The organism is Janthinobacterium sp. MP5059B (assembly GCF_001758645.1).
Lineage (GTDB): Bacteria > Pseudomonadota > Gammaproteobacteria > Burkholderiales > Burkholderiaceae_D > Janthinobacterium > Janthinobacterium lividum.
Genome location: NZ_LRHX01000004.1, coordinates 56,185 through 169,857, shown reverse-complemented (window position 1 = coordinate 169,857; position 113,673 = coordinate 56,185). Strand labels below are relative to the sequence as shown.

The following is a 113,673-nucleotide window of genomic DNA, read 5'->3' as shown; positions in this document are numbered from 1 at the left end:
GAGCGCGAAGGCCGGGCCATTGCCGCCTCGCTGGTGATCCACACGGCCGACACCCTGTACGGCCGCTACTGGGGCGCGCTCGAGCATGTGCCCTGCCTGCATTTCGAGACGGCGTATTACCAGCCGCTGGAGTTTTGCATCGCCAACGGCATCGCCACCTTCGAAGGGGGCGCCCAGGGCGAGCACAAGATGGCGCGCGGCTTCCTGCCGCAAAAGACCTGGTCCGCCCACTGGCTGGCGCACCCGGCCTTTGCGGACGCCGTACAGCGCTTCCTCGAGCGCGAACGGGGCGGCATCGACGCCTACCTCGATGAATTGAACGAGCACAGTCCGTTTCGCGCATAAAAAAACGCTCCCGGCCATGACTGGCGGGGAGCGTTTTTTACTGGGTGTTCTTAGGCTTTGGCGGCGTCAGTCTTGAAAGCGGCAACGCCGTTCAGGATTTCTTCCTTGGCCACTTCAGGACCATACCAGCCGTCGATCTTGACCCATTTGCCTTTTTCCAGATCTTTGTAATGCTCAAAGAAATGCTGGATCTGGCGCAAGCGCAGTTCGTTCAAGTCTTCCGGCTTTTGCCAGTGGCTATAGATCGACAGGACCTTGTCGACTGGCACGGCCAGCACTTTCGCGTCTTCGCCCGACTCGTCGGTCATTTTCAGCACGCCGATAGGACGGCAGCGCACGACCACGCCCGGAATCAGCGGGAATGGGGTGATGACCAGCACGTCAACCGGGTCGCCGTCCGGCGACAGGGTGTTCGGCACATAGCCGTAGTTGCACGGGTAATGCATGGCGGTACCCATGAAGCGATCGACGAAAATCGCGCCGCTTTCCTTGTCGACTTCGTACTTGATCGGATCGGCGTTCATCGGGATTTCGATGACGACGTTGAAATCGTTCGGCAGGTCGCGGCCGGAAGAGACGTTATTCAAACTCATGGGGTTCCTCATTAGCGGATGGTGTTTTAACCGCGTAATTATAGCGAAGTACAGGCACCTTGTGCGATGCAGCAGCGCCCCGCTGGCGTTTTGCGCGTCCCGCCAGCAACAGTGGCGTGCATGGCCCGCCGGCGCGCGCAACTGGCCATCGAGAGAATAAATAAGCCATCGGCAATAATAAGTACAAACACCTAAGTAATACTACCGACGCGTTGAATTAATGTCGATGGAATATCCGCGTATTTTCATTTGAATATCGCCACACACCAGGCATGGCTATTATAATCCGCATTGCATTTTTTGCAGCCACTTATAACAACAGTTTTATTTTCATTCATTCCGCGGCACCCCTGCATTATTGCGCGACCACCCCGCCCTCTCCCCTCCAGTCGGCCTTCCAGCCCCGCAACACCGTTATCCAGCATAATATTTGTTCTTATTTGAAGTGTTTATTTGATTCAAACAAGAGCCCCGCCAAAAAATGGCACGACCGGAAGACAATCATCAATTCTGATAAACTGTCACATTCTGGTGTTTCCAAAACTTCGCATACTCTGCAAACAAAGCCTTCGCTAGATTCAATATGGCGCATCCACGCGCTACCGATAAATCCTTGCAAAAAGGAATATGATGATTCCCTCTTTCCGGCCCGGTCCTTTATTAAAGGTCACCGGCGTTATTTTCATTCTGTTTGGCCTCGCCCTGCTGGGCGGCGGCATCTGGCTGGCCACGCTTGGCGGCTCCTGGTACTACTTGCTGGCCGGTATAGGCATGCTGGTCTCAGGCGTGCTCGTCTTCAAAGGCAAGCGCAGCGCGCAACCGTTCATGGCGCTGCTGCTGACCGCCACCCTCATCTGGTCCGTCATTGAAGTGAAATTCGACTGGTGGCAATTGCTGCCGCGCCTGGACATTTGGTTTGCCGCCGCCGTCTGGCTGCTGCTGCCCTTCGTCAGCAGCCGCCTGGCGCCACCCGCCGCCGCAAAGCAGCCGCAGGCGGGCAGGACGGCCCTCTCCGCCGCCGTGGCCCTGACCGTCATCGCCGGCGTCATCGCCCTGTTCCAGGATTACCATGACCTGCATGGCGACGTGCCGACCGAAAACATGGACGCCACCGCCAGCGGCGATCTGTCGCCCGGCGTCGAGCACAACGACTGGTCCGCGTATGGCCGCTCCGGCTATGGCGACCGCTACGCACCCGCCGCGCAGATCACGCCGGCGAATATTTCCGGCTTGAAAGAGGCCTGGACCTACCACACGGGCGACTTCAAGGGACCGAACGACCCGGGCGAGATCGCCAACGAAGTCACGCCCCTGAAGGTCAATGACATGCTGTACCTGTGCACGCCGCACAATATCGTCATCGCCCTGAACCCGGACACGGGCAAGGAAATCTGGCGCCACGATCCGAAGATCAACCGCGACGCGGCCAGCTACCAGCACATGATCTGCCGTGGCGTGGCGTACTGGGACGTCAACGCGGGCCGCGCGAAGAACAATCCGGCACCCGAAGCTGCCAGCATGGAATGTCCGCGCCGCATCCTGGCGCCGACCATGGACGGCACCATGATCGCCGTCAATGCCGATACGGGCGAGTCGTGCAAGAGCTTTGGCAACAACGGCGTCGTCAACCTGTATAAAAACATGGCCATGATCAAGCGCGGTTTCCTGATGCCAACGTCGCCGCCGGCCGTCTCGCAGAAAATGGCCGTGATCGCCGCCAGCGTGACGGACAACCATTCGACGGAAGAGCCATCGGGCGTGATCCGCGGCTACGATCCCGTCACCGGCAAGCTGATGTGGAACTGGGACCCGGCCACGCCGGAAGATACGGCGCCCTTCCCTGAAGGCAAGAACTACACCAACAACTCGCCCAATTCGTGGGGCGTGGCCAGCATCGATGAAAAGCTGGGCATGGTGTACATCCCGATGGGCAATGAAACCCCCGACACCTGGGGCGGCAACCGCAACAAGAATGGCGAGAAATTCAACAGCGCCATCGTCGCGCTGGACCTGGCGACGGGTAAGGTACGCTGGGTGTACCAGACCGTCCACCACGATATCTGGGACATGGATATCGGCGGCCAGCCGTCGCTGGTCGACATCGACACGCCCAAAGGCAAGGTGCCATCTGTTGTTGCCACGACAAAACGGGGCGACATCTACGTGATCGACCGCCGCGACGGCAGCCTGGTCGTGCCTGCGCCGGAAAAACCCGTGCCAACGAGCAATCCAGCCGCTGGCGACACCCTGTCGCCCACGCAGCCGTTCTCGGCCCTGACCTTCTTGCCTGAGCGCAATATCAGCGAAGCGGATATGTGGGGCACGACGCCGTTCGACCAGCTCGCTTGCCGCATCATCTTCAAGGAACGCCGCTATGAGGGCCCGTTCACGCCGCAAACGGCCGGCAAGGGCGCCGTCATCTCGCCGGGTCCGCTCGGTATCTTCGAATGGGGCGGCGCGGCCATCGACCCCGTGCGCCAGTTGTTGATCGTCAACCCTGACTACATGGGCTTCCTGGAAAAACTCGTGCCGCGCGCGGAAACGACGGCCAAGGGCGGCACGGGCGGCGAAATGGGCTTGCAACCGCAGACGGGCGTACCGTTCGCCGTGGAAATCAAGGCATTCCTGTCGCCGCTGGGCTTCCCATGCCAGGCACCGCCGTGGGGCTATGTGGCCGCCGTCGACCTGCGCACCATGAAAAAAGTGTGGATGCACAAGAACGGCACCACGCGCGACAGCGGCCCCGTGCCGATTCCCTTGCCACTGGGCGTGCCCAGCCTGGGCGGCATGGTCACCACCGGTGGCGGCGTGACCTTCCTCAGCAGCACGCTCGACTACTACATCCGCGGCTACGACGTCAGCAACGGTAAAGTAATCTGGAAAGCCCGCCTGCCGGCCGGCGGCCAGGCTACGCCGATGAGCTACGTGTCGAACAAGTCGGGACGCCAGTTCGTCGTCGTCATGGCCGGCGGCCACGGTTCGCTGGGCACGAAGATGAGCGACACTCTGGTCGCATATGCCTTGCCGGAAGGCACTGCGGTACCGAAGAAGTAAGTTAGCCAGGTAGCAGCGCACTCCGCCATGGGGTGCGCACAAAGAAAAAGCCGTTCAGTCTGCACTGAACGGCTTTTTTACGTCCGAGGAAATGATCTGCAAGGCTTACAGGATGGTCGCCAGCGCGCACTGCCGGTAATGCGCTGCAGCCTGTTCCGTCTGCTGCAAGGCGTCGTGCATCTGCGCCAGCTTCAGGTGGGCGTCGCGCACCATCTGCGGCTCGTTCGCGTCGGACAAGGCCTGCTCCAGGTGGCGCTGGGCCTTGCCCCACAGTTTTTGCTTGAGGCACAAGGTGCCCAGGGTCAGCGCCAGTTCCGCATCCAGCGGACGCTGTTTCATCCATTGCTCGCAATGCTCGATCTGCAGCAGCAGGGCCGGCGTGCCGCTCGGGGCCGCCGCTTCGCGGTAGGCGCGCACGACGCGCTCGTCCCAGTCGGCGGCCAGCGACTCTTCGCACACGAGGCGCGCTTCGTCGTGCAGGCCGCGCGCATTCAGGGCCGTGGCGGCGCGGCAGGCGATATACGGCTTGACCCGGTCCGCGCTCGGCACGGTGGACCACACGCGCATCAGCGATTCGGCGTCATGCGACGGATCGGACAGCAAATGGTCGTAGGCCAGTTCGCGCAGGCGCGACGACAGGGCCGGATGCAGGGCGCGGTGCTTGTCGAGCGAACGCACGAGGCGCAGCACTTCCGGCCAGTTCTTCGCCTGCTGCTCGGCTTTCAGCGACCATTGCAGGGCGTGGATATGGCGCGTGCCGCTGGCATTGAGTTCGCGCACGGCGGCCAGTGCCGCTTCCGGCTGGTGGTCGTCGACCAGCAATTCCGTCACCGTCATCAGCCGCGCCGTCTTCAGGCTGGCATCGCCTTCGACACGCGACAGCCAGCTGTCGCGGCGTTCGGACTGGCGCATGCGGTGCGCGGCGCGCGCGCCGATCAGCGCGGCCAGGCCGGCGTTTTCTTCCAGCTCGGCGGCGCGCAAGGCAGCCTTCTCGGCATGGCCGAAACGGCCTTCGAACAGGGCTTTCAAGGCTTCGCGCAAGCCCTTGTTGCCGTCGCGCTCACGCTTGCGCTGGCGGTAGGCCGCCACTTGCGCCGGCATGCGCACGGTGGCGCGCACGGCGCGCACCAGCAGGTACAGCAGCACGAACAGCACGACCTGCAGCAGCAGGAAGAAGTTCAGCGACAAGTCGATGCGGTACGGCGGATAGAACAGCACCACGTTGCCGGGATTGAAACGGGCCGTCACGGCGATACCGATCGCCGCGGCCATCAGGGCGAGTAACCAGAGAAATAGACGCATGGGCTCAGGACTTCGCTTTGTAGTTGCGCACAGCCGTCAGGCTGTCGGACAAGGTTGGCATCTCGATGGCCAGGTTGCTGCCCTGCACCTGGCGCAGCAAGGCTTGCGCCGTCTGCGTGCTCTTGGCGCGGGTGTCGAAATACTTGGCCAGCGCATCCTGCGCCGCGATCAAGTCGTTGCGGAAGGCCGTTTCATTGCGCGACAACAAGGCCATGCGGGCATTGAGCAGGCGCAGCTTGACGTTTTCACGCAAGAAATACGATTGCGTCGGCGACAGCATCAGCGCTTCCGGCGTATCGACGCGGCGGATGCGGATCAATTGACGCACGTCGGCCCACATGTCGCCGCTCCAGGTATTCCAGCCGTCGCGCACTTTTTGCAGCAGCGGTTCCGGCGCAGGCGGTCCCATCAGCTTGCCGCTCGCATCGCGCACGGGCTTGGCCTTGCCCGGTTTTTCCGGCGCGGCCGGCAAGGCCGGCGTTTCGTCGGACAGCATCGGCAAGGAGTCGACCTGGGCGATCACGGCATCGAGGCGCAGGGCCACGCCCGTCGAATCGACGCTGGGCAGGGCCTTGAGTTTTTCCATGTCGCGCCCGATGGCGCGGCGGATGGTGATGAATTGCGGCTTGTCGGAACGCGACAGGCTGCGGTCCGCGTTTTGCAGAGCGATCAGCGCGCCAGGCACGTTGCCGGCCAGCTGCAGCTGCTGGCTGGCCGTCGACAGCACTTGCTCGATTTCCGTCAGCGCCCACTCGTCGCGGTTCTTCGACAAGTCGTTGTACAGTTGTTCCAGGGCCAGCTGCTGGCTTTGCGTTTCGCTCTGGCGGTTTTCCAGCGCGCCCACCTTGATTTCCAGCTCTTTCGTGCCTTCTTGCACGTTGCGCGCCAGCACGCCCGTTTCGGCGTTGCTGACATCGCCCTTTTGCAGGCGCTTGGCCACTTCTTCGCGCAGGTTGCGGATCTGCTTGCTGGTCGACCAGCTTTGCGCAGCCAGCAGCACGGCCAGTACGATGACGGCGATGCTCATGGGCTTTTGCAGCTGTTCGAGCAGGGTCGGCGCGCGGCCGGCAGGTTGGTCGGCCGCCTGCGGCGCCGTCTTCACGGCGCTGCCAGGCGTTGCATTCGGTTCGGAGAGTGTAGGCATTTCGTTCATGGTCGTGATTGTAACGCGGCGAGCACTCCTGCGTCGCCTGATCCTGTCAAGGTGACACGGGCAAAACCCAGGGCCGCCGCCGTTTGTGCAATGCGGGCGTGCGGCACGATCAGATGCTGCTGTTGCATTTTCACAACAACTGTCTTTTCAGCATCCATTTCGCCCAGCAGCGCCAGCAGACCGCGCAGCGCTTCCGAGCTGGTGATGATCCAGTCATTATTATGCTGCAACAGATTTTCCAGGGTCGCCCGCAAGGCCGGCGTCAGCCTTGGCACCTTGCGGCGGTAGGCCGTGACGAACTCGACTGCGGCGCCCGCGGCGCGCAAGCCGTCGGCCAGATAATCGCGTCCGCCATCGCCGCGCACGATCAGCACGCGCTTGCCGCGCAGGGCCGGCAAGTCCAGCGCCAGCAACAGATGTTCGGAATCGCTGCGCGCCGCATCGAGCGGACTCGTGATGTTGGCATTCGCATCCGTGACGCCATGCACCCCCAATGCCATCCTGCTGCCCTCGCCCACCACGGCCAGCGGCAGGCCGGGCGGCCAGGCGGGCAAGTGCGCAAAGACGCAGTCGATGGCGTTGGGCGAGACGAACGCCACCAGGTCATATTCGGCCAGGCGCGCCAGCACGGCTTGCAGCTGCGCGCATTCGTCCTCGCCGTCAAGCGCGTGGATTTCCAGCAGCGGCAGCAGTTGCACGGGCAAGCCCAGCGCCGCGATTTTGGCGGCCAGCGGCCCCGCTTGCGCCGCGGGCCGCGTGATCACCACGGTGTCAGGCATGCGGCGCCAGGCCTTCATGGTTGTCGGGTGTGACGGCGCACGAGGCGAGGATGCCGGCGGCATCTTGCCCGCGCAGCAGTTCGGCCACCTGCTCACCCAGCTGTTCCGGCGCACCGGCCGGGCCACTGACGTCGGCGCTGGCCATGCGCGCGCCGTCCGGCGTGGCGACCATGGCGCGCAAGCGCATGTTGCCACCGTCGACTATCGCGAACGCGGCCAGCGGAATCTGGCAGCTGCCGCCGAAGATCTTCGACACCTTGCGCTCGGCCGTGACGGCTTGCGCCGTATCGGTGTGGTTCAGCGGCGCCAGCAGGCGCACCAGGTCGGCGCCGTCCGCGCGCCCGCTGCGGATTTCGATCGCCATGGCGCCCTGGCCGGCGGCCGGCAGGCTGTCTTCCGGCGCCAGCACGGCGCGGATGCGCGACGCCAGGCCCAGGCGTTTCAAGCCGGCGGCGGCCAGGATGATGGCGGCGTAGTCGCCACGGTCCAGCTTGCCCAAACGCGTATCGAGGTTGCCGCGCAGCGGTAAAATCGTCAGGTGCGGATAGCGCGCGGCGATCAGCGACTGGCGGCGCAGGCTGCTGGTGCCGACGACGGCGCCATGCGGCAGCTCGGCCAGGCTGGCGTAGTCGTTCGAGACGAACGCATCGCGCGGGTCTTCGCGCTCGAGGATGGCGGCCAGGGCAAAGCCTTCCGGCAACTCCATCGGCACGTCTTTCAGCGAATGCACGGCCAGGTCGGCGCGGCCTTCTTCCATCGCCACTTCCAGCTCCTTGACGAACAGGCCCTTGCCGCCTACCTTGGACAGGGCGCGGTCCAGAATCTGGTCGCCGCGTGTGGTCATGCCGAGAATTTCAACGCTACACTGCGGATACAGGGCGGCCAGGCGCGCGCGCACGTGTTCAGCTTGCCACATGGCAAGACGGCTCTCGCGCGTGGCGATCACCAGGCGGGCAGGAATCTTCGGCGTCAATTCGTTCACGGGCAATTCATTCGGGGTCAATTCGGATGCTTTCAAAACAAGTTCTTTCGCTGTGGCTGTCGTTGTCATTATCGTTGCCATTTGGCCCGTCCGATATCAATTTGTATCGAAAAGGCGCTTGGCGTCGCTATAATCGTTATCCCTTGGCCTAGAAGGCCAAGTCAGGCTAGCGTCCATGTTGAAGACCACAAATTTTATCATGCGCCCCCTCCCCTCTGCGGCCAAACGCCCGGTGCGATCCACATTCCCTTGCTTTTACACTTACTTTGGTTCTTTATTATGCTCAATGACGCAGTAGCACCAGAAATAGTTCCAGCGGCCGGCTCCGACAAGGACGCGCCACTGAAAGAAGACATCCGCCTGCTGGGCCGCCTGCTGGGCGACGTGCTGCGCGAACAGGAAGGCGACGCCGTCTTCAATGTGGTGGAAACCATACGCCAGACTTCCGTGCGCTTTCGCCGCGAAGCGGACGCGGGCGCCGCGCTGGAGCTCGACGCCATGCTCAAGGAACTGAGCCGCGAACAGACGATTTCCGTCGTGCGCGCCTTTTCCTACTTTTCGCACCTGGCCAACATTGCGGAAGACCAGCACCACATCCGCCGCCGACGCGCCCATTTGCTGGCCGGCTCGCCGGCGCAAAAGGGCAGCGTCAGCTTCGCGCTGAAAAAACTGCGCGCCGCCGGCGTGCCGCGCAAGACCGTCGACACCTTCTTCCAGGACGCCCTGATCGCCCCCGTGCTGACGGCCCACCCGACGGAAGTGCAGCGCAAGAGCATCCTCGACGCCGAGCACGACATCGCCCGCCTGCTGGCCGAGCGCGACTTGCCGCAGACGCCGAAAGAGCGGCACGCCAACATGCAGCTGCTGCGCTCGCGCGTAGCCACCCTGTGGCAGACGCGCATGCTGCGCTATTCGAAGCTGACGGTGGCCGACGAAATCGAAAACGCCCTGTCCTACTACCGCATCACCTTCCTGCGCGAACTGCCGGGCCTGTATGACGATATCGAGGACGACATCGCCGCCGAGTACCCGAACGGCAATGGCACCATCGAACCGATCAATGCCGCCTACGTACAGATGGGCAGCTGGATCGGCGGCGACCGCGACGGCAATCCGAACGTCAACGCGGGCACCATGCAGCACGCGCTGGCGCGCCACGCCACCACCATCCTCGACTTTTACCTCGACGAAGTGCACGCGCTGGGCGCGGAATTGTCCGTCTCGACCCTGATGGTGGGCGTGAGCGGCGAACTGCAGGCGCTGGCCGACCAGTCTCCGGACGCCTCGCCGCACCGCAGCGACGAACCGTACCGCCGCGCCCTGATCGGCATCTATGCGCGCCTGGCCGCCACGGCCCGCGCCCTGGGCGCCACCAACATCCTGCGCAAGGAGGTGGGCGCCGCAGCCGCCTACCCTGACGCGGCCGCCTTTGTGGCCGACTTGCGCACCATCGTCGCCTCGCTCGAGTCCCACCACGGCGCCGCCCTCGTGCGCCCGCGCCTGGCCACCCTGGCGCGCGCGGCCGACATCTTCGGTTTCCACCTGGCCTCGCTCGACATGCGCCAGACCTCGGACGTGCACGAACGCGTACTGGCCGACCTGTTCGCGAAAAGCGGCGTGGCCGCCGATTACGCGGCCCTGTCCGAGGAAGATAAGCAAGCGCTGCTGCTGAACGAACTGGCCCAGCCGCGTTTGTTGTACTCGCCCTACATCAGCTACGCTGCGGAAACGGATTCCGAGCTGGCGATTCTGCGCGCGGCGCGCGACATCCGCCAGCGCTACGGCGCGCGAGCCATCCGCAACTACATCATCTCGCACACGGAAACCGTGTCCGACTTGCTGGAAGTATTGCTGCTGCAAAAGGAAACCGGCTTGCTGCGCACCGACTGGCAAACTGGCGACAGCACCTGCGAGCTGATGGTCATCCCCCTGTTCGAAACGATACCCGACCTGCAGCGCGCGGCCGGCATCATGAGCCAGGTCATGGCCTTGCCCTTGGTCAAGCAATTGATCGCCAAGCAGGGCCAGTTGCAGGAAGTCATGCTCGGCTATTCCGATTCGAACAAGGATGGCGGTTTCCTTACCTCCAACTGGGAACTGTACAAGGCGGAACTGGCGCTGGTGTCCGATTTTCAAAAGGCCGGCGTCAAGCTGCGCCTGTTCCATGGCCGCGGCGGCACGGTGGGCCGTGGCGGCGGCCCCAGCTACGAAGCCATCCTGGCCCAGCCGCCGGGCACCGTCAACGGCCAGATCCGCCTGACGGAGCAAGGCGAGATCATCGCCTCGAAGTTTTCCAACGCGGAAATCGGCCGGCGCAACCTGGAATTGCTGGTCGCCGCCACCCTGGAAGCGAGCCTGGCGCCGCAGGAAGCCAATCCGGCCCGCAACAGCCAGCTGGCGCAGTTCGAAGCCGTGATGGCGGAACTGTCGGACCTCGCCTACCACGCCTACCGCCACCTCGTGTATGAAACGCCGGGTTTTACGGAGTATTTCTTCTCGGCTACGCCGATTGCGGAAATCGCCGAACTGAACCTCGGTTCGCGCCCCGCCTCGCGCAAGGCCAACCAGCGCATCGAAGACTTGCGCGCCATTCCCTGGGGCTTTTCCTGGGGCCAGTGCCGCCTGCTGCTGCCGGGCTGGTTCGGCTTTGGCAGCGCCATCGAAGCCTGGATCAGGCAGGCCGACGGCGCCGCGCAGGATGAAAGGATCGCCACCCTGCGCGCCATGCATGCCGAATGGCCATTCTTCGCCACCCTGCTGTCGAACATGGACATGGTGCTGGCCAAGACGGACCTGGCGATTGCCTCGCGCTATGCGGAACTGGTGGCGGACCAGGACTTGCGCGAACGCATCTACAAGCGCATCACGGACGAGCATGGCAACACCTTGCGCTGCCTGGAGCTGATCACCGGCAATACCGAGCGCCTGGCGGGCAATCCCCTGCTGGCCCGCTCGATCCAGAACCGCTTCGCCTATCTCGATCCGCTGAACCACTTGCAAGTGGAATTGATCAAGCGCAACCGCGCCCTGTCGGCGGAAAGCCGGATCGATGAAAGGGTGCACCGCGGCATCCAGCTGTCGATCAATGGCGTGGCGGCCGGCCTGCGCAATACGGGCTGATAGAGTCACATTACCATCGGCAGGCAGGGGCCGGCACCGCAAGGGCCGGCCCTTTTGCTTGCTCAATGGAAAAATATTCTCAATAAAACAACATTTGGTATTACACTAGCGTCAGATACTTTTCCCTCTTCGGCGCCAGGCGCACCGCAGCGGCCAACCATGACGCCAGGGACGCGGATGAGCAAATGGTCGATTGAAACGCTGAGTACGGCATGCGCCGCCCTCATCCTGATCATGCTGGGCTGGCTGGCAGGCGCAGCCTGGCAGGCACTCGACTTCTGGGAACATGTCTGGCTGGCCCTGCTGCTGACGGCCGCCGCCTGCATCGCCATGTGGCTGATGCGCACGCTGCGCGCCCACCTGGCCAGCACGCGCCAGCAGCTCGATGCCAGCGCCATGCGCTACCGCGACCTGAGCGAAGCGGCGCAGGACGGCATGTGGCAAACGGACGCGCACGGCCGCATCCTGCACGTCAACCAGCGCCTGTGCGACATGCTGGGCCTCCCCGCCGAGCTGCTGCTGGACCATACCATGGAGGAATTCCACGACGAGGCTACCTTGCTGCGCCTGTGTCCGCTGCGCCAGACAGCCACGGATAGCTGCATGGGAGAACTGCATTACCGGCACAGCGATGGCTCGGAACGCTGGGCCATGATCAGCGGCCGCTGCCTGTACGACCCCCAAGGCAGCCTGACGGGCGCCCTCGTGCTGGCCAGCGACATCACGGAACACAAGCGGGCCGAACACGCGCTGAGCGTCGCCCATGCGGAACTGGAAAACCGCGTGGCCCTGCGCACGGCCCAGCTGCTCGATGTCAATCTCCAGCTCTCCGCGGAAATCGCCATGCGCGCACAAACGGAAGCGGCACTGGCGCGCAGCGAAGAGCGGCTGCAGGACATCATTTCCATGATGCCCCTGTCGCTGTTCCTGAAAGACGCCGATTCGCGCATGCTGCTGATGAACCAGGCCTGCGAGCAGCAATGGGGCGTGCTATTCCAGGATATCGCCGAGGGACGCGACGTGCAGCACTTTCCCTCGGACCAGACCCAGGCATTCCATGCGGCGGACCAGGAAGCGTTTGCCAGCCGCCAGGTGGTGATCCGCGAAGAATTGGTATGGAATGCGCGGCTGCAGGAAAACCGCCTGCTGCAGACGCATAAAAAACCCATCTTCGACGCGCAAGGCCGGCCGCAGATGATCATCGCCATGGGCATCGACATCACGGAAAGCAAGCGCAACGAGGAGAACCTGCAGCGCACCCTGGCCCAACTGCGCGAACTGACCGACCACCAGCAGACCATCAAGGAAGAGGAAAGGCGGCGCATCGCGCTCGACATTCATGACGACCTGGGCCAGAACCTGATGGTGCTGCGCATCGATGTGTCGCTGCTGCATGCGCGCACGGCCAAGACCCACCCGCGCCTGCACCGCCACGCCCAGCGCGTGCTCGACACCATCGACGCCACCATCCGCTCGGTGCGCACCATCATCAATGACTTGCATCCCAGCACCCTGGAGCTGGGCCTGGGCCCGGCGGCCGAATGGCTGATACGCCAGATGGAAAGCCGCGGCGCCATCCGTTACCAGCTATCGCTCGACAGCGAGGTGCCCGACCTGGGCCTGGACCAGCGCCAGACGTCGGCCATCTTCCGCGTGCTGCAGGAATCGCTGTCGAACATCGTGCGCCACGCCCAGGCCAGCGAAGTGAAGGTGGCGTTGGCGCAGGATACGGACGCCATCGTGCTGCGCATCAGCGACAACGGCATCGGCATGCAGCCGGACGACCACGGCAAGAAGGCCGCCTTCGGCCTGAAAAGCATACGCGAACGCGTCCACGCGCTGGGAGGCGAACTGCGCATCGACAGCCAGGCGGGCCAGGGCACGGTGCTGGCCATCCACCTGCCGCAGGCGAGGAAAGGCGCGCCAGCCGGGCATGATGAAATACAGGAATTATCAAAAACAGTAGCAAATTAAGTATGTATTCTCGACATTAAAAAGTATATTAAGTTTTTTCTTTGAGGAAACTATCATGCCGCCACGGTTCCCCCGCTTCCACGCCCCACTGCTCGGCCTGTGCCTGCTGGCCGCCGTCCCCACCGCCAGCGCCACCCTCTATGCCGAACGCGGCTTTGGTGAAAGGGATGGCAACGGCAGCATCGCCTCCGACCTGAATCCGGCGGGCCTGGTGGCCGGCATCATCATGGAGCAAGAAGGACGGCGCCGCGCCGTGACGTATCAGCATGGCCGCATCCGCGAGCTGGGCACCCTGGGCGGTGGTGAAGGTTTCACCAAGGCCATCAATATCCATGGCGTGGTGGTCGGTTCGGCGCAGACGGCCAGCGGCGCCTGGCACGCCTTTCACTACGACGCAGCGGGCGGCATGCGCGACCTGGGCACCCTGGGCGGCACCAGCAGCTATGCCACGGCCATCGCGCGCGGCGGCCAGGTGGCCGGCTATGCCGATACCAGCGGCGGCGATTTCCACGCCTTTGTCACGAAAGCCGACCACAGCCTGCAAGACCTGGGCACCCTGGGCGGCGCCAGCAGCTATGCCAGCGGCCTGAACAGCCATGGCGTGGTGGTCGGCACGGCCCAGCGCGGCGATGGCTACCGCCGCGCCTTCGTCTACCGCCCCGGCGTGGGCATGCAGGAAATCGGCACCCTGCCCGGCGGGCGCATCAGCTCGGCCACCGCCATCAATGACGCGGGCCTGGTCGTGGGCGCTTCGGAAACGGAGAAGCGCCGCTGGCACGCCTTTGCCTGGGACGGCAAGCGCATGCTCGACCTGGGCGCCCTGATCGGCCAGGGCGACAGCTACGCCACGGCCGTCAACGCGGCCGGACACGTGGTCGGCAGCGTCAGCATCAACGGCTTCGAACCGATGACCTTTGTCTACAAGGAAGGCGTGATGACGGTGCGCCGGCGCGACGACGGCCTGTACCTGACCAACAAGATCACGGATGGCGGGCTGGTGGTGGGCGCCATTTATACGGGACATAAATTCCAGGCCTTCGCCGTGCCGTCGCAAGCGTCGCCACCGCCGCCACCGCGCCGCACCCCGCTGGACTGGCTGGTCATCACCTTCATCCTCGGCGCCAGCGGCGTGGCGCTGTACCAGCTGCGGCGCCGTCACCGCGCCGGCGTGTCGGGCCAGCGCATGCATTTCCTGTAAGGCCGCGCGCGGCACGGGCGTAAAAAAAGGAGGCTCACGCCTCCTTTTTTATTGCCTGCTGACTACTTAATTTTGAGTCAAGAAGGTTTTCAGCTTGTCCGAACGCGAAGGCTGGCGCAGCTTGCTCATGGCTTTCGCTTCGATCTGGCGGATACGCTCGCGCGTCACGTCGAACTGCTTGCCCACCTCTTCCAGCGTGTGGTCGTTCGACATTTCCACGCCGTAACGCATACGCAGCACTTTCGCTTCGCGCGGCGTCAGGGAATCGAGCACTTCCTTGATCACGTTGCGCATCGACGCGTGCAGTGCGGCGTCCAGCGGCGCCAGGGTCGTGTTGTCTTCGATGAAGTCGCCCAGTTGCGAATCGCCATCTTCGCCCATCGGCGTTTCCATGGAAATCGGCTCTTTCGCGATCTTCATGATCTCGCGCACCTTGTTTTCCGGCATTTCCATCTTGACGGCCAGGGTCGCCAGGTCCGGCTCACTGCCCGTTTCCTGCATGATCTGACGCGAGATGCGGTTCATCTTGTTGATCGTTTCGATCATGTGCACCGGCACGCGGATAGTGCGGGCCATGTCGGCGATCGAACGCGTGATGGCCTGGCGGATCCACCAGGTGGCGTAGGTCGAGAACTTGTAGCCGCGGCGGTATTCGAACTTGTCGACGGCCTTCAGCAAGCCAATGTTGCCTTCCTGGATCAGGTCGAGGAATTGCAAGCCGCGGTTGATGTATTTCTTGGCGATCGAAATCACGAGGCGCAAGTTGGCCACCGTCATTTCGCGTTTCGCGTGACGGGCACGCTTTTCGCCGGCAGCCATCTGCTTGTTGATCTTGCGCAAGTCAGCCAGCGGCAAGGCCACGCGGGCTTGCAGGTCGATCATCTTCTTTTGCAGTTCCTTGACGGCAGGCACGTTGCGGCTGAGGATGGCGCTGTACGGATACTTGCAATCGACTTCGCGGTCGACCCATTCCAGGTCGCATTCATTGCCCGGGAACACCTTGATGAAGTGGGCGCGCGGCATGCCGCATTTGTTCACGCACAGTTCCAGCACGGCGCGCTCGATGTGGCGCACTTCTTCCATCTGGCCGCGCAGGGTGTCGCACAGCTTTTCGACGACCTTGGCCGTGAAGCGGATGCCCAGCAATTCCTGCGAAATGGCTTCCTGCGCCTTGATGTAGGCTTTCGAGTTGTAGCCCTCGGGCGCCTTGCGCATCTTGTCGTACTGCGTCGAAATGACGTTGAATTTCTCCAACGCATTCTTTTTCAGCTGGGCCAGCTGTTCGCTGGAGAAACCGGCCGCGCCGCCATTGGCGTCGCCGTCTTCTTCCTCGGCTTCTTCTTCCTCTTCCTCGTCGTCACCGCTGGCGGCGGCAGGCGCGGGGGCAGCGGCGGGCGCCGGGGCATTGCTTTCGTTCAAATCGACAAAGCCGTCGACCACTTCATCGACCTTGATTTCGTCGCGCGCGATTTTTTGCGACAGCGCAACGATTTCGCCGATGGTGGTGGGGCAGGCGGAAATCGCCTGGATCATGTCCTTCAGGCCGCCTTCGATGCGCTTGGCGATCTCGATCTCGCCTTCGCGCGTCAGCAGCGCCACGGCGCCCATTTCACGCATGTACATGCGCACGGGGTCGGTGGTGCGGCCGAAGTCGGAGTCGACGGTCGACAGGGCGGTCGCGGCAGCCGCTTCCACTTCATCGTCGCTGGTGACGGTGGCGACGTTGTCAGTCAACAACAGGCTTTCCGCGTCAGGGGCGCGCTCGTAGACGGCGATGCCCATGTCGTTGAAGGTGGCGATGATGCCTTCGATCGCTTCCGGATCGATGATGTTTTCCGGCAATTGGTCATTGATCTCGGCATAGGTCAGGAAACCGCGTTCCTTGCCCATGTTGATCAAGCCCGTGATCTGCTTGCGGCGGCGTTCCAGGTCCGCTGCCGATGCTTCCGGATCGCCCAGTGCGTCCGCCAGGCCGCCCTTGGCCTTGCGGTCGCGCGCTTTCGACACGGCCTTCAGTTCGGCGCGTTCGACGGCGTTCAGCGCTGCCACTTCATCGTTTTCCGGCGTGAATTCGCTCGGTTTGCGGCCACGGCGGCCCGGCACCTTGACGGTGGGCAGGAAGTAATTCGAGGTATCGATGGCGGCCAGGGCATCGGCGTCCGTGGTCTTGCTGACCACTTGCGCGCCGGTGATGATGGTCACGGGCGCCGCTTCAGGCTTGGCGCGCACGACTTTCGAACGGGCTGCCGTCACCACCTTGTTCGTGGCGGCGCTTTCGCTGACCTTGCGCGGCGCGGCCGGGGCCTTGGCGCCGGGAGCGATCTTCACGCTTGGGGTTTTCGCCGGTGCGGCTTCGGCGGCTTCGGCCACGTCGGCAACAGCCTCGGCGGCCGGTGCGCTGACGGCCGCTTCCGCAGCCGACTCGGCCGGTGGCACGGCAGCCAGGCGCGAGCGGCTTTTCTTCACCACGGTGACGACGGTCGGCGCCGTCGTCACCGTGGCTTCCGGATTCGCTTGCGCATTATCGATGAAGTAAGATAAAGTCGTTTTGGGTACGGCAAGTGGCGCCGCAGCTGGGCGTGGCGCCTTGGCGGACAACGTTAAAGTTTTTGGCGTATTCTTCATGAGATATCTCTTAATGCGAGACCAGATGGTGTCGGCGCGAAGTGAATGATTCCACCTAAGCCTGCGAAACCGGACTCGATGGAGCGTATTGTTGCGGCTGCCGTGTTAACGGCAGCGGCGCCTGTCTATCGGGACGTTCAAAGCCCGCGCATCCGTCATGGGGAGCGGCGGGGCCGAAGCCGGGTCAGATAAATAAGCGATGTACATTGCGGAATGAAAAAAAGCCCGTACCAGAACGGGCTTGAATCTATTGTTGTTCAGTGAAGACACAGCGGAGAGCAAGATTATGCACGAAGGCCAGTTATCTGGATAATTGATAAACAAAATATCTGATATCAAAAATATCAATAATCGTGGCCCTGCACCGCACTGCTCCTATCCCCTGCACACCTGAGCCAGACCGTCAAATACGGGGTCCAGTCATCAGCGCAAGCCGACATTATACACATTTCCCGCATTTCGCGCTTGGCACGGCCAGCCACGCGCAGGCAGATCGCAGCGCAAGTTGCCAAAAAAGACAATGCACTTGCCTGTGGCGCGTGCTATGCTCCCCTTTTATAGCCCAACCAATGATGTCGATGACCAGCTCCACGCCAGACCAGCAAGCCACCACTCCTGACACGCCAGTCGATGCAGCCCCAGCGGCGGCACCGGCCGCAGCGACCACGCCGGCACCTGCCGGCCTGACCGCGCGCGCCCTGCTGAAGCAGTTCCAGGAGCAATTCCCGCCATTCCGCGATTGCCTGCCCTTGTCGATCGGTATCGACAAGCAGATCCTGGCGCGCCTGCCGGACCTGGACCGCAAGCTGATGCGCACGGCGCTGGGCATCCACACGGGTTCGCTGCGCTACCTGCGCGTGATGGAAAAAGCCAAGGTACGCTACGACCTCGACGGCACCGCCGGCGCGGAAGTGACGCAAACCCACCGCGACCACGCCACGCAAGTATTGCAGCAACGCTTCAAGAAGGAAGCCGAGCGCAAGAAAGCCGAGCGCGACGCGGCCGCCGCGGAAGAAGCGAGCCGTTTGCGCCTGGAAAAACTGAATCAGCTGACCGCGAAATTCTCGCGCAAAGGCTGATCCGGTTTCATGGACACAGCTGCCGCACCGCCACTGCCCCCCTATCAAGGCATTGCCCTCGACCACGTCAAGCTGGTACGCACCAGCGATGATGCAAAAGCGGCCATGGCCGCCCTGCTGGCAGCGGACGCCATCGGCTTCGATACGGAATCGAAGCCGACTTTTGTGAAGGGCGAGTCCTCCACGGGCCCCCATCTGATCCAGCTGGCCACCGACGACATCGCCTACCTGTTCCAGGTGGGCAGCACGCCGGCGCCGGCCCTGGCCGAACTGAAAGCCATCCTCGAATCGACCACCACCCTGAAAGTGGGTTTTGGCCTGTCCGACGACGTCAAGCGCCTGCGCAACAAGCTGGGCATCGCCCCGGCCCAGGTGCTCGACCTGTCCGTCGCCCTGCGCGGCGGCCAGCGCAACGACCTGGGCGCGAAGACGGCCGTGGCGAAGTTCTTCGGCCTGCACCTGCAGAAATCGAAAAAGATCTCCACCACCAACTGGGCCACGTCGCGCCTGACGGAAAAGCAGATCCTGTACGCGGCCGACGATGCGCAAGTGGCCCTGCGCGTGTACCGCCGCTGGATCGCCGACGGCGGCAAAGTGGCGCCGCAAAAAGCCCCGCGCGCCAGCACGCCACCGGCCCCGCCACCCATCGCCGCCTGAGCAGGCGCGCCTTCTGCAGCATGAACAAGAGCAAGTCCATCGGCACCACGCTTGACGCGATCGCCGCCGCCGAACAGGCGCTGGGGCGCGAACTGCCCGCGTCCCATGTGCAATGGTTGTTGGCGAACAATGGCCGCGCGCTGGGCGCCTTGACTGTATTTCCCGTCTACGACGCGGACCATGCGCGCAAGACATGGGAATCGATCACGCGCCACTACCGTGAAGGCTGGCAGGAATGGCTGGAGAGTATGGGCGACAGCGGCAACGACGCCAGTAGCCTGCTGCCCTTCGCCCAGTTCGGCACGGGCGATTACTATTGTTTTGACTATGCACAAACGGGGCCGACCGGTGAACCGGTGGTCGTGCTGTGGTCGCACGAAACAGGCGCCGCCACTGCGGTGGCGCCCGGCTTTGCAGCATTCCTGATACTGCCCGGCCGCCCGGGCTGAAACCCGGCGGCCGGCGCAGTCTTATTTGACGAGCCGCAAGGTCAGGGGATAACGGTAAGTGACTCCATTGCTTGCCTTCACGGCCGCGACGATCGAGCACACCAGGTTGGCCAGCGCCACGATCCAGAACAGGAACAGGCCGATCAGCACGAACGACAGGATGAAGCAGGCGAAATACCAGATGATCAGGGTGATCTGGAAATTCAGCGCTTCGCGGGCGTTCTCGGCCGAGAATTTATCCGCATCGTCCTTCTTGATCAAATAAATGATCAGCGGCGCCACCCAGCTGGTGAACAGGCCGCCAACATGGGACAGAATGGCGATCGTCGTATCTTGCGTACGACCCACTTCCGGCTGCGTGTTATCCATTATCATTCCCATCATTAGTTATAGATACACCAATATAACAGCAATATTTCTTTTTGGAATGAAACACTTGCTGTCGCCAGGGACTTTTTTTTGTTCTACGCTACGCCGCCGCCAGCGCCAGCCGCCCCAGGGTGGCGATGGCCTCTTCCAGCTGCGGGCTCCAGGGGTGGCCATAATTGAGGCGGATACAGTGGCGAAACGCGCGCGTGGCGGAAAAAATGGGGCCGGGCGCAATGCTGATGCCGGCCGCCAGCGCGCTGCGGTGCAGGGCCAGCGCATCGATACCGGCTGGCATTTCCACCCAGACGAAATAGCCGCCCTGCGGCCGCGTGACCCGCGTGCCGGGCGGAAAATGCACGGCAATGGCTTGCAGCATGGTACTTTGCTGCGCCGCAAGGGTCAGCCGCAGCTGGCGCAAATGGCGGTCGTAGCCGCCCTGCGCCAGGTAGTCGGCCAGCGCCATCTGCAGCGGTATCGGCGCCGACAGGCTGGTGGTCAGTTTCAAGCGCTCGACCTGGCGCGCGTAGCGGCCCGCCACGGCCCAACCCAGGCGAAAGCCGGGCGCCAGGGTCTTGGAAAACGAGCTGCAATGCATCACCAGACCCGCGCTGTCATGGCTTTTCGTCAGGCCTGGACGCTGCTTGCCAAAGTATAGCTCGCCATACACGTCATCCTCGATCAGCGGCACGCCATGGCGCGCCAGCAGTTCGACCAGCGCGCGCTTCTTTTCCGGCGGCATCAGGCTGCCCAGGGGATTCTGGAAATTCGTCATCAGCCAGCACGCCTTGGGCCGGTGGCGCTGCAGCAACTCTTCCAGCGCCGCCAGGTCGACGCCGTCGCGCGGACTGGTGGCAATTTCCACCGCCTTCAGTTCCAGCCGCTCCAGCGCCTGCAGGCACGCATAGAAGCTGGGCGACTCGATCAGCACCGTGTCGCCGGGCCGCGTGACGGCTTGCAGGCACAGGTTCAGCGCTTCCAGCGCGCCATTCGTGATGACGATGTCGTCGCTGGACACGAGCACGCCGTCGAGCTGGTAGCGCAGGGCGATCTGGCGGCGCAGCTCCGCATTGCCCTGTGACAAATCCGTGACGGTGCTCCACGGGTCGAGGCGGCGCATGCTGGCCGATACGGCCCGTGCCAGCCGTTCCATCGGAAACAGATGCGGGCTGGGAAAAGCCGAACCGAAGGGCACGATATCGCGCACGCCCACGGCGCCCAGCACCTCGAACACGAGGTCGCTGACATCGACGGTGGTGCTGGCGTCGAGCGGATGGGAACTGTCCGGCTCGGGCGCCAGCGCGGCGCGCTGCGGCGCCACGTAATAGCCGGAGCGGGGCCGCGAGACGATCATGCCGCGCGCTTCGAGCAAATAGTAGGCCTGGAACACCGTCGACGGGCTCACGCCCCTGCGCGCATGCTGCTGGCGCACGGAGGGCAGCTTATCGCCAGGCAGCAACAACTGCGCGCTGATCATGGCGGCGACTTCTTCCGCCAATTCCTCATATCGTTTCAACCCTGCTCCTCAAACTGATCCGTAGTTTTATTGCACAACTGATCCTGTCACAGTGACAGCACCCGGTATATGCTAGGGTAACAACATCCGGGCAGCAACACCGGCACGCCATCCCGACCGACGAGACAGCTCATTTCCCATGCCATTTCCCATGCGACTTTCCATGCTACTGCATTTCCCCCTCGTGCCGGTGCTGACCCTGGCCCTGGCCGTCGCACTGCCCGGCATGACGCTGGCCGCGCCCGCCGCCATCTCCGCCAGCCACGACAGCCTGGAACAGCGCATCAAGGCGTGCACGGCCTGTCATGCGCAACAGGAGCGCCACGACGCCTTCTTTCCCCGCATCGCCGGCAAGCCGGCCGGCTACCTGTACCACCAGCTGCTGAACTTTCGCGAGGGACGGCGCCAGTATCCGCTGATGAACTATATGGTGGAACACTTGCCCGACGATTATCTGCGCGAAATTGCCGAGTATTTTGCGGCACAGCACCCGGCCCCGCCGCCGGCCCAGCCCAGCGGCGCCGGCACGACGGCCCTGGCGCGCGGCAAACAATTGGTGCTGCAAGGCGATGCCGGCAAAAAGATTCCCGCCTGTATCGCCTGCCATGGCCAGCAGCTGGCTGGCGTGGCGCCCGCCATCCCCGGCTTGCTGGGCTTGCCGCGCGACTATATCAACGCCCAGCTGGGCGCCTGGAAGAACAGCATCCGCCGCGCCCATGCGCCCGACTGCATGGCGCAGGTAGCGCAGCGCCTGTCGGACGCGGACGTGGGCGCCGTCTCGGCCTGGCTGGGCACGCAAGTGGCATCGGCCGACGCGCGCCCCGCCAGCAGCATCACCCTGCCCTTGCCGCTGCATTGCGGCGGCGTGCCGGGCTCCGCCGCGCAGGTGGCGCCATGAAAAAATGGATGATCGCAGCCGCCATCGTCGCCATCGGCGCGGCTGGCGCCAAATTTCTGCTATGGCCGGCGGACGACGTGGGACCGCCGGCCGCCGCCAGCACCCTGAACCAGGAACAGCTGGTCGCGCGCGGCGCCTACCTGGCCAAGGCGGGCGACTGCATGGCTTGCCACACGACGCGCGGCGGCGTGCCGTATGCCGGTGGACGCGCCTTGCAGACGCCGTTCGGCAAGGTGCTTTCGCCCAACATCACGGCCGACAAGGAAACGGGCATCGGCAGCTGGACGGCCGACGATTTCTGGCGCGCCATCCACAACGGCAAGTCGAAGGATGGCCGGCTGCTGTATCCGGCCTTTCCGTACACCAGCTACACCAAGGTAAAGCGCGAGGACAGCGATGCCTTGTATGCGTATTTCCAGAGCGTGAAGCCGCACAAGCAGGCAAACGCGCCGCACGCGCTGCGCTTCCCCTACAACCAGCAGATCGCGCTGGCCGCCTGGCGCGCTCTGTACTTCAAGCCGGGCGTGTACCAGCCGCTCACGACGCAAAGCATGGAATGGAACCGCGGCGCCTACCTGGTACAGGGCCTGGGCCACTGCAGCGCCTGCCATAGCAGCCGCACGACGCTGGGCGGAAGCGACGACGGCCTGTCGGGCGGCCTGATCCCCGTGCTGGGCTGGTACGCGCCGTCGCTGACGTCGGATGCGGAAGCGGGCCTCGGCGACTGGGACACGGCGCATATCGTGGCATTGCTGCAAACAGGCGTCTCGCCGCGCGCCACCGTCTTCGGTCCCATGGCCGAGGTGGTGCGGCAAAGCTTGCAGCACATGAGCACGGCCGACGTGCAAGCGATGGCCGTCTACCTGAAAAGCCTGCCCGGCCCCGCGCAGCCCGCGCAACGGGCGCCGCGCGACACGTCGGAGCAAGCCCGGCAGCAACTGGCGCTGGGCGCGAAACTGTATGAGGCGCAATGCGCGAGCTGCCACCAGGACGACGGCAAGGGCGTGCCGCCCGGCTACCCGCCGCTGGCCGGCAACCGCGCGCTGACGACGGAGTCGGCCGTGAACGCCATCCGCCTCGTGCTCAACGGCGGCTTTGCGCCCGGAACCCGCGGCAACCCGCGCCCCTACGGCATGCCGCCGTTCGGCCCCGTCATGGATGATGCGGAAGTGGCCGCCGTGGTGACCTATCTGCGCGCGTCGTGGGGCAATGATGCGCCGGCCGTGTCGGCCCTGGAGGTGAACAAGTACCGCAGCGTGCCGCTGGAGTAGCGCCGTTTGACGATTATCTCAAATTGAGATAATCTGTACATCACGATATCACTTCGTCACGGCATCGCTTTGACATATGCGCATCGTCGCCAACAAGGCTTTGATGGATTTCGCCAGAAAACACCCGCTGGCGGGCGAACCCATGCAAGCGTGGCGCAAGATCATCGAATCGCGGCCGTTTGCCAATTTCGCCGTGCTGAAGTCGACATTTAACGCCACCGATCGCGTCGGTGATTACTATGTTTTTAATATCGGCGGCAACAAGTACCGGATCATCGCCGCGATTCACTTCAATCGCCAGCTGCTATTCATCCGGGAAGTATTGACGCATAAGGAGTACGACGCATGGAAACCCTGATGCATCGTGAAATAATTACGGAAATCACTGTCCACTATCAAGCCCTGTCCAAGCTCGTTCCTCTGCAGGCAATTCCTGATGCGGCCGCTTATGAACAGGCTGTCAGCGTATTGCAGCATCTGTTGGACGCCGGGGCGGCCGATGAACAGCATCCGCTGGCCGGTCTGGTTGACAGTATCGGCCGGCTGATCGGCGACTACGATCAGGAGCATTTTCCGCCTGCCGCCGTCTCGCCTGCCGCCACACTGCGCCTGTTGATGGAACAGCATGCACTGACGCAATCCGACCTGCCGGAAATTGGCACCCAGGGCGTCGTCTCTGAAATACTCAGCAGCAAACGAGCATTGAATGTGCGGCAGATCAAGGCCCTGACACAACGGTTCAATGTTCCCGCCAGTGTGTTCATGGCGTAAGCCAATAAAAAAAACCGGCCAGCGCCGGTTTTTTCACGTCAAGCAGCAATTCTCAGCGGAACTTGCTTTTGTGCCCTGTCTTCAAATCCAGCGCATAGCGCACGCCGTTGTCCGTCAACATGACTTCATCGGGCGGCTCTTCCCCGGCCAGGGCGCCGTCGATCAGGGGCAAGCCTTCGCCCTTGCGCATCAGGTCGTCGCAGCGCTCGTACACGTTCACGCAACCGGTGGACGCCATCAGCGATTGCACGATGGCCACTTTCCACGCATCGACCCCGCCGGCGTTGAATTCGCAGATCAGGTAGCCTTGCACGCCGCCGAACAGCTGCACCACCAGGCCGGGCAAGCCCTCGTCTTCGCCCTTGATCAGGGTCAGCAGCTGGTTTTCGCCCGCCTTCTTGATGGCTGGCAGTTTTTTCTCGATGGCGGCCTTGACGCGGCGCTTGATCAGCGCGTGGTCGACAGGTTCGTCTTCCTTGAAACTCCAGATGCGCGCGCGGATCTGCGACTTCGAATTGTAGGCGGCGCGGGCGATGAACTGCTTCGACGAGCTTTGCACGATGGCCGTCGAGCCCGGCTTCATTTTTTCCTGCGGCTTGCCCTCGACTTTTTCAATCGCGGACGCGTAGATCCACGATTGGCCCAGCAAGCTCTTTTCCTTGCCCTGTTTGATGGTGATGATCAGCATGTAATTCCAGTAGTGTGAGCGGCGCGAGCCGGTCGTCGTATGTCCAATACCGGCATGATACCTCATGCCATCCTGTCGCATCCTCCTGCATTCCATGCCGCTGCCGGTGCAGTCTGTCGCAGCGCGGTACGCAAGCCTGGCCGGCTGGCATACCATGCACACAGTCCAATTCCAAACAGGGAGCAAGAATGACACACGCAATTTTCCAAGCCCGCCATGCCCGCGCCGTGACCACCCTGCTGCTGGCCGCCTGCGCGCTGGCCATCCCGGCCGCGCCGGCGCTGGCGTCGCCGCTCGACTGGATTTCCGGCAACAGCATCCAGGGCAGCGGCAAGCTGCAAAAGCAGACGCGCGAAGTGGGCAGTTTCCATGCCGTGGCGCTGAACGTACCGGGCACGGTCGAATTGCGTATTGGCAACACGGACAGCATCAGCATCGAGGCCGACGACAATATCCTGCCGCTGATCGAGACGGCGGTGGAGAACGGCACCTTGCGCATCCGCCCCGCCAAGCGCAATGCCAACTTCCGCCAGAGCAGCCTGACCATCGTCATCCAGGCGCGCCAGGTGGAACGCATCAGCGTGGGCGGCTCGGGCAACATCACGGCCACGGGCTTGCGCGCCGAGAATCTGCGCTTCGACGTGGGCGGCTCCGGCTCCATCCACGCGCGCGACCTCGACAGCCGCCAGGTCTCCGTCGCCATCGGCGGCAGCGGCAACTTCAAGGCCAGCGGCAAGACGGAGCAACTGACGGCCTCCATCGGTGGCTCGGGCAATATCCAGGCGGGCAAGCTGGCCGCACGCGAGGTGCAGGTGAGCATCGGCGGCTCGGGCGAGGCGCAGGTGTGGGCCAAGGATGACTTGACCATCAGCATCGGCGGCTCGGGCGAAGTCAGCTACTACGGCGATCCGCGCATCAGCCGCAGCATGCAGCGTTCGAGCAGCATCAAGCGGCTGGGCAGTGCGCCGAACTGAGCGCCCGCAATGACAAAAGCCCGGAGCGATCCGGGCTTTTTGCGTTGCAAACGGTAAAAATCAGCGGGCCGGCTTCACCGGTTCGCGGTCGATCAGGACCGTGTTGACGCTGTCCGTCAGCCAGATCTGGCCATCCTGGATCGTGCATTGCAGCTGCATGCTGCGCTGCGCCAGCTTGCTCATGTCTTGCGCCGCCTCGGATGGCAGGTTGATCACGGTCAAGTTCTTCGCCCGTTCCAGTTTATTCGCGATCTGCTTCCACCAGATGTGGCTGGTTGCGCCATAGCTGTAGACGATCACCTGTTCCGAACGGCCGCAGGCCTTCAGGATGCGCTTTTCGTCTGGCTGGCCCACTTCGATCCACAGCTGGATGGCGCCCGTCAAGTCTTTCTGCCACAGGTCGGGCTCTTCCGTATCGAACAGGCCCTTGGTGAAGGTCAGCGCCTCGTCGGCGTGGATGGCGAACGCCAGCAGGCGCACCATCATGCGCTCGTCCGTCTCGGACGGGTGGCGCGCCAGGGTCAGCGCGTGATCCTGGTAGTAATTGCGGTCCATGTCGGCGATCTGCAGATCGGCTTTGAAAATTGTTGCTTTGAGGGCCATCGTGTTTCTGTCTCGGTAAAGTGGATGTCAATATTGTACGGGCGAAGGTATCAGCGGAAAACCACGGTCTTGTCGCCATTTTTCAGGATGCGGTGCTCGACGAACCATTTCACGGCGCGCGCCAGCACCACGCACTCGACGTCGCGGCCGATGGCCGTCAGGGTCTCGGCATCCATCGCATGGTCGACGCGCTCGACGTCCTGCTCGATGATCGGGCCTTCATCCAGGTCGCCCGTGACGAAGTGGGCCGTCGCGCCGATCAGCTTGACGCCGCGGTGATGCGCCTGCGCATACGGCTTGGCGCCCTTGAAGCTGGGCAGGAAGGAATGGTGGATATTGATGGCGCGGCCATCGAGCGCCTGGCACAGGCCCGGCGACAGTATCTGCATGTAGCGGGCCAGCACCACCAGGTCGATCTTGTGCGTGTCCATCAAGTCGATGATCTTCGCTTCCTGCGCCAGCTTGGCCGCTTCCGGCGCGCCGGCCGCCAGCGGCAGGTGATGGAAGGGAATATTGTAGCTGGCCGCCAGCTGGTAGAACTCCATGTGGTTCGACACGATGGCGGGAATTTCCACGTTCAGCAAGCCGCTCTTGTAGCGGAACAGCAAATCGTTCAGGCAATGGCCGATCTTCGACACCATCAGCATCACGCGCGGCTTGACGCGCGCATCGTGCAACTGGCCGTGGAAGGGGCCGTTCAATTGCATGGCTTGCGACAGGTCGGCGAAGTCGCTGCGCAACTGGGCGTCGCTGACGGCGCCGTCTTCCAGCGCGAAATGCACGCGCATGAAGAACAGCTGGGATTCCTGGTCGCCGAACTGGGCGGAATCGAGGATGTTGCAGCCGCGTTCGGCCAGGAAGCCGGACACGCGGTGCACGATGCCGCGCTGGTCCAGGCAGGACAGGGTCAGGATGTATTCGGGATGCGTCATGGTCGCGGAATAAGGCAAAAAAGGTGGGCTATGCTCGGCTCAGCCACGCGCGCCGGCCATCGGCTGCGCTGCCGCGAGCCGGCTATTGTCGCACGGCCGGGCCTGTAAACCTGCATTTTCCACACAAGCAGCATGGCTGCCGGCGGCGGCAAGCTGATTCACGTTCATTTGATCTGGCGCAAAACCATCGCGTTTTCCCCCCTGCCAGGCCCCATTCTCGCGCCAAACCGGCATCTCGCGTGGAACCTGGCACACCATCCGGCGTCTATCCCTTTGCTTGTTGCACCATACGCCGCATCCGGTACACCGGGTGTTTCCTGGATCCGCTTTTCATTGAGGTAGAACATGTTCACAACCAGTATGTCCCCCAGTTTCAGCCCCGCCCTGAAGTCCCATCTGGAGGCCCAGTGCAATTTCGCCACGGAACTATCGCGCAAGATGTTCGATACGGCGCAGCAACTGAGCGAGCTGCATCTGCGGCTGGCGCAAGACTTGCTGCAGGAATGGAGCAACGCCAGCCAGCAACTGCTGTGTGCGCGCGACACGGGCGAGTTCATGTCGCTGGCTGCTGCCCAGCTGCAGCCGTGCAGCAACAAGCTGCGCCAGTACCAGCAGCAACTCGGCAACCTCGTCGCCAACGCCAATGTCGAGATGAACCGCACGGCAGAGAACCACCTGCCCGAAGCGAGCCGCACGGCCGTGGCCTTCGCTGACGAAGTGGTGCGCAAGACGGCCGAGGAAACGGAAAAAGCCACGCAGCGCCAGCGTGAAATGATCGAAAAAATGCACGCCGCAGGCCACCGCGATGGCGCCGGCCACAGCCGCGATACCGGCAGGCAATCCGATCAGGCGCATTGAAGACTTGAGTTAAACACGTGAGTTGAACACTGGACCCCCACTCGATAGCAAGGAGAGCGACATGGCTAACAATCAAGGTAATGAACAGGGCAAAGGCGCTGGCAGCAGCCAGAAAGCCAGCGAATCGGGCAGCGCCAAAGGCACGAGCAAGCGCGGCTTTGCCGCCATGAACGAGGAGCAGCAACGCGAAATTGCCAGCAAGGGCGGCCAGGCAGCCCATCAAAAGGGCACGGCGCATGAATTCGACTCGGAGGAAGCGCGCCGGGCCGGGCAGAAAGGCGGCGAAGCCGTCAGCCGCAACCGTGTACACATGGCGGAAATAGGCCGCAAGGGCGGCGAAAGCCGGCAATCGGCCCAGCGCGCCAATGAAAACCGCGGCGGCACGGCGGCGCGCAGCGGCAACCTTGGCCGGCAGGGTGACAAGGAAGAAGACGACAAGGGCTGATCCGGGCTGACGGGCTGACCGGGATTACCCGGCAGCGCGGCTTGACGAAGGCACAGGACGGTCCCGGCGGCCCCGCGCAAGGGCTGGCGCAGCACGGGGCGCGGCGGTATGGTACATTCTCGCCTTACCGACACCTCCGCGCCCCGCCCCGCCCTTCCCCGCATGCAGCCATCCCTGAAATACCTGAGCGCCTATTCCGAACAAACGCAAGCACAAGTGCAGCAACTGATCGCGCAAGACAAGCTGGGCGACGTCCTGTTGAAACGCTATCCGAACGCGCACGATGTGCGCAACGACAAGGCGTTATACCAGTATGTGCAGGACTTGAAGAATGAATTCCTGCGCAATGCCGAACCCATCAACAAGGTGGCGTTCGACAGCAAGATCCATGTGATCCAGCATGCGCTGGGTTTGCATACCTCGATCTCGCGCGTGCAGGGCGGCAAGCTCAAGGCCAAGCATGAAATCCGCGTGGCCACCATGTTCAAGGAAGTGCCGCTGGAATTCCTGCGCATGATCGCCGTGCACGAACTGGCGCATGTAAAAGAAAAGCAGCATGACAAGGCGTTCTACAAGCTGTGCACGTATATGGAACCGCAATACCACCAGTATGAATTCGACGTGCGCCTGTACCTGACCCAGCTCGACCTGTCAGGCCAGCGCCTGTGGTCATGAAGTCAAGGTCATGAAGTCCACGTAACAATGCCGCCCGGCATCCACTGGGCGGCATTGTTACGTATGCGCCGGCATGGCCGGCACCATGTTCAGGCTCAGGCGGCGTTCTTGCGGCGAAGCATGAAGCCCAGCAGGCCCAGTCCGCCCAGCAGCATGCCGTAGGTGGCCGGTTCCGGTACGGCGCTGACAGTGGCGGAGATATTGTCAACCTGGAAGGTGTGCAAGGCGCCTTCCTTCCACGATGCCGACAGCAGATTGCTGAAACCCGTAAACGTGTAATCGGCAAAGGTGTGGCCGCCGCCAAGGCTGAAGGTCTGGGTCACCGTGCCGCCGCCCACTTGGTGGCCGACAAAGGTCACATCGAAGGAACCAGGCAAGCTCACGAAATCGGCCAGGCTGATCGAGCTCAGCGAGAAAGCGGCGCCATCGGCGCGCGACAAGGTCGTTGTCGACAGGGCTGTCGCACCCAGGCCGGCCGAGCCGGCATAGGCGAAGCTATCCTGATGTGCCGAGCTCAACAGGCCCAAGAAGCTGCTGTCAAAGTTATAGCCGCCTTCGGAGTAGGAATTGAATACGGAACCAAAGTAGCCGGGATGTTCGAGCGAATCGAAGCCGATCGTCGTCGTCTGCGCCTGAGCACCGCCAGCGGCTGCAAGAATGGCGGCGACAGCGGTCGCGCGCAAGAGGGTCATAGGTTTCAAAATAGCATCCTTTCGAGATGATGAAGTAGCGTGGCTGTGGCAACTTGAAATGGCTCGGCACCGTTTTTTAGGAGTCTTGTCGCGCTCACGGGTGTCCGATAGTCCTAACTTTTGAACAGGACAAGTAGACCACAACCATAATTAAAAAGCATCTTCATTTTCAAAATAACATGCATGGAGAGAAATATTATGGACATATATTTATCAATTGAATCATTGAGCGCGATCAATTTTTCCGTGTAGAAATAAAAAAAGCCATGCACTGCACAGTGCATGGCTCCCTGTCAATTTCTATAAGGAAAGATTACGGCGCGCACTCCTTCAGGCGCTGCACCAGCGCGGCAGGATCGGCGTCGGCATTCAGGAACGCCGCGTGCTGCGGGCGGATAAAGCCCTGTTCCTTGCCGTTTTGCACGAAAGCGATCAAGCCATCATAGAAACGGTCGACATTGAGCAAGCCGATGGGCTTGGCGTGCAAGCCCAGCTGGGCCCACGTGAGCATCTCGAACAGCTCTTCCAGGGTGCCATAGCCGCCGGGCATGGCGATGAAGGCGTCAGACAGGCTGGCCATCATCGCCTTACGCTCATGCATGTCCTTCACGATGAACTGGCGCGTCAAGCCCGTGTGGCCCACTTCGCGCTCGACCAGCTGGGTGGGAATCACGCCCGTCACTTCGCCGCCCAGGCGCAGCACTTCATCGGCGATCACGCCCATCAGGCCCACCTTGCCGCCGCCATATACGAGCGAGATATTTTCCGCCACCAGCACGCGCGCCAGTTCGCGCGCCGCCACGGCATAGTCCGGCGAGACGCCCGCATTGGCGCCACAGTACACACATAAAGCCTTGATCACAGTAATCCCTACCCTTTCAATTCATCGATCGCCGCCTCGACCTCGAGGCGCTCCTTGGCGTCCAGTGCCTCGCACTCGGCCGCCTTTTCATACAGTGCCAGCGCTTCCGCCAGCTTTTTCTTTCCGTCGAGCATATTCAAGGCGCGCGCATATTCGCTGTGCGCCAGCGCCGAATACGGCGTCAGGGCCAGTGCCGTCTTGAAGTGCTGATAGCCGTCTTCCTTGTTGGCGCCGTAGGTCAGGCTGCCTATCATGGCGCCGACCTTGTCGATAATTTCCGTATGATAAATCCCAAACGCGATATGCGCTTCCGCATGCATGGGCGCCACCGTCATCGTGCGGTCCAGGCTGTTGCGCACGCGCGCGCCCATGCCCTGCGCCAGGGCCTTGACGACGGACGTGCCCAGCGCATAACGGCCCAGGCTGTAGGCATGCCAGTAGTAGCCGGCCGGATTGTCCGGCTGCTCGCTCTGCTGGCGCTCGCAGCGCTCCGCGACTTCTTCGTACATGTCGAGTTTCCGGCTGTCGTCCACTTCCAGGTGCGTGGCGTAGATGCAGGTCGCCTTGTGCGCCACCGCATAACCGGGCACGCCGATGGCCAGGCCCAGCTTCACGGCGCGCTCGAAGTCGCCCGCATGGAAGGCCAGCCAGGCTTGCACCAGCGCAGAGTGCGTGGGAAAGGGTTCCACGTCGCCCGCATGCAGACGCGGCCAGGCCGCTTCCAGGGTTTGCGGCGTGTAGACATATGCCTCGTCCGGATAGGGGAATTGTTTCCAAGCCATATATCTCTCCTGTAAATAGCGACGTGGCGCCAGCAGCCGCGTCAGTCGTTCTTGAGTTTCGTCACGTACTCTTCCGACAGTTTGCGAAACAGCAAATGCGTTTCATTGCGCAGATACGGGCCGATCAGGGACAGCACCTGGTAGCAGCCGCGCGCCAGCGCATCGGACATCGATTGCTGCTCGCTGTACTTGCGCGGGTTGCGCACATACTCGTACGACAGCCAGTAGGTGGCGACAACCACCATATTCGTCGCCATCGCAGCAATTTCCATGTCCGACGCTTCCAGCGACTGTTCGCTGCGCAAGTCTTCGCACAGCTGTGTGGCCACCTTGATCTTGTGCGCCAGGATCAGCTTGAAGTGCAATTCCAGTTTGCGGTTGCGCGACAGCAAATCATTGAGGTCGCGATAGAAAAAAAGCGGTAGCGCCAGATCAGTTCGAACATCAGGTGCAAATACAGCCAGACATCCTCGATATTCGAGCGGCGACCGTCGGGCACGGTCAGGATGCGTTCGATTTCCGCCTCGAACTGGACGAAGATCGAATTGACGATGTCGTCCTTGTTACGGAAGTGGTAATACAGGTTGCCGGGCGAAATGTTCATCTCTTCGGCAATCACGGTCGTCGTGATATTCGGCTCACCAAACTCATTGAACAGGCGCAGCGACAACTCCAGGATGCGTTCGCGGGTACGGCGTGGTGCTTTTTGTAGCATGGCGGGCAATCTCTCTGTGTTCTGCCTCAAGCATACCACCTAAAATAGCCATAATGAAACACTCCGCCCCTGGCCGCCGGCGAAAAACGCAGGCAAAAAAAAGCCTGCGCGAGCAGGCTGGAGGAATGCGGCGCCAGCTCAGGCGGCCGGCGCTTTTTTCTTCGCCGCCGGTCTCGCCGCCGGTTTGCTCAGCGGCTTGCTCACCGGTTTGGCTGCGGCGCGCGGCGCGGCCCTGGCTGCCGGCTTGGCCGTGGCCTTGGCGACGGCCGTTTTCGGTACGGTTTTTGGCGCGGTTTTCGGTGCGGCTTTCGGCGCCGCCTTCACGGCGGGCTTGGCCGCAGCCTTCGGCCCGGGCGCCGGCGCGGCCTTGGCCGACAGCGCCGCCACTTGCCGGCTCAAGGCATCGATCTGCGCGTGCAGCGCGGCGAGGTCCTGTTGCGTGGGCACGCCGATGGTGGCCAGGGCGCGCGCGACGCGCTCTTCAAACACCTGTTCCAGCTTGTCCCAGGAGCCGCTGGCCTGCTTGCCCACGCCATCGGCCAGCTTGCTGACACTGTCGCTGACACCGGCCACCTTGTCTTCGGCGCGCTTCTGGAATTCCGTGCCTTCCTTTACCAGCTTGGAAAACACGCGCCCGCCCTCTTCCTGCGCCTTGGCAAAGGCACCGAGGCCCGCTTGCCAGATCTGCTGCGCGGACGAGCGCACGGCGCTTGCCAATTCCTTGTCTTCCGTCGGTTCCTTCAATTTCTTCACCATCGCCAGCTCCCGTCATGTGAAAGGCCATGCCACTTCATGGATGCGTTTTATTCTAGTGAGCAAAACTAGAGACGGGGGTCTAATTCGATAGAAAGCGGCTGCTCAAGGTGCGCCAGCGCACGCGGCGGCCAGAACCTAGGCCGCCGCCTTCACCTGGCCATGCAGCAGCTTGTGCAGGCGGAAGCCTTCGCGGATATTCTCGCGCAGCACGGCGCCTTTCCACGGCTTGGTATAAAAGCGGTCGACGGCGCCGCGGTTGATGGCCGCCATGATGGGCGTCAGGTCGGCAAAGGCCGACAGCATGATGCGGAAGGTGTCGGGACACAGGTGCTTGACCCGCTCCATGAATTCGGTGCCGCTCATGAGCGGCATGCACTGGTCGCACAGGATCACCTGCACCTTGTGGCGCGCCAGGATGTCGAAGCCTTCGGCGGCCGTCTGCGCCGTGAGGATGCGGTAGCCGTCCTGCGCCAGGAAGTCGCTGAGCACATCGAGCATGAAGACATCGTCGTCGACGATCAGCAAGGTTTGCTGCTCTTCGCCACCGGCATCCTGCGGCGCCTGCAACAGCTTGCCGCCCATCAGCATCTGTTCGAATTCCTCGTGCGGCACGGGACGGCTGAAGTAATAACCCTGCATCTCGTCGCAGCCGTGGCGCCGCAAATAGGCCAGCTGCGCATCGTTTTCCACGCCTTCGGCGATCACTTCCAGCTTCATGCTGTGCGCCATGCTGATAATGGCCAGCACGATGGCCGCGTCGTCCGGATTGCTGGTCACTTCGCGCACGAAGGCGATATCGATCTTCAGCTTGTCGATGGGGAAGCGCTTCAGGTAGGCCAGGCTGGAATAGCCGGTGCCGAAATCGTCGATGGAAATCTGGATGCCCAGCGCCTTCAGGTTGCGCAGCACGGCGATGGTTTCCTCGGCGTTCGACATGAGCGAGCTTTCCGTCAGCTCCAGCTCCAGCAGCTCGGGCGCGATATCGTATTTGCGGATCGCCTTGAGCACCTCCTCTTCCAGGCCGCCGACGAAAAACTGGATGCCCGACACGTTGACCGACAGGTGCACGGGCCCGATGCTGCTGGCGCCCCACTCGCTGATCTTCCTGCAGGCTTCGTCGAGCACCCAGTTACCGACGCGCACGATCAGCCCGGTTTCTTCCAGCAGGGGGATGAACAGGGCCGGCGAGACCATGCCGTGGCCGGGGCGGCGCCAGCGTATCAGCGCCTCGGCGCCGCTGATGCGTCCCGAGATGATATTCACCTTGGGCTGGAAGAACAGCACGAATTCCTCGTTGTCGATGGCGCGCCGCAGGGCGTTTTCCATGTCCAGCCGCGCCATCGACTGCGCATTCATTTCCGCCGTGAAGAAGCGGAAGGCGTCGCGGCCCGCTTCCTTGGCGCGGTACATGGCCGTGTCGGCATATTGAATCAGCGTGTCCGCATCGACGCCATCGTCGGGATACACGGATATGCCGATGCTGACCGTCACCGTCACCTCGTGGCCCTGCAAGTCGAAGGGCTTGCGCATCGCCTCGCGGATCTTGTCGACCACGCCCACGGCATGCTGGGCGCCATCGGGCAGTACCAGGATGGTGGCAAATTCATCGCCGCCAAAGCGGCCGATGGTATCGCGCACGCGCAGGCAATCGACGAGGCGGCTGGAAAACTGGCGCAGCAGATCGTCGCCGATGGTGTGGCCCAGGGTATCGTTGATATTCTTGAAGCGGTCGATATCCATGAACAGCACGGCCACGGCCCACTGGTGCTCGGATGCCTGGGTCAGCGAATGGGTCAGCGAGGCGTAGAACTGGCTGCGGTTCGGCAAGCCCGTCAAGGTATCGAAATGCGCCAGCTTCATCAGGCGGTGCTCGGCATCCTTGCGCTCGGTGATGTCGCGCGCCACGGCCACCAGGATCCAGCTCTGCCCCGAGCGCAGGGTACGCCGCTGCACTTCCACCGACAGCGGCGAACCGTCCTTGCGCTGCAGCTGCAACTCCGTCATCGGGCCGCCCTGGTCGCCGGCCAGCAGCTTGTTGTACAGCTCTTCCAGCTGGGATTCGCCCTCGTGCGCGCGGCCCGGCCCCACGCGCAGAAAATCCTCGCGCTCGAAACCGAGCATGCGGCAAGCCGTCTGGTTGACGTCGACGAAGCACATGCCGGCGCGGTCGACGAGGAAAATCGCGTCGGCCGTGGCATCCATCGCCAGGCGGAAGCGGCGCAAGTCTTCATCGAGGCGGATGCGCGCCGCCATGTCCAGGGTCAGCTGCTCATGGTGGCGCTTGATCTCGTCGTACAGCAGCAGGTTGTCGTAGGCGACGGCGATCTGCGCCGCCACCGTGGCGGCGACGCGCTCGTCGACTTCGGAAAATTCATTCGCGCCCAGCTTGTCGACCAGGTACAACCAGCCGTGGCTGCGCTCGCGCGAGGCGATGGCCACGCCCAGAAAGGAATGCACGGGCGGGTGCGTGTCGGGCAGGCCCAGCGCGCCAGGGTCGCCCTTCAAGCCGTTGACCCGGTAGGGCTGGCGCTGTTCCAGCAAGCGGTTCAGGATGCCCGTGCGCGGTGTGCTGGCGATGCGCTCGAGGTTTTTCTCGGCGCCGCACGAGGAAAAATAGCTGAGCTTTTCGGCGCCCTCTTCCAGCATGCCGATGCAGGCGTACTTGGAGACGCAGATATTCTGCGCCACCTTGCAGCCCGCCTCGATCAGGGCGCGCGGATCGCGTTCGGCGCCCAGCTCGATGCCCAGTTCGATCAGGGCCGTGAGGCGCAGGCTCACCGCCTGCAGGCTCGACAGCGAGCGCGACAGGCGCTCCGTCATGACGCCCAGGTCTTCGGGGATGACGGCCTGGCCCTCGCGCTGGCTGGCCAGCTGCGAAATCTGCAGGCTGCTCGATTCGAGTTCGTCGAGGTAGCCGCTGACCTGGTGCTCGATGCCGGCCAGCTTGCCCGTGGCGGGAGGCGCCGCGGCGCCGCTGGCCTCCGGCGCTGCCGGCACCTGCGGCCCTGCCGGCATCAGTCCCAGCGCCTCGTTCACCGTGCGCACGATGACTTCGGGGTCGGACGGCTTGGGCAGCACCCAGCGCACGCCGCACGCCTGCGCCAGCAAGATCGCTTCCTGTTCGCGGTAGGTGGCCGTATAGAAAATGATGGGCACGTCGGTCAGCACGGGATCGGCATGCACGCGCGTGACGAATTCGTAGCCGTCCATGTTCGGCATGAGGATGTCGGAAATGATCAGGTCCGGCCGCTCGGTGCGCAGGATTTCCAGCGCGTCGGCGCCATTCGCCGCTTCCAGCAGGCGGTGGCCGCCGTAACCAAGCAAAGCGGTCAGGAATTCGCGGTTCAGCACATGATCATCGACGATCAGGATGGTGGCTATGTCGTTTTTAACTGGCGTCGACGGCGCCCCGGGTAAAAAAGATTCCAGCTCCGCGACGAACAGGTCGGGCTCGATCGGCTTGCCGATGTAGCCATTGAAACCCGCTTCAAGCAGACGTTCGCGGTCGCCCACCATGGCCAGCGCCGTCACGGCCAGGGCCGGGATATTGCGCAGCTGCGGATCTTTCTTCAGCTCGGCCACCACGCCATAGCCATCGAGCTTGGGCAAATGCACGTCGCATATGATCAAGTCCGGCAATTCGCTGCGCGCCATGCGCACGCCCTCTTCGCCGTCATAGGCGGCCAGCGGCGTGTACCCGAAGGCACGCAGCAAATACACCATCAATTCCATATTGGTGGCGTTATCTTCAATAATCAGGATACGTGCGGACAATTAGCGCCCCCAATAAAAACTGCATGGACTCATTTTCTGCCTGCGTTCAACTTTTCGCATGCGCGGGCTACATAACAATCCTACAATATCTTGCCATAGATCCTGAGAAAAATCTGGCCGCCGGACGTCTGCAGAACGGCGCAAGCGGCCTCAGGAACAATTTTTCCCGCTGCCCTTCTGACCTTAGCTTAATACAGTACGCCAGCGGAAAACAGCATTATCTGCCCATGGCGTTGTTAAACAGGGGCAACAGCAGAGTCAAAACAGACAGTCTTGCCATGCAGACAAAACACAACAGGACTCAAGAAAAATGCGGGCAAGACGGAGGCTGGGCGACTTCGGTCTTGATAGTGATTTCTTCCAGCAGCTGACGCAGCACGCGCGCATCGCTGGCCAGCGCCACGTGGCCGATGCCGCCGAAGGCCAGATTGCGCGCGCCGGGCAGCTGCGCGGACGACTGCGGCGCGACGATATTGTCGTGATGCGAGTACATCGAGATGATCAGGGCGCGCGTTGCCGGCGTCTCGCTGGCGGCCAGCTGCGCCAGCCAGGCGTCCGGGGCACCATGGATACGGCTCATCTGCCGGGCATTCGCGCCTGCCGCCAGGTTGGCCAGCGCCGTGCCGTGGTGCGGCGTGCCGATGGTGATGATGCGGGCGACACGCCGCGCGCCATGCCGGCGCAGCCACGCGCGCGCCACCAGGCCACCCATGCTGTGGGCGACGAGAATCACGCGATCGCTGCCCGTGCGGGCGCGCAGCTCGGTGATGGCTTGCTCCACTTGGGGCACAAATTGCTCGATATCGGCGCCGATGGGCTCCAGGTCGACGCCATCGTGCACGATGCCGGCCCGCGCCAATTGGCGGCTCAGTTGCGCCCAGTAGCCGCGGTTGCACACATAGCCGTGGATCAGCAGCACCGGCAAGCCCCGGGAAGCCGTGGCGGCGTCCAGCGCATGCAGGCGCGGACGCAGCATGCCCCATGACGAGGCCCACAGGGTGGCGCGCAGTTCGCCCAGGAACAGCCGCGCGGCACCCCGCACACCCAATTGATATTCCTGTGGCACGGGGCTGCCCAGACGCCGGCTCTGCCAAAAATTGCGCGCCACGACCAGCGCGCGCACGGCCAGCAGCATGGCCAGCGCCAGCAACACGGCCTGCACCGGCGAAGCCACGCCCCACGCCTGCATGGCCAGGTACGCCAACCCCAGCACGGCCAGCACTTGCAGCAGCATCAGCCACTTGAGTATGCGTGCGATCATGCTGGCGCTGGAACGGGCACAGGCGCCGGTTTGCCCGTCAGCTCCCGCGCCAGGCCGCTGGCCAGGCGCGCGGCCAGCGCATACAGCGTCAATTGCGGATTGGCGCCTATCGACGTGGGCAACAGCGAGCCGTCGTGCACGGACAAATTGCGCACGCCGTGGTAGCGGCCATCGGCACCCGTCACGCCCAGGCGCGCATCGTCCGACATGGCGCAGCCGCCCATCACGTGGGCCGACACCACCCGCGCCAGCAGCACCTTCATCGGCAAATCGCCGATGGCCTGCTTCGCCTGCGCCCAGCTGGTGTAATGGCTGGCCATTTCATGCACGGGATAGACACTTTTCGCGCCGGCTGCGAACTGGATTTCCGCCATCGACAGCAGCGCGCGCCGCACGCCATCCCACATAAAAGGCGTGAGCGGATAGTCGAGCACGGGCGCACCGGAGCTGTCGATCGATACCGTGCCGCCCGCCGAATCATGGTGAAAGCCGTCGCGCAGCAGGGCCAGCAAGCCATGCGCATGAGGGAATTCGCGCATGGTGCGCGCGTGTTCATCGCCGAAACCGCCCATGGTGGTGGCCATCAGCAGCGGATGCAGCGGCGGCGCTTCGAGCTTGTAGCCGATGGGACCATCGATGGGCGCCGCGTGCAGGAAATGGTCGGAATAAATCGTCTGCGGCGCGCCCGCATAGGCGTCGACGCGCTGCGGGAACAGGCCCGCCGAGATCACCGTCGGATGCAGGAAGGTGCGCCGCCCCAGCAAGCCATGCGGATCCGGCGCCTGCGAGCGCAACAGCAGCGCCGGCGAGTTGATGGCGCCGCCGGCCAGCACGAAATGTCTGGCGCGCAGCGTGAGGCGCACGCCCGTCGGCACCTGCCCGGCGGCGTCGAGCGCCGTCACCTGCAGGCTGTCGATGCGCTCGCCCTTGAAGCTGAAACGCTCGGCGCGCGCATGCACGAGCAGGCCCGCGCCCAGCGCCAGCGCCGACGGGATCGTCGTCACCAGCATCGACTGCTTGGCGTTGGTCGGGCAGCCCATGCCGCAGTAGCCGAGGTTCCAGCAGCCATTCACGTTGCGCCGGATGGCGGCCGTGGGAATGCCCAGCGCCGTGGCGCCACGGCGCAACAAGTCGTTGTTTTCATTGGGCGGCGCGGCCCAGTCGCTCACGTGCAGGCGCTTTTCCATCATGGCGAACCACGGCGCCATGGCATCGACGGAATAGCCGGACAAGCCAAAATGCTTGCGCCAGTATTCGAGGGTGCCGGACGGCGTGCGGAAGCTCGAGGTCCAGTTGACGGTGGTCGAACCGCCCACGGTGCGCCCCTGCAGGATATTGATCGCCTTGTCGCGCGTCTTGCGCGCGGCCGATTCCTGGTACAGCGCGGGATAGGCGTCCGCTTCGCGCATCTTGAAGTCTTGCGAGGACTTCAAGCCGCCCTCTTCGACGATCAGCACTTTGAGGCCGGCCAGCGCAAGGATTTCCGCCGTCACGCCGCCGCCGGCGCCGCTGCCGATGATGACTACGTCGGCTTCCAGCGTACGGTCGGCGGCCACGGTGCTGGCGTCGGTGACGTTCCAGCCGCTGGCCACGCCGATGGCGATGGGATCAAGAATGGGAGATGTGCTCATGGATGCCTTATGCGCTCAGTTCGGGCAGCGGTCCCGGATAGCCGATGGCGGCCCAGTGGGCGGCATCGGCATACCAGGCGCCGAGGATCAGATCGTGCAGGGCCAGGTAGGCCGTCTGCAAGGTGGCCAGGCGGTGCGTGCGCCACGACTGCAGAAAGGCGGCCACCTGGGCGGGATCGGCTTCGCGCCAGCCGCCATGCACGCCGGCGACGAAGCGCCGCGCGGGTGCCAGCGCCAGCAGGCCAAACAAATCCTGCACCTCCTGCTGCGCCGCCAGCGGCAAGCCACGGATGGCCGTGTCCACGCCGGCGATGGCGCCATCGAGCGCCGCGGCCCGCGCAGCCGCTTGCGGCGGCAGCAAGGCCTCGCCCAGCATGGCCGGCACGATGGCCGCCAGCGCCGCGCGCGCCGCGCCATCGAGGACGAAGCGGCCTGATGGCGCCGGCCCGCGCACCAGGCGATAGGCCGCCCCTCCGGCGGCCAGCGCGCAGGCGCCGAGCACGCCCAGTTTCAGAAACGATCTGCGTTGCATACCCCTATCCCCTTGTTTTATACCGCCTTTTGCAGGCCAGTGTACGCCAAAGGCAGTGGGCGTTTGAACGCAAAAACTAGAGCGGAGAGTCTAGTTTTTGCGCCTGAAACCATAGCAGCAGCATGGCCAGCAGCGCCGCCAGCGCGCCGCCGATGGCAATGCTGGGCAAGCCAAAAGCGACGATCAGCGCACCTCCCAGCGCGCCGCCAAAGGCCGTGCCCGCATTGAAGGCGGCGATATTCAGGCCCGCCGCCACGGCGTCGCTGCCCGGGCAATGCCGTTGCGCCAGGCGTAGCAGCCGCATGGTGGACAGGGTGACGAGGGCAAAGAACAGCAAGCCCAGGGTGCCGCACAGGGCCAGCATGGCCAGGGGCTGGGCGCGCAGCAGATAAAACCCCAGCAGATTGAGCGCCAGCGCGGCCAGGGCCAGCACGGTGGAGCGCAGCGCCTGGGGACGGTCGGCGCACCAGCCGCCCAGCAGGTTGCCGCCGATGGCGCACGCGCCAAAGCACAGCATGGCGGCGCCCAGCCAGCCCGCATCGAGCCCGCCCAGCTGCAGCAGGAAAGGCGAGACATACGTGAAAAAGCTGAAGGTAGCCACGCTGACCAGCGCCGCCACGCCGGCCGCCAGCAGCAGGGGCGGCTGCAGGATGGCGCGCAGGCTGGCCAGCGCCGATGCGGCGGCGGCCTGCTGGCGCGCTGCCGGCATGGCCAAGCGCAGGCCCGCGCCGCCGCACAGGGCCAGCACGCCGATGGCCGCGAAAACCCAGCGCCACGACGAGACGGCGCCCAGCCACGTCCCCAGCGGCACGCCGCCGGCCAGCGCCAGGGTCAGGCCCAGCCAGACGATGGACAGCGCGCGTCCCGCACGCGACGGATCGACCAGGCTGGTGGCCGCATGCGACGCCACCGCCATGAACACGCCATGCGCGAGGCCGACGGCAAAGCGCACCCCCAGCAGCGCGCCCAGTGCCGGCGCGGCCGCCATGGCCACGCTGCCGGCCGCCAGCACGAGCATGGTGGCCACCAGCACCTGGCGCACGGGCCGGCGCGCCAGCATGGCCGTCAGGATGGGCGCGCCGATGGCCGCCCCCAGCGCGTACGCGGCGATGGCGCCGCCGGCCGCCGCCACGCTGGCGTGCAAGTCGCGCGCCATGGGGGTCAACAGGCCGGCGGCGATGAATTCGCACAAGCCGAAGGCAAAGCTGCACAGGGAGAGCAGGTAAATGGAGAGTGGCAGCGTGGCGGACGGCAGCACAGTGCGCGAGGACATGGTGGACATGGCAGTTCCTGACAATCAAAACGCCATGCTGGCCCCTCGTTCACCATCTGTAAAATATCTTATTTATCTTGAAACGAGACTTTGAAAGTCTCAATAGGCGGAAAAGTGCCGCAGCTGCGCCAGCAGCCGCTCGCGCACGAGGGATGTGCGCTGCGGATCCCATGCCATGTACAGGTCAAGCTGGCGCAACGGTTCGGGCGCATCGCTGTGCAGCGGCAGCATGACGACGCCCGCTGGCGCGCAGGCGGCCAGGCTGGCTGGCAGCAGCGCCACGCCGAAGCCGGCAGCCACCAGTCCCAGCACCGTTTGCAAACGGCGCGCCTGCTGCGCCACGCGCGGCACGAAGCCCGCGTGCAGGCACAGGCTGGCCAATTGATCGTGGAAACCCTGGCCCAGGTCGCGCGGCGAAGCGACGAAATCGTCGCCGGCCAGGTCCGCCAGATCCACGCGCGCCTGGCCCGCGCAGCGGTGGTTCGACGGCAGCGCGATCACGATGTCTTCGCCGGACAGGCGCTCGAAGCGCAAGCCCGGCGTGCTGCGTCCCGGCGCGCGCAGCAGGGCGATATCGACCTCGCCTTTTTCCAGCCACTCGACCTGCTGCTGCGTCGACGCTTCGCGCAAGGTGAACTGCACGGCGGGCGAAGCGGCGCGAAACGCGCGCAAGGCATTCAATACGTGGGCATACGGCGTGATGTGGATAAAGCTCAGGCGCAAGTGGCCCTCGATGCCCTGCGCCACGCGGCGCGTGGCCGCCACGCCCTCTTCCAGGCTGGCCAGCACCTGGCGCGCCGTGGCCAGGAAAGCCATGCCGGCCGGCGTCAAGCTGACCTTGCGGTTCGTGCGCTCGAATACGGGATAGCCGAGCGCTTCTTCCAGCCGCAATATCGCCTGCGACAACGGCGGCTGCGCCATGTGCAGCCGTTCGGCCGCGCGGCGGAAATTGAGTTCCTCGGCGACGGCGATGAACTGGCGCAGCAGCCGGGTCTCTATCATGGGCCTTTTTTCGCCACCGCCAGGATATGCCGGGCGATGCCGCGCAGGATATTGACTTCTTCCGTTTCCAGCCCCGTGCGCGAAAACAGGCGTTTCAGCCTTGGCATGAGTTTTTTCGGGTTGTCCGCGTCGAGGAAGTCGATGGCCACCAGCGCCTGCTCCAGATGCGCGTACATGCCGTCGACCTGCGCCAGGCTGGCCGCGTCGCCATGGAAACCGACGGGACTGGCGATCTGCCCGTCGCCGAGGGCCGCCACGCGGCATTCATAGGCGACGACCTGCGCCGCCTGCGACAGGTTCAGCGAGGAATACTCGGGGTTGGCGGGGATGTTGATCAGCACATTGCACTGCTCGACGATCTCGTTGGGCAAGCCGAAGCGCTCGTTGCCGAAGATGACGGCCGCGTGCAAGTCGTCGCTGGCCGCCAGCTGGGCCGCGATGGCGCGCGGGGCCGTGACGGGCGGAGAAAATTCGCGCAGGCGGGCTGAGACGGCCGCCGCGTAATTGCAGCCTTCGAGCGCCTCGGCGATCGAGCCGACGATGCGCGCGCCGGACAGGATATCCTGCGCGCCGCTGGCGAAGGCCACCGCTTCCGCGTCCGTCAAGGCATCGGGAAAGCGGGGATTGACCAGCACCAGATCGGAAAAACCCATCGTTTTCATGGCCCGCGCGACGGCGCCAATGTTGCCAGAGCGACTAGTTTCGACAAGAATAAATCGCAGGCGTTTGAAAAGAGACGTGTTGATTTCGGGCAGATTCATTTAAAATAGCGCTATTGCGCGGTATCGATACAGGAAATTTCGGGAAACGGAGTCACAAAACGCTGACTCCAGGCCGGGATTTTAACCACTTCGGCACCGCTCCGCTCTTTAATTCATTCTTGCACTCTATCGTACCGGCGCCGAAAGGCGACGCTGGGCGGTCGCGTGCTTTTAACGGAAGCTCACATGCACCCAATGCTCAACACGGCGATCAAAGCCGCCCGCCGCGGCGCCGCCGTCATCAATCGCGCCTCTTTTGACCTCGACCGCGTCGTCGTCACGGAAAAACAACATAACGATTTCGTCACCGACGTCGACCAGGCGGCCGAACAAGCCATCATCGAGGTGCTGTCCAAAGCCTACCCGGACCACGCGTTCCTGGCTGAGGAATCGGGAGCTTCCGCCAACTCGCACGACGAGAATGAATATCAGTGGATCATCGATCCGCTGGACGGCACCACCAACTTCATCCACGGCTTCCCCCAATACTGCATCTCGATCGCCCTCGCGCATCGAGGCGTCGTCACGCAAGCCGTCATCTACGACCCGGTGCGTAACGACCTGTTTACGGCCACCAAGGGCGCCGGCGCCTACCTGAACGAAAAACGCATCCGCGTCACCAAGCTGGACCGCATCTCGAACGCCCTGCTGGGCACCGGCTACGTGGCCGGCAGCGCCCGCGCGCTGGACGAATACCTGAAGATGTACGCGATCATGGGCGAACGCAGCCAGGGCGTGCGCCGCGCCGGCTCGGCCGCGCTGGACCTGGCCTACGTCGCTTGCGGCCGCCTGGACGGCTTCTATGAAAAAGGCTTGAAGCCTTGGGATATCGCCGCCGGCGCCCTGATGATCACGGAATCGGGCGGCATCGTCGGTGAATTTTCCGGCGAATCGGACTACCTGTACAAGGGCGACGTCATCGCCGCCAGCCCGAAGATCTTTGGCCAGATGATCACCCTCTTGACGCCATTCGCCTGATTGCCAGGCGCGGTCTGATGTAACAAAAGCTGCCGGAGGCGACTCCTGCAGCTTTTTTTTCGGCCCGGCCAGTCCTCAGCTACCGCGCATGGCCGGCAGCAGCACGCGGTAAATCTGCAGGAACGCCGGTCCCATCAGCACCACCATCAGCGATGGGAAGATGAAAAAGATCAGCGGAAACAGCAGCTTGAGGGCGATCCTGGCCGCCGTTTCCTCGGCCCGCTGGCGCCGCTTGGTGCGCAGCTGGTCGGATTGCACGCGCAGCGACGCGGCGATGCTCGTGCCGAAGCGCTCGGCCTGGATCAGCAGGGTCACCAGCGCGTCCACATCGTCCACTCCCGTGCGCAAGGCCAGATTGCGCAAGGCCTTGTCCTTGGCGCTGCCGGCGCGCAGCTCCAGGGTCACCAACTGCAGCTCTTCGGCCAGGACGGCGCTTTTCAGGCCGATTTCCTGCGCCACGCGCGCCAGCGCCGCATCCATCGCCAGCCCCGCTTCGACACACACCGTCATCAGGTCCAGCGCATCGGGAAAGGTCTCGAACACTTCGCGCTGACGCTGCTTCAGGCAGTGCGACAGCCAGACATTGGGCAGGTAGTAACCGAGGGCTGCCGCCGCGACCAGCCACAACAGCATATTGTGCCCGCCCTGGCGCAGCAGAACATATGCCAGCAGCGGCAAGCCCACGAACAAGCCTGTCTTGGCCGCGTAAAACAGCGCGGGCGCGGCCTGGCTGCGCCAGCCGGCATGGACGAAGCGGCTGCGGATGGGCGAACTTTCCCAGCCTTCGTCCGGCAGCGACAACCTGGCCAGCGGACGCGTCAGGCTGACGGCGTGCACCAGCCATCGCCGCCTGGCATGGCGCCCGCCATCGCCGCCGGCGCCGGCATCGCCCAGCGCCTGCAGCCGCTCCTGCACGGCACTGCCAGTGAGCAGGCGCAACACCAGCAAGGCCAGCGCGAAGACAATCAGGAACAGCAGGCCCAGCAAAGCCAGCTGCGCCGCACTCATCGTGCCCATCGTGTCTTTTCTTTCATCTTATACCCGGATATTGATAATTTTTCTGATGCAGATCACGCCCAGCATCAGCAAGCCCAGCGATACGCCGACCATCTTGCGCCCGCCCCCATCCGTGTACAGCACGGCAATAAACTGCGGATTCATCAAATGCATCATCAGCGCCGCGCCGAACGGCAGCAAGCCCAGGACCCAGGCCGACATGCGCCCTTCGGCCGACAGCACGCGCACCTGGCCCAGCAATTTCAGGCGGTCGCGGATGATGGCGCTGATGCTGCTCAGCAATTCAGTCAGGTTGCCGCCCGTTTCGCGCTGGATCAGCACGGCGATGACGAAATAGCGCAAGTCCGTGCTGGGCACGCGCGCGGCCAGGTTGCCCAGCGCATCGGCCATGGCGACGCCGAAACTGACTTCGTCGAACACGGCGCGGAACTCGTCGGCCAGCGGTCCCGTCATTTCCTCGCCCACCATTTTCAGCGCGGTGGGAAAGGCGTGGCCGGCGCGCATGGCGCGGCTCATCAGGTCGAGCGCGTCCGGCAGTTGCTGCTCGATGCGCACCAGCCGCTTGCTCCTGGCGCGGCGCACCAGCAGATACGGCAGCGCGGCGCCACCCACGCCCAGGCCCAGGCGCACATACCATGGCAGGGGCAGCGCGCCGGCCAGCAGCAGGCCGGCCGTCCCGCCAAGCGCGCAATAGCCCAGAAAAGTGGCCACGAACCAGCGCATGCCCGCCTGCAGCAGCAGCTGATCGAGGCGCCGCGCGCCGGGCAAGCCTTCCAGCACGCCGTGCAGCAAGGCATGGGCGCTCAGCGGGCGCTGCTTGGTGATCGACAGCGCCTGTTCGCCATCGCTGGCCGTGTACATGCCCTGCAGGCGCCGCGCCACCCGCGCCGCGCCCGCCCCCCGCGCCGCTTGCCACGCCAGCCAGGCGCCAGCCACCAGCAGCAGCACGGCCAGGAAGAGGAACAGATAGACCAGATAGGAAAGCATGATGGATCAGCGCCCCGGCGCAGTGGGTTCGAACAGGGCGGCAGACACGCCGATGCCAAAGCTGTTCAGGCGATCGAGGAAGCGCGGGCGGATGCCGCTGGCCGAGAAATGCCCGACCACCGCGCCGCCCTCGGCCACGCCCGTCTGCCGGAAACTGAAGATTTCCTGCATCGTGATGACCTCCCCTTCCATGCCCGTGATTTCCTGGATCGACGTGACCTTGCGCTTGCCGTCGATCAGGCGCGACACTTGCACCACCACCGACACGGCCGAGCTGATCTGCTGCCGGATGGCCTTGCTGGGCAGGTTGGCCGCCGCCATGCTGATCATGTTTTCCAGCCGCGTGATGGCGTCGCGCGGCGTATTGGCGTGGATGGTGGCCATCGAGCCTTCATGGCCCGTGTTCATCGCGCCCAGCATGTCGAGCGCCTCGGCGCCGCGCACCTCGCCCAGGATGATGCGGTCAGGGCGCATGCGCAGCGCATTGCGCACCAGCGCCCGCTGCGTCACTTCGCCCTTGCCTTCGATATTCGCGGGCCGCGTTTCCAGCCGTACCACGTGCGGCTGCTGCAATTGCAGCTCGGCCGCGTCTTCCACCGTGACGATGCGTTCCGTCTGGCCGATAAAGCCGGAAATCACGTTGAGCATGGTGGTCTTGCCGCTGCCCGTGCCGCCGGAAATGAGGATATTCATCTTCGCCTTGCCCAGGCCCTGCAGCACTTCGGCCATCTCGGCCGTCATGCTGTGGTAGGCGACCAGGTCGGCCAGGCGCAGCGGATCGACGGAGAAGCGCCGGATCGACATCACGGGTCCGTCGATGGCCAGCGGCGGGATGATGGCATTGACGCGCGAACCGTCGGGCAGGCGCGCATCGACCATGGGGCTCGATTCGTCGATGCGCCGGCCCACGCGCGAGACGATCTTGTCGATGATCTTCATCAGGTGGGCGTCATCGTCGAAGCAGACGTCGGTCAGCTCCAGGCGCCCGCCGCGCTCCACATACACCTGCTTGTGGCCATTGACCAGAATGTCCGACACGCTGGCATCCGAGAGCAGCGTTTCGAGCGGCCCGAAGCCCAGCATCTCGTGCTGGATGTCGCGCGTCAGGCTACGGCGCTCGGCGTCGTTGATGACCACCGCCTCTTCGTCCAGCAGGCGCTCGACCAGGCCGCGCAATTCTTCGCGGATGCGCTCCTGCGACAGGCGCTGCATGCTTTCCAGGTCGACCCGTTCGAGCAGCAGCCCATGGATGCGCAGCTTGAGGTCGCGGTAGCCGTGGTTGTCGATGGTGGCCATGCGTAGCGGCGCGAGCGCGGCGATCTTGGCGCTGCCGAGCCGTTCGCGGATGGACAAGGCGGCGATGGGGGAACTAGCCATGAAATGCTCCTGTTCTGGGATGGGGATCAGCGCGTGGATCAAGCGCGCCGCAGGACGCGGCCGAACCAGCCCTGGCGCGCCGTGCTGGCCGCGCCGCCGGCCAGGCTTGGCGGCGAACTCCTGCAGCGAGCGGGTGATTCGGGATCGGGCTGGCTTTGTCGAGCTGCAGGATAGGCACGCCCTGGTTGACCGAGGCGGCCGCCGAGGCGTAATGATTCGGCACGGTGCGGTAGACCGCCGTGCCGTACGCCGCTTCCAGGTCGCGCAGACGGATTTCACCGCCCTTGTCGTGGCGGTTGACGATGATGTGCACCTTCTCCTTCGCGTATTCGAGCGAGCGGAACATGCCCAGCAGGCGCTTGCCATCGCGGATGTACGGCAAGGTCGCCTGCAGGACAGGAAAGATCATGTCGGCGTGGTCCAGCGCGCGCACGCTGACGGCGTCGAGGTTGCGGCCCACGTCGAGCACGATGAAATCGTACTGGCGCCTGGCTTGCCGGATGACAGCGTCGATGTGTTCGGGCGCCACTTCGCTGGCGTGGGCCGGATCCTCGGGCGCGGCCAGCACGCTGTAGTTGGGCGTGATGTGCAGCATGCTCGATGCCAGGAACGAGGCGTCGAGCCGGTGGATGTCGCGCGTGACGTCGGACAGCGTGGCCAGCGGCTTGTTCTCGGACACGAAGAGCGAGGCGTCGCCGAAATGCAGGTTCATGTCGATCAGGGCAACGCGCTGCTGGCCGCCGGCGGCCAGCGCATAACCGAGGTTGCTGGCGATGAAGGTGGCGCCGCTGCCGCCTTTGCAGGAGATGAAGGCCAGCACCTTGCCGTTGCCGTGTTCGCGCCGCTCCAGCTTTTCCTCGATGCGTTCGAGCGCCGCATACAGGCTGGCCGGCGCGGCGGGAAACGGCAGCACGTCGCGCACGCCTGCACGCATGGCTTGCAGCAGGAATTCCGGCGCCTGCTGGTGGCACAGCACGATGAAGGCCATGCGCGGATGCTGGTTGCTGAGACGCTCGATGGCGGCCAGGTCGGCGCCGTCGTTCGACGGGCGGTCGAAGATCAGCACGTCGGGCAGCGATTGCGCCGCCTGCAGCGGTTCCAGCGTTTCGCCGCCCGCGTTGATCTCGTCGAGCCGGTTGCGGCTGCGCAGCAGCAGGCCCAGTTCGGACAGCGTTTTTTGATCAGTGGAATGGATGGCGATTTTCACGATATGCCTTGCTGGTTCTGTGGTGACGATGCCAGGCTCACTGGCGCGCCCCGACGCCGATGGTCAAGGCGGCCCCTTGCGGTGCGGGCGCGGCAAAGCTTTTCTGGTACGCCGCGTAGGCGGCCTGGGCGGCCTTGCCGTCCATGCCGGCCACGGGGTCGCGGTTCGCGCCAGCCTGCGGCGACAGCACTTGCCGCAGGCGCAGTTGCTCGACGCTGGCGCCGAACTGGCGGTCCAGGTTCGGGGTGGCGGCGCAGCCGCTGGCGGCCAGGGCGGCCAGCAGCACAGAGAGGAAAAGGGGATGCTGCATGCTGTGCTCCTATTGAGTGTCCGGACCGGCTGGCAGTGTCTGCCTGGCCGCTTCCTGCCGTGGCCGTGGCGCGGCAGCGCCTTCCATTTTTCCTTGCAAGAAGAACTCGCCGCGGCTGGGCGCCACATAGGCGTCGGTCGGCAAGACGATATCGCCGTCAAGCGTGCCGTCGAGCGGCTTGACCAAATGCGGCGTGATGATGAACACCAGTTCCGTGCGGTCGGTCTGGAAATCGCTGCTGCGGAACAGCGCGCCCAGCACGGGAATCTCGCCCAGGAAGGGCAAGGCCTTGATATTGGTCGTCACATTGTTCTTGATCAAGCCGCCCACGGCAAAACTCTGGCCATCGAACAGCTGCACCGTGGTGGTGGTGCGCCGCGTGGTAAAGGCCGGCAGCACGGCATTGGCGGTGGCGCCCCCGCCGGTGGTGATGCCGATGCCTTCGCGGTTCAGCTCCGACACTTCCGGCGCCACCTTCAGGTTGATGCGTCCGCCCTCCAACACGGTGGGCGTGAACTTGACGGCGATGCCGAATTCCTTTTCTTCCAGCGTGATCTTGTTGGTGGTGCTGTCTTGCGCGACCGGAATGAAAATCTTGCCGCCCGCCAGGAAACTGGCTTCCTGGCCACTGATGGCCATGATGTTCGGTTCGGCCAGCACCTTCACCAGGCCGTCGCGCTTTTGCGCATCGAGCGTCAGCCCGTTGCCATTCTTGCCGTGCACGGCGCCCAGCTGGCTGGGGTTGCCGCTGAGCAGGTTCGACAGCAGGCCATACGTCCAGTTGCCGCGCGTGCCACTGATGCCCACGCTGGCGCCCAGCTGGTCGACCAGGGTCTTCGATACTTCGGCGATTTTCACTTCCAGCATGACCTGTTGCGGCGCCGCGATCGACAGCATATTGATGACCTTGACGCCGCCGGCCGCACCGGCCGCGCCTTCGGCCGGCGCGGCAGCTTCGCCGGCGCCGCGCTGCGCGTAGGCCTGCGCCATCTCGAGGATCTGGCTGGCCTTGACGCTGTCGCTCACCTGCCCCGACAGCACAATGCTGCCGCCGGCCGCACCCGCCTTGACGGCGCGCTCGCCGGGGAAGACATAGGCCAGCTGCGCCTGCAAGCCTTCGACATCGACCTCGACTTCGATATCGACGATCACGGGGCGCTGCTGCCGGTCCCACAGGATCAGGTTGGTGCTGCCCGGCGCCAGGCCCCAGACGAACAGCTGGCTGGACGTGCCCAGCATCCTGGCGCCGGCCACCCGGGGATCGTTGACGGCGATCTGCGACACAGGCAGGCTCAGGTTGCGCAAGGTAGACTTGCCCACGGCGATGCGCACGGGCGCGCCCAGGCGGGCGATATCGGCGCCCAGCGACATGGCTGGCGCCGCGACTGGCGACATGACGGCCTGCCTGGCCGGCGCCGCCGCGCTGGCGCTGACCGGCCAGGCCATGCCTGCCGCCGCGCTGCCCAGCATCAGGGCCAGGCGCATGCCCGCACCCGCGGCGTGCTTACGAAATTTGTTCATCGATCATCCTTGCTTGCCTGCTGATTTTTAAAATTGCTGGACGCTCGTATCCATGCCCTTGATGACGGTGACGCTGTCGCGCGCGGGAGCGCGTGCCGGGGCCGCCTGGCGCCGCGCCGCGCGCACCGGCGCGGCCGCCGGCGCCTTCAGTTCCAGCAGCGACTCCTTGGTGGCGCCGCCCGTGGTGACGGGCGCCGGATCGACCTGGTTGCGCAGCACCAGCGACAAGCTGCCCACGCTGCGCGCCAGGTCCAGCTTCTCCACCTGCTCCGGCGTCAGCTCCAGGGTCACGGCATTGACCACCTTGGGCTTGTTGTCATCGCGGCCGGACTCTTGCGCCACTGCCAGCACCAGGATGCGTTCCAGCACGATCTTGGAAATGGCCAGCGGCCCGCCGCCCGCCGGCCTGGCCCGGTCATCCTGCGTATGCACGAGAATGTCGACGAAATTGCCCGGCAGGGCGAAGCCGGCCACGCCCACCACGTCATTGACGCGCACGGTCATGGCGCGCTTGCCGGCAGCCACGATGGCCGACAGGCCGCCGGTGGCGCCGGGCGGCGCAAGCTTGCTTTCCAGCACAGGCTCGCCCCTGCTGACGGCGGTGCGCGTGATGCGCCCGTCCACCGCGCCGGCATCGCCAAACGCCCCCGGCGGCATGGCGCCCGCCGGCCAGTCCATGCCGCGCAGCATGGCTGGCGTCACCTTCGCGCCCACGCCGATATCGACCAGCGCGACCATCACCGTCTGGCTGGCCGGCGCGCCTTGTCCTGACATCCAGCGCGCCGCCGCCAGCACGGCGCCCCCCGCCATCAGCAGCGCCAGCAGCAGCACGATCGCAACGCGGCTATTTCTCATGATTTTTCCTCTTGGTAAAACTTGGGTTTCCGGACGCGCATGTCATGCATGGCCGCCCGCCGCCAGGGCCAGCCAGATGGCGGTGCCGGCGGCAATGGCGATCGCGTACGGCAGTTTGCCTCCCGGCACGGCGGGCGCATCGACCCGCGGCACTTCCCCTGCCGCGGCGCGCAGCCAGCCTTGCAGCAGCAATTGCCGGGCATTCGCCAACGCCTGGCGCAGCGTGCCCTGGCACAGGGCGATGGCCAGCGCCAGCACGCCGCCAGCGAGCAGGCTGCACAGCACGGCAAACACGGCGGGACCGGGACCAAGAAAAGCTCCCACCATCGCCATCAGCTTGACGTCGCCCGCGCCCAGCGCCTTCATCGCGTACATGGGCAGCAGCAGGCCCAGGCCGACGGCCAGGCCGCCCAGCGCCAGCCACGGCCCGGCCGGCGTCACTCCGGGCAGCGCCACGCTGTTGAGCAGCACGCCAAGCAAGGCGCCGGAAAACACCAGCCGGTTGGGAATGCGCCGGCGGCGCACGTCATGCCAGACCGCCGCGGCAAGCAGCCCCCACAAGACCATGGCGGGGCTGAACGTCCAGAAAGAATGAGGGTCCATCGTGTACCTGATGCAAGCCGATGGCATGACGGCATGCGCATCGTTGGGCGGGAGGTCGACAGGCCGGTGCGCAAGGGCAGCCGGCCTGCCGGGGTGCAGCGCGGTGGGCAGGCGCCTTAGATCGCCGCGCCCGTCAGCTTGGTGCCGATCGCCTTGAAGGCGCCATCGAGGCCGGTGGTGAAATAGCCGACGGCCGTGACCAGCGCCGCAGCCACCAGCGCAGCGATCAGCGCATATTCGATGGCAGTCACGCCATCTTCTTCGGCGATAAAGTTTTTAATGAAATTCATATTATTCCCTTTCAGGTCAAGTTTTAAACATGATAAAAACTGAAAATACAGTCTGAAAATAAAAACATTATCCTTGTTTTTATTTGCCATTTTCTGATGCGTGTATTTTATATAAACAAACATTAAATCGAATCAGAGAAAAGTCATTTTATGCCCAGTACAAACCATCTTAATTTTTTGTCCATAATCAGGACATATGTACTGTCATTCCGCATGGACGGGTTCGGCCAGGCGGTTGCGGGTGGCGTACACATATAATTCCAGGCGGTTGGTGACATCGAGCTTGCTGTAGATCGATGTCAGATGATTACGCAAGGTTTGCTCCGAGATAAAAGCCCGCTGGGCTATCGCACGGTTCAGCGCGCCATTTCCTTCCACCATCATGGCCACGATCTTGCGCTCCTTCAGCGTCAGCCTGGCAATCCGCTGCTCTTCCGGGTCGGGCGCCGCTTCCGGCTTGTTCAGCACGCCCAGCATGCTGTCGAGCAGCGCCGGATCCAGGCACAATTCGCCTCGATGCAGGCGGGCGATGGCGTCGATCAGTTGCTTGACGGACGTTTCCTTGCCCAGCACGGCGCGCGCGCCGCTGCGTACGGCCCGCCCGCACTCTGCCTGGTCCTGCGTGCCGCTGAACAGCAGCACCCGCGAGACGCCATTGCCCAGCAGCTGCGGCAGATAATCGATGGCGCAGGCGCCGCCACAGCCAAGATCGGCGTCGAGCACGATGACGTCGGGACACAGGGTGCGCGCCAGCAGCAGCGCGCTGTCGATCTCGGTGGAGCTGGCCACCACCTGCATCGCGGGCTGGGCGCCGGCGAGCAACTGCTCCAGGCCCCACAGCCAGGTCTTGTGGTCCGACACCAGCATGACGCGTATGACATTGTTTGTTGACATGCTTTACCTCTTTACTTGTAGCCCACTCCCTTCGGGGGAAGGTGGTTGATCCGAATCGGGTTGCCTGCCTGGTCCGCGCGCGCCTTCTGCTGCCGCGCACGGGGGGAAGAAGTCATGGGGGCACGAAGGAAGAGGCGTTGGGCCGGCACGCGCAAACGCGGTGCGTGCCCCACGGCAGCGGTCGCCGCATGCCGGGCGTGTGCCGATGGATGGGCAGCGTGGCCAGGGCGGACGCGCCGCTGGCGCGCCATCGCTGCTGCCACCGCTGCTGTTGCTTACATTGCAGCATTTTTGTTGCATCACCTTGCAAAACAAGTCCTTGCCTGCACGCAGGACAATCCTGACACCAGGCCTGTTTTCATACCCGCGCATATTACTCCCGGCCCTGTAGCGACGGGGCCGGCACGTTTGAAATAACGCAGTTAATTGCGATTATCTTGACCTGTAATAATTTAAATGGCGGACACGCCCTTGAAAATCGATATAGAATAATTGCCAGTCAAATGGCGCAATGCCATCCGCCCGACATTCGTCATCGCGGAACTTAACCGGATTATTCCCATGCGCTTAAAACAGGCCGATTCCCGCATATTCCGCAAGCACAGCGGACAGGCTGGCACCACCCTGGTCGAATTGGCCCTGATAACACCGGTCTTTCTCATGCTGATAATCGGCATCATTGAATTGAGCATGGCTTATTTTGCCAATATGACCATGCAGCATGCGGTCCGCGAAGGGGCGCGCTATGCCGTCACGGGGGCCAGGGACCTCGACCCCGACAGCGCCAACCAGCAGCGCTACCACGCCGTCATGCAAAAGATACGCGACAGCTCCATGGGCATGTATGACAAGGTCAGCCCCGTGATCTCCGTCAACGGCAGCGATGCGGTGGGCGCCGCCATGTTCGGCCAGGCCGGCGATATCGTCGTCATTTCCGTCGATTGCCGCTGGGCGTTTGCCACGCCTATGATCCGTGCCCTGTTCCGCGACGGCCAGGCGCATTTCGTCGTGGCGGCCACCATGCGCAATGAAAGCTTTGGCGGCCTGTGATGCGCGCGCCACCCTTCCGTTTTCCGCGCCGCGCCGCGCGTGGCATCGCCGCCATCGAATTTGCCATCGTGCTGCCCTTGCTGGCCTTGCTGCTGTTCATGCTGGTCGACCTGTCGCGCGCCATCCAGGCCAAGACCATCCTGCTCAATATCAGCCGCGAAGGCGCCAACCTGTCCGCGCGCGCCACGTCCGACCTGAGCGGCTCGAGCCAGGGCATCATGAATGCGCTGGCCGCCAGCACGCCGCCGCTGGACATGCACGGGCGCGGCATGATCTACATCACCAAGATCATGGGCTACACGGCGAAGGGCGGCTTGCGCAATATAGTGCTGGAACAGTACCGCTGGGACGCCGGCGCAAAGGCCAGCGGCTACCTGCCCGCCAGCCAGGTGTGGCAATGCGGCAGCTGGCGCGATGGCACGTGCACCGGCATCGCCAAGGACGAATACGCCCCCACGGTGTCATTGATGCAGAGCCAGCTGGCCGATGGCGACCTGATTTACGCCGTGGAAACTTTCTACAATTTCGACATGCTGTTCGGCACATTGAAATTTGGCAACAGCACGACGCCCGTGCTGGCGCCCAACCTGACTTCGATGACGGTATTCTGATGCGCATTCCACACCAGCGGCAAGGCGGGCAAGTACTGGTCATGGTGGCGCTGTCGGCCGTCGTCCTGATCGCCTCCGTGGGCCTGGCCATCGATTCGGCCCTCGGCTACTTCGTCAAGGCCAAGCTCAACGCGGCCGTCGACGCGGCCAGCCTGGCGGCGGCGCGCGGCGTCACTGCGGGCAACTCGGAAGAAGAACAGCGGACCAGGGCGCGCCAGTCGGCAAAGGATTTTTTTGACGTCAATTATCCGGACCACTTCCTGCTGTCGACGCCGACCCTCCATCCCGTCGACGTCACGTTCGACAAGGGCACCGTCACCATCGACGTCTCCGCCAGCGCCTCGCTGCCCGTCTCGCTGATGGGCGTACTCGGCTTCAAGACCCTGGAGGTGGCCGCCAGCGCGCAAACCATCCGCAAGGACCTGGACATGGTGCTGGTGATGGATACGTCGCGTTCGCTGGAACACAATGCGGACGCCGTGCGGGCGGCGGGCAAGTCCTTCCTGAACAAGTTCAACGCCACGGTCGACCGGGTCGGTTTGCTGCACTTCGCCTCGGAAGCGCAAATCGACGTCCCGATCAGGCAGATCGAGCGCGGCTTCGACCGCGGCGGCATGACCATGAAAGGTGGAAAGATCGATCAATTCGCCTTTGTCGGCGGCACCAACTCCTCCGCCGGCATGTTCCAGGCGCGCAAACAGCTGAACGACATCGAGCAGGTCAACCGCTCCAGCCTGCGCGTCATCGTGTTTTTCTCCGATGGCTCGCCGGCGGCATTTTCCTCGTACTTTCCCAACAAGGACAACAAATGCAAGGACGCAGGCGGCCTCGCCACCTTTCCGAAACTGCAAAACCCCGCATTGGCGGGCCTGTACCGGATGAAAGTGAGCGACACGCTCCAGTACGGCGATTGCGCCGCCAATCAGATCACCGCGCTTCCCGCATGGTATAACGCGACGAATGACGCCGCCCACGCCAACGACGCGGCGCTGCGCGAGTTTCCCATCGTCACCAACTCGCCACGCGTCGTGACCGCTTCCACCGCGACGGCGCAAGCGCAATGGACGAATGTGCACCGCGCCTCACGCAACCTGGTCGAAGCGATGGCGGCCAAGGCGCGCCAGGAAGGCATTTTCGTCTTTACCCTGGGCATGGGCGCATCGCTGAAAACCAAGGAAGGGCCGGACAACGAGCTGGGCGAAGACTTGCTGCGCTGCCTGGCCAATACCACCGATGCGAAAGCGACTTGCCGCAAGCCGGCCGAACCCGTGGGCCTGTACTGCTATGCGGCCAGCGACAGCGACCTGAGTCCCTGCTTCACCCGGCTCGCCTCGGCCATCCTGCGCATTTCCAAATAACGCCTGGCCAGCCGCTAAAAGGCGAAACAGCTGCAGCCCAAGGTGCCCCAGAAACCGGAAAAATCGCTGACCGGCACGGCCGATGCGCGCGCCCGGTCGTGGGCATGCGCATGCACGCCGCAGGCGCCCGCGCACTGGTGCGGCAGCATGGCTTGCGCTTGCGCCGGCCTGGCCACGGGACGGTAGTGTCCCGGCACCGTGCGCACGGGCGACCATTCGGGCAGCACGGGAATCAAGGGCGGCGCAAGATGGGTAAATTCCGCCTGGCCGTAGACGATCTTGCCACCCACCATGGTCAGCACGGATTCGATGGACTTGATCGCTTCTTCCGGCACGGCGAAGTAATCGGCCGACAGCACGCTCAAATCGGCCAGCATGCCCTCGCGGATGCGCCCCTTCTTGCCTTGCTCGCTCGAGAACCAGGCGCTGCCCGCCGTCCACAGTTCCAGCGCCGTATCGCGCGACAATCTGCCCGCCGCATCCGTCAGGGCCAGGCCGCCCACGGTGCGCCCCGATACCAGCCAGTACAGTGCCGTCCACGGGTTGTAGCTGGCCACCCGCGTGGCATCCGTGCCGCCGCCCACGGGCACGCCCGCGTCCAGCATGCGCTGCACGGGCGGCGTGGCCTTGGCTGCATCGGCGCCATAGCGTTCGACGAAGTACTCGCCCTGGAACGCCATGCGGTGCTGGATGGCCAGGCCGCCGCCCAGCGCCCTGACCCGGTCGATATTACGGGGGCTGATGGTTTCCGCGTGGTCGAACAGCCAGTGCAGGCCGCCGAACGGCGTGTCGCGGTTGACCTTTTCAAATACGTCGAGCATGCGGCTGATCGATTCGTCATAGGTGGCGTGCAGGCGGAACGGCCAGCGCTGCTCGACCAGGTGGCGCACGACCTTTTCCAGCTCGTCTTCCATGCCGGCCGCCAGCTCGGGACGCGGTTCGAGGAAATCCTCGAAGTCGGCGGCGGAAAACACCAGCATTTCGCCGGCGCCGTTATGCCGGTAAAAGTCCGTGCCGTCGCCCGGCTTGATCATGCCCGTCCACTTCTGGAAGTCCTGCAATTCCGCGCCCTTGTTTTGCGTAAACAGGTTGTAGGCGATGCGGATGGTCAGCTGCTCTTTTTGCGCCAGTTCGTCGACGACGGCGTAATCCTCGGGATAATTCTGGAAGCCGCCGCCCGCGTCGATGGCGCTGGTGATGCCGAGCCGGTTCAACTCGCGCATGAACTGGCGCGTGGAGTTCACCTGCAATTCCAGCGGCAGCTTCGGGCCTTGCGCCAGGGTCGCATACAGGATCATGGCGTTCGGGCGGGCGATCAGCAAGCCGGTGGGGTTGCCGGCCCCGTCGCGCACGATTTCGCCGCCCGGCGGGTTCGGCGTGTTCTTGTCGTAGCCGACGGCGCGCAGGGCGGCGCGGTTCAGCAGGGCGCGGTCATACAGGTGCAGGATGAAGACGGGTGTGTCCGGCGCGGCCGCGTTGATTTCATCAAGCGTGGGAATGCGCTTTTCCGCGAACTGGAATTCCGTCCAGCCGCCCACCACGCGCACCCATTGCGGGTTCGGCGTGCGCAGCGCCTGTTCTTTCAACATGCGCAAGGCGTCGGCCAGCGAAGGCACGCCTTCCCAGCGCAATTCCAGGTTGTAGTTCAAGCCGCCGCGGATCAGGTGCAGGTGCGAGTCGTTCAGGCCGGGAATCACCGTGCGGCCAGCCAGGTCGATCACCTGCGTGGCCGGACCGCGATGGCGCATCACGTCTTCAACGTCGCCCACGGCGAGAAATTTGCCATCGGCGATGGCGACGGCGGACACCAGCGGCTGCGTCCTGTCGACCGTATGGAAACGGCCATTGAGCAAGATCGTGTTTGCGTGCATGGGAACTCCCGAATCAGGTGAAAACACGGTCCCGCCGGCAGGCGGCGGAACCGGGGTCAGTGAACAATCAATGGCCTTCGCTGGCGTTGAACATGGATTTGGCGTAGATCAGGCCCAGGCCATAGCCGCCGCCGTGCGCCACGGCCGTAGCCACCGTCTCGTTGTAGGTCTCGCCACGGGCCCAGTCGCGCTGCAGTTCCAGCAAGTATTGCACGGACGTCATCGGCTGCGCACCCGCCTGTATCATGCGCTGCATGGCCATCGCATGCGCTTCGTCGGAGACGTCGCCGCTGGCGTCGGCGATCACGTAGACCTCGAAGCCCTGCTCCAGCGCCGACAGCGCGGGGCCGACGATGCAGACGGAGGTCCACAGGCCGGCCAGCACGATCTTGCCCTTGCCATAGCCATTCACCTTGTCGGCGATGCGCGCATCTTCCCAGGTATTCATGCTGGTGCGGTCGATCGGCGCCTGTTCCGGGAAGACGGACTGGATTTCGTCAAAAATAGGGCCGGAGAACGATTTGGCTGCCACCGTCGTGAGGATCGTCGGCACCTTGAATTCCGTCGCCGCCTTGGCCACCAGGGCCGCATTGTTGCGCAGCAGGGCCAGGTCGATGGAACGGGTGGCGAACGCCATCTGTGACTGGTGGTCGATCATGATCAGGGTATGATCGTTAGGGGTCAGCAGTTTTTGTGCGGCTTGGGCGGTGGCGATAGGCATGATGTTTTCCTTAGTGAAAATAATTGAACATAAAAAAGATGTCGTTGCATGATGTTTCTGCTCCTGCCCTTGCGTCACGCTGTGTGTGCCGGGCCAGTGCTATGCAGTATGGACGAGATACTTTGAAAACAAAAACGGAAAGAATGCGAAGTTATATTCGATTTTTTCGATGATGAAAAATAACCGCGGCGGCAGCCCGCGCATCCAGGAGAAAACATGGGATTTGAATTCAGGGTCACGGCCAGCCTGACGCCGGAACAGCGCCAGCACATCGCACCGCTGCTGGCGGCGCTGCCGCCGGCGTCAGGCGCCATGCCGGACACGGACGCCAGGCTGACGGACGCCGGCCTGTATATATGCCAGCACCTGCGACCGGACCCGTGGCACGGCCTTGAAGCCCTGCGCGCCTGGCTCGATGCGCAGGGAGTGCGCTACACCGTCGACGAGATCGACGACTAGGCACCCTTTTTCTTTACTTGCGGCATTGCAAAGCTGAAACAAAACAGGCGCGTTTTTGCCAGGCTGTTATACTTCGCGTGTGCGGCACATATGACCAGTCCCCTTGCCGCTGTCTTTCGACCCCTAATCTGATTGCCTGCGACTGGCGCCCCACGATGGCGACAGGCCGATCTCACAATAAAGTTACCATGTCCTTTTCCTCCCTCGGATTGTCCGACGCTATCGTACGTGCCGTTACCGAACACGGCTACACCGTGCCGACCCCGATCCAGTCGCAGGCGATTCCCGCCGTGCTGGCTGGCGGCGACTTGCTGGCCGGTGCACAAACCGGTACCGGCAAGACGGCCGGCTTTACCCTGCCCGTGCTGCACCGCCTGTCGACGGACGCCAATGGCGCTTCCATCACCAGCAACACCTCGACGCGCCCGATCCGCGCCCTGATCCTGGCCCCGACGCGCGAACTCGCCGCGCAGGTCGAGGAAAGCGTGCGCGCCTACAGCAAGTACACCAAATTGAACTCGACCGTGATCTTCGGCGGCGTCGGCATCAACCCGCAAATCAAGCAGCTCAAGCATGGCGTCGACATCCTCGTCGCCACGCCGGGCCGTTTGCTGGACCATATGGGCCAGGGCACCGTCGACCTGTCGAAAGTGGAAATCCTGATCCTGGACGAAGCCGACCGCATGCTGGACATGGGCTTCATCCGCGACATCAAGAAAGTGCTGGCCGTACTGCCGCCAAAACGCCAGAACCTGCTGTTCTCGGCCACGTTCTCGGAAGAGATCAAGGCCCTGGCCGACGGCTTGCTGAACAAGCCAGCCATGATCGAAGTGGCGCGCCGCAATTCGACCGTCGAAGTGATCAAGCAAAAGATCCATCCGGTCGACCGCGACAAGAAGCACCCGATGCTGTCCTACCTGATCAAGTCGAACAACTGGACGCAAGTGCTGGTATTTACGCGCACCAAGCATGGCGCCAATAAACTGGTCGAGCAACTGGGCGCGGACGGCATCGGCGCCCTGGCCATCCACGGCAACAAGAGCCAGTCGGCACGCACGCGCGCGCTGTCCGAGTTCAAGGATGGCACCTTGCAAGTGCTGGTCGCCACCGACATCGCCGCACGCGGCATCGATATCGACCAGTTGCCGCACGTCGTCAACTACGACTTGCCGAACATTCCGGAAGACTATGTGCACCGTATCGGCCGCACGGGCCGTGCCGGCGCCAAGGGCGAAGCCGTGTCGCTGGTCTGCGTGGATGAGCACGAAATGTTGAAAGACATCGAAAAGCTGATCAAGCAAACCCTGCCGCGCGAAGTCATCCCGGGCTTCGAGCCCGACCTGAACGCCCGCGCCCAGCCTGTGCAATTGCGCAGCGGCACCGGCGGCCACCGCAACAACAGCCGCGCGCCAGCCGGCGCCGTCGTGCGCGTGAAAACCGGCGGCAGCGGCGCCAAGCCACGCAGCGCCGGCCCATCGGGCGGCGGTGGCGGCGGCAACCGTTCGGGCAATGCGCCACGTTCGGCAGCGAACCACCGTTCCGGCGGCCGCGGCCGCTAAAACGCGGCCTGAAAGCTACTGCGCGGGGCGCTATTGCGTTTGCGTTGCTCGCCGTACTCTTGTACGGCTGCGCGACTCGACGCAATATCACTCCCGCTCGCTACGCTTTCAGGCAGCATTTGTCTTTATCAAAAAGACGATAAAAACCGTTCCAGGACTTGCTTCTGGAACGGTTTTTTCATGCACGCCACCATTTGCCGATTTGGGCTAGGATAGTATCCATCGTCCTCACCTGCGTGCTGCCATGCCGAACTTCGCTGCCAACCTCAGCATGATGTTTACCGAACTGCCCTTCCTCGACCGCTTTGCCGCCGCCAGGGAAGCGGGCTTCGATGCCGTCGAATTCCTGTTCCCCTATGCCGTCGAGGCGCGGCAGATCGCCATGCGGCTGGAACGCCACCAGCTGCAGCTGGCCGTCTTCAACTTCCCGCCAGGCGACTGGGAGCACGGCGAGCGGGGCATTGCCTGCGATCCGCGCCGGGGCGAGGAATTCCGCGGCAACGTGCAACTGGCGCTCAACTATGCGCTGGCGCTCGGGGCGAAGCAGTTGCACTGCATGGCCGGCATCGTGCCGCCCGGCATGAGCTTGGAGCGGGCGCGGCAAAGCCTGATCGGCAACCTGCAATTTGCGGCCGACGCCTGCCGTCCGCATGGCATCAACGTGCTGATCGAGCCCATCAACCGCTACGACATGCCCGGTTACTTTCTGAACCATAGCCAGCAGGCGGCCGACATCATCGCCGACTGCCAGCGCAGCAATATCTTCCTGCAATACGACGTTTATCACATGCAGCGCATGGAGGGCGAGCTGAGCAACACCATCCGCGCCATGCTGCCCCTGATCCGCCACATCCAGATCGCCGATACGCCGGGCCGCCACGAACCGGGCACGGGCGAGATCAACTACCGCCATGTGTTCAAGCTGCTCGACCAGGTCGGCTACGCAGGCTGGGTCGGCTGCGAATACCGCCCCGCCAGCGATACCGTCGCGGGACTGGGCTGGCGCGAGCAATTGACGGGCACAGCGGGCACGCTGGGCGCCTGATCGCAGCGCGCTTGCGCCCGCACAAGGCGGCCGGCGCAGGCCGGCACGACAATACCTTTCCATACAGTATTTCCTGTCGAGAGGTGCCGTGTCCACCCTGCCCGCCCGCCATCGCCGCGCCCTTTGCCTGAAGCTGTACCTGAACCTCTTCCTGGCTGCCGTGCTGTGCAGCTGCACCACTTCGCGCCCCGAGCTGGCGCAAGTGCGCGCGCTGGCCGCCGGCACCGATGCCCTGACCGCCTTCAACGAACTGTCGCAGCGCCACGTGGACACTTACCAGCGCGCCCGCCCCTATCTGTCGCCGGCCGAAGATGCGCGCGAACGCCTGCTCGATGTGCAGCGCCGCGCCGCGCAGGCCGATGTCGCGCGCCTGGCGCAGGCCGTGCGCCTGTACCTGCAGGCGCTGGGCCGGATGGCCGATGCCGATGCGTATGACGTGCAGTCCGAACTGGCCGGCGCCGGCGCCGCCATCCGCGCCTGGCCAGGCAGCGGCATCGACGACCGCCATGTCAGCGCCTATACCTTGCTGCTGCAGCAACTGTCGCGCCTGGGCGGCGCGGCCAGCCAGCAGGCGCACCTGGCGCAAGTGCTGCACGAGGGTGACGCGCCGCTGCAAGCCCTGCTGGCCGCGCTCGACAGCTTGCTGGCGCTGTACGACAAAAGCGGCGATAACGAGCGCGACATGGTGCTCGGCTTGCTTGACGTGGAAATCGCCTATGCGGACACGCCGCAGCAGCGCCTGCTGGCCGTGCTGGCGAAAAACATGCAGCAAAGCAAAACCGAGGAATACCGCCTGGTTGGCCTGCGCCATACCCTGGCGCGCCGGCAACTGGCGGCACTGGGTCGCGAACACGCGCAGCTCGCTGCCACCCTCACCACCACGGAGGCAAGATGGACGGATCGGTAGGCAGCAGCAGCGAACGCCGCGAAGCGGCTCTCAGCAGCGCCATGCGCGTCGAGCAACTGGCCGACAGCCTGTCGCAGGCGGCCGTCACCTTGCACGGCGCCGTCATGCGCGCCATCCGCAAGCGCGCCAGCCAGGGCGCCAATGGCATCAGCCACAGCCAGGCGCAAGCCGTCTTCGCCCTGGAAGTGGCCTTGCGCCAGCAAGCCAACCAGCTGTATGCAGATGCCGCAGGACACACCGTGGCGGGCCTGGAAACGGCGCAGCGCCAGCTCAGCGGCCTGCTCGACACGGTGCGCCTGCGCATCGCCCGCAACGACGACGTGCGGCACTGGATCAGCCTGGCGACGAGCTTGTTGCACCTGGGCAGCGCCGTCCTCGCCGGCAACCCCGAGCGCATCCTCGCCACTCTGGGCAGGGTGCGTGAGCGGCTGCAAGAGATGGCGCCGGACTGATTGAAATCGGCCGGCAAGCGCCTATACTGGGACGGCCCCGCCTGGCAATCGTGCCTGCGGGGCGATGACCAGAGGAGACCAACATGCGTATCGAACCGTATTTGCAATTCAATGGAAACTGCGCGCAAGCGCTGGAATACTACCGCCAGCACCTGCATGGCACGGACCTGTGCCTGATGCCGTATCGGGGCAGCCCGGGCCAGGACCAGGTCAAGGAAGACTGGTATGACAAGATCATGCACGGCTCCGTGCAGCTGGGACCCACCATGCTGATGGGCTCGGACGGCGGCTGCAGCGAAGATGGCGCCAAGGGCATGAGCGGCAGCGCGATCTGCCTGACCGTCGATACGCCGGAAGAGGCGGAACGGGTCTTCGACGCGCTGGCGCGTGACGGCAACATCCAGATGCCCCTGGAAGTAACGTTCTGGGCCAAACGCTTCGGCATGCTGAAAGACCAGTTCGGCGTGGCCTGGATGGTCAACTGCCTCAAGGAACCAGCATAGAACGGCCGCTGCCAGCCTGCGCCGCGTCAAACGCGGCGCGGGTGGTAGCGCAAGCAGAGTCGCCAATCTTGGACTACCATGATGGAAGTAACCTCTACCGGGTGACAACCATGAATGGATTGCCGCAAGACCAGCTGCAGCGTCTGCAGGGCGTGCTGGAGCAACGCAAGCTGGCGTTGCTGGAACAGATCGAGAATGAAACGGCGGAAGCGGACGCGCGCGCCTCGCTGCTCAATGAAATCGAAGCCTCGCCGGCCGACAACGCCAGCGTGCGCACCTTGAACGCCCTCGTCAGCGAAGCGGCCGAACACAACCTGGCGCAGCTGGCCATCATCAAGCACGCGCTGGCCAAGTTTGCCGACGGCAGCTACGGCCTGTGCGACAACTGCGGCGAAGCCATCGGCCTGTCGCGCCTGAACGCGCGCCCCGAAGCGCGCCTGTGCATCGATTGCCAGACGCGGCTGGAAAAAACCCAGCGCTGAGTAGCGTGGCAGTGCCATGACGGCTGCGCCACGACAAAGGGCAAGGCATCGCTGCCCTGCCCCCTGTTTTCCAGCGTGACGACCATGCTGCCAGCCGCCCCCGCCAGCGTCTGTGCGCCGGCTGGATGGACGGGTCTCCTCTACTGCCATTGCCCTGCTTCACGTATCCAGCTGCACGCGGGATCAACTCATGTGCTGTCCACCATTGATGGCGATATTCGCGCCCGTGACGAAGGCCGCCTCGTCGGACGCCAGATAAGCGACCAGGGCCGCCACCTCGTCCGGTTCGCCCAATCGGCCCAGGGGAATCTGCGGCAATATCTTCGTTTCCAGGATCTCGGTCGGCACGGCCGTCACCATCTGCGTGCGCAGATAGCCGGGCGACACCGTGTTGACGGTGATGCCATGGCGCGCCACTTCCAGCGCCAGCGCCTTGCTGAAGCCATGCACGCCCGCCTTGGCCGCCGCGTAGTTGCACTGGCCAAACGCGCCCTTCTGGCCGTTGACGGACGAGATATTGATGATGCGGCCCCAGCGATTAGCCAGCATCGGCTCGAGCACCTGCTTGCTCATGTTGAACAGGCTGTCGAGATTGGTGCGCATGACCTCGGCCCAGTGCGGCAATTCCATCTTGCGCATGCTCTGGTCGCGCGTGATGCCGGCGTTATTGACCAGCACGTCAATGCGGCCGAACTGCGCCAGCACGCTTGCCACGGCCTCGCTGCAGGCATCGAAATCGCCCACATCGAGGGCCAGCGGGTGAAAATAATACTGCTGTGACCGCTGCTTGTCGAGCCAGCTTTCCACGCGGGCATTGCCCGGCGTATGCGCCGCCACGACGGCAAAGCCCGCCGCATGCAGGCGGCGGCACAAGGCCGTGCCCAGGCCGCCCATGCCACCCGTGACCAGCGCTACTTTTTGCTCATTCATTGCTGTCTCTCCCGCTTGTTATGGTTGTTCTGCGTGGGATCAAGTGTAAGTGGCACTTTTGAAAGCGGCATTGCGCCATATCAAAGGCTGAGCCCGCATCTAGCAGCGTCTGCCTGCGCTGCATCCATGCATGAAAAATTGTCAAAATTATACTCATCCGTGAGGTGATGGCACCTCGACAGGCAAGCCGTGCAGACTTTGCTTGAAGGTAAGACTCACATGGAGAACGCGATGGAAATCCAGGACGACACAGAAGCATTGAGGGACTTGTTCAACGACATCAATCCCGGCATGAGCGACGTGGAATCGGTGCATCAGGCGGAGCTCGATCCACAGCATGCGCTGGCCCTGATGGCCAATCCGAAAGCGGCGCTGAAAGCCATGGGCATCCCCGTCAGCGATGCCTCGCAAGTGCAGGTGACGATGAAGAACCGCGCCAGCCGCGCCATGGCGGAGGTGGCGCAAAAGGCGGCGCAATTGCGGCGCATCATCGTCATCGTGATTCACTACCGTAACTGCGACGCCGACATCATCATCATCGCCATGAGCTGAGGCGGCAAGCGCCGGCCGCAGTCGTGCGCGGCCGGCACCCCGGACTGTGCCAGAATGATCCCTACTGCACAGCGAGAGGACAGGCCATGACGTACAAGACCGTATTGCTCCACATCGACGACAGCGCCGGGCGCGCCGCCCGCATCGAAGCGGCGGCCAGCATCGCCCAGGCGTGCGGCGGCCACCTGACGGGCGTGGCGCTGACGGGCGTGTCGCGCCTGCTGTACCAGAACCAGCCCGACCTCGATGCGGATCCGAACCTGAGCTTGCATTTGAATTTCCTGCGGGAACGGGCGACGCGCGCCCTCGACGGTTTCGAGGCGCAGGTGCGCGCGGCCGGCGTCGCCTCGTTCGAGCAGCGCGTGCTCGACGACGAGGCGGCGGGCGGCATCAGCCTGCTGGCCCGCTATGCTGACCTGGTCGTCATCAGCCAATACAATGCCAAGGATAAATCGCCGTCCGTGATGCGCGACTTTCCCGCCTATGTGCTGCTGCATTCGGGCCGTCCCGTGCTGATCGTGCCGTATGCGCCGCCGCTACCCCTGCTGGCGCCGCCGGCAGCGGCGCGCAATGTGCTCATTTCCTGGAATGCCAGCAAGGAAGCGAGCCGCGCCGTGAGCGCCGCCCTGCCCCTGCTGCAACGCGCCGGACAAGTCCACGTGGCCATCTTCGATGCCCAGGTGCACGCGGCCGAACATGGCGAACAGCCGGGCGCGGAACTGACGCACTACCTGGCGCGACACGGCGTGGAAGCACGGCTGCATTTGCTCGATGGCGGGGGCGTGCGGCGCGGCGATATCGGCGAAGCGCTGCTGTCGCAGGCAGCCGACCTGTCGGCCGACTTGCTGGTGATGGGAGCGTATGGCCATTCGCGCCTGCGCGAAACCATTCTCGGCGGCGTCACGCGCACGATCCTGCAAAGCATGACCATTCCCGTGCTGATGGCGCACTAGGGACGAGTGAAAGCGGCGGGCTAGCCGCCCTGCCATGGCAGGCTGCGGATCTTCGCCACCTGGCGCTGCGCCAGCCACTGCCACAGCTGCAGGGCGTCGCCCTGCGGCAGGGCCGACATGTGGCGCGGACTGGCGAGGGCGATTTCGCAATCGCGGTCCGACCATTCCTCGAAAGTGACTTCGCCTCCGCTAGCGACTTCGACCTGATACATCAAGCCATCGTCGTAGCCAAAGCGCAACAGGACGGCGGCCGGGCTGCCGTCCGGCGCGACGCCGCCACCGCGGTAGACCTCGGCCAGCGCATCGGCCAACTGTGCCGGCGAGGGCGCACAGATGTCGCGCCCATCGGCCCGTGTCAGAATGAACCATGCCTGTGTCATGACGCGACCTCCTATCCATACTCGTTAGCATGCGAGGCAAGTACTACAGGCAGTCACCTTGGTCCAGTGTCACTTCGGGCGCGCGGAAACTATCCCTGTCGGCATTGTTTACCAATAATTACGAATACTAACAAGGATCATACCTAAATTTCATGCAGCGCGGCATTTATGCATATTGCACGGCTGGCGCGCCGATTCACGCCACCAGCACGGGAATGCTGAGCGGATCGAAATCATGCCAGTCGCCATTGGCGATCGTGCCTTCCGCTTCCTCGATATGCTCGGCGCCGAGCCGGTGCAGCGCCTCGAGCGCCCGTTCACGCTCGTCGAGGCCGCCCAGCGCCACGGCGATCAGCATGCCCGGATGCCGTGGCTGGCGGCGGTTTTCGCCATTGCTTTCGCCATTCTTTTCGGCTTCGCCCGCGTCCTTCATCTTATTGAAACTGTAGAGCGAACCCACGTGGGCGCCCACCAGCGCCCCCACCACCGGGCCCAGCGGCCCCGTCGCCAGGGTGGTGACCGCGCCGATGCCCGCGCCCACGGCGGCCCCGACGGCCACGCCTTCCACCACGCCCTCCGGCGTTTCCTTCGCCCCCGGCGACATGTCGCGGTCGCCGCCAAGCGCATGCAGATCATGCTGCCCCGGCTGGTTGACAAAGAAAGCGCTGATGCGACTATCGGAAAAGCCCGCCTGGTTCAGCGCGGCGCGCGCGACGTCGATCTGCTCCTGCAACTGAAAATGACCTGCGATGATGCGTGACATGATACGGCCCTCCTCGTCGGCTGCTGCTGGCGCACCATGCGCCGCCTCGATAGCGTGCGCCAGACAACGCCAGGATACCGTTCGCTTACGCACACAGCCGCTTACTCCCATGCCCAATCATATGCTCACTCAAGCAGACGCGCTGAAGGGGCTGCGGATATCAGACAGGAATTGCTGTGCGCGCGCATGTTGCGGCCGCGCAAAGAATTCGTCGGGCGTGGCCCGTTCCAGCACTTGCCCATGGTCCATGAACCAGACCCGGTCCGCCACTTCGCGCGCAAAACCCATTTCATGCGTCACGCACACCATCGTCATGCCGCCCTGCGCCAGGTCGCGCATCACTTGCAGCACCTCGCCCACCATTTCCGGGTCCAGCGCGCTGGTAGGTTCGTCGAACAGCATCAGCGGCGGCTGCATGGCCAGCGCTCGGGCGATGGCCACCCGCTGTTGCTGCCCGCCCGACAGGGCTGACGGCATGGCGCGCGCCTTGTGCGCCAGACCCACCCGTTCCAGCAGGGCCAGCGCCCGCTCTTCCGCTTCGCGCCGGGTCAAGCCGCGCAAGCGCTGCGGCGCCAGCGCGCAATTGTCCAGCACGGAAAGATGGGGAAACAGGTTGAATTGCTGGAAAACAAATCCGATATGCGAACGGAAGGCATTCACGTCCAGCCCCGGCGCATAAATGTCCTGGCCCGCCACCGTGATGCGGCCCGAAGCGATCGGTTCCAGACGGTTGATGGTGCGGATCAGGGTCGACTTGCCGGAGCCGGACGGCCCGCACACGACCAGCACCTCGCCCTTGGCGACTTGCTCATTGATGCCGTTCAAGGCGTGATAGTCGCCATAGTATTTGTTGACGTTGTCAAAGGTGATCATGCAGCCGCTTTCAAGAGACGCGCCTGGCGCCGCTCGAGCCAGAAGGCCGCGCGCGACAGGCTGAAACACAAGACAAAATAGGTCATGCCCAGCAGGAAATACACTTGCACGGGTTTCGTCAGCACCAGGCCGTTCACTTGCGAAGCGATGAACGACACTTCGGCCAGGCCGATGATGTATCCCAGCGAGGTTTCCTTGATGGTCGAGACGAACTGGTTGACCAATGACGGCAGCATGTGGCGCAGCGCCTGCGGCAGGACGACCTGGCACATGCTGTCGAGGTATGTCAAGCCCAGGGAACGGGCCGCCTCCACTTGCCCCTTGGGCACGGCTTGCACGCCGGCGCGCACGATTTCCGCCAGATAAATGCCGTCAAAGATGACGAGGGCCGCCAGCATGGTGCCGAACTGTCCGCTTTCGTGACCCGTGATGCTGGGCAGGAAGAAATATGCCCAGAAGATCACCAGCAGCAAGGGAATGCCCCGCACCACGTGGATCAGCGCGGCGACGGGCCAGCGCAGCAGCCGCCAGGGACTCAGGCGCGCCAGCCCCAGCAGCAAGCCGAACGGCAAGCTGAGCACCAGCGCCAGGCTGGCCAGCAGCACCGTCAGCGCGAGGCCCCCCAGCGGTCCCTCGGGATAGCGGCCGACGAGGAAATACAGCCAATAATCGTGGATCAGTTCCAGCATCAGGACACCTTCTTTTGCAGCAAGGCCGCCAGGCCCGCGATCGCCAGCGAAACGGCAAGATACGCCGCGCTGGCGAAGACGAACGCTTCCACGCTGCGGAACGAGGCCGCTTCCACGCGCTGCGTCTGGTACATCAGCTCGGCCACGCCGATGACGGTGGCGATGCTGGTGTTTTGCCACAGGTTCAGGGTTTGCGACAACAGCGGCGGCGCGGCCAGCCGCAGCGCCTGCGGCACGATGCACAGGCGCATGGTGGCGAGAAAGCTGAAACCCAGCGCCCGGCCCGCCTCGAATTGCTGGGCGGGTATTGCGCGGATGCCGCTGCGGATGTCTTCCGCCATGTAGGCGGCCGTATATAAAGTCAGGGCCGTGACGGCGCTGACGGCTTCGATATTGCCGGCATACAAGCGCTCCTTCCAGGCGTCGGGCAGCAGTTCGGGCGCACCGAAATACCAGAACAGGAAGTGGGCCAGCAAGGGAACGTTGCGGATCAGTTCGACATACGCGGCGCCCAGCCCGTTGAGCAGGCGCGACGGCGCCAGGCGCAGCATGGCCACGCCGCACGCCAGCGGCAGGGAAAAGAGCAAGGTAATGCCCATCAGTTGCAATGACAACAGCAGGCCGGACAGCAACCAGTCGCGGTAGTCGCCGGCCAGCAAAAAGTTCAGATCAAATTGGAGCATGATGGTGAAATATCATTGATGCCTAAGAAAACCGTAGCGAGCGGCAGTGATTTGCGGCTAAGAAGCGCAACCGTGCTGGAGCACGGTGAGCATCGCAGGCCGCAAAGCGAGCCGCGCAGTAGGTTTGCTTAGGCGTCGATCTTGTCCGATTCAATTTTAAATGTGCGCTTCTGGAATTTCACGTTGCTCGTCGGGCCATACCATTTGAAGAACAGTTTTTCTGCCTCGCCCGACTTTTCCAGGCCGCGCAGCACCTGGTCGACGGCTGTTTTCACGCCCGTCTCGCCCTTGCGGATGCCGAAGGCAAACACTTCCTGGCTGATGTTTTGCGGCAGCACAATGTAATCCTTTTGCGCGGCGCCCAGCTTGGCGTAGTTATTCAGCAAGGAGACTTCATCATCGACATAGCCGACGCCCTTGCCCTGCTGCAAGCCCAAGTAAGCCTGGCCCGCCGTCTCGAACGTCACCACATCCACACCAGGCACGGCCTTGCGGATATTCGGTTCCTGCGTGCCGCCCTTGACGGTCAGCACTTTCTTGCCGGCCAGGCCAGCAACCGTCGTGATATTGCTGCTTTTTTTGACCAGCACGCGCTGGCCCGTGTAAAACGTGGACAGGGAAAAATCGATCAGCGCTTCGCGTTCCTTGTTGTGCGTCAGCGATGCCGTCAGGATATCGATGCGGCCCTGCTGCAACTCAGGAATGCGGGCGGCCACGGCCAGCTGCTTGATCACCGGTTTGACGCCCAGGCCCTGGGCGATGGCGCGGCACAGGTCCACTTCATAGCCGACCAGCTGGCGCGATTTGGCGTCGATAAAACTGTTCGGTTCATCCGTGCCCAGAGTGCCGCAGACCAGCTCGCCCTTCGCCTTGATACTGGCCAACTGGTCCGCTTGCGCCACCTGGGTGAAGGCGATGGAGGTGAAAAGAAGCGCGGCGAAGTGAAGACGGGTCTGCATGGAATTCCTCTGGTGAATAATGAATGCCGCCATTAGACCGCGGCACGCTTATTTCCAAAAAGGAATCTTTTCACCCATGTTTATGCAGAATTCATCTAAGGCATCAGCGAAGACATCAACTAAGGCGCCAGCGCCTTCGTCTCGCCGCCCAAGCGAATGATCGCCGCTTTTGCCCCCACGGCACCCGGATAGCGGGGGTCGAGCTGCAGCGCCTGGCGATAGGCGGCCACCGCCTGCGGGCGCAAGCCTTGCTCCACATAAAACTCGGCCAGGCTGTCCTGCAGATTCGCGTCGCGCGGATGCAGGCTGACGGCCGCCTGCAGCACGGCCATGCCTTGCGACACGGCGCCGCCACCTTTCAAACGGTAGGCTTCCAGGTTCAGCGCCGCAGGACTGGCCGCGCCCAGCGGGTCGCGGTCCAATGCCAGGCGCAGGGCGGCGAGGGCAGGCTCCGTCTTGCCGGCGCGCAGCAAGGTCAAGCCTTGCAGCGCATGCGCGCGGTCGCTGAGCGGATACAGCTCCACGGCCAGGCGGCTGGCCGCCAGCGACGTATCCGTCTCGCCGCGCGCGGACGACGCTTGCGCCAGTTCCTGCAGTTCGGGCACGAAATCGGGATAGGCGCGCTGGCCGCGGAAGGCCGTGCGCAGCTGGCTATCCAGGGCGGCGATGGATGCCGAGGCGGGTGCGGCCGGCCAGGCGATGGCGGCCGTGCGGTCCCAGCTGCTCGCCAGGGCCACGATGGCCTGTTCGAAGGCGGCGTCGAAGCGCGGCAAGGCACCGGCCTTTGTACCTTGCGACAACAGGATATAGTCGCGCGCAAACGCCAGCGCGCCACCGCGCGAGTATTGATTCAGGTCGATGCCGGCATCGCGCAGCTGCCTTGCCATGCTGGCGCCAGCCGTGAGAAACACGCGGCCGCCTGCGGGATGGCGGGCCGCATCGATATAAGCGCGCGCCGCCTGGGCGTCCGGCGCCAGCGCTTGCAGATTGATTTGCGTAAATGCCTCGCGCGTGGCGGCCGCATCGGCATATGCTTGATCCGTGCGCTCGGCATGCGCCCTGCCTTCCTCGAACATGCCTTGCGCCACCCGGTAAGCGCGCTGTGCGCCCGCATCGGCAATATACGTGTTCAGCTGCCACGGTTCGCCCGTGACCACTTCGAACAGGCGCTGCACGAAGGCCTCGGGATTGACGCGCTCGAGATTGGCGGCGACGGCGATGGTGAGCTTGCGCGAAGGAAAGCTGTACAGGTAGGTGACGGTTTCCGGCTGCTGGCCACTGTGGGCAATGGCGTAGCGCCCGCCCGTCGGCAGGATTTCCCAGCCCATGCCGTAATTCGTCAAGCGGCCCGCACGCGTGGCCATCGGCTGCACCATGGCGGCCACGCTGGCCGCCGACAGGATCTTGCCGTCGTGGACGCCCCGGCCGAAGGCCAGCATGTCGGGCACGCTGGCGCGCGTGCCGCCGGCGGAAAAGCGGCTGCTGATGTCGACGAATTCGGAATTCTTCAACTCCTTGCCGGCCAGCCGGTAGCCGCGCACGCGGTGCGCGATCACGGCGTCCGGGTCATCCAGCACGGTGGCGTCCATGCCCAGCGGCCCCCACACGTGGCGCCGCATGTAGCCGCCATAGCTTTCGCCCGAAGCGCCCTCGATGACGGCGCCCAGCAAGTTGTAGCCATAGCTGGTGTAGCGGAAGCGCGTGCCCGGTTCGGCGATCAGGTCGAACTGTTCGAAGACGGCGATGGACTGGCGCGTGTCCTTGTGTTCCTTGAAATGCTGTTCCACTTTGCTGTCGCGGTAGGCGTCGATGCCGCCCAGGTGGCCCAGCAGCTGGCGCACCGTCACGGGAAACGGCTTGACGGGGAAATACGGCACATAGGTTTGCACGGGTACATCCAGGTCGATCTTGCCCTGTTCCACCAGTTGCAAAATGGCCACCGCCGTCATGGGCTTGGTGACGGACGCCAGCCGGTAGCTGGACTGGGCCGTGGCCGGCACGCGGTTTTCCAGATCGGCATAACCGTAACCCTTCACCCATTCCACGTCGCCCTGGCTGAAACCGACGGTCACGCCCGGAATGCGTTCCGCGCCCATGCGCCGGGCCGCCCAGCCATCGAAATCCGCCAGGCGCGCGGCCAGCCCAGCGGAGGGAGCGGAGGCGGCTTGCGCCATGCCGCAGAACAGCGCCAGCGCGCCGGCGAAACCGTAGTATTTGCTGCTTTGCATAGTCATGATTCCATGGTGAGGGCCGTGTGCACAGCACGGCGCTGATGCATGGTAAATGTCTTTCACACACCGTTGGCGGGCCGTGCACGAAATGCACGCAGCCCGCACGAACGGCACCGGCGTTGATGAAAATGTTGCAAAGGGGTAGCACATGAGCAGCTACAATGCCCGCCATGCCCTCCTTCTTCCGCTCCCTGCTGCGGTACTGCCTTGCTTGCTGCCTGGCCGTGCCCTCTTTCGCCTGCGCCATGCATCCGCTCTGGCTGGACGAAGGCTGGCGCACCTGCGGCAACACCCCGTCCGCACCCGCCTCGCTGCAGCAGCTGGTCCAGCCGGGCCTGTTACTGTGCGTGGAGCGCGAGGTCAACCTGACCGCCACGCCGTCGTCGACGCAGTTGCTGGTGCTGTCGGCGCTGGCTTCCAGCGAACTGTGGCTCGATGGTGTCTTGATCGGCAGCAATGGCCAGCCGGCCCGCCAGGCCAGCGGGGAACGCGCGGGCGACATCGATTTCGCCATCCACCTGACGCCACAACAATTGGCCATGGGCAAGCACCACCTGCGCCTGCTGCTGTCGACGCAGCACGTGCCGGCCCACCTGGCGTCGCCATTTTATGCGCTGTACCTGGTCGACCGGCAAGACTACCGCGCGGGCCTGGCCTGGTACCGGCTGCCGCCACTGCTCCTGGCCGGGGCGCTGGGCGCCGTCGCAGCGCTCTTCCTGGCCCTCACGGCGCTGTACCAGCGGCAGCGTCACTGGGCCATGTTTGCCGCGCTGTGCCTGGTGGCGGCGCTGCTACTGGTGGTGGAACTCTGGCGCAGCTTGACCGGCTATGCCTATCCCTGGCACATGCCGCGCCTGTATGCCGTCAGCGCCCTGACGTGGCTGTTTTCCGCCTTGCTGCCCCTGTATTTTTATACGGCTTACCGCCTGCCGCGCTGGCCGCTGGCGGCGGCAGTGCTGCTGGCGGGCATCGCGCTGGCCGGCGCGCTGCACGTGCATTTCGACGCGCGCTGCTGGCTGATGTTTCTGACGGGCCTGGCAGCGAGCCTGGCGCTCAACTTGGGCGCCCTGTGGCGCCGCCTGCCGGGCAGCCGCGGCGGCACCTTGATCGCGCTGGCCTCGTGCGCGCTGTTCCTGCTGACGGGCAGCCAGTTTGCCGAAGGCGGCTTCGCCCTCGTCGTGTGCTTCCTGCTGCTGCCCCTGTGCGCGCAATTGCTGGCCCAGCTGCTGCGCGAGCGCAGCAAGGCGGCACGCGCCCAGCAGCTGGAAAACCAGCTCCTGCGTAAAAGCATGCAACCGCATTTCCTGATGAATTCCCTCAGTCTGATCAGCGAACTCAACGCACAATCGCCGCAGTCAGCCGAAACCTTCATCGAGGCGCTGGGCGCCGAGCTGCGCATGCTCAACGAATTCGCGCAGCAGCCCAGCATTGCCCTGACGCAGGAACTGGCCCTGTGCGCGAATTACCTGAGCATCATGGGCACGCGGCTGCAGCAGCCGTGCAGCCTGCAACTCGATGGCGAGGCGGCGGGCATCACCGTGCCGCCCGCCATGTTGCTGACGGCACTGGAAAATGCGTTCAGCCACAACCGCTACCGCCACGGCGCCCTGTTTGTCCTGCGCATCGCACAACATGCGCAAACGCATGTGCTTACCCTGGCCCTGCCCGCAGGCGAGGCGCGCCCGCACGCGGGCGGCGGCGTGGGCGAACAATACATCCGCGCCAGCCTGCACGCCGTGTTCGGCGATATGGCCCGCTATGCGAGCGAACAGCAGCCAACGGGCTGGCGCCTCACCTTTACCTTGCCGGCGGCGCCATGAATGTGTTGATACTGGAAGATGAACCGCTGATCGCGCAAGGCCTCGAACGCGAGGTGCGCGCGCATTTCGGCGCGCGCCTGACGGCGCTGGCGCTGCATGACAATGTGCCGCAAGCCCTGGCCGCCCTGGCGCAAGAGCAGGGGCAAGACCGGATCGACTTGCTGCTGCTGGACTTGAACCTGCATGGCGCGGACGGCTATGACCTGCTGCGCCTGGCCCAAAATGCTTCGTTCCAGACCATCATCGTCTCGGCCCACGCGGAACGCTCGATCACGGCGTTCGAATTTGGCGTGCTCGACTTCGTTGCCAAGCCTTTCAGCCGCGAACGCCTGCACAAGGCGCTGCAACGCTATACGGGAAGGCACACGGAGGCGGCCTCGCTGGCCGTCAAGAAGCGCGGTTCCCTGGAATGGATCGCCATGGCCGACATCGACCACGTGCAAGCCGATGGCCACTACAGCAATATCGTGCTGCGCAACGGCGAACAGTGTTTTCATGACTTGCCTATCGACAAGCTCATGGCCCTGCTGCCGCCCCACTTCCTGCGCGTGCACCGCTCCTACATCGTCAACAGCCTGGGTTTCAAGCGGCTGCAGATCGCGGCAGGCGGCAAATATGCGCTCGACACGCAGACCAGCACGGGCATCCCCGTGTCGCGCAGCAGCTATCCCGCGCTGAAACAGCGGCTGCTGGGCTGATATTGTTGAATTAAAGCCAAACTTACCAGTGCGGCGCGTAGTTGGGGAACGGCGGGGCCATGTGCTCGGCTTCCACGGGCGGCGCCATCCAGTCGCGCGGGTCGACCTTGTAGTACTGCAAGAATTGCGCGTACAGCTCCTCGTGGTGCTCGGCCATCTGGTACGGCTTTTCAAAGAAGGTTTCCGTGGCCACGGCAAAGAATTCCGCGGGATTGGTGGCGCCGTAATGGTCCATCACGCTTTGCTGCTGGACCATGGCATCGTGGCGCAGGTTGTCGAAGTCGCGCGACAGCACGGTGGCCCAGCTGCGATAGCTCGACACGCTGGGCAGGTAGGGCGCGCCATTCGCGGCGCCCGATTCGCTGTCGAGCTGATGCGCAAACTCATGCAGCACGACATTGTGACCATCGCTCCAGTCGGCCGCGCCCCGCTGCACGTGGTCCCAGGCCAGCACCACGCGGCCATCGCCCCAGGATTCGCCCAGCAAGCCATTCGCCGATGGCGTCACCACGCCGCCCGGCCCCACTTCATCGCGCGTGACGATGAATTCCGTGGGATACACGAGGATGGTGTCGAGTTCCGGATACACCTGCGTCTGGCGGTTCAGCAGCAGCAAGCAAGCCTGGCCGGCAATCGTATAGCGCATCTCGTCCGTGATCTCCAGGCCGCCGCAACCGACGAATTTCTTTTGATACAGGAATTGCACGACGAGACGGCGTAATTGCTCCTGCAGCGGCGCCGGCATATGCCGGTAGACGGGAATATTGTTTTCCAGCACAGCCAAGCCTTCCGCCGGCAAGGGTTTCGCCAAGGCCCGCTTCAAGCGCCAGCGGGGAAACCACAGTGAAAATACGATGGCGGCCGTGACGAGGGCGATCCACAGCAGCGGATTCATGCGGCGGCCCGTTTCAGGCAAGGCAGGGGCGGACACGATAACAAGGCGGCGTAGGCAGACAAGGACAAGCTCCTTCGAATGAACCCCGCATCGGGACGGGCGGGCAGTCCAGCCCACATGGGGTTGATTAACATCTTTTCAATCCGCCAAGATCAAAGGGCCGGCTCCAACGCCAAAAGCCGGGTTGCAACCCGGCTTTCATTCTTTCATTACAACGTTCCAACGCCTGACAAAACCGTAGCGAGCGGCGATGATTTGTGGCTAAGAAGCGCAACCGTACTCTAGTACGGTGAGCATCGCAGGCCGCACGCCGCGCGAGGTTTGGTCAAGCGTTATTCTGCGGCCTTTTGCTGTGGTGCACCAAACAGAGCGGCAACCAGGGGATCGCGCGTCACGGGACCGCGGTTGACGCGGATGGCGTAATGCGTGTCATCGGCCAGGATGTGGAAGTGACGGCCGCTGCCTGCCATGCTTTGCTCGCGCAGGCCTGGACGGTCCTTGCGCGGTGGCGCGCCTTCGCGTTTTGGCTGAACGATGGCGGCCAGGAAGGCGCGCACGCGCTCAGGATCCGGCGTCAGCTGGTACACTGCCTTGCCCAGGTAGGTGGCGGTGCCTTCGATATAGCGGGCCAGTTCGATCACGCCCGCTTCGCGCAGGTCGCGGATGTATTTGCGGGCGCCCGATGGCGAAAACTTGAGGAACCATGCGATTTCGTCGGCCAGCATCTCGTGCAGCGACAATTCGCCGATCAGCTTTTGCATGTTTTCGATGCGGCGCAAGGTAGCCGACGTCGAACGCACGCGCTCGATCGGTGCCATGGAAATTGGATTCATGCGTTCCGGGGGGATGGGTGCTGCGCGTTCTACCATTTGCGAGCCTTTTTCGGGGCTACGAAGTTCCTGGTGCGCTGCCTTTAATTCGCTCTTCACGTGAGACTGAGTCATTGCATGCATTTGAATACTCCTTTTAAACGATTGCCGGTAGCCCGGATTGTTAAGTTCTTGGCAATTTTTATACCAGAACACCACGAATCCTGAGCGTCTGGACACAGAATGCCTGCGCCGGCGGCTACGGTCTGTGCGTTAACGAACATTAGAAGCAAGAAAGTGAAAAATATTGCCCTACTGAATTCTTTCTCTCATGGCATTTCAAAAAAACATCTAAAAACTCTGCACTCCCGCTCTGTGCTCCCATTCATGGCACAAAGTGAAATAGCGAACAGAAGCGGAACCACCATTGCAATAAATTCAAGCTTCGCACGCGGCGCCCGCCGCCCGCATCGCGCACCTTCGACTCTTGCAAAGGAAATATCATGAAAATACCTGCCCTGTTGGCCGCCGCCTTGCTTGTCAGCCTGTCCGCCTGTAAAAAACCGGCCGAGCCGCCCCTGCCCGAAACGGCACCCAATCCCGCTTCCACCCCGCAAGTGATGCCGGCGCCCGTCATGCCAGCCACGCCGGAGACGGGTCCAGGCAGCACGACGCCGCCTGCGCCGCTGACCGACCCGGCCACCGCGCCCGCGCTGCCGCCCGCCACGGCGCCGAAGTAAAGCCTGAAGACGAGGCCGCCGGACGGCGATCGATCAGGCGCCCGCGCGGCGCCGCCCCTACTCCACGGGGGAGTTACGCGTTGCCAGCCTGTCTGCAACGCGTTTTTTTACGATTGGAGTCGGCCACGCCATGAAGGTTCACCTGCAATGAACCCGCAAGCGGACAGCGGACCCGTCCGCCAAAAATGCGGCAATCCGCACAGCCTTTCCCCTCCCCGTGCGGAAAGGCGGAATCTCGCCATTTCCTATTTTCAATAGATCCAAATTAAACCTTTATAAACAATCACTTGCAATAAACGCCAAAATGCGCTCCACTGGCACGGAAGATGCTTTTATATTTTCATAACCGCCATCAGAGCGGCAGCCTGACCCACTATATAAAACCATCTACCTTTTGGAGACAACAGCATGGCACGCACCTTCCGCATCTCGTCCTTCCTGAACACCAAGGCACTGGCCGTCGCCGTCGCACTGGCCGCGCAATTCCCGCTGGCCGTCCACGCAGCCGATACCGTACGCCTGGGCAACCTGAAATTCGCCCATTACGGCGCCGTCGCCTACATGAAGGAAATCGCGCCGAAATACGACCTGAAAATTGAAGAACGCATCTTCGCCAAGGGCCTCGACATCGTGCCGGCCATGATCGCCGGCGAAATCGACGTGTCCGCCAGCGCGCTGGAAGCGGCCATCACGGGCCGCGCCACGGGCTTGCCCGTGTACCTGGTGGGCGGCTTCGCCAAGGGCGGCGTGCAGATCGTCGGCCGTCCCGACCTGAACATCAAGGGCATCGCCGACCTGAAAGGCAAGAAAGTCGGCGTCACGCGCGGCGGCCCGCAGGAAATCCTGCTGTTTGCCGAACTGACCAAGGCCAAGCTGACCTGGTCCGACAAGCCGGGCAAGGACGTGCAGATCCTGTACATGGGCTACCCTGACTTGAACCAGGCGCTCCTGACCAAGGATATCGACGTCATGAGCCAGTCCGAGCCGTACTCGACCCAGGCGATCCACAAGAAATACGGCGCGGCCATCCTCAAGCCTTACGACACGCCGCTGGGCGAGCCCGTGCGCGCGCTCGTGATGACGGAAAAAATGTACAAGGAAAAGCCGGCCGTGGCCCAGCGCTTCATGGATTGCTTCGTCGCTGCCACGCGCGCCTTCCTGGCCGACCCGAAACTGGCGGAAAAATACGTGCGCGAATCGATGTTCAAGAACCAGATCACCACCGAGGATTACCGCGATGCCATCGACAATGCCATCTTCACGGAAGACATCACACAAAGCCACGTGCAGCTGACCACCGACTACATGGTGAAGTTCGGCGTGGGCCGCATGGCCAAAGCGCCTGTCGCCAAGGATTGGGTCAAGCTGGACCTGCTGGAAAAAGCCAAGAAGTCCTACGCACCTCGCTAATCTGAAAGTGTCACGATGAATATTCAAATGATGAAACGCTTCGCGCACGGCGCCGCCGTGCCCGTCGCCGTGCTGCTGTTGTGGCAAGCCATGTCGACGTTTGGCTGGATCAACCCGCAGATCCTGCCCTCGCCCGTGGCCGTGGTGGTGAAATGGTATGAATACCTGATCCCCATGGAAGCCTACACGCCCGAAGCGGGCAATTACCTGGTGTGGATGTTCTCGGGCGAACTGCCGCACGACGCCTGGGCCAGCCTGTCGCGCGTGCTGGGCGGCTTTGCCATCGGCGCCGGCCTGGCCTTGCCGCTGGGCCTGCTGATGGGCACCAACAAGACCATCTATAAACTGTTCGACCCGCTGGTGCAGGTGCTGCGCCCGATTCCACCGATCGCCTACATTCCGCTGGCGATTCTGTGGTTCGGCCTGGGCAACCCGCCCGCCTTCTTCCTGATCAGCATCGGTTCCTTCTTCCCCGTGCTGATGAATACCATCGCCGGCGTGCGCCAGGTCGACGGCATCTACATCCGTGCCGCGCGCAACCTCGGCGCCAGCCAGATGACCATGTTCCGCCGCGTCATCCTGCCGGCGGCCACGCCGTATATCCTGGCCGGCGCGCGCATCGGCATGGGCACGGCCTTCATCGTCGTGATCGTGGCCGAGATGATCGCCGTGAATAGCGGCCTCGGCTTCCGCATCCTGGAAGCGCGCGAGTACTTCTGGTCCGACAAGATTATCGCCGGCATGTTCACCATCGGCCTGTTCGGCCTGGCCATCGATATCGCCATGAATGCCCTGAATAATCATTTGCTGCAGTGGCACCGCGGCCTGGAACACTAAGAGGAACGGCCATGACCACGATCAATATCAACGCAGTCAATAAAATCTTCACCACGGGCGGCGCGGACGTCATCGCCCTGAAGGATATCAATCTGGAAATCGCCAGCGGCGAGTTCATCTGCCTGCTGGGCCCGTCCGGCTGCGGCAAGTCGACCCTGTTGAACGCCATCGCCGGCTTTTCGCAGCCGACCTCCGGCCAGATCCTGGCCGGCGGCAAGCTGATCACCGAACCCGGTCCCGACCGCGGCATGGTGTTCCAGGAATACGCGCTGTTCCCCTGGATGACCATCGAAAGCAATATCGCTTTCGGCCTGGAAATCGCCGGCAAGACTCCGGCCGAGATCAAGGAACGGGTCGACATGCTGCTGAGCATGCTGGGCTTGACGGAATTCCGTGCCCGCTACCCGAAAGACTTGTCGGGCGGCATGCGCCAGCGCGTGGCGATTGCCCGCGTGCTGGCCCTCGATTCGCCGATCATGCTGATGGATGAACCGTTCGGCGCGCTGGATGCCTTGACGCGGCGCAACCTGCAAGATGAATTGCTGAAAATCTGGAAAGTCTTCGGCACCACCATCGTCTTCGTCACGCACTCGATCGAGGAATCGATCTACCTGGCCGACCGCACCATCGTCATGACCTACCGTCCCGGCACCATCAAGCGCGACGTGGCCATCGACCTGCCCCGCCCGCGCGACCCGAGCGACCCCGAGTTCAACCGCTTGAAACGCATGCTGGGCGAGATGGTGATGGAAGAGCAACAGCGCCATCACAACGCGGAAACGATGGCAAGTACGGCAGATTAGTCGTCGTGCGGCCAAACCCGAAAGCAAGTGCCGGGGTCGGACCTTAAGGTCCGACCCCAGTCCTCGACTTGCGGGTTTCAGCTTTACAATACCGCTGTTTTTAACCCGACACACGGAGCACCATGGCATTCGGCAAATGGCCCCTGAGACCCGCGCTCGCCCCCCTGCTGGCCGTGGGCTCGCTGGTCGTGCTGACGTGGGCGTCGTATGCCTGGGTCAAGCAGCGCCAGCTCGATGAATTGCACCGCACCCTCGATTCGCGCGCGGAACTGTATGCGGCGTCCATCGGCGGCGCCCTCAACAAGTACGAATTCCTGCCCCTGGCCGTGGCCCAGAGCGATGCCGTGGCGCAATTGCTGGAACAGCCCAGCGCCGACAAGGTCACGCAGATCAACGCCTACCTGGTCGACATGAACCGCCGCGCGGGCGCCTTTGCCGTCTACGTGCTCGACGACAAGGGCACGACCCTGGCGTCGAGCAACTGGCAAGACCGCAGCTCCTACGTGGGCGTCAACTACGGTTTCCGGCCCTACTTCAAGGATGCGTTCGCGGGCGGCATCGGCCGCTTCTACGGCATCGGCGCCTCGACCTTCGAAGCCGGCTATTTCATTTCGCAGCCCGTGCAGCGCAACGGACGCATCATCGGCATCGTCGCCGCCAAGGTCAACCTGGACTGGATCGAGCAATCGTGGCGCACGCCCGGCGCGGGCGAACAGATCTGGGTCAAGGATGCGAATGGCGTGCTGATCCTGGCGACCACACCCGCGTTCAAGTTCAAGACCCTGGCCCCGCTGTCGGCGGACGCCAAGAAAGACATCAGCGAACAGCGCCAGTTCCTGCAAGAAAATCTGCCCATCCTGCCGCACCGCGTGCGGCGCCAGTTTGCCGATGGCGCCAGCGTGATGACATTGGAGCGTCCGCAGACGGGCGACACGCCTGCCCTGTCCGGCAGCGCAGACTACCTGGCCGTGAACCGCGCCCTGGGTCCGCTGCAATGGCAGATCACCGTGCTGGCCGAGCTCGACCAGGTCAACGAGGCGGCGCGCAATGCAGCCATCGCCGCCGCGCTGGGCTGGGCCCTGCTGCTGCTGGCCCTGATGTATGCGCGCCAGCGCCGGCGCCGCATCGCCGACAAGCTCAATGCGCAGCAAACCCTGGCGCGCGCTTATGAACAGCTGGAAATCAAGGTCGAACAGCGCACGGCCGACCTGGTCCATGCGAATGGCCGCCTGCAGGCAGAGGTGGCCGAGCGCGAACGGGCCGAGCAGACCCTGCGCTATGCCCAGGCGGAATTGGTGCAAAGTGGCAAGCTGGCGGCCATCGGCCAGATGGCGGCCGGCGTCACGCACGAGCTGAACCAGCCGCTGGCCGCCCTGCAAACGTTTTCCGACAATGCCAAGGTGTTCCTGGCGCGCGGGCGCATCGACGATGCGCTCGATAACCTGTCGACCATTTCCGACCTCGTCAAGCGGCTCGGCTACGTGACGTCGCAACTGAAAGGCTTTGCGCGGCGCAGCGACGATGCGCGCAAACCCGTCAGCGTGCGCCAGGCATTTGCGCAAACCATGCTGCAAATCCGCACGCGCAAGCATTCGCAGCGCCTGACCCTGCATGAAAGCTGGCTTGAGGACGACATCATCGTCCTGTGCAACGCCATCGGCCTGGAACAGGTGTTTACCAACCTGATCACGAACGCCATGGATGCCGTGCCGGAAAGCGAGCCCGTGCACATCTGGTTCCAGGTGCGCCGCGAAGGCGACCTCGCCGTGCTGCATATCACCGATAATGGTCCCGGCATCCCGCTCGCTTCGCTCGACAAGATATTCGACCCCTTCTATACCACCAAGGAACACGGGCTGGGCTTGGGATTATCGATCAGCGCAGGCATACTGCGCGCGGCCGGCAGCGCCCTGGCCGTGCGCAACCGCAGCGCGCAGGAAGGGGGCGGCGCGCAATTTACCATCACCCTGAGCTGCGCCCCGGGGGAGAATAAGATAGAGACGAAGGAATAGGGAATGCACGAGAATAATTTTGAAGGCATGCAAGTGCTGCTGGTGGAAGACGATGCCGTCGTGCGCAAGGGCGCGCGGCAATCGCTGGAGCTGGCCGGCTTGCAAGTGACGGCCGTCGCCACGGCCGAGGAAGCGCTGCCCTACCTGGTGCCCGAATTTGCCGGCATTTTATTGAGCGATATCAAGCTGCCCGGCATGGATGGTTTGAAACTGCTCGATATCGCCGTGGCGCAGGATGCCAGCCTGCCCGTCATCCTCGTCACGGGCCACGGGGACGTGTCGATGGCCGTGGGCGCCATGCGCCGTGGCGCCTACGATTTCATCGAAAAACCGTTTTCCGCCGACTTGCTGGTGGAAGTGTGCCGCCGTGCGCTCGACAAGCGCCACCTGGTGCTGGAAAACATGAACTTGCGCCGCCAGCTCGAGCAGCGCGTCGGCATCGAGGCGCGCATCGTGGGCCGCAGCGCGGCCATGGCCAAGGTGCGCCAGCTGGTACTGAACCTGGCGCCGAAATCGGCCGACATCATCATCCTCGGCGAAACGGGCACCGGCAAGGAACTGATCGCCCGCTGCCTGCACGACTTCAGCGAACGGCGCGACCATCCGTTCGTCGCCATCAACTGCGGCGCCCTGCCCGAATCGATCTTCGAATCGGAACTGTTCGGCCACGAGGAAGGCGCGTTTACAGGCGCGCAGCGCCAGCGCATCGGCAAGATCGAATATGCGAACGGCGGCACCCTGTTTCTCGATGAAATCGAAAGCATGCCGCTGGCCCTGCAAGTGAAACTGCTGCGCGTGCTGCAGGAACGCCAGGTGGAACGGCTCGGTTCCAATAAACTCATTTCCGTCAATTTCCGCGTCATCGCCGCCGCCAAGGAGGATTTGAATGTCCTGGCGGAACAAGGGAAATTCCGTCCCGACCTGTATTACCGCCTGAACGTGGCCAGCCTGACCCTGCCCGCCCTGCGCAACCGGCGCGAGGATATCCCGCTGCTGTTCGAGTTTTTCGTGCTGCAGGCAGCCCTGCGCTACGGCCAGCCGGCTGCCCTCGTCAGCGGCGAACTGATCTCCTCGCTGATGGCGCAGCGCTGGGCCGGCAATGTGCGCGAGCTGCACAATGTAGCGGACCGCTTCGTGCTGGGCTTGCTGGACGACACCCTGAGCCCGGCCGGCTGCCGCGAAGCCTCGCTGGCCGAGCAAGTCGACACGTTCGAGATTTCCATCATCGAAGAAGCCTTGCGCCGCCACAACGGCAACGTCATCGACGCGGCCGCCAGCCTGAATATTCCAAAGAAAACCCTGTACGACAAGCTCAAGCGCTTCGATATCTCGACGGAGCAATTCCGATAATCAGTAGCAAGTAGCCGACACAGCCATGAGGCGGCGTCCTACCCGTGCCGCCGGTATCCTGTGTGAGAATGCAAGCTCTTCCTCATTTCTGCACAGGACACTGCCATGAAAACCGCCGCTCTCTTGCTGGCCGCCACCCTGATGACCGTCGGCGGCGCCTGGGTGCAAGCCCAGTCGACGACGAATCTGAACCAGACGGGCAACCACACCAACAATCCCAACGATCCAGGCCAGAAATCGGACCAGTCCGACAAGCTCGACAATAAAGGCAAACCGATCCACGACGCCAAGCCCGCCAAGACGCGCACGGACAAACGCACGCGGCGCGGCAAGCCCGTGGCCGCGCCGGACACTCCGGCCGCCAGCGGACCGGCCACCACGCCGCCAGCGACGCCAGTCGCGCCGGCCCGCTAAGTCTGCCTCCAGCGCTGCGCCACATTGCTCCAAGGCACGTTATCATCGCGCCTTTGCAATATATTCAGGATGACAATGAAAGCAGCATGGTGTGGAATAGTGGCGGCCAGCGTATTCGCGGCCGCGAGCGTGCAGGCGGCGCCCACAGTGGGCGAATGCATGGAGCTGACGACAGGCATCAAGTTCAGCAAGAACAATGGCGATGCGCAAGTCAACGTCGAAGAGATGTTCGAAGGCAAGAAACAGAAAGGCACGCAGCTGATCCTCGACGGCGGCGTCTTGCTGGCCACGTCCTACCAGGACATCCGCGATGGCCAGGTATTCCTGACGGGCGCGGTCCATTACAATGAAGACGGCACCGTGCGCAGCAAGAACGTCTACACGCCGCAGTCCGCCATCCCCGCCACCATGCGCCCCGGCCAGGAAGTGCGCGTGCAGTTCACGGACACGCGAACGGACACCCACTATCCGCTGGCGGGCCTGTCCGACAAGATCACCACCTCCACGCGCACCGACAAACGCGATTTCTCCATCACCTTCCTGGGCTGGGAACGCCTGGAACTGGGCGACCGCCGCTTCCCCGATGCCTGCAAGTTCGAACTGCGCGACGTCGGTGGCAAGAGCAAAGGCAAGAGCGGCGAATACGTGTGGTACGCGCAAGGCTACGGCGTGATCATGACGGACAAGCTGGACAAGGATGGTGACGTGCAGCCCGCGTATCGCATCGCGCTGACGAAGATCATCAGCGCGCCGTAAGGCCGCCTTCTTTTCCGCAATGCTTGCGTAAACGCAATTAATCCGCCATCCCGCCCCTCTACACTGGCCTGTCTGGTCAGCATGGAGCGGCGATGGCGTATCCCAAACTTCCCTACACCAGCGGCAAGAATACCGCCCTGCTCCATTGCGGCCGCCTCAACGACGCCATCGTGCGCATCCGCCCTGAGCTGCCGGGCAACGTCATCGTCATCCATGGCGTCAACGACGTGGGTACGAGTTTCAGTGCCGTGGAAAAAGGACTCTGCCAGGGACTCGATGCGCGCATGTATGGCGGCGGCCACGTGTTCACCCCAGCCACCTATCGCCTGCCGCAGGAGTCCGACAAGCGTGAAACCATAGCCGACCCGGACGACGTGTATTTCAAGCGCAAGCCGGATGACGCGACGTACAGCCCCGTCATCCCGTTCTACTGGGGCTTTCGCGAACGCAGCAACGCCAGCAAAATGGTCAACGGCCAGAATACGGACCGCTATGGCAACCGCCTGGACAAGGACATGTCGAAGAACGGCGGCCCGTTCGGCAATGCCACCAATACCCTGCCCGACATGTGGAACAAGGGATTATTCTCTCCATACGACGTGGGCGGCGACCCCGTGCGTCCGCTGATGACGGCGCCGGGCCGCATGTACATGGTGTTGGCCGCCAAGCGCCTGGCCGCGCTCATCGCCATGATCCGCGACTACGACAGCAATGACGTGGTTTCCATCGTCGCGCACAGCCAGGGCTGTCTGATCTCGCTGCTGGCACAGGCCTTTCTGCTCGACGAAGGCAAGCGGCCGGCCGACACGCTGATCCTTACGCATCCGCCCTACAGCCTGGTGGAAGACACGACCATGTTTTTCGGCGCGGTGGAAACCAGCCGCATCTTCGGTGGCGGCCGGGATGCGGCGATGGAAGACCAGTACGACGCCATCAGCAATCGCCAGACCCTGCATGCGCGCCTGCAAACGCTGGTGCAGATCGTGCAGGGCGTGGTGGCAAAAAAGCACGCCACGCCCGCCTTCGCGCAGATCAAGGATCACACCGTCTGCCATGGGATGGCGGGCGCGGCATGGCGCGCGGAAGCGGACCGCGACAACCGGGGCAAGGTCTACCTGTACTTTTGTCCCGAAGACATGACGGTGGCGCTGGATAATATGCAAGGCATCGGCTGGCAGGGGATACCCGACCACATCGACGGCCATGGCCTGTCAAAGACCAGGGGCAAGACGGACAAAAGCATCTGGGGCGATGGCCCCACCTATTGGGAAAAGGAATTCCAGCGCCGCCAGCCGCTGGTGGAACTGGGTAAAGGATTTTACCAGCGCGTCTTTACCAACAAGCAACGCCTGGATGCCACTGGCAAGAACAGCGGGCCGGTGCTGGTGGGCCTGCCGCCGCACGACTTCGCCCTGCGCGTGGAAGGCGAGGACGACCATGCCTATGTGGCGGGCGCCAATCGGGGCCATCGGGGCAACCATGCCGAGACACAATGGCCGCCCGTCAAACCCGCAAAATGGAATATCTTTTCAACGGAAGCTGGACGGCGCGAAGGCTTACGCACGATCAATGGCGAAGCACTGCGCGTTCCCAGGGCGCCCGTGCTGGACGGTGGCGAGATCCGCCCTGGTAAGTTCCCTAGGGATTCCGACCAGGCCAGGCTGCCGCGCGACCAGCAAGGACCGTGCGAGGAGGTCGACCCGATCGATGCGGCCATCGCGGTGACCAGCAAGCAAGGTTTGCGCATGCGCAGGCAGGAAGTCATCGCCGATCCCCGGCCACTCAAGCATCGTATTCCCGAATACGGCGCCGGCATGTTCGGCGCGGGCGAGCGCGAGCAAGTGGAAAAGGCCCTGAACCTGGGCAAGGAAGCGGGCGACCAATGCAAGCTCGACCGCGTCTCGCGCCATCCGGGCGGCGGCGACATGCTACTTGTGAATCGCGAAGAAACCCCGAACGAGGCGCGCCAGCGCTGGCAGAACGAGGTCAGCCCCAAATCCTTCCACGGCGCCATCATCGGCAACGCGGAAAACCACCGCAACGTGACGGCGTATGACGTGGCTATTGGCGGGGGCAAAGCCAGCAGCGATCCGCTGTTTTACCGGTATTTGTGTGCGGTGGCGGATTGGCGGCTACAACGAAATCCACTGATACTTAAGCGACCGTCCATACCCAGATGGGAAGAGTTCTTGACGCAATTTGGCATCTATTGGGCCGCTGAGTCCGCGCAGCGCAAACAGATTATTGAAGGCAATGCTCAATACTATAGCTCGGGAGAGTTACCGGCCTGGCTACCTGCCCTGCAGGCTGGGCTGCCCTCCACCGTTGTATGTGAAATAGTCAACGGCAGGCGTACCGAATCGGTCGTTACTCCTGTCGTCCATAAAGCCAGCAACGACATCCCAAGATGAAAAATTTATTCCTCCGCATGCAATATCCGCTGTATGCAGCCGCCATCGTCATGGCACTGCTACTGCTGTGGTCTTTGCTGATCAGCCCATTACCTTTCTTGCTGGAGTCCACGATGCGCAGCAATATATGGAAACACCTGCAGTGGCTGTTGCTGGTCCCGCCTATCGTCGCGGCCACATTGCTTGGATCACGCTGGTTACATTCGCCCAAGCCCGTGGCAGTCGCGAAGCAGCATGTGCAGTTGGCGGCGCCCACCGAGCAGGAAAAGCGCGAGTACATGCTGGAAGTCATCGGCCTTGGTATCACCCTGGACAAGTATCGCCAAGGCAAGCTGTGGGAAGCGCTGCAGAATGGAAATGTCTACGCCAGCATCCGCGAGCAGGATACTAAAAAATATCCTTGGGATGCGATGGAACGATCTGGAATGGCTGGTGGCCGCGGCGGCGACGCGCTGGAAAATGGCGCGAGGGATACTCCGATGTATTTTGGCGTGCCCGTTTTTAACGCAGAACCACCGATCATTAATTCACGCATGCGTGACAGGCCCGACGCACCGGTTATAGGCTTGGCCGCTGGCGCAGCACCTTCCGGCATGCATTGGCATCTGTTCGCTGCCGGTCCGCGCCGCTTCAGCGAATACCCGGACCGTATTCTGGAAGACATATTTGCCTTCTTCGATGCCCATCCCGACGTGCCGTACATCGTACTCAACTCAGAGGACAGCATGTCCACGCGCGATCTTTACCGGCCAAATGAATCGCCATCACTCGTCAAGGACGGCTACTACATTCCCGAAATGCCCGACGCCTCGGCCCTGTTCGTGCTGGCCCGGCGCGAACGCATCGATGCCGTGCGAAAGTTCGCCTACGACGATGCGCCGCCCGAGGATAGCGTCGATGACTTGAATACCTACGGCGTGGCGCGGCGCCTGTATCTGGCCTACTATGACTTGATGGGTACCGTGCCCCAAGAGCGTCTGGAAAGCGATCCGGCAGCCACCACCCGGCGCCAGCCCACGATCGCCGAATGGCTCCCCGTTGCCGCGCAATTTGCGCAGCGCTCCGATATCCGCGGCACGGGCAGCTTCAGCATGCTCGACAAGCTCCAGCACAAGACCTATCACCCACCGAAAGACTGGCAACCCACGCCCTGGTTTCCCTTGCCGTTCAACAAGGAGCAACTGGCGCAGCTGAACCGCCTGCCCACCTTCGGCTTCATCCACAGGCCCACGTTCGTCAGGATGCTCGACAAGGAGGGAAAACCCTTGACGCGCAAGGACCAGCGCGAACAGGCATTGCAGGCGGGCTGGCACGAAGCCTTGCGCAGCTTGCCGGAAGCCGAGCGTCCCGCCGCACCGGCACGCCTGGTCGCCGCCACGGGCGGCAATCAGGCGCAGCTGGTGGCGCTGCACAAGACCTTGCTGAAACATGCGGAAGATGGCGGCACGGAACTCGACAGCGGCAACACGGCGCAGTGGATCGACACGGATCAGCGACTGGGCAACACGGGCGCGGCCACCCTGTTCGTGCAGATGGCCATCGGCGTGATGGGCAGCTACCGCGATGGGGGGATCAGCGCCGTGGTGAACCTGCGCAATCCGGACGAAGCGACCATCGTGCTGGTCAGCCCGCCGTCGGAAGAAAAACGCCGCACGCAAAAGCATCCGCACGGCGGCGATGTATTGCGGCACTACGTCACGCCAGCCATCGACCCGGCGAATTATCCATCGAACTGATTATTTGCCCTGTGCGGCAAGCTGCGCCAGCGCATTGCCCCGCACCTGGAACGCCACCTGCGCCACCGTCTTGCCGGCGCCATCGACGAGCGCCAGCGCATGCTTGCCTGGCACGGGACGCCAGCTGATGCTCTCCGCTGCGCCGCCCATGTCCTTGCCATCGAGCACCCAGCGCAAGGCGTGGCTGCCCTGGGCCTGGAAGAACACGCGCTGCAAGGCGGGCGGGATGTCGGGGTCGATGGCGAGGATGCTGTCTTCGGCCGGATACACGATGGCGGGTGGCTTTACGGTGTCGCCCAATACGGCGATGACGGGGCTTTCCGTGCCGGCGATAAACCATTCGCGACGCGGCGCTTCCAGCGCGGGCTGGTACGCCACCATCTGCTGCAATACGCCGGGCGGCGCTTTCGGGGCATGGCTGGGCACGTTCTTGTGCAGGTAATCCATCACGTCGCGCCACACGGGCGCGGCGCCCGTCACGCCCGACACGTCCCACATGGGCTTGCCGTCGAAGTTGCCCACCCAGACGCCCACCGTGTAGCGCGCCGAGTAGCCCATGCACCAGTTGTCGCGCATGTCCTTGCTCGTGCCCGTCTTGACGGCACTCCAGAAATTCGTCCCCAGCTCGTTGCGCAAGCCAAAGGTCATGCTGCGCGCGGCGCGGTCGGCCAGGATGTCGCCGACGATGAAGGCAGCGCCCGGCTCCATCACGCGGCGCCGATCCTTGCCCGCCTGGCCCGGCTGCAGGCTGGCCGTGCTGTACAGCCCGCCATTGGCCAACGCACGGTAGGCGTTGGCCAGTTCCAGCAGGCTTACTTCGGACGAACCCAGCGCCAGCGAAGGACCGTAGTATTCGGCCGGTTCCGTCAGGCTGGACAGGCCCACGTCCTTGAGGCGGTTATAGAAGCCGTCCTGCCCCGTCAGCAACACCGTGCGCACGGCGGGAATGTTGAGGGAACTGGCCAGGCTGGTGCGGGCGCTGACATACCCTTTGAAATTGCGGTCATAGTTTTGCGGCGCATACATGCCGGACGCCGTGGCGACGTCGAGCGGTGAATCGTCCATGACGGACGCGGCCGTCATCAGCCGGCGCTCGATGGCCAGTTCATACAAGAACGGTTTCAAGGTGGAACCGGCCTGGCGCAGGGCCGCCACGCCATCGACATGGCTGCCGCCCGCATTGCCCACATAGGCGAGAATGTCGCCGCTGCGGTTGTCCAGCACGATGATGGCGCCATCGTTGACATTGCGCTCGCGCAAGGACGCCAGTTGCTGGCGCAGGTTTTCCTGCGCGAAACGCTGCAAGGGGCCGTCCAGGGTGCTGGCGACTTGCGCGCCCGGCTGTTTCAACAGTTGCTGCGCCACTTGCGGCGCCGGCGCCAGCTCCGCATACAGGGCGTTACGCTGCAAGGCCGTCTGCACGCGCTGGCCGATCAGCTGGCAACTGCTGTCCATGCGCCATTCCTTCGCCAGCGCGCAGGCGCGGCGCGTGACGGCGGCCGGCGGCGCGTTCGGCGCCCGCACGAGGCTGGCCAAAATGATGCCGTCCGTCTGGTTCAGGCCCGACGGCGCCTTGCCGAACAGGCTGTACGAGGCGGACGCGATGCCCTGCAATTCGCCACGGAACGATACGAGGTTCAGATACGCTTCAAAAATCTGCGCCTTGCTCCAGCTATCCTCGATAGCCTGGGCCGCACGCATCTGGTCCCATTTCTGGCGCAGGCTGCGTCCGCCCGAAGACGCCTGCAAGTCCGCGTCCAGCTGGCCTGCCAGCTGCATGGTGATGGTCGAAGCGCCCCGAGGTTTCTTGGAAAACAGATTGTCCCAGGCGGCCGTGGCCAGCGCGGACACATCCACGCCGCCATGCCGCATGAAGCGCTGGTCTTCCGCCAGCAGCACGGCCTGCTGCACGGCGGGAGAGATGTCTGCCAGCGGCACCCACGGCAAGCGGCGCACCTTCATGTCCACGCGCAAGGATTGCAGCGGCACACCGCTGCGGTCCAGCAGCTGCGCTTCCGAACTGCGGTACGCGGCCTGCACCTGGGCAGGCGTCAATATCGCTTCAGCGAAGACCGGGCCGGCCAGCAGGCCGCCCATCAGTAAAACAAACCCTTTCACTGCCCCACCTTCACATTCGCGTTCGGCGACTCGCCAAACATCTCGGGCGAATACATGGCTTCGATGCGCGTGGCCGGCAGGCTGAAATCCCCTGCATTGTTCAGGCGCACCGTGTATTCCACGCTCCAGTTACCCTTTGGCACGAAGGCGTAATACGCGCGGAAAGCGTCGAACGCCCGCTCTTCGAACGTGGGCCAGACCCAGCCCGTGGACCTCTCGCCCGCCGTGAGCAGCTGCGAATCGCGCCCCAGGCCATTGCCCAGCACCGTGGCGCTGGCGGGAATCGGGTCATCGACCACTACCCAGCTCATGTCCGCCTGCGCCGACAAGTCCAGGCGCACGCGGTAGACGTCGCCGCGCGACCAGGCGCCCGCCGTCTTCTGTTCCACCGGCATAATGGTTTTCTTGATCGTGTAACCGCTGGAGACGGGCGCCTTGAGCGGGATGGCCGCCAGGCTTTGCACGGTGGCCCAGGGCTTGCCCGTGCCGCTGTGCGCCAGACCCAGGGTGTCCGTGCCCTTCGGCCACGCTTGCAGCACGGGGCCGACCTTCGCCGCGCCATTCCACACGAGCGCTTGCGTATCGCTGCCCAGTTTGACGGCGCTGGCGCCCGTCACGGGCGTGGCTTCGAACTTGGCCGAGAACTTGGCGATCGCCAGGGTGCCCCAGGCGTTAGCCACCGTCGTATCCCAGCGGCCCTTCTTCTGCCGGCCCATGCTGCCGCGCACAAGACGGCCGATGTCGTCCTTCCACGCCGGATTGTCCATCACGGCCAGCAGCAGCCGGTTGGCATTGACGTCGCCGGAGACCATCAGCCACCACCAGTTATCCTTGCGCTCGGTGGAAAAGCCCATGGTCGTACCCTGGAAATTCAGGCGCGCGCGCAATATCTGCTGCGCCTCGGCCAGCAGGACATCGCGGCGCGCCAGGCTTGGCGTGCGTTGCAGCAACAAGCTCCAGTCGATGACGGCGGACGTCGGCCACAGGTTCGGGCTGATACTGATGCTCTCCAGCGCATCGGGCGGCACCTTGTTCGAACGCGACAGCGCTTCCAGCGCGGCCAGCTTGCGCACGGCCAGGTCGGTCGTATCCAGCGCGGAACGGCGCACGATGCGGCCCTGCACGAAGGCCGTCAAGGCTGCTTCCATGCGGTTTTTCGTCTGTTCGGGAATCGCATAGCCCGCTTCCCGGGTGGCCGACAGCACATACGCCGTCAGGCTGTCGCTGCCCTGCTCCATGATGGGGAAGTATTTCAGCAGGCCGTCGCTGTCCAGGTAGGCGGGCAGGCTGGCGGCCAGCTTGTTCCACGCCTCCTGGTCTTGCAGGGCGATGGCCTTCGACGTGTTCTGCTCGAAGCACGTGTACGGATAGGCCGCCATGTACTCGCGCACGCCGGGCAGCTCGCCGCCCAGCCTGGCGACAAAGCTCGTCTGGATGCCGCCCCGGCCCGGCAAGGCGCCGGCCGGCATCTGCACGGACATATTGATGGGCTTGTCGATCTGCTGCAAGGTGGCTTGATACGTGCGCACGGGCGTGGCCTGGCCCACCTTTTGCGTGATTTTGAGTTTATCCGTATGGCTGCCTGCCTTGGCGACTATCTCCCACACAATGCTGGTCGCGCCGAGCGGCACCTGGTAATCCCAGCCCGTTTCGCGCGCTTCGCCCGCCGCCAAGGTCAAGCTCTGGCGCGGCAATGCCTTGCCGGCCGCGCTGACGTTGAGGTCCACGCTCAAGGATGCGGCCGAGGTGTTGCGCACGGTAAATCCGGCGCGCAACTGGTCGCCTTCGCGCACGAGGGTCGGCAAGCCCGACATCAAGATCAAGTCTTGCGAGCTGCGGATATCCGTACTGCCCGTGCCAAACAATTCCTTGCCGGCGCTGGCGATGGCGACGATGCGAAACGCCGTCAGCGAGTCGTTCAGCGGCACTTGCACGGTCGCTTCGCCCTTGGCGTCGAGCTTGACGGTGCCCTTCCAGAACAGCAGGGTGTCGAACAGCTCGCGGCTCGCGCCCTTGCCGCCGCCACCGCCGGCCGGGAAGGCCTTGCGGCCGAAGTGGCGCTTGCCGATCACCTGCATCTGCGCCGTCGCCGTTTCCACCTGCAGGCTGCGCTGCGCCATCATGGTGTCGAGCAAGTTCCAGCTATCGTTGGGCATCAGTTCCAGCAAGCCCGTGTCGACGGCCGCCAGCGCTACTTCCGCGCCGGCCGGCAAGGCTTTACCGTCGGCGCGGCGCACGCGCACGGACACCTCCGCCTTGTCGCGCGTCTTATACACTTCCTTGTCAGACACCACCATCACGTTCAGCTCATGCGCCTGCCAGCCCACGTTCAGCGGTGCAATGCCCATCTTGTAAGCCGGCTTGCCCAGGTCGACCAAGGCCGTCGGCTGCACGCCATCGACCCGGCCCCGCACGACAAACACGGACACATACACATTCGGCGCGTAATTCGATTTGACCGGGATAGTCACCACAGGTTCCCGGCCATTGAGCTGGCGCACATAGGTGTCGAGGATGCCTTCGCGCTCGACCGTGATCAGCGCCGTGCCCGAGCGGAAGGGCATGCGCACTTGCAAGCTCGCTTCCTGGCCCGGTTCATAGCGTTTCTTTTCCGGCAAGACGTCGATGCGGTCATTGTCGCTGGCGTTGAACCACCAGTCGCCGCTGCCGGCCACCCAGGTTTCGCGGTTGGCGATGGCCGCATTGCCGGCACTGTCCTGCGTGCGGGCGCGCAGAATCAGATTGCCGCTGGCGGGCGCCTTCACGTCGCAAATCAACAGGCCCTTGGCGTCCGTCTTGCCCGAGCATGCAGGGCCCAGCTTGACCACTTCGCTGCTGTTTTCATACGCATAGAAGCCGCCGATCAGGCGCCGGCGGTGCGAATAGCTGTTGCGCTGGAAAAAGTCGACGGCGACCGGGGCGTTCGCCACCGGCTTGCCATTGGTACCGAGTACGGCCACCGTGAACTTGAAGGCATCCTTGCTCAAGGCCCAGGCGTCAGGCTTGATGCCGATCACGACGTTCGATGGCCACAGCGGCACTCTTGTCGCCACGGAGGCCGTCTCGCCATTCGCATCCTGGAAAGCCATTTCCGCCACCAGGTCGCGCGGCGTGGACAGCTGCGGCAGCTGGTCGATGACGATGCGCGCGCCGCCCGCCTTGTCCAGGGTCAAGCTTTGCGTGCGCGCGGCCGTGGCGCCGGGGCCGGCACGGCCGCCATTGCCCTCGTCCTGCCACTCGCCCTCATCGTCGTCGTAACCCGTGCCCTGCTTGACGAGGCCTTCCTTCACGTCGCCATTGCTGAAGCTGTATTCGGGATAATCGGCAAAGGAAACACTCTTGTCTTGCAGCACCGTACGCAACTTGACGGGCGCATTCGTGGCGGCGCCGCCAGCCAGATACGTGATTTGCGCGTCGAGGGCCAGCTGCTTCGCCTGCACGGCGGGCGCCTTCGGTCCCTGCAGCACGGCCTTCATGGTCGGCACGCGAAACGCTTCCACGCGGAAACTGCCGGACGGGCGGCCCGCCATCGTCACGCTGTATTCGCCCTGCTTGGCATCGGCGGGAATGACCCAGTCGCTTTCCGCCGTGCCGCTGGCGGACCAGCGCAGGGGCAACTGGTAGTTCTGGTCGCTGCCCTGGTGCGTGATGACGATGGAGGTGGCACTGCCGGGGCCGTTGTTCTTGTCGATCAGGCTCATGCCTTCGCCCGTGTGCTTGCGGATGAAATGCTTCATGTGCACGGTTTCGCCGGCGCGCAGCAAGGTGCGGTCGAATACCGTGGCCAGCAAGGTGTTGTCGGCGCGCGTGTCGTCCGTGGGCAAATTGAAACGCCAGGCTTCGATGCCGCCCACCCAGTCCGACAGGGTGAACGTCATGTCGCCGCCGCTGCGCGCACTGATAAAGTAGCGGCCATTGTTCTTGCACGAGGAATTGGCCAGCTCGCCGGGGATGTGCGCCACGCCGTCCGCGCCCGTGGCGCCTTGCCACAGCAGCTTGCCGGCGCAGTCGCGCACGGCCACTTGCGCCTTCGCGACAGGCGCGCCCTTGTCCAGCGACGTCACCCACACGAGCGACGATTGCGCGCCATGCTTGAAGTGGGCCGCCAGATTCGTCACCAGCGCGGCCGTGCGGATGTAGGCCGTCGTCGGTTTGCCCAGCAATGCCTTGCCGAGGATGGGGCTGGCCAGCTCGACCACATAAAAGCCCGGTTTCAGCAAAGGAATGCCGATCACTTCAAAGGTTTTCTTGCCGTCCGGACGAGGCAGGCTGATGGGGCGCGTGCCGGCAGCGTCGGCCAGCACGGATTTGCTCATGTTGCCCGCATATTGCGCATATGGCTGCCAGTATTCGCCCCCATCGCCATTGCCGGCCAGGCGCCGCATCCACTCGATGATGAACTTGTCGTCATTGTCGGGCACGCGCAAGGTGGCGCCCGTGGCGGCAGCGGATGGCTGCGCGACTTCCTTGCCGGAGAGCACAGGTTCGATATTGCGCACGGTCACAGGCAGCAAACCGTCGCCCTTGGCTTCGATGATGCCGAACGGCGCCGGGAACTTCAGCAGCGGCGGCTGTTCGCCCGTGCGCACCGTCATGGGGAAGCGCGCGCGGTTGAGCAAGGCGCGGCCCGCGTCATCCGTCAGCTTCGGCGGCAGGGCCAGCACGAAACTGGCCTGCACGGGAAACGGGCCGTTGAAGGTGGCGCCATACAGGAATTCCGCCTTTTCTTCCTCTTTTGCAATCGTCGGCGCATACGTCTTGCCGCCGCCTTTCAGGGTCATGGCGCGCACCTGCGCCGCGCTCACGGGCGCGGAAAACTGCACGCGCATGGGCAGGAAGGGAATGCACTGTTCCTTCGGATTGCTGCGCTCGCAGCTGAACTTGGCCGTGAAATCGGGACGCGTCTTGAACTGCAGTGTTTGCGCCTTGTCCGTGGCGATGCCGCTGGCGCTGGCGATGCCCTCGCCCCACACGAGCGACACCTTGGCGTTGGCGGGAAAACTGCGCTTGCATTGCAACACGGTCACAGGCAGCGGCGGCGCACCCTTGCTGGCGACGGGCATGCCCACTTTCCACAGCGTGCCCCGCTTCTTGAAATACACGGTCAGGTAACGGTCGAGAAAACTCTTGCGCAGGGCCAGTACCTGCTCGAGTTCCTTGCCCACAAGCTGCCGCACGGGAATCTTTTCATTGATGCCATCGGCGCGGCAATACGCGTTGGCGGCCACGCTGGCGTCGTTCGGCACCGCGTCGAGGCCCAGCACGAAGATCTGGTTTTCATCGATATACGGCTGACCGTCATACGGCACGGCCTCGACGATGGCCGGGCCGCCCGTGGAAAAGCGGTAGGCGCTAGTGCCCTGCAAGGGCTTGCCTGCCTGGTCCTTCAGCCCCGCTTTCAAGGCAAAGCTGCACGCCACGCCGGCCGGCAAGTCGCGCTCGAAATCATAGTTCCAGTTGCGCTCGTCGGCCCAGCGCCCCGCGCCCGCCACGACGGCAGGTTCGGCCTTGCCGCAATCGATGGCGAACGGCGCGGGCAAGCCCATGTCGCCGAACGGCACCATCGGCGTGGAGAACTGGGCCCGTACCTGGCGCACGGCCTTGACCGTGCCGCTCGGTGAAAACAGGGACACGCCGCTATCGGCCCAGGCCGGCATAGCCATGCCCAGCGACAGCAGCACCGCCAGCAGACCCAGCGGGGCCAATTTGCCGGACAGCGGGGAAGAAACAGCACGGGGGTGGTCAGGCACGGGTAACTCCTTGATGAAAAGTGGCGGAGCTGACTGCGGCGCACGATAGTTGCCCGAGAGAAGCCCGGAAAAACAACAGAACGCGGCAGGAATACAACATCAATGTAATATTAGTTATCAAGCTCATCATTGTTGCTAATATACAGTGGCATGCTGGTAACAAGTCGTACGATTGCCTCCAGTTACGGCGCCAGAATATGGCCGTGATTGCAAAATTTTCCGGAGGCGAATTAGTTTTTTTCAACACCGAAGTAGTTGTCGTGAATCTGCAACACCATTGATATACAACAATGCTTTGTGCGCTAACGCACCGACCACGTGAACCTGCAACCGTATTCTCTACTCCAACAGCAGTGCATTTATCGCAAGAAAGCGCACCTGGAATTGTTGTCTATCTCTAGCAATAGCATGTCTGGCAGTTGTCGCATTGATGCATTAGAGAAAATCTCTTATCAACGTTGGGAGTTACTTGTGAATAATCTAAAAAAAATCGCCGTTGCCGCCGCAGTACTGTGCTCCGCCCTCGGCGCACAGGCCCAGGAAATCAATCCTTCCTGGTACATTCAACCTAGCCTCAACGCCCTCAAGCCAGATTCCGACTTCGCTACGGATAAAACCGGGTATGGCGCAGGCTTGCGTTTCGGTAAACCTGTTTCCCAGGACTGGGATATCCAGCTGGGCACCACGTATGCCCGCTCCAAGGATGGCCAACAGCGCTACCAGCAAAATACGCTGGGCGTAGACGGTCTGTACATGTTCTCGCGTAAAGCCTTCCGCCCCTTCCTGCTGGTCGGTGCCGGCATGCAGCGCGACAAGGACACCAGCTTCGCTTTCGGCGAACGCAAAAAGAGCTCGCCGTACGCCAGCGTCGGTCTGGGCTTCCAGTCCACGATCAACGATCAACTGTCGTTCCAGGCTGACGTGCGCAACGTGCACGGCTTCCTGCGCGGCAATACGTTCGACCCGAGCAGCAAGGCCAACAACTACTACGTCACCGTGGGCCTGAACTTCGCGTTCGACAAACCACCTGCACCGCCGCCACCACCGCCACCGCCGCCAGTGCGTGAAGAAGTCGTCGTGGTCGTGCCGCCACCACCGCCGCCACCGCCAGCACGCTTTGAAAAAGTGACGATGGCAGCAACGGAACTGTTCGCGTTCGACAGCGCCAAGCTGGGCCCGACACAGACCAAGCTTGACGAAATCGCCCGCGTGCTGAACGCAGCGCCGGACGTCAACAACGTCGTCATCAGTGGTTATGCCGACCGCATCGGTTCGGCCAAGTACAACCTGAAACTGTCGCAGCAGCGCGCTGATGCAGTCAAAGAATACCTGGTCGCCCACGGTGTCGCCGCCAACCGCCTGACGGCCGAAGGCAAGGGTTCCACCAATCCTGTCGTCACCTGCGATAACAAGAAGCGTGCCGACCTGATCAAGTGCCTGGAACCAAACCGCCGCGTTGAAGTGGAACAAATCACCATCGAACGCCGCGTGCAGTAAGCTAAACAGTGGTACGCCACTTGTGAATAAAAAAAGGGGCTCGCGCCCCTTTTTTGCATTGAAAGCCACCATGAATATTTCTACCCGCTATCCCAGACTGGCCGGCCTGGCGCCGTTCAGCAAGCAGATGCGCAGTGTCATCGTCTGTTCCGTCACCGAATGGCTGGAACACCGCGCCTCGAGCAAGGGCGCGGCCCTCGCCTATTACACCCTGTTTTCCATCGCCCCCATCCTCGTGCTGGTGATTGCCATCGCCGGCTTTTTTTATGGCCCGGCCGCCGCGCGCGGCGAACTGATGGGACAACTGCAGGGATTGCTGGGCACGCAGGGCGCCGAAGCCATCCAGCTGGTGCTGGCCGGCGCGAAGAACCATGAGCAGGGACGCATCGCCACCCTCATCGCCAGCGCCCTGCTGCTGTTCGGCGCCACCAGCGTGTTTGCCGAACTGAAAGCCAGCCTCGATGAAATCTGGCAAGTACCGCCCTTGAAGGAAGCGGGCGCCTGGGACATGCTGCGCACGCGCTTGCTGTCCTTCGGCCTGGTGCTGGTGCTGGCCTTCCTGCTGATGGTGTCGCTGGTGGTCAACGCGGCCATGGCCATCCTCGCCAACTTCTGGGAAGGCGTGTGGAAGGACACGGCCGTGCTGTTTACCATCCTGTCGAACCTGATCGGCTTTGCCGTGATCGCCAGCCTGTTTGCCGTCATCTATAAAATGCTGCCGCGCGTGCGCCTGTCCTGGCGTGACGTGCTGATCGGCGCCATCGGCACGGCCTTCATGTTTTCACTGGGGAAATACGCCATTGGCGTATATATCGGCAATAGCGGCGTGGCCAGCAGCTATGGCGCGGCCGGTTCGCTCGTGGCCCTGCTGCTGTGGGTATATTATTCAGCGCAAATCTTCTTCCTGGGCGCCGAATTCACGCGCCAGTTCGCCCTGCAGCTGGGCAGCATGAAGGATATGCCGAAGACGGACGATGGCGATGTGCAAGTCAAGATACTGAAACGCCACCAGTCGTAAGCGATAAGTCTGCATGCAACAACGGCGCCCGCGGGCGCCGTTTTCTTTACGTTGCCGCACGCTATTCGCCCAGCAGCTCGGCCACCACTTCCATGCCCTGCACGCGCTCGGCCACGACCTTCACGATGACGATGATGGGCACGCCCAGCAGCAAGCCCCATACGCCCCACAGCCAGCCCCAGAACAGCAGGCTGATGAACACGGCCGTGGGATTCATCCGGGCGATGCGTCCCGTCATCCAGGTGGTGACAAAGGTGCCCACCAGGGTGGCGATGGCCATCGACGTGCCCGTCACCAGCAAGACCATTTCCAGCGATTCGAACTGCAGGAAGGCAACGAGGCCCGTGGCGATGGTGATGAGCAAGGGGCCGAAATACGGCATGATGTGCAGCAAGCCGGCCACGATGGCCCAGGCGCCCGCGTTTTCCAGGCCGATCACGCGCAGGGCGATCCACATCAGGACCGCCAGCAAGCCATTCGTGACGAGCAGCATGAACATATAGTTCTGGATCGACGTATTGATGTCTTCCAGGATGTGCACGGTGACCTTCTTGCGGCTCAGCGACGGCCCCGTCAGCTTGACGAGCTTGCGCTTGAAGGTATCGCCCGACAACAGCAGGAAAAACACGAGGAAGATGACCATGGTGGCCTGGCTGAGGAAGCCCACCAGACCCAGCGAGCCGGCCCAGACCCAGTCCATGATCTTGAAGTTGGGCGCCTCGGCGGCGGCCGCGCGGCGGTTGTTGCGGCGCGCTTCGGCGCCGGCAGCCACTTGCTCGATTTCATTGGCCACGGCCTGCATCTTCTGGAAGGTGCTGTTCTTGCCGCCCGTACTGGCGGCGATCAGGCGCGACAATTTATGCGTGGCGGCCGGCAATTCTTCAACGATGGATTCGAATTCGCCCTGCACGCGCTCGACCACGACGATGGAGCCGAACAGGATCAGGGCCGTCACGGCCGTGGCGCCGATGGCGCGCGGCAGGCGCAGCTTTTCCAGCCAGGCGACGACGGGATTGAGGGTGTAGGCGATGAAAATGCCGAAGATGACGGGAATGAGGAATTTCTGTGCCCACTGCAGCGCATAAATGAAGCTGACGGTGGCGATGATGCCCAGCGCCATGCCACGCGCATTGACATGCAGCGGTAAACGCAAGGATGAGTCTGGCTGCTCCGCGGGCGCGCCGGGAGGTGGCCCGGCAGGCTCGGTGGAGGCAGCCGCCACCGGCTCGGGCGGGGTATCTGTAGGCTGGATATGCATGCGATTCCCGCGACGGTCGGTGGAGGGCCGCAGGGCCAACCCTGGGGCTGGCCGCTGCGGCAGGTCAGGCCATTACTTGACGCGGATGTCGTTTTTCACGGACTTCACGCCCTTGACGCCACGGGTGATTTCACCCGCTTTGGCGGCATCGGCTGGCTGGGCCACGAAGCCGCTCAGCTGAACCACGCCCTTGAAGGTTTCAACGTTGATTTCCGTCGATTTCAGGGTAGGCTCGTTAAAGATGCTGGCTTTCACTTTGGTGGTGATGGCCGCGTCGTCGATGTACTCGCCCGTGCCTTCCTTGGTTGGGGTCGAAGCGCAACCTGCAACAGCGAACAGGGAAGCGACGAAAAGGCCAGTAGCGATAGATTTGGTGAATTTCATGGTTTTTTCCTTAGGAGTGGTCAATCAATGTGCTCACAATGAGCTTCTTATACCAGTTTGGTGACTGCGCGCCGGAGGGAGCTCAGTAACCGAACTGGGTTTTTGCAGCCTTGATACAGTCATCCTTGGCTGCGCCGGCTAATGCATCGCATTTTTCTGTCGCGACCTTGTACTCGGCTTTTCTTTTTGCTTCACGCGCATCGCTGCGCGCTTCGATGACTTTCTTGTCTGCCTTGGCATCGGCCAGGGCCGCCACCTTGGTGGACTTGGCCAGCTTGACGCAGACATCCTTGTCGTTGCCCGTCAGCGCATTGCAGCGCGTCAGGTCGACGTCGTAATTGGCATCGGCAATCTTGATGCGCGCCTTGGTGTAGGCGCGCAGGGTATTCGTGTATTGCGCCTGGGCCACAGCTTCATCGTAGGTGCGCACGGCCTTTGCTTCGGCGATGCAGACATCCTTCGGGTTGCCCGTGATTTTTTCGCATTCGGCATGGGCCAGCTTGTAATTCAGGCCCGCCTGTTCATTGGCCGCCTTGTAGGCTGCTTTTGCTTCCGGCGTGGCAGCCACGGCCTGGCCGCCCCAGGCGGCGCACGCCAGGCTGACAACGATGGCGGTGAAAAGCTTATTCTTGTTCATGTATTTCTCCCTGGTAGTGACAAGCATGTCTGCTTGGCATGACTACCGTTTTACGTGGATCGCCGCCTCTCTTCTGTACGCTGCCGTACACAAGTAATTTATTTTGAAAGCGGAAGGCAGACAGGGATAAATAACAACGTTTTGCTGGATCGTCCCGGTAAAAAATACCATTTTCGGCACCAAATAAGTACGTGCGGCAGCGTACAGACCGGAAACAGGGGCATGACTAAGATGGCACTACACCCTCACCTCGTCAGGAGAATAAAATGAAAACCAACGCCACCTTGGCTGCACTGATGCTCGCCGCCACCGCCGTACTGAGCGGTTGCGCCACCGGTCCTTCCCAGTCACAACAATATTACCCGGCCAACCAGCCTGAATCCGCCATGTACGGCACCGTCGACTCCATCCAGATCGTGCAGGGCGGCGGACAAACCAGCGGCGCGGGCGCCGTGGTCGGCGGCATCGCCGGCGCACTGCTGGGCAATACCATCGGCTCGGGCGGCGGACGCACGGCCGCCACCGTGGCGGGCGCCGTCGCCGGCGGCGTCGTGGGCAACCAGGTGGAAGGCCGCAGGCAGCAAGCGCAGGCCTACCAGATCAGCGTACGTCTCGACAACGGCGAATACCGCACCGTGGTGCAGGACAACGCGAATGATCTGCGCCCGGGCAACCGCGTGCGCGTCGTTGACGGCCGCGTCTACCGCTATTAATTTTCGGCGGAGCTTGCCAACAGGCAGCCGCCATCCCGCATGAGTCGTACGATAACAAGGAGTTGCCATGGGCACCATCATTCTGATCATCTTGATCCTGGCCCTGGTCGGCGTCCTGCCTACCTGGCCGCATAGCCGCAACTGGGGTTACGGTCCCAGCGGCATCGCCGGCCTGGTCGTAGTGATACTGATCCTGCTATTACTGACGGGCAGGTTGTAAAAAAAGGCGCTGCGGCGCCTTTTTTATTTCAAGGAGGAACTATCATGACTATTCACAACACACTCTTGGCCACCCTGTTCGCCTGCAGCCTGGCGCCACTGGCACTGGCCCAGACGGCCACGCCGCAGCCGGGCGACCCGCAACGCTGGTACCAGGAAGACAGCACGGCGCAAGCCCAGCTGCGCACCCTGCGCAAGGAAATCGCCGCCGCCCTGGCCGAGGCCAAAAAAACCTGCCGTTCGGAACCATCCGCCGCGCGCGCCACCTGCCTGAAGGATGCGCAGGACACGTATCGGCAAGACATGGCCAACGCGGAAAAACTGCGCGAAGCGGCCCATCCGCAGTAGTGAAGCGTACTCTTGCGACTCGGCCTGATCAGGCGGCGTCGCGCTCGTAGGGCGGCAGTTCGTGCACCACGAGTGGCGTATCTTCCGTGACAAAGGCCAGCCAGCCGGCCGCCTTGATCGCGCGCAAGCCATCCTGGTAGCCCTGCTCCCAGCGCCACTCGATGGAGCCCCGGGAAAAATTGATATCCTTGGCCGCCATGTGCCAGTCGCGCCCCGCATACGGCAGACGCACGATGTGCATGGTGCTGTCGCAACCGAGCGCCACCAGCTCTTCCGTCTGCTGGCGGTTGTGCTTTGTGTCGGGCAGGCCGGCGTACAGTTCGCGCAATTTGCGCTGCAAGGTATGCGTATTGACGTAATCGGCGATATGCCGCTTCGAGCGCGACGCGAAGGTCACATCCTTTTGCCGCGTCTGCACTTCGTCGAGGGTGGTCGGTTCCGGTCCTTCCGAGCTCCACAGGTCGACCATGAAGACCAGGGTGTCGACGTGGGGCGTATCGTCAAGCACGGTTTCCAGCGGAGTGTTCGAGTACAGGCCGCCGTCCCAATATAAATCGCCATCGACGCGCACGCCGGCAAAACCGGGCGGCAAGGCGCCGCTGGCGCGGATATGGTCCGCCGTCAGGGGCTGCTGCTGGCTGTCGAAACTGGTGAGACTGCCGCATTTGACGCGCAGGGCGTTGACGGTCAGGCGCATGCCGCCGGGCTGGTTCAGGTAATCGAAATCGACCAGTTCCTCGAGGGTGCTGGACAGCTCGCTGGTGTCATAAAAACTGGCATCTTCCGGCTTGACGGCGATTCCGGCGGGAAACAGGCTGAAGGCGCGCGGCTTGAAGAAGCCAGGCACGCCACGCAGCAGCGTATCGAGCGTGGCCAGCCAGATGTTCGAGCGGCGCTGCTGGTCCGATACCAGGTTCATGTCGATGCTGTCGCGGTGCGCCACGCGCTGCCAGAACTCCTTCAGACGCACGAGCCGGTCTTCGTGCTTGTTACCCGCCAGAATGGCGGCATTGATGGCGCCGATCGAGGTGCCCACTACCCAGTCGGGCGCCAGGCCATGTTCGTGCAGCGCGTGGTAGACGCCGGCCTGGTAGGCGCCCAGTGCGCCGCCGCCTTGCAGCACCAGCACGATGCGCAGGCGCGAGGGATTTAACTGATTGATCGGTGTCTTTGAATTCGTCATCGAGATGGCCCTCTGTCCGCCGCGCGGATGCGGCGTGAATCATTGTAAGGGATTGTGCACGCGCTTGCGCCTGCACGTGCCGGACGTTGGGTACGGGCAAAAAAAACGCCGTCAATGACGGCGTTCCTGTGCAACACGGCTGGCGTTCAGCGCTTGCGGCGCAGCCAGCTGGCGGCGACGGCGGCCACGGCCACGAGGACCAGGGCCGGCTTGACCAGCTTCTTGCGTCCGATAAACGATAGCGCCGTCAGCACATAGGGCATGGCGCCTTGCAAACGCATGCCGCCCGGCGCCAGCAGGGATTCGACGCGGTGGCCGGCAAAGCCGACCGCCGTTTCGACCACGCCCTGCAGCATCGATTCCGGGCGCAGCGCATAGCCCACGTTGGCGCGCGCATGCACGATGCCCACGCGGTACATTTCGCCCTGGGCGATCAGCAGGCGCTTGCGGGCGGCTTGCGCCGCCAGTTTGTCGTTGTCCGACATGAATTCTCCTCGTAATGCAGCTTACATCAGCATGTCGCGGTCAGCCTTCAATTCCGCCATGGTGGCCGGCATGGACAGCTTTCCTTGACGCAGCATGGCGCGCGCATACATGACCAGGGCGATGGCCAGCAGTACGAACACGACCGTCATGATCGCCAGGATCTTCCAGCCCAGGCTATCCCAGGCCAAAAAGACGATCAGCACGCTGCCGTAAGCGATGGCAAACAAGCCCGCCACGGTCGCCAGCGCGAAAATGACAATCAGCTGCAGCATGTGATTGCGCACTTCCGACAGTTCGATGGTGGCCAGTTCCAGCCGCGACAACATCAGTCCGACGGCGTTTTTGGCCAGGCCGGCGACCGAGCCGATCAATCCCGGCCCCTGGTGAGACGAAGCAGACTTGTCCATATCGCTCCTGACAGTGGATTACTTGCGGCCCAGGATGAAGCCGACCAGTACGCCGACGCCAGCGGCGACGGCCACCGTGCGCCATGGGTTTTCCTTGACATAGCCGTCAGCCTGGGAGGCGAGCTGCTTGGTGGCAACGATGGCCGACGCTTGCGCTTCATGCGCCTTGGCCAGGGCGGCATCCAGGGTTTTCATGCCCTTGACGCGCACTTCATCGGCTTTTTCGCCGGTCAGGGCGGCAGCGGCGCTGAACAGGGCTTGCGCATCCTTGACCAAGGTTTTGACATCGTTATTGACGGTGGTGATATTGTTTTCCAACATGGTTTAGCTCCTTAGCTGTGGATGAATGTAGTTACTATACCTACTTTACTCAAAAACACTATTCCATTAGATCGCGCATATCATCGGCGTGCTCTTCCTCGACAGCCATGATCTTGATCAACAAATGGCGTGTGGTCGGGTCTTTGTCGCCGATTTTTACGATCATCTGGCGATACGACTCGATCGCTACCCGTTCCGCGATCAGATTGGCACGCACCATGCTCTGCACGTCTTCGGAGTCATCATACTCGGCATGGCTACGCGCAAGCAATGTTGCAGGGTTAAAATCTGGCTTGCCATTCAATTGCACGATGCGTTCAGCCAGCCAGTCGGCGTGCTCCTGTTCCTGCTGCGCATGCTCAAGGAACTCGGCCTTGATGGTGCCGTTGTCGCGTCCGCTCACCGTGTAGTAATGGCGCTTGTAGCGCGCAATACACACCAGTTCGGTGGCCAGCGCCCCATTCAACAGGGTAATCAACTCCTGGCGGTCGGCCTGGTAGCCAGCCGTCACGGCGCCATCGTCCAGGTTTTTGGCGGCAGCGCGGATGGCTGCCGTATCGATGCCAGCTGGAATCTCAACAGATGTTTGGGTCATGATGTTTCCTTTCAAGTCTTGCATGGGTATCCACCGGCCAAGCTTCGGCCGGTGCTGCCTACTAACAAATCAAACACTAGGCAAAACCGTAGCGAGCGGCAGTGAATTGTGGCCGAGAAGCGGAGCTGTGCTAGAGCACAGTGAGCATCGGAGGCCGCAAGTCGCGACGCGCAGCAGGTTTGGCCTGGTGTTTTAGCGGCGGGCGGGAATCGCGGTGTTATCTTCCGACAAGACGATTTCCACCCGGCGATTCAGCTGGCGGTTCGACGCCGTGTCGTTGCCGGCGGCCGGATAGGCGGCGCCATAGCCTTTCGTGGCGATGCGGTCACGGCTGATGCCTTGCTCCAGCAGCGCATTGCGCACGGATTCCGCGCGGCGTTGCGACAATTCCAGGTTGTGCGCGGAGCCGCCCGTGCTATCCGTAAAGCCTTCAATCAGCACGGTGCGCTGCGGGTTGTTTTTCAGCACATCGGCCAGCTTGCGCGCCGTATTTGCGCCATCGGCCGTCAGGTTCGCCTTGTCCGTACCGAACAGCACGTCACCCAGGGTGATCACCATGCCGCGTTCCGTTTTCTTGGCAGCCAGGTCGGCCAGCTGCGCTTCGAGTCCGGCGGCGCGCGCTTGCGCATCGCGGGCCGACGCTTCGGCCGCTTGCGCCTGGGCCTTGGCCGCTTCCGCATCCGCCTGCGCCGACTGGGCGCGGGCCGTGGCCTGGTCAGCCTGCTGCGTGCGCGCATCGAGGCGCAACTGGTCGCGCTGCTTGCCGGCGTTGGCGATATCGGCTTCCGCGGCCTTCTGCTTGGCGACTTCTTGCGCCGTGGCTATCTTTTGCTTGGCCAGGTAGGCCAGCTTGTCGACTTTTTCGCTATCTTCCTGGCGCGTGGCGGCCGCGTTTGCCGCTTCCAGCGCAGCGCTCGCTTCGCGGAATTCGCGTGGCGCATAGGTCGACACGATCGGGTTCGATTGCGCCGCCATGTAGTCGCCGCGGGTCTGGTCGAGCAGGCTGGTGGTGGTCGGTGCGGAGCTGCAGGCGGCAACCAGAGCGGCCATGGCCAGCAGGCCGGGAATGGTAGTGTAGGTAGCTTTTTTCATGATGGGGTCCTGTTATTAGTTATTGTTGTTGCTTATTGTTTTGGGGCTTGCTGATTGGCACGGTCGAGTTCTTCGCGCATGACGCGGATGTTCTCGTTGATTTCATCAGCGGCGCTGGTGGCCTTGGCCGAATTGGCCTTGCTTTGCGCCAGCTTGGCATCGGCTTGCGCCTGGTCCGCCAGATCGCGCGCCGTCTTGTAGTCGCGGTCTTTCAAGGCCTGGTTAGCCATGCGCATTTTTTCGCGGGCCGAACGCATTTCATCAGGCGCCAGGTCGGCGGCGCCAGCGCTGGCAGCGTTATCGACGGCGGCGCGCGACACGGCAACATCGGCCGTGGCCGGCGTTTTCAGGCTGGAGCAGCCAGTCATCAGGACGACAGCGGTGGCGCAGGCGGCCAAGGCGGCCAATGGGGACATCTTGAAATCTCGGTTTGTCATTTTTCTTCTCCTGGAGAATGTTAAGCAATAGGGTTCATACGTCGGTGCATCTGGAATCAGGAACTGCGTTTGATGTATGACGTTATAGGCTCCGGCTCCCCGCATATCCGTTCGGTGCCGCACATAGGGTAAGAAATCGACAATACTTGCATGGGCAACGTGCGCCAGCGCACGTGCCCGCCAGCAAAACCTGAAACAGGCCCGGCTTTGGAGCGATTCCTGTAGCATCGCAACTACTTGTCCAGAAAGAATCAGCTTATGCCGCTCTCCCGCCGTCAGAAAATCGCCCTTGCCAGCACCGCCGTGCTCATCGCCCTGCCCGTCACGGCTTCCATCATCGTCCTGAACATGGACTGGAACCGCGCCAAGCCCTGGCTCAATGCGCGCGTCAGCGATGCGTTGGGAAGGCCGTTTGCCATCGAGGGCGACCTGGCGCTGACGTGGCAGCAGCCAACGGCTGGCGGGCAAAAAAGCTGGCGCGACTATCTGCCGTGGCCGCACCTGCAGGCAAAGGACGTGCGCCTGGGCAACCCGAGCGCCATGACGGACACGGATGGCCAGACGCAGCTGGCCAGCGTCAGCCAGCTGGCGTTCTCGCTCAATCCGCTGGCCCTGCTGGACAAGAAAATCATCATTCCGCAATTGCGCTTCGACACGCCGCAGGTGCGCTTGCTGCGCAACAAGGATGGCAAGAACAACTGGACCTTCGACAAGCAGGACCAGCCGTCGCCTTGGCAGCTGGAATTGCAAAGCGTGGTCTTCAGCAAGGGCACCGTGTACCTGGACGATGACGTCAGCAAAACGGCGATGCGCGCCGATGTCGACACCATCGCGGACGATGCACGCTACGGCATCGCCTGGACCTTGTCCGGCAAATACCATGGAGAAAGCATCAAGGGTGGCGGCAAGGCCGGCGGCGTACTGTCGCTGCAGCAGCAAGGCACGCCCTTCCCCATCCAGGCCGACATGCGCGCGGGCGGCAGCAGCGTGGCCATCGAAGGCACCCTGACGCGCCCGGCCAACCTGGCCGCGCTGGACGTGCGCCTGAATCTATCCGGACCCAGCATGGCCCGGCTGTATCCATTGACGGGCGTGCTGTTGCCGGAAACGCCGCATTTCAGCACGGAAGGCCATTTGACGGCGACCCTGGCGCCGCGCGGCGGCGAGTGGGTGTACGACAAGTTCAGCGGCAAGGTGGGCTCCAGCGACGTCCAAGGCAAGCTGGCCTTTTCCGCCAGCACGCCGCGCAAGCGCCTGACGGGGGAAGTCCACTCGCGCCTGCTGCAATTTTCCGATTTGGGTCCGCTGGTGGGCGCCGATTCCAGCGCCAGCAAGAAGGAACGGGGCGTGCCGTCGACGCAGCCGGCCGGCCGGGTCTTGCCGGTGGAAACCTTCAAGACGGAGCGCTGGACCAGCCTGGACGCCGACGTGCGCTACACGGCCGACAAGATCACGCGCGATGCCGAATTGCCGATCAGCAAGCTCGACACGCATGTGGTGCTGACGGACGGCGTGCTGTCCTTGACGCCGCTCAACTTCAATGTGGCGGGCGGCACCCTGACGTCGCAAATCAAGCTCGACGGCAGCGGCAAGGTCATCGCCAATGGCATCGCGGCCGAGCTCAAGGCCAGCGCCCGCCATCTGCACATCCAGCAGCTGTTTCCCCGCCTGCCGGCCCTGCAAGCGAGCGTGGGCGAAATCAATGGCGACGCCTCGCTGTCGGCGACGGGCAATTCCGTCGCCACCCTGCTGGGCAGCTCGAACGGCGAAGTGCGCGCGCTGATCAACCGGGGCAGCATCAGCAAGCTGCTGCTGGAAGAAATGGGCTTGAATATCGGCAGCGTCGTGCTGGCCAAACTGGCGGGCGACAAACAGGTCAAGCTGAACTGCATGGCCGCCGATTTCGCCGTCACCAAGGGATTGATGCGCACGCGCCAGTTCATCGTGGACACAGATGACGCCGTCCTGAATATCGACGGCACGGTGAACCTGGCCGATGAACGGCTGGACCTGACCCTGCGGCCGGACAGCAAGGGCTTGCGCATCTTTTCGCTGCGCTCGCCCCTGTATGTGCACGGCACCTTCAGCAAGCCCGACGTGAGCGTCGACAAGGGCGTGCTGGCCCTGCGCGCCGGTGGCGCCCTGGCGCTGGCCGTGGTGGCGCCCGTGGCGGCGCTGCTGCCACTGGTCAATACCGGCCCCGTCGAGGACAGCGAATGCGCGGCACTGCTGGCCCAGGCACGCGTGAAGCCGGTGGCGCCGAAACCGGGCAAGGCGCCGCGCAAAAGCCGGTAAGTCACACGTAGCCGTGCACGATTACAATTGTTACACCCCTATGTGCGTTGCCGAACAGACCCTGCCTTGCCACAATCCTATTCTGTAATCGTGCCTGAAACACCCAAGACGTGGCGATACGAAGTCTCACCGGCCCATACCATGCCGGCGCCACGAGGTCCGAATTCATAGGAGAACTATCATGCAAATCATTAAAAAAATCGCCGCTACCACTTCCGTTGCCGCCCTGCTGCTGAGCTTGACCGCTTGCGCCAACATGTCCGGCCAGGATAAAAACACCGCCATCGGCGCTGGTGTCGGCGCCGTTGCCGGCTCCGTGCTGACGGGCGGCAGCGCCGTCGGCGCAGTCGGTGGCGCCGCAGTCGGCGGCGTGATCGGCAACCAGGTCAAGCCGAAGTAATTATTGATCGAGAAAGCGGGGTGGGTGCCCAGGCGCCCGCCCCGCTTTTTTGCGTCTGCGGCAGAAGGATGAACGCCAGCAGGAAGAATCAGACGAAGACGTTGGCCATGCCGATGGCGCCGCTATCCTTGACCAGCTCGTAGCAGCGGCAGGACACGGCTTCCAGCCCCGCCGAATCGAGGATCTCGATATTGCCGCGGCTGTAGGTGATGAGTTTTTGCTGTTGCAGCGCGCTGGCCGCCTTGGTCACGCCGACCCGCCGCACGCCCAGGGTGTGGGCAAGAAATTCATGCGTGAGGTGAAATTTTTCCGACTGCAGGCGGTCGCGCGTGATCAGCAGCGAACGGGCCAGGCGCGCCTCGAGCACGTGGAAGCGGCTGCACACGGCAATCTGGATGGCTTGCGCCAGCAGGGTGTCCGTGTAGCGGTACAACAAACGCTGCAAGGACTCGAGCTGGGCGAACTCGGCGCAGAACTCGGCCCGCCCGATGCGGCTGGCCGTACCGGAACGCTGCACCACGGCACGCACTTGCGCCAGGTCATGACCGAGCGCGACGGACGCGCCCAGGACGCCTTCGCGGCCGACGGAGCCCACTTCCAAGGTCATCCGGCCTTCCGCCACGGCCAGCAGCGAGATCAGGCAATCGCCAGGGAAATAGATGTGGCCGATAGGCTGGCCCGGTTCGTACAGCACCTCGCCCACCTCGACCGTGACGGTATCGAACAGCGCCGTCAGGTGCCGCAAGTCGTGCTCGGGCAGGCTGGCCAGCAGGCGGTTGCCGGCGTCAAGCGCGCCCACGGGCGAACCCAGGCCGGATCGGCCTGCATCGCGGGACAGGGTCATGCTGGCAGTCGTTGGTGGCATTGCTTTTCCTTGGTGTCGTTACAACTCGACATAATTTTTACTTAGCCTACGGTGCAGTACCGGCCCTGTATGTACGGTGACGCACGGAAGCGGAGCAAGCGGCACAGCACACTGGCAATACACGCACAGAACAAGCATCAACAAACAGAACACGCAGCACCCTTTATTTAAAATAACCAAGGAGCCTTCCATGACTACCACCACCAAATCCCTCCATCCGCTGGTGCTTGCCGCCGCCGTCGCCGTCCTGCTGTTCTGCGGCGTCGGCACGGCTGCCCTGATGGGCTGGCTGCCTTCGTCCCAGGGCGATAGCCAGCCACTGGCGGCCAGCACCTCGGCCGAACAAATGACCAACCTGCAGGCAAACCAGCCGCCAGCAAACTTGCAACCGGCCAGCGCGCAGCCGCTGGCCGCCCTGCCGCCACAGCAGCAGCAACAGCAGCAGCAGCAGCCAGTGCGCCAGCCGCAACCGCAGCAACCGCAGCAACAATACGCGGCAGCCCCGGCGCCGCAGGTGTGCGCCAATTGCGGCGTGATCGAAGCCATCCATGAAGTCAATACGCGCGCCGAAGGCAGCGGCGTGGGCGCGGCTGGCGGCGCCGTCGTCGGCGGCTTGCTGGGCAACCAGGTGGGCGGCGGCCACGGCAAGCAACTGGCCACCGTGCTGGGCGCCGTCGGCGGCGCCGTGGCCGGCAACCAGATCGAAGGCAGCGTGCGCGCCACGCGCAGCTACAACATCGTCGTGCGCCTCGATAACGGCAAGACGCGCACCGTGCACCAGAGTGCCGCGCCAAACTGGCGCCAGGGCGACCGCGTGCGCGTCGTCAACGGCGGCTTGCGCGCCATCGGCTAAGGCATAGGCCGCAGCGCTGCCGCCGCTGCAATAAGTTGCAAACTCAACACACGCCCGGCTTGTCCGGGCGTTTTCTTTTTAACAATGTTCGTTGGCGTACAGATGAGCTTGCCGTCCCGCGAGATGATGCATTCAGGAAAGTTCAACGAAACGTCATCAAGGAGTAGCCATGCAAGACGACAAGGCAGGCAGCAACAGGATCTGGCTGGGTTTTATTGGCGGCGGCTTGCTGGCCACCGCGCTGGGCTTCTGCGCGCTGGACCTGGCACCCGAAGCGGGCGGCCCCGTGTTCGGCGTCATGCTGCTGCTGACGGGCGGCATGGTCAGCTGCCTGGCCGGCGCCGTCGGCATGGCCGGCATGCTGGCATGGGTGCCGGGCATGGCCGATGAACACGCCGACCGCTCACGATAGTTGAGTCTTGTGTACGACAGCGTACAGAACACAAGGGAAACAAAGTAGACACTTAGTCATGGCATCAGCGTTCAGCGACCCAGTCGCCGCGCAATGACAAGAACCGATGACGGCGCCACGCACCAGCGCCTGCAAGGCCAAGGCCGTCGCCGTCATCCACACATTACTCTCGGAGGACACATCATGCTATATACAATCGCCGTCGTACTCATCATTCTTTGGCTGCTGGGCCTGGTAACTTCCTATACCATTGGCGGCTTCATCCACATACTGCTG

Annotated in this window: 108 protein-coding genes and 1 pseudogene (2 of these 109 cut by a window edge); 51 read left to right on the top strand and 58 right to left on the bottom strand. The window is 63.4% G+C overall.

The window, feature by feature from the left end; all coding sequences use genetic code 11:
• Positions 1 to 345: the final stretch of a GNAT family N-acetyltransferase gene (locus JAB1_RS03115; protein ID WP_070278714.1), read on the top strand. Its footprint begins 789 nt before the window's first position; 345 of the gene's 1,134 nt are visible here — the last part of the coding sequence; the start codon falls outside the window, past its left edge; the stop codon is at positions 343 to 345.
• A gap of 50 nt (positions 346 to 395) precedes the next feature.
• On the opposite strand, the gene ppa is transcribed toward JAB1_RS03115, so the two are convergent.
• Positions 396 to 938, bottom strand: a complete 543-nt coding sequence (ppa, locus tag JAB1_RS03110; RefSeq protein ID WP_034786159.1) for an inorganic diphosphatase — start codon at positions 936 to 938, stop codon at positions 396 to 398.
• 627 nt (positions 939 to 1,565) lie between these two features.
• Between ppa and JAB1_RS03105 the strand changes: the two genes are divergently transcribed.
• Positions 1,566 to 3,992 carry a membrane-bound PQQ-dependent dehydrogenase, glucose/quinate/shikimate family gene (locus JAB1_RS03105; RefSeq protein WP_070278712.1) on the top strand — a complete coding sequence of 809 codons (2,427 nt, stop codon included), beginning with the start codon at positions 1,566 to 1,568 and terminating at the stop codon, positions 3,990 to 3,992.
• Positions 3,993 to 4,097: 105 nt separating this feature from the next.
• On the opposite strand, the gene JAB1_RS03100 is transcribed toward JAB1_RS03105, so the two are convergent.
• Genes JAB1_RS03100 through hemC form a run of 4 tightly spaced genes read right to left on the bottom strand, consistent with a single transcriptional unit; the run spans position 4,098 to position 8,244 of the window.
• A complete protein-coding gene (locus JAB1_RS03100; protein WP_071653290.1) occupies positions 4,098 to 5,294 on the bottom strand; it encodes a heme biosynthesis protein HemY in 1,197 nt (398 codons plus the stop codon).
• A 4-nt stretch (positions 5,295 to 5,298) separates the two neighbouring features.
• Entirely contained in the window at positions 5,299 to 6,447 is a 1,149-nt protein-coding gene (locus JAB1_RS03095) for a uroporphyrinogen-III C-methyltransferase (RefSeq protein WP_034786161.1), read from the bottom strand.
• Entirely contained in the window at positions 6,444 to 7,226 is a 783-nt protein-coding gene (locus JAB1_RS03090; protein WP_070278846.1) for a uroporphyrinogen-III synthase, read from the bottom strand. The genes JAB1_RS03095 and JAB1_RS03090 overlap by 4 nt, the downstream gene beginning before the upstream one ends.
• Positions 7,219 to 8,244: a hydroxymethylbilane synthase gene (hemC, locus tag JAB1_RS03085; RefSeq protein WP_275527761.1), complete on the bottom strand. Its 1,026-nt coding sequence runs from the start codon at positions 8,242 to 8,244 to the stop codon at positions 7,219 to 7,221. Before hemC ends, JAB1_RS03090 begins: the two co-directional genes overlap by 8 nt.
• Positions 8,245 to 8,487: 243 nt before the next feature.
• Here hemC and ppc point away from each other — a divergent pair, with 243 nt between their 5' ends.
• The 3 genes from ppc (at position 8,488) to JAB1_RS03070 (ending at position 14,500) form a co-directional block, all read left to right on the top strand.
• Positions 8,488 to 11,328: a phosphoenolpyruvate carboxylase gene (gene ppc / locus JAB1_RS03080; RefSeq protein ID WP_070278703.1), complete on the top strand. Its 2,841-nt coding sequence runs from the start codon at positions 8,488 to 8,490 to the stop codon at positions 11,326 to 11,328.
• A 177-nt stretch (positions 11,329 to 11,505) separates the two neighbouring features.
• The gene (locus JAB1_RS03075) at positions 11,506 to 13,302 is read left to right on the top strand and encodes a PAS domain S-box protein (protein WP_070278701.1); all 1,797 of its coding nucleotides are present in this window, start codon (positions 11,506 to 11,508) and stop codon (positions 13,300 to 13,302) included.
• A 55-nt stretch (positions 13,303 to 13,357) separates the two neighbouring features.
• Positions 13,358 to 14,500: a hypothetical protein gene (locus JAB1_RS03070; RefSeq protein ID WP_070278699.1), complete on the top strand. Its 1,143-nt coding sequence runs from the start codon at positions 13,358 to 13,360 to the stop codon at positions 14,498 to 14,500.
• Positions 14,501 to 14,566: 66 nt separating this feature from the next.
• On the opposite strand, the gene rpoD is transcribed toward JAB1_RS03070, so the two are convergent.
• Positions 14,567 to 17,125, bottom strand: a complete 2,559-nt coding sequence (gene rpoD / locus JAB1_RS03065) for an RNA polymerase sigma factor RpoD (RefSeq protein ID WP_070254958.1) — start codon at positions 17,123 to 17,125, stop codon at positions 14,567 to 14,569.
• 569 nt (positions 17,126 to 17,694) lie between these two features.
• On the opposite strand from rpoD, the gene JAB1_RS03060 reads away from it, so the two are divergent.
• From JAB1_RS03060 to JAB1_RS03050, 3 genes are read left to right on the top strand one after another with little or no spacing between them, the layout of a single operon-like run.
• Positions 17,695 to 18,204: a ProQ/FINO family protein gene (locus tag JAB1_RS03060; protein ID WP_034786166.1), complete on the top strand. Its 510-nt coding sequence runs from the start codon at positions 17,695 to 17,697 to the stop codon at positions 18,202 to 18,204.
• A gap of 9 nt (positions 18,205 to 18,213) precedes the next feature.
• Entirely contained in the window at positions 18,214 to 18,861 is a 648-nt protein-coding gene (locus tag JAB1_RS03055) for a 3'-5' exonuclease (RefSeq protein ID WP_070254960.1), read from the top strand.
• Between the two features lie 20 nt (positions 18,862 to 18,881).
• Positions 18,882 to 19,310, top strand: coding sequence for an SMI1/KNR4 family protein (locus JAB1_RS03050; protein WP_070278698.1), 429 nt, complete (start codon positions 18,882 to 18,884; stop codon positions 19,308 to 19,310).
• 21 nt (positions 19,311 to 19,331) lie between these two features.
• Here the strand turns inward: JAB1_RS03050 and JAB1_RS03045 are convergent, their stop codons facing one another.
• Together JAB1_RS03045 and JAB1_RS03040 are read right to left on the bottom strand one after the other, a co-directional pair.
• Positions 19,332 to 19,679 carry a DUF4870 domain-containing protein gene (locus JAB1_RS03045; RefSeq protein ID WP_034786172.1) on the bottom strand — a complete coding sequence of 116 codons (348 nt, stop codon included), beginning with the start codon at positions 19,677 to 19,679 and terminating at the stop codon, positions 19,332 to 19,334.
• 100 nt (positions 19,680 to 19,779) lie between these two features.
• Positions 19,780 to 21,192 (bottom strand): PLP-dependent aminotransferase family protein, encoded by a 1,413-nt coding sequence (locus JAB1_RS03040; protein WP_070278695.1) that lies wholly within the window; start codon positions 21,190 to 21,192, stop codon positions 19,780 to 19,782.
• A gap of 163 nt (positions 21,193 to 21,355) precedes the next feature.
• On the opposite strand from JAB1_RS03040, the gene JAB1_RS03035 reads away from it, so the two are divergent.
• From JAB1_RS03035 to JAB1_RS03020, 4 genes are all read left to right on the top strand, one after another.
• Positions 21,356 to 22,090, top strand: a complete 735-nt coding sequence (locus JAB1_RS03035; RefSeq protein WP_070278693.1) for a c-type cytochrome — start codon at positions 21,356 to 21,358, stop codon at positions 22,088 to 22,090.
• Positions 22,087 to 23,361, top strand: a complete 1,275-nt coding sequence (locus JAB1_RS03030) for a cytochrome c (RefSeq protein ID WP_034786177.1) — start codon at positions 22,087 to 22,089, stop codon at positions 23,359 to 23,361. The genes JAB1_RS03035 and JAB1_RS03030 overlap by 4 nt, the downstream gene beginning before the upstream one ends.
• A 76-nt stretch (positions 23,362 to 23,437) precedes the next feature.
• Positions 23,438 to 23,719 carry a type II toxin-antitoxin system HigB family toxin gene (locus JAB1_RS03025; protein ID WP_070278691.1) on the top strand — a complete coding sequence of 94 codons (282 nt, stop codon included), beginning with the start codon at positions 23,438 to 23,440 and terminating at the stop codon, positions 23,717 to 23,719.
• A complete protein-coding gene (locus JAB1_RS03020; RefSeq protein ID WP_083299535.1) occupies positions 23,707 to 24,132 on the top strand; it encodes a transcriptional regulator in 426 nt (141 codons plus the stop codon). The genes JAB1_RS03025 and JAB1_RS03020 overlap by 13 nt, the downstream gene beginning before the upstream one ends.
• Positions 24,133 to 24,184: 52 nt before the next feature.
• Here the strand turns inward: JAB1_RS03020 and JAB1_RS03015 are convergent, their stop codons facing one another.
• Positions 24,185 to 24,820, bottom strand: coding sequence for an SAM-dependent methyltransferase (locus JAB1_RS03015; RefSeq protein WP_070224987.1), 636 nt, complete (start codon positions 24,818 to 24,820; stop codon positions 24,185 to 24,187).
• 188 nt (positions 24,821 to 25,008) lie between these two features.
• On the opposite strand from JAB1_RS03015, the gene JAB1_RS03010 reads away from it, so the two are divergent.
• On the top strand, positions 25,009 to 25,794 hold the full coding sequence (locus JAB1_RS03010; protein WP_070278689.1) for a head GIN domain-containing protein: 786 nt from the start codon (positions 25,009 to 25,011) through the stop codon (positions 25,792 to 25,794).
• Between the two features lie 60 nt (positions 25,795 to 25,854).
• Here JAB1_RS03010 and JAB1_RS03005 read toward each other — a convergent pair whose 3' ends face one another.
• Both JAB1_RS03005 and purU read right to left on the bottom strand, forming a co-directional pair.
• Positions 25,855 to 26,397, bottom strand: a complete 543-nt coding sequence (locus tag JAB1_RS03005; RefSeq protein WP_034786185.1) for a YaeQ family protein — start codon at positions 26,395 to 26,397, stop codon at positions 25,855 to 25,857.
• 50 nt (positions 26,398 to 26,447) lie between these two features.
• On the bottom strand, positions 26,448 to 27,329 hold the full coding sequence (gene purU / locus JAB1_RS03000; RefSeq protein ID WP_034786194.1) for a formyltetrahydrofolate deformylase: 882 nt from the start codon (positions 27,327 to 27,329) through the stop codon (positions 26,448 to 26,450).
• Positions 27,330 to 27,674: 345 nt separating this feature from the next.
• Between purU and JAB1_RS02995 the strand changes: the two genes are divergently transcribed.
• The 3 genes from JAB1_RS02995 to JAB1_RS02985 all read left to right on the top strand — a co-directional run bounded on the left by JAB1_RS02995 (position 27,675) and on the right by JAB1_RS02985 (position 29,307).
• On the top strand, positions 27,675 to 28,187 hold the full coding sequence (locus tag JAB1_RS02995; RefSeq protein ID WP_070278687.1) for a phasin family protein: 513 nt from the start codon (positions 27,675 to 27,677) through the stop codon (positions 28,185 to 28,187).
• Positions 28,188 to 28,248: 61 nt separating this feature from the next.
• A complete protein-coding gene (locus JAB1_RS02990) occupies positions 28,249 to 28,632 on the top strand; it encodes a KGG domain-containing protein (RefSeq protein WP_070278685.1) in 384 nt (127 codons plus the stop codon).
• Between the two features lie 162 nt (positions 28,633 to 28,794).
• Positions 28,795 to 29,307 (top strand): M48 family metallopeptidase, encoded by a 513-nt coding sequence (locus JAB1_RS02985; protein WP_034758768.1) that lies wholly within the window; start codon positions 28,795 to 28,797, stop codon positions 29,305 to 29,307.
• Positions 29,308 to 29,402: 95 nt separating this feature from the next.
• Here the strand turns inward: JAB1_RS02985 and JAB1_RS30160 are convergent, their stop codons facing one another.
• The 12 genes and pseudogenes from JAB1_RS30160 to JAB1_RS02925 form a co-directional block, all read right to left on the bottom strand.
• A complete protein-coding gene (locus tag JAB1_RS30160) occupies positions 29,403 to 29,999 on the bottom strand; it encodes a PEP-CTERM sorting domain-containing protein (RefSeq protein ID WP_052140476.1) in 597 nt (198 codons plus the stop codon).
• A 313-nt stretch (positions 30,000 to 30,312) separates the two neighbouring features.
• Positions 30,313 to 30,858, bottom strand: a complete 546-nt coding sequence (locus JAB1_RS02975) for a TIGR00730 family Rossman fold protein (RefSeq protein WP_034786386.1) — start codon at positions 30,856 to 30,858, stop codon at positions 30,313 to 30,315.
• An 11-nt stretch (positions 30,859 to 30,869) separates the two neighbouring features.
• On the bottom strand, positions 30,870 to 31,643 hold the full coding sequence (locus JAB1_RS02970; protein WP_070278684.1) for a hypothetical protein: 774 nt from the start codon (positions 31,641 to 31,643) through the stop codon (positions 30,870 to 30,872).
• A gap of 41 nt (positions 31,644 to 31,684) precedes the next feature.
• Positions 31,685 to 32,358: pseudogene (locus tag JAB1_RS02965) on the bottom strand (TetR/AcrR family transcriptional regulator).
• A 138-nt stretch (positions 32,359 to 32,496) separates the two neighbouring features.
• Positions 32,497 to 33,114, bottom strand: coding sequence for a phasin family protein (locus tag JAB1_RS02960; protein WP_070278681.1), 618 nt, complete (start codon positions 33,112 to 33,114; stop codon positions 32,497 to 32,499).
• 135 nt (positions 33,115 to 33,249) lie between these two features.
• Positions 33,250 to 36,888 carry an EAL domain-containing protein gene (locus JAB1_RS02955; RefSeq protein WP_070278679.1) on the bottom strand — a complete coding sequence of 1,213 codons (3,639 nt, stop codon included), beginning with the start codon at positions 36,886 to 36,888 and terminating at the stop codon, positions 33,250 to 33,252.
• A gap of 301 nt (positions 36,889 to 37,189) precedes the next feature.
• Positions 37,190 to 38,149 (bottom strand): alpha/beta fold hydrolase, encoded by a 960-nt coding sequence (locus JAB1_RS02950; RefSeq protein ID WP_070278669.1) that lies wholly within the window; start codon positions 38,147 to 38,149, stop codon positions 37,190 to 37,192.
• A complete protein-coding gene (locus JAB1_RS02945; RefSeq protein ID WP_070278667.1) occupies positions 38,146 to 39,780 on the bottom strand; it encodes a GMC family oxidoreductase in 1,635 nt (544 codons plus the stop codon). The genes JAB1_RS02950 and JAB1_RS02945 overlap by 4 nt, the downstream gene beginning before the upstream one ends.
• 7 nt (positions 39,781 to 39,787) lie before the next feature.
• Positions 39,788 to 40,312 carry a hypothetical protein gene (locus JAB1_RS02940; protein ID WP_070278665.1) on the bottom strand — a complete coding sequence of 175 codons (525 nt, stop codon included), beginning with the start codon at positions 40,310 to 40,312 and terminating at the stop codon, positions 39,788 to 39,790.
• 76 nt (positions 40,313 to 40,388) lie between these two features.
• The gene (locus JAB1_RS02935; RefSeq protein WP_254671948.1) at positions 40,389 to 41,594 is read right to left on the bottom strand and encodes an MFS transporter; all 1,206 of its coding nucleotides are present in this window, start codon (positions 41,592 to 41,594) and stop codon (positions 40,389 to 40,391) included.
• A 90-nt stretch (positions 41,595 to 41,684) separates the two neighbouring features.
• A complete protein-coding gene (locus JAB1_RS02930; RefSeq protein WP_070278663.1) occupies positions 41,685 to 42,587 on the bottom strand; it encodes a LysR substrate-binding domain-containing protein in 903 nt (300 codons plus the stop codon).
• Positions 42,584 to 43,348, bottom strand: a complete 765-nt coding sequence (locus JAB1_RS02925; protein WP_070278661.1) for an RNA methyltransferase — start codon at positions 43,346 to 43,348, stop codon at positions 42,584 to 42,586. Before JAB1_RS02925 ends, JAB1_RS02930 begins: the two co-directional genes overlap by 4 nt.
• A gap of 195 nt (positions 43,349 to 43,543) precedes the next feature.
• Between JAB1_RS02925 and JAB1_RS02920 the strand changes: the two genes are divergently transcribed.
• A complete protein-coding gene (locus JAB1_RS02920; RefSeq protein ID WP_034758799.1) occupies positions 43,544 to 44,326 on the top strand; it encodes an inositol monophosphatase family protein in 783 nt (260 codons plus the stop codon).
• Positions 44,327 to 44,401: 75 nt separating this feature from the next.
• Here JAB1_RS02920 and JAB1_RS02915 read toward each other — a convergent pair whose 3' ends face one another.
• From JAB1_RS02915 to JAB1_RS02875, 10 genes are all read right to left on the bottom strand, one after another.
• Entirely contained in the window at positions 44,402 to 45,343 is a 942-nt protein-coding gene (locus JAB1_RS02915) for a type II secretion system F family protein (protein ID WP_070278659.1), read from the bottom strand.
• An 18-nt stretch (positions 45,344 to 45,361) separates the two neighbouring features.
• A complete protein-coding gene (locus tag JAB1_RS02910; protein ID WP_070278657.1) occupies positions 45,362 to 46,330 on the bottom strand; it encodes a type II secretion system F family protein in 969 nt (322 codons plus the stop codon).
• Positions 46,331 to 46,336: 6 nt separating this feature from the next.
• Positions 46,337 to 47,626: a CpaF family protein gene (locus JAB1_RS02905; protein WP_254671961.1), complete on the bottom strand. Its 1,290-nt coding sequence runs from the start codon at positions 47,624 to 47,626 to the stop codon at positions 46,337 to 46,339.
• A 73-nt stretch (positions 47,627 to 47,699) separates the two neighbouring features.
• Positions 47,700 to 48,914, bottom strand: coding sequence for an AAA family ATPase (locus tag JAB1_RS02900; RefSeq protein ID WP_139144421.1), 1,215 nt, complete (start codon positions 48,912 to 48,914; stop codon positions 47,700 to 47,702).
• Between the two features lie 37 nt (positions 48,915 to 48,951).
• Positions 48,952 to 49,224, bottom strand: coding sequence for a hypothetical protein (locus tag JAB1_RS02895; RefSeq protein ID WP_070278655.1), 273 nt, complete (start codon positions 49,222 to 49,224; stop codon positions 48,952 to 48,954).
• A gap of 9 nt (positions 49,225 to 49,233) precedes the next feature.
• A complete protein-coding gene (locus tag JAB1_RS02890; RefSeq protein WP_070278653.1) occupies positions 49,234 to 50,745 on the bottom strand; it encodes a type II and III secretion system protein family protein in 1,512 nt (503 codons plus the stop codon).
• Positions 50,746 to 50,772: 27 nt separating this feature from the next.
• Complete coding sequence (gene cpaB / locus JAB1_RS02885; protein ID WP_070278651.1) at positions 50,773 to 51,600, bottom strand: Flp pilus assembly protein CpaB; 828 nt, start codon at positions 51,598 to 51,600, stop codon at positions 50,773 to 50,775.
• Positions 51,601 to 51,642: 42 nt separating this feature from the next.
• Positions 51,643 to 52,203 carry an A24 family peptidase gene (locus JAB1_RS02880; RefSeq protein ID WP_083299534.1) on the bottom strand — a complete coding sequence of 187 codons (561 nt, stop codon included), beginning with the start codon at positions 52,201 to 52,203 and terminating at the stop codon, positions 51,643 to 51,645.
• Positions 52,204 to 52,319: 116 nt separating this feature from the next.
• A complete protein-coding gene (locus tag JAB1_RS28605) occupies positions 52,320 to 52,493 on the bottom strand; it encodes a Flp family type IVb pilin (RefSeq protein WP_071650303.1) in 174 nt (57 codons plus the stop codon).
• Positions 52,494 to 52,697: 204 nt separating this feature from the next.
• On the bottom strand, positions 52,698 to 53,387 hold the full coding sequence (locus JAB1_RS02875) for a response regulator transcription factor (RefSeq protein WP_070278647.1): 690 nt from the start codon (positions 53,385 to 53,387) through the stop codon (positions 52,698 to 52,700).
• A gap of 561 nt (positions 53,388 to 53,948) precedes the next feature.
• Here JAB1_RS02875 and JAB1_RS02870 point away from each other — a divergent pair.
• Genes JAB1_RS02870 through JAB1_RS02860 form a run of 3 tightly spaced genes read left to right on the top strand, consistent with a single transcriptional unit; the run spans position 53,949 to position 56,406 of the window.
• The gene (locus JAB1_RS02870) at positions 53,949 to 54,437 is read left to right on the top strand and encodes a TadE/TadG family type IV pilus assembly protein (protein ID WP_070278839.1); all 489 of its coding nucleotides are present in this window, start codon (positions 53,949 to 53,951) and stop codon (positions 54,435 to 54,437) included.
• On the top strand, positions 54,437 to 55,048 hold the full coding sequence (locus JAB1_RS02865; RefSeq protein WP_070278645.1) for a TadE/TadG family type IV pilus assembly protein: 612 nt from the start codon (positions 54,437 to 54,439) through the stop codon (positions 55,046 to 55,048). Before JAB1_RS02870 ends, JAB1_RS02865 begins: the two co-directional genes overlap by 1 nt.
• The gene (locus JAB1_RS02860; protein ID WP_070278643.1) at positions 55,048 to 56,406 is read left to right on the top strand and encodes a vWA domain-containing protein; all 1,359 of its coding nucleotides are present in this window, start codon (positions 55,048 to 55,050) and stop codon (positions 56,404 to 56,406) included. Before JAB1_RS02865 ends, JAB1_RS02860 begins: the two co-directional genes overlap by 1 nt.
• 14 nt (positions 56,407 to 56,420) lie before the next feature.
• Here JAB1_RS02860 and JAB1_RS02855 read toward each other — a convergent pair whose 3' ends face one another.
• On the bottom strand, positions 56,421 to 58,277 hold the full coding sequence (locus tag JAB1_RS02855) for an amidohydrolase (protein WP_070278640.1): 1,857 nt from the start codon (positions 58,275 to 58,277) through the stop codon (positions 56,421 to 56,423).
• Between the two features lie 67 nt (positions 58,278 to 58,344).
• On the bottom strand, positions 58,345 to 58,998 hold the full coding sequence (locus JAB1_RS02850) for a hydrolase (RefSeq protein WP_070278638.1): 654 nt from the start codon (positions 58,996 to 58,998) through the stop codon (positions 58,345 to 58,347).
• Between the two features lie 216 nt (positions 58,999 to 59,214).
• Here JAB1_RS02850 and JAB1_RS02845 point away from each other — a divergent pair, with 216 nt between their 5' ends.
• The 7 genes from JAB1_RS02845 to JAB1_RS02815 all read left to right on the top strand — a co-directional run bounded on the left by JAB1_RS02845 (position 59,215) and on the right by JAB1_RS02815 (position 64,405).
• Positions 59,215 to 59,457, top strand: a complete 243-nt coding sequence (locus tag JAB1_RS02845) for a hypothetical protein (protein WP_070278636.1) — start codon at positions 59,215 to 59,217, stop codon at positions 59,455 to 59,457.
• A 188-nt stretch (positions 59,458 to 59,645) separates the two neighbouring features.
• A complete protein-coding gene (locus JAB1_RS02840; protein ID WP_034786262.1) occupies positions 59,646 to 61,016 on the top strand; it encodes a DEAD/DEAH box helicase in 1,371 nt (456 codons plus the stop codon).
• A gap of 244 nt (positions 61,017 to 61,260) precedes the next feature.
• Positions 61,261 to 62,061: a 2-oxo-tetronate isomerase gene (gene otnI, locus JAB1_RS02835; RefSeq protein WP_070278634.1), complete on the top strand. Its 801-nt coding sequence runs from the start codon at positions 61,261 to 61,263 to the stop codon at positions 62,059 to 62,061.
• Between the two features lie 88 nt (positions 62,062 to 62,149).
• Entirely contained in the window at positions 62,150 to 62,968 is an 819-nt protein-coding gene (locus JAB1_RS02830) for a hypothetical protein (RefSeq protein ID WP_083299531.1), read from the top strand.
• A complete protein-coding gene (locus tag JAB1_RS02825) occupies positions 62,953 to 63,420 on the top strand; it encodes a hypothetical protein (RefSeq protein WP_052140479.1) in 468 nt (155 codons plus the stop codon). Before JAB1_RS02830 ends, JAB1_RS02825 begins: the two co-directional genes overlap by 16 nt.
• An 83-nt stretch (positions 63,421 to 63,503) precedes the next feature.
• Positions 63,504 to 63,923: a VOC family protein gene (locus JAB1_RS02820; RefSeq protein WP_070278632.1), complete on the top strand. Its 420-nt coding sequence runs from the start codon at positions 63,504 to 63,506 to the stop codon at positions 63,921 to 63,923.
• 110 nt (positions 63,924 to 64,033) lie between these two features.
• Positions 64,034 to 64,405, top strand: a complete 372-nt coding sequence (locus JAB1_RS02815) for a TraR/DksA family transcriptional regulator (RefSeq protein WP_070278630.1) — start codon at positions 64,034 to 64,036, stop codon at positions 64,403 to 64,405.
• Between the two features lie 183 nt (positions 64,406 to 64,588).
• Here JAB1_RS02815 and phbB read toward each other — a convergent pair whose 3' ends face one another.
• Positions 64,589 to 65,335, bottom strand: coding sequence for an acetoacetyl-CoA reductase (gene phbB / locus JAB1_RS02810; RefSeq protein ID WP_071653288.1), 747 nt, complete (start codon positions 65,333 to 65,335; stop codon positions 64,589 to 64,591).
• A gap of 219 nt (positions 65,336 to 65,554) precedes the next feature.
• Here phbB and JAB1_RS02805 point away from each other — a divergent pair, with 219 nt between their 5' ends.
• Both JAB1_RS02805 and JAB1_RS02800 read left to right on the top strand, forming a co-directional pair.
• Positions 65,555 to 65,887, top strand: coding sequence for a hypothetical protein (locus JAB1_RS02805; protein WP_070278626.1), 333 nt, complete (start codon positions 65,555 to 65,557; stop codon positions 65,885 to 65,887).
• Positions 65,888 to 65,973: 86 nt separating this feature from the next.
• A complete protein-coding gene (locus tag JAB1_RS02800) occupies positions 65,974 to 66,840 on the top strand; it encodes a universal stress protein (RefSeq protein WP_034786273.1) in 867 nt (288 codons plus the stop codon).
• 20 nt (positions 66,841 to 66,860) lie between these two features.
• Here JAB1_RS02800 and JAB1_RS02795 read toward each other — a convergent pair whose 3' ends face one another.
• The 7 genes from JAB1_RS02795 to JAB1_RS02765 all read right to left on the bottom strand — a co-directional run bounded on the left by JAB1_RS02795 (position 66,861) and on the right by JAB1_RS02765 (position 73,415).
• Positions 66,861 to 67,220 (bottom strand): hypothetical protein, encoded by a 360-nt coding sequence (locus tag JAB1_RS02795; protein WP_034786275.1) that lies wholly within the window; start codon positions 67,218 to 67,220, stop codon positions 66,861 to 66,863.
• A 196-nt stretch (positions 67,221 to 67,416) separates the two neighbouring features.
• Entirely contained in the window at positions 67,417 to 67,983 is a 567-nt protein-coding gene (locus JAB1_RS02790; protein WP_070278622.1) for a glycine zipper domain-containing protein, read from the bottom strand.
• 129 nt (positions 67,984 to 68,112) lie between these two features.
• Positions 68,113 to 68,856 carry an amino acid ABC transporter ATP-binding protein gene (locus tag JAB1_RS02785; protein ID WP_070278620.1) on the bottom strand — a complete coding sequence of 248 codons (744 nt, stop codon included), beginning with the start codon at positions 68,854 to 68,856 and terminating at the stop codon, positions 68,113 to 68,115.
• Positions 68,853 to 69,545 (bottom strand): amino acid ABC transporter permease, encoded by a 693-nt coding sequence (locus tag JAB1_RS02780; RefSeq protein ID WP_070278618.1) that lies wholly within the window; start codon positions 69,543 to 69,545, stop codon positions 68,853 to 68,855. The genes JAB1_RS02785 and JAB1_RS02780 overlap by 4 nt, the downstream gene beginning before the upstream one ends.
• Positions 69,545 to 70,228, bottom strand: a complete 684-nt coding sequence (locus tag JAB1_RS02775) for an amino acid ABC transporter permease (protein ID WP_070278615.1) — start codon at positions 70,226 to 70,228, stop codon at positions 69,545 to 69,547. Before JAB1_RS02775 ends, JAB1_RS02780 begins: the two co-directional genes overlap by 1 nt.
• A 128-nt stretch (positions 70,229 to 70,356) precedes the next feature.
• Complete coding sequence (locus tag JAB1_RS02770) at positions 70,357 to 71,187, bottom strand: transporter substrate-binding domain-containing protein (protein ID WP_034786287.1); 831 nt, start codon at positions 71,185 to 71,187, stop codon at positions 70,357 to 70,359.
• A 119-nt stretch (positions 71,188 to 71,306) separates the two neighbouring features.
• Positions 71,307 to 73,415: a serine hydrolase domain-containing protein gene (locus tag JAB1_RS02765; protein WP_070278613.1), complete on the bottom strand. Its 2,109-nt coding sequence runs from the start codon at positions 73,413 to 73,415 to the stop codon at positions 71,307 to 71,309.
• 164 nt (positions 73,416 to 73,579) lie between these two features.
• Here JAB1_RS02765 and JAB1_RS02760 point away from each other — a divergent pair, with 164 nt between their 5' ends.
• Together JAB1_RS02760 and JAB1_RS02755 are read left to right on the top strand one after the other, a co-directional pair.
• The gene (locus JAB1_RS02760; RefSeq protein ID WP_070278610.1) at positions 73,580 to 75,238 is read left to right on the top strand and encodes a sensor histidine kinase; all 1,659 of its coding nucleotides are present in this window, start codon (positions 73,580 to 73,582) and stop codon (positions 75,236 to 75,238) included.
• A complete protein-coding gene (locus tag JAB1_RS02755; protein WP_070278608.1) occupies positions 75,235 to 75,936 on the top strand; it encodes a LytTR family DNA-binding domain-containing protein in 702 nt (233 codons plus the stop codon). The genes JAB1_RS02760 and JAB1_RS02755 overlap by 4 nt, the downstream gene beginning before the upstream one ends.
• A gap of 22 nt (positions 75,937 to 75,958) precedes the next feature.
• Here JAB1_RS02755 and JAB1_RS02750 read toward each other — a convergent pair whose 3' ends face one another.
• Positions 75,959 to 76,831: a M90 family metallopeptidase gene (locus tag JAB1_RS02750; protein ID WP_034786297.1), complete on the bottom strand. Its 873-nt coding sequence runs from the start codon at positions 76,829 to 76,831 to the stop codon at positions 75,959 to 75,961.
• A gap of 332 nt (positions 76,832 to 77,163) precedes the next feature.
• The gene (locus tag JAB1_RS02745; RefSeq protein WP_010396453.1) at positions 77,164 to 77,664 is read right to left on the bottom strand and encodes a winged helix-turn-helix domain-containing protein; all 501 of its coding nucleotides are present in this window, start codon (positions 77,662 to 77,664) and stop codon (positions 77,164 to 77,166) included.
• A gap of 479 nt (positions 77,665 to 78,143) precedes the next feature.
• On the opposite strand from JAB1_RS02745, the gene JAB1_RS02740 reads away from it, so the two are divergent.
• The 10 genes from JAB1_RS02740 (at position 78,144) to JAB1_RS02695 (ending at position 90,109) form a co-directional block, all read left to right on the top strand.
• The gene (locus JAB1_RS02740; RefSeq protein ID WP_070255060.1) at positions 78,144 to 78,380 is read left to right on the top strand and encodes a hypothetical protein; all 237 of its coding nucleotides are present in this window, start codon (positions 78,144 to 78,146) and stop codon (positions 78,378 to 78,380) included.
• 408 nt (positions 78,381 to 78,788) lie between these two features.
• Positions 78,789 to 79,790 carry an ABC transporter substrate-binding protein gene (locus tag JAB1_RS02735; protein WP_070278606.1) on the top strand — a complete coding sequence of 334 codons (1,002 nt, stop codon included), beginning with the start codon at positions 78,789 to 78,791 and terminating at the stop codon, positions 79,788 to 79,790.
• A 15-nt stretch (positions 79,791 to 79,805) separates the two neighbouring features.
• Positions 79,806 to 80,627, top strand: a complete 822-nt coding sequence (locus JAB1_RS02730) for an ABC transporter permease (RefSeq protein WP_034758877.1) — start codon at positions 79,806 to 79,808, stop codon at positions 80,625 to 80,627.
• Positions 80,628 to 80,638: 11 nt separating this feature from the next.
• Entirely contained in the window at positions 80,639 to 81,430 is a 792-nt protein-coding gene (locus JAB1_RS02725; RefSeq protein ID WP_034786306.1) for an ABC transporter ATP-binding protein, read from the top strand.
• A 122-nt stretch (positions 81,431 to 81,552) separates the two neighbouring features.
• On the top strand, positions 81,553 to 83,442 hold the full coding sequence (locus tag JAB1_RS02720; protein ID WP_070278604.1) for an ATP-binding protein: 1,890 nt from the start codon (positions 81,553 to 81,555) through the stop codon (positions 83,440 to 83,442).
• Positions 83,443 to 83,445: 3 nt separating this feature from the next.
• Positions 83,446 to 84,792 (top strand): sigma-54 dependent transcriptional regulator, encoded by a 1,347-nt coding sequence (locus JAB1_RS02715; protein WP_070278602.1) that lies wholly within the window; start codon positions 83,446 to 83,448, stop codon positions 84,790 to 84,792.
• A 105-nt stretch (positions 84,793 to 84,897) separates the two neighbouring features.
• Entirely contained in the window at positions 84,898 to 85,206 is a 309-nt protein-coding gene (locus tag JAB1_RS02710) for a hypothetical protein (protein ID WP_070278600.1), read from the top strand.
• Positions 85,207 to 85,281: 75 nt separating this feature from the next.
• Positions 85,282 to 85,962, top strand: coding sequence for a hypothetical protein (locus tag JAB1_RS02705; protein ID WP_139144420.1), 681 nt, complete (start codon positions 85,282 to 85,284; stop codon positions 85,960 to 85,962).
• 92 nt (positions 85,963 to 86,054) lie between these two features.
• Complete coding sequence (locus tag JAB1_RS02700) at positions 86,055 to 88,373, top strand: DUF3274 domain-containing protein (protein WP_070278595.1); 2,319 nt, start codon at positions 86,055 to 86,057, stop codon at positions 88,371 to 88,373.
• Between the two features lie 215 nt (positions 88,374 to 88,588).
• The gene (locus JAB1_RS02695) at positions 88,589 to 90,109 is read left to right on the top strand and encodes a DUF2875 family protein (protein WP_175445009.1); all 1,521 of its coding nucleotides are present in this window, start codon (positions 88,589 to 88,591) and stop codon (positions 90,107 to 90,109) included.
• Here the strand turns inward: JAB1_RS02695 and pbpC are convergent, their stop codons facing one another.
• Both pbpC and JAB1_RS02685 read right to left on the bottom strand, forming a co-directional pair.
• On the bottom strand, positions 90,110 to 92,206 hold the full coding sequence (pbpC, locus tag JAB1_RS02690; protein ID WP_070278591.1) for a penicillin-binding protein 1C: 2,097 nt from the start codon (positions 92,204 to 92,206) through the stop codon (positions 90,110 to 90,112).
• Between the two features lie 17 nt (positions 92,207 to 92,223).
• On the bottom strand, positions 92,224 to 97,977 hold the full coding sequence (locus JAB1_RS02685) for an MG2 domain-containing protein (protein WP_070278589.1): 5,754 nt from the start codon (positions 97,975 to 97,977) through the stop codon (positions 92,224 to 92,226).
• Positions 97,978 to 98,448: 471 nt separating this feature from the next.
• On the opposite strand from JAB1_RS02685, the gene JAB1_RS02680 reads away from it, so the two are divergent.
• A complete protein-coding gene (locus tag JAB1_RS02680; RefSeq protein WP_034786319.1) occupies positions 98,449 to 99,474 on the top strand; it encodes an OmpA family protein in 1,026 nt (341 codons plus the stop codon).
• Between the two features lie 70 nt (positions 99,475 to 99,544).
• Positions 99,545 to 100,492, top strand: a complete 948-nt coding sequence (locus JAB1_RS02675; protein ID WP_070255091.1) for a YihY/virulence factor BrkB family protein — start codon at positions 99,545 to 99,547, stop codon at positions 100,490 to 100,492.
• A 61-nt stretch (positions 100,493 to 100,553) separates the two neighbouring features.
• Here JAB1_RS02675 and JAB1_RS02670 read toward each other — a convergent pair whose 3' ends face one another.
• From JAB1_RS02670 to JAB1_RS02660, 3 genes are all read right to left on the bottom strand, one after another.
• Positions 100,554 to 101,645, bottom strand: coding sequence for an AI-2E family transporter (locus JAB1_RS02670; RefSeq protein WP_070255094.1), 1,092 nt, complete (start codon positions 101,643 to 101,645; stop codon positions 100,554 to 100,556).
• Between the two features lie 177 nt (positions 101,646 to 101,822).
• Entirely contained in the window at positions 101,823 to 102,134 is a 312-nt protein-coding gene (locus JAB1_RS02665; RefSeq protein ID WP_034786324.1) for a BON domain-containing protein, read from the bottom strand.
• Positions 102,135 to 102,216: 82 nt separating this feature from the next.
• A complete protein-coding gene (locus tag JAB1_RS02660) occupies positions 102,217 to 102,771 on the bottom strand; it encodes a hypothetical protein (protein ID WP_034786326.1) in 555 nt (184 codons plus the stop codon).
• A gap of 266 nt (positions 102,772 to 103,037) precedes the next feature.
• Between JAB1_RS02660 and JAB1_RS02655 the strand changes: the two genes are divergently transcribed.
• From JAB1_RS02655 to JAB1_RS02645, 3 genes are all read left to right on the top strand, one after another.
• Positions 103,038 to 103,484 (top strand): glycine zipper 2TM domain-containing protein, encoded by a 447-nt coding sequence (locus JAB1_RS02655; protein ID WP_070278587.1) that lies wholly within the window; start codon positions 103,038 to 103,040, stop codon positions 103,482 to 103,484.
• A 67-nt stretch (positions 103,485 to 103,551) separates the two neighbouring features.
• Entirely contained in the window at positions 103,552 to 103,704 is a 153-nt protein-coding gene (locus JAB1_RS02650) for a DUF3309 family protein (RefSeq protein ID WP_010396415.1), read from the top strand.
• 44 nt (positions 103,705 to 103,748) lie between these two features.
• Positions 103,749 to 104,051, top strand: coding sequence for a hypothetical protein (locus JAB1_RS02645; RefSeq protein ID WP_071653287.1), 303 nt, complete (start codon positions 103,749 to 103,751; stop codon positions 104,049 to 104,051).
• A 28-nt stretch (positions 104,052 to 104,079) separates the two neighbouring features.
• Here JAB1_RS02645 and JAB1_RS02640 read toward each other — a convergent pair whose 3' ends face one another.
• The 7 genes from JAB1_RS02640 to JAB1_RS02610 all read right to left on the bottom strand — a co-directional run bounded on the left by JAB1_RS02640 (position 104,080) and on the right by JAB1_RS02610 (position 108,572).
• Positions 104,080 to 105,234 carry a patatin-like phospholipase family protein gene (locus JAB1_RS02640; RefSeq protein WP_070278582.1) on the bottom strand — a complete coding sequence of 385 codons (1,155 nt, stop codon included), beginning with the start codon at positions 105,232 to 105,234 and terminating at the stop codon, positions 104,080 to 104,082.
• Positions 105,235 to 105,380: 146 nt separating this feature from the next.
• Complete coding sequence (locus tag JAB1_RS02635; protein WP_034786335.1) at positions 105,381 to 105,719, bottom strand: hypothetical protein; 339 nt, start codon at positions 105,717 to 105,719, stop codon at positions 105,381 to 105,383.
• Between the two features lie 21 nt (positions 105,720 to 105,740).
• Positions 105,741 to 106,127: a phage holin family protein gene (locus JAB1_RS02630; protein ID WP_034758936.1), complete on the bottom strand. Its 387-nt coding sequence runs from the start codon at positions 106,125 to 106,127 to the stop codon at positions 105,741 to 105,743.
• An 18-nt stretch (positions 106,128 to 106,145) separates the two neighbouring features.
• On the bottom strand, positions 106,146 to 106,448 hold the full coding sequence (locus tag JAB1_RS02625; protein WP_034786336.1) for a DUF883 family protein: 303 nt from the start codon (positions 106,446 to 106,448) through the stop codon (positions 106,146 to 106,148).
• 58 nt (positions 106,449 to 106,506) lie between these two features.
• The gene (locus JAB1_RS02620) at positions 106,507 to 107,043 is read right to left on the bottom strand and encodes a ferritin-like domain-containing protein (protein WP_034786338.1); all 537 of its coding nucleotides are present in this window, start codon (positions 107,041 to 107,043) and stop codon (positions 106,507 to 106,509) included.
• A gap of 192 nt (positions 107,044 to 107,235) precedes the next feature.
• Entirely contained in the window at positions 107,236 to 108,135 is a 900-nt protein-coding gene (locus tag JAB1_RS02615; protein ID WP_034786341.1) for an OmpA family protein, read from the bottom strand.
• A gap of 32 nt (positions 108,136 to 108,167) precedes the next feature.
• On the bottom strand, positions 108,168 to 108,572 hold the full coding sequence (locus tag JAB1_RS02610) for a DUF4398 domain-containing protein (protein WP_051992010.1): 405 nt from the start codon (positions 108,570 to 108,572) through the stop codon (positions 108,168 to 108,170).
• Between the two features lie 258 nt (positions 108,573 to 108,830).
• On the opposite strand from JAB1_RS02610, the gene JAB1_RS02605 reads away from it, so the two are divergent.
• Positions 108,831 to 110,867, top strand: a complete 2,037-nt coding sequence (locus tag JAB1_RS02605; protein ID WP_070278580.1) for an AsmA family protein — start codon at positions 108,831 to 108,833, stop codon at positions 110,865 to 110,867.
• A gap of 181 nt (positions 110,868 to 111,048) precedes the next feature.
• Positions 111,049 to 111,267, top strand: coding sequence for a glycine zipper 2TM domain-containing protein (locus tag JAB1_RS02600; protein WP_034758955.1), 219 nt, complete (start codon positions 111,049 to 111,051; stop codon positions 111,265 to 111,267).
• 88 nt (positions 111,268 to 111,355) lie between these two features.
• Here the strand turns inward: JAB1_RS02600 and JAB1_RS02595 are convergent, their stop codons facing one another.
• Entirely contained in the window at positions 111,356 to 112,132 is a 777-nt protein-coding gene (locus JAB1_RS02595) for a Crp/Fnr family transcriptional regulator (RefSeq protein ID WP_092612473.1), read from the bottom strand.
• Between the two features lie 190 nt (positions 112,133 to 112,322).
• Between JAB1_RS02595 and JAB1_RS02590 the strand changes: the two genes are divergently transcribed.
• The 3 genes from JAB1_RS02590 to JAB1_RS29365 form a co-directional block, all read left to right on the top strand.
• Positions 112,323 to 112,985, top strand: coding sequence for a glycine zipper 2TM domain-containing protein (locus JAB1_RS02590; RefSeq protein WP_070278578.1), 663 nt, complete (start codon positions 112,323 to 112,325; stop codon positions 112,983 to 112,985).
• Positions 112,986 to 113,154: 169 nt separating this feature from the next.
• The gene (locus JAB1_RS02585) at positions 113,155 to 113,397 is read left to right on the top strand and encodes a hypothetical protein (protein ID WP_034786348.1); all 243 of its coding nucleotides are present in this window, start codon (positions 113,155 to 113,157) and stop codon (positions 113,395 to 113,397) included.
• Positions 113,398 to 113,580: 183 nt separating this feature from the next.
• On the top strand, positions 113,581 to 113,673 hold the 5' portion of the coding sequence (locus tag JAB1_RS29365) for a lmo0937 family membrane protein (protein ID WP_010396376.1). Its footprint extends 54 nt past the window's final position; only the first 93 of its 147 coding nucleotides appear in the window; its start codon is at positions 113,581 to 113,583; its stop codon lies beyond the right edge, outside the window.

Coding starts and splice junctions, on each gene's coding strand:
- JAB1_RS03045 (WP_034786172.1), bottom strand. CDS start 19,679: ATGGATAACACGCAGCCGGAAGTGGGTCGTACGCAAGATACGACGATC.
- JAB1_RS02890 (WP_070278653.1), bottom strand. CDS start 50,745: ATGAACAAATTTCGTAAGCACGCCGCGGGTGCGGGCATGCGCCTGGCC.
- JAB1_RS02615 (WP_034786341.1), bottom strand. CDS start 108,135: ATGAAAAAAGCTACCTACACTACCATTCCCGGCCTGCTGGCCATGGCC.
- JAB1_RS02875 (WP_070278647.1), bottom strand. CDS start 53,387: ATGTCAACAAACAATGTCATACGCGTCATGCTGGTGTCGGACCACAAG.
- JAB1_RS03035 (WP_070278693.1), top strand. CDS start 21,356: ATGCTACTGCATTTCCCCCTCGTGCCGGTGCTGACCCTGGCCCTGGCC.
- JAB1_RS02635 (WP_034786335.1), bottom strand. CDS start 105,719: ATGTCGGACAACGACAAACTGGCGGCGCAAGCCGCCCGCAAGCGCCTG.
- JAB1_RS03060 (WP_034786166.1), top strand. CDS start 17,695: ATGATGTCGATGACCAGCTCCACGCCAGACCAGCAAGCCACCACTCCT.
- JAB1_RS02595 (WP_092612473.1), bottom strand. CDS start 112,132: ATGCCACCAACGACTGCCAGCATGACCCTGTCCCGCGATGCAGGCCGA.
- JAB1_RS02925 (WP_070278661.1), bottom strand. CDS start 43,348: ATGAATCTGCCCGAAATCAACACGTCTCTTTTCAAACGCCTGCGATTT.
- JAB1_RS02735 (WP_070278606.1), top strand. CDS start 78,789: ATGGCACGCACCTTCCGCATCTCGTCCTTCCTGAACACCAAGGCACTG.
- JAB1_RS02730 (WP_034758877.1), top strand. CDS start 79,806: ATGAATATTCAAATGATGAAACGCTTCGCGCACGGCGCCGCCGTGCCC.
- JAB1_RS02840 (WP_034786262.1), top strand. CDS start 59,646: ATGTCCTTTTCCTCCCTCGGATTGTCCGACGCTATCGTACGTGCCGTT.
- JAB1_RS28605 (WP_071650303.1), bottom strand. CDS start 52,493: ATGAATTTCATTAAAAACTTTATCGCCGAAGAAGATGGCGTGACTGCC.
- JAB1_RS02795 (WP_034786275.1), bottom strand. CDS start 67,220: ATGACACAGGCATGGTTCATTCTGACACGGGCCGATGGGCGCGACATC.
- JAB1_RS02825 (WP_052140479.1), top strand. CDS start 62,953: ATGGACGGATCGGTAGGCAGCAGCAGCGAACGCCGCGAAGCGGCTCTC.
- JAB1_RS03025 (WP_070278691.1), top strand. CDS start 23,438: ATGCGCATCGTCGCCAACAAGGCTTTGATGGATTTCGCCAGAAAACAC.
- JAB1_RS02935 (WP_254671948.1), bottom strand. CDS start 41,594: ATGTCCACCATGTCCTCGCGCACTGTGCTGCCGTCCGCCACGCTGCCA.
- JAB1_RS02625 (WP_034786336.1), bottom strand. CDS start 106,448: ATGTTGGAAAACAATATCACCACCGTCAATAACGATGTCAAAACCTTG.
- JAB1_RS02855 (WP_070278640.1), bottom strand. CDS start 58,277: ATGCACGCAAACACGATCTTGCTCAATGGCCGTTTCCATACGGTCGAC.
- JAB1_RS02815 (WP_070278630.1), top strand. CDS start 64,034: ATGAATGGATTGCCGCAAGACCAGCTGCAGCGTCTGCAGGGCGTGCTG.
- JAB1_RS03030 (WP_034786177.1), top strand. CDS start 22,087: ATGAAAAAATGGATGATCGCAGCCGCCATCGTCGCCATCGGCGCGGCT.
- otnI (WP_070278634.1), top strand. CDS start 61,261: ATGCCGAACTTCGCTGCCAACCTCAGCATGATGTTTACCGAACTGCCC.
- JAB1_RS02610 (WP_051992010.1), bottom strand. CDS start 108,572: ATGACAAACCGAGATTTCAAGATGTCCCCATTGGCCGCCTTGGCCGCC.
- JAB1_RS02805 (WP_070278626.1), top strand. CDS start 65,555: ATGGAGAACGCGATGGAAATCCAGGACGACACAGAAGCATTGAGGGAC.
- JAB1_RS02990 (WP_070278685.1), top strand. CDS start 28,249: ATGGCTAACAATCAAGGTAATGAACAGGGCAAAGGCGCTGGCAGCAGC.
- JAB1_RS03105 (WP_070278712.1), top strand. CDS start 1,566: ATGATGATTCCCTCTTTCCGGCCCGGTCCTTTATTAAAGGTCACCGGC.
- JAB1_RS02675 (WP_070255091.1), top strand. CDS start 99,545: ATGAATATTTCTACCCGCTATCCCAGACTGGCCGGCCTGGCGCCGTTC.
- JAB1_RS03050 (WP_070278698.1), top strand. CDS start 18,882: ATGAACAAGAGCAAGTCCATCGGCACCACGCTTGACGCGATCGCCGCC.
- JAB1_RS02930 (WP_070278663.1), bottom strand. CDS start 42,587: ATGATAGAGACCCGGCTGCTGCGCCAGTTCATCGCCGTCGCCGAGGAA.
- JAB1_RS02755 (WP_070278608.1), top strand. CDS start 75,235: ATGAATGTGTTGATACTGGAAGATGAACCGCTGATCGCGCAAGGCCTC.
- JAB1_RS03005 (WP_034786185.1), bottom strand. CDS start 26,397: ATGGCCCTCAAAGCAACAATTTTCAAAGCCGATCTGCAGATCGCCGAC.
- ppc (WP_070278703.1), top strand. CDS start 8,488: ATGCTCAATGACGCAGTAGCACCAGAAATAGTTCCAGCGGCCGGCTCC.
- JAB1_RS02985 (WP_034758768.1), top strand. CDS start 28,795: ATGCAGCCATCCCTGAAATACCTGAGCGCCTATTCCGAACAAACGCAA.
- JAB1_RS02920 (WP_034758799.1), top strand. CDS start 43,544: ATGCTCAACACGGCGATCAAAGCCGCCCGCCGCGGCGCCGCCGTCATC.
- phbB (WP_071653288.1), bottom strand. CDS start 65,335: ATGAATGAGCAAAAAGTAGCGCTGGTCACGGGTGGCATGGGCGGCCTG.
- JAB1_RS02650 (WP_010396415.1), top strand. CDS start 103,552: ATGGGCACCATCATTCTGATCATCTTGATCCTGGCCCTGGTCGGCGTC.
- JAB1_RS02665 (WP_034786324.1), bottom strand. CDS start 102,134: ATGAAATTCACCAAATCTATCGCTACTGGCCTTTTCGTCGCTTCCCTG.
- JAB1_RS02700 (WP_070278595.1), top strand. CDS start 86,055: ATGGCGTATCCCAAACTTCCCTACACCAGCGGCAAGAATACCGCCCTG.
- JAB1_RS02760 (WP_070278610.1), top strand. CDS start 73,580: ATGCCCGCCATGCCCTCCTTCTTCCGCTCCCTGCTGCGGTACTGCCTT.
- JAB1_RS03075 (WP_070278701.1), top strand. CDS start 11,506: ATGAGCAAATGGTCGATTGAAACGCTGAGTACGGCATGCGCCGCCCTC.
- JAB1_RS02770 (WP_034786287.1), bottom strand. CDS start 71,187: ATGCAGACCCGTCTTCACTTCGCCGCGCTTCTTTTCACCTCCATCGCC.
- JAB1_RS02895 (WP_070278655.1), bottom strand. CDS start 49,224: ATGCAGCATCCCCTTTTCCTCTCTGTGCTGCTGGCCGCCCTGGCCGCC.
- JAB1_RS02585 (WP_034786348.1), top strand. CDS start 113,155: ATGCAAGACGACAAGGCAGGCAGCAACAGGATCTGGCTGGGTTTTATT.
- JAB1_RS02655 (WP_070278587.1), top strand. CDS start 103,038: ATGAAAACCAACGCCACCTTGGCTGCACTGATGCTCGCCGCCACCGCC.
- cpaB (WP_070278651.1), bottom strand. CDS start 51,600: ATGAGAAATAGCCGCGTTGCGATCGTGCTGCTGCTGGCGCTGCTGATG.
- rpoD (WP_070254958.1), bottom strand. CDS start 17,125: ATGAAGAATACGCCAAAAACTTTAACGTTGTCCGCCAAGGCGCCACGC.
- JAB1_RS02745 (WP_010396453.1), bottom strand. CDS start 77,664: ATGAATCCAATTTCCATGGCACCGATCGAGCGCGTGCGTTCGACGTCG.
- JAB1_RS02600 (WP_034758955.1), top strand. CDS start 111,049: ATGCAAATCATTAAAAAAATCGCCGCTACCACTTCCGTTGCCGCCCTG.
- JAB1_RS02790 (WP_070278622.1), bottom strand. CDS start 67,983: ATGTCACGCATCATCGCAGGTCATTTTCAGTTGCAGGAGCAGATCGAC.
- JAB1_RS02720 (WP_070278604.1), top strand. CDS start 81,553: ATGGCATTCGGCAAATGGCCCCTGAGACCCGCGCTCGCCCCCCTGCTG.
- JAB1_RS03095 (WP_034786161.1), bottom strand. CDS start 6,447: ATGAACGAAATGCCTACACTCTCCGAACCGAATGCAACGCCTGGCAGC.
- pbpC (WP_070278591.1), bottom strand. CDS start 92,206: ATGGGCGGCCTGCTGGCCGGCCCGGTCTTCGCTGAAGCGATATTGACG.
- JAB1_RS02660 (WP_034786326.1), bottom strand. CDS start 102,771: ATGAACAAGAATAAGCTTTTCACCGCCATCGTTGTCAGCCTGGCGTGC.
- JAB1_RS02780 (WP_070278618.1), bottom strand. CDS start 69,545: ATGCTGGAACTGATCCACGATTATTGGCTGTATTTCCTCGTCGGCCGC.
- JAB1_RS02960 (WP_070278681.1), bottom strand. CDS start 33,114: ATGGTGAAGAAATTGAAGGAACCGACGGAAGACAAGGAATTGGCAAGC.
- JAB1_RS03100 (WP_071653290.1), bottom strand. CDS start 5,294: ATGCGTCTATTTCTCTGGTTACTCGCCCTGATGGCCGCGGCGATCGGT.
- JAB1_RS02950 (WP_070278669.1), bottom strand. CDS start 38,149: ATGATCGCACGCATACTCAAGTGGCTGATGCTGCTGCAAGTGCTGGCC.
- JAB1_RS03090 (WP_070278846.1), bottom strand. CDS start 7,226: ATGCCTGACACCGTGGTGATCACGCGGCCCGCGGCGCAAGCGGGGCCG.
- JAB1_RS02640 (WP_070278582.1), bottom strand. CDS start 105,234: ATGACGAATTCAAAGACACCGATCAATCAGTTAAATCCCTCGCGCCTG.
- JAB1_RS02940 (WP_070278665.1), bottom strand. CDS start 40,312: ATGCAACGCAGATCGTTTCTGAAACTGGGCGTGCTCGGCGCCTGCGCG.
- JAB1_RS02740 (WP_070255060.1), top strand. CDS start 78,144: ATGAAAATACCTGCCCTGTTGGCCGCCGCCTTGCTTGTCAGCCTGTCC.
- JAB1_RS02945 (WP_070278667.1), bottom strand. CDS start 39,780: ATGAGCACATCTCCCATTCTTGATCCCATCGCCATCGGCGTGGCCAGC.
- JAB1_RS02725 (WP_034786306.1), top strand. CDS start 80,639: ATGACCACGATCAATATCAACGCAGTCAATAAAATCTTCACCACGGGC.
- JAB1_RS02915 (WP_070278659.1), bottom strand. CDS start 45,343: ATGGGCACGATGAGTGCGGCGCAGCTGGCTTTGCTGGGCCTGCTGTTC.
- JAB1_RS03010 (WP_070278689.1), top strand. CDS start 25,009: ATGACACACGCAATTTTCCAAGCCCGCCATGCCCGCGCCGTGACCACC.
- JAB1_RS02995 (WP_070278687.1), top strand. CDS start 27,675: ATGTTCACAACCAGTATGTCCCCCAGTTTCAGCCCCGCCCTGAAGTCC.
- JAB1_RS02905 (WP_254671961.1), bottom strand. CDS start 47,626: ATGGCCACCATCGACAACCACGGCTACCGCGACCTCAAGCTGCGCATC.
- JAB1_RS03055 (WP_070254960.1), top strand. CDS start 18,214: ATGGACACAGCTGCCGCACCGCCACTGCCCCCCTATCAAGGCATTGCC.
- JAB1_RS03015 (WP_070224987.1), bottom strand. CDS start 24,820: ATGCTGATCATCACCATCAAACAGGGCAAGGAAAAGAGCTTGCTGGGC.
- JAB1_RS30160 (WP_052140476.1), bottom strand. CDS start 29,999: ATGACCCTCTTGCGCGCGACCGCTGTCGCCGCCATTCTTGCAGCCGCT.
- JAB1_RS02630 (WP_034758936.1), bottom strand. CDS start 106,127: ATGGACAAGTCTGCTTCGTCTCACCAGGGGCCGGGATTGATCGGCTCG.
- JAB1_RS02850 (WP_070278638.1), bottom strand. CDS start 58,998: ATGCCTATCGCCACCGCCCAAGCCGCACAAAAACTGCTGACCCCTAAC.
- JAB1_RS02970 (WP_070278684.1), bottom strand. CDS start 31,643: ATGGCTTGGAAACAATTCCCCTATCCGGACGAGGCATATGTCTACACG.
- ppa (WP_034786159.1), bottom strand. CDS start 938: ATGAGTTTGAATAACGTCTCTTCCGGCCGCGACCTGCCGAACGATTTC.
- JAB1_RS02845 (WP_070278636.1), top strand. CDS start 59,215: ATGGGATTTGAATTCAGGGTCACGGCCAGCCTGACGCCGGAACAGCGC.
- JAB1_RS03070 (WP_070278699.1), top strand. CDS start 13,358: ATGCCGCCACGGTTCCCCCGCTTCCACGCCCCACTGCTCGGCCTGTGC.
- JAB1_RS02785 (WP_070278620.1), bottom strand. CDS start 68,856: ATGATCACCTTTGACAACGTCAACAAATACTATGGCGACTATCACGCC.
- JAB1_RS02605 (WP_070278580.1), top strand. CDS start 108,831: ATGCCGCTCTCCCGCCGTCAGAAAATCGCCCTTGCCAGCACCGCCGTG.
- JAB1_RS02820 (WP_070278632.1), top strand. CDS start 63,504: ATGCGTATCGAACCGTATTTGCAATTCAATGGAAACTGCGCGCAAGCG.
- JAB1_RS02750 (WP_034786297.1), bottom strand. CDS start 76,831: ATGAATCCGCTGCTGTGGATCGCCCTCGTCACGGCCGCCATCGTATTT.
- purU (WP_034786194.1), bottom strand. CDS start 27,329: ATGACGCATCCCGAATACATCCTGACCCTGTCCTGCCTGGACCAGCGC.
- JAB1_RS02910 (WP_070278657.1), bottom strand. CDS start 46,330: ATGCTTTCCTATCTGGTCTATCTGTTCCTCTTCCTGGCCGTGCTGCTG.
- JAB1_RS02645 (WP_071653287.1), top strand. CDS start 103,749: ATGACTATTCACAACACACTCTTGGCCACCCTGTTCGCCTGCAGCCTG.
- JAB1_RS03020 (WP_083299535.1), top strand. CDS start 23,707: ATGGAAACCCTGATGCATCGTGAAATAATTACGGAAATCACTGTCCAC.
- JAB1_RS02775 (WP_070278615.1), bottom strand. CDS start 70,228: ATGCTCCAATTTGATCTGAACTTTTTGCTGGCCGGCGACTACCGCGAC.
- JAB1_RS02870 (WP_070278839.1), top strand. CDS start 53,949: ATGCGCTTAAAACAGGCCGATTCCCGCATATTCCGCAAGCACAGCGGA.
- JAB1_RS02715 (WP_070278602.1), top strand. CDS start 83,446: ATGCACGAGAATAATTTTGAAGGCATGCAAGTGCTGCTGGTGGAAGAC.
- JAB1_RS02710 (WP_070278600.1), top strand. CDS start 84,898: ATGAAAACCGCCGCTCTCTTGCTGGCCGCCACCCTGATGACCGTCGGC.
- JAB1_RS02865 (WP_070278645.1), top strand. CDS start 54,437: ATGCGCGCGCCACCCTTCCGTTTTCCGCGCCGCGCCGCGCGTGGCATC.
- JAB1_RS02705 (WP_139144420.1), top strand. CDS start 85,282: ATGAAAGCAGCATGGTGTGGAATAGTGGCGGCCAGCGTATTCGCGGCC.
- JAB1_RS02620 (WP_034786338.1), bottom strand. CDS start 107,043: ATGACCCAAACATCTGTTGAGATTCCAGCTGGCATCGATACGGCAGCC.
- JAB1_RS02800 (WP_034786273.1), top strand. CDS start 65,974: ATGACGTACAAGACCGTATTGCTCCACATCGACGACAGCGCCGGGCGC.
- JAB1_RS02765 (WP_070278613.1), bottom strand. CDS start 73,415: ATGCAAAGCAGCAAATACTACGGTTTCGCCGGCGCGCTGGCGCTGTTC.
- JAB1_RS02880 (WP_083299534.1), bottom strand. CDS start 52,203: ATGGACCCTCATTCTTTCTGGACGTTCAGCCCCGCCATGGTCTTGTGG.
- JAB1_RS02590 (WP_070278578.1), top strand. CDS start 112,323: ATGACTACCACCACCAAATCCCTCCATCCGCTGGTGCTTGCCGCCGCC.
- JAB1_RS02860 (WP_070278643.1), top strand. CDS start 55,048: ATGCGCATTCCACACCAGCGGCAAGGCGGGCAAGTACTGGTCATGGTG.